The following is a 115,343-nucleotide window of genomic DNA, read 5'->3' as shown; positions in this document are numbered from 1 at the left end:
TCAACAACGACCCGACCGTGCGCGGTTTGCTCAAAGTGGTGTTCCTGCCCAACTACAACGTCAGCCTGGCGGAGAGCATCATTCCGGCGGCGGACTTGTCGGAGCAGATTTCCACTGCCGGCTTTGAAGCATCGGGTACCAGCAACATGAAGTTCGGCCTCAACGGCGCGCTGACCATCGGCACCATGGACGGCGCCAACGTGGAGATGCACGAGCGGGTCGGTGCCGAGCACATGTTTATCTTCGGCCTCAGTGCCCAGCAGGTGGAAGCCCGCAAGCACGCCGGTGAGTTCAACGCCGGGCCGGACATCGCCGCGTCCCATCGCTTGAACGACGTGTTGCAAGCGATCCGTGGCGGGGTGTTCTCGCCGGATGATCCGGGGCGCTATGTGGGCCTGATCGATGGGCTGATCGACTACGACCGTTTCCTGGTGTGTGCCGACTTTGATTCCTACTGGGACGCCCAGGCGCGGGTCGAAGCCCACTGGCACGATTCCAAGGAATGGTGGCGTTCGGCGGTGCTCAATACCGCGCGCATGGGCTGGTTCAGCTCGGACCGGACCATCCGCGAGTACGCCACCGAGATCTGGAAAGCCCTCGACTGACCACTGCGGTTAAAAAATGTGGGAGGGGGCAAGCCCCTTCCCACATGGGTTCTGCGATGTTGGAGAGGGTCGTGGCGCCAGGTCGTGAACTCTATTGGCGTTAAATCCTCTGATTAGAGGAAATAACCCTCGACTCGCGTTAAACTGCGCGGGTTTTCAGCCCCCCATTCTCCGGAGCCTTCCATGTCCCGCGTTACCCTGAGTCGCTATTTGATCGAGCAGACCCGCAGCAACAATACGCCTGCCGATCTGCGCTTCCTTATCGAAGTGGTGGCGCGTGCTTGCAAGGAAATCAGCCACGCCGTTTCCAAAGGCGCACTGGGCGGCGTCCTGGGCAGCATGGGCACTGAAAACGTCCAAGGTGAAGTGCAGAAGAAGCTCGACGTACTCTCCAACGAAATCCTGCTCGAAGCCAACGAATGGGGCGGTCACCTGGCCGGCATGGCGTCCGAAGAAATGGACAATGCCTACCAGATCCCTGGCAAGTACCCGAAAGGCGCTTACCTGCTGGTATTCGACCCACTGGACGGTTCGTCCAACATCGACATCAATGCACCGGTCGGCACCATCTTCTCGGTACTGCGTTGCCCGAATGAATACCTGAGCCAGAACGAAGCCCTGAACGAAAAGGCCTTCCTGCAGCCGGGCACCGAGCAGGTCGCTGCCGGTTATGCCATCTACGGTCCACAGACCATGCTGGTGCTGACCCTGGGTGATGGCGTCAAAGGCTTCACGCTGGACCGCGAAATGGGCAGCTTCGTGCTGACCCACGAAGACATTTCGATTCCTGCTTCTACCCAGGAATTCGCCATCAACATGTCTAACCAGCGTCACTGGGAAGAACCGGTGAAACGCTACGTCAACGAGTTGATGGAAGGCGAAGAAGGCCCGTTGAAGAAGAACTTCAATATGCGCTGGGTCGCTGCGATGGTTGCCGATGTGCACCGCATCCTGACCCGTGGTGGCCTGTTCATGTACCCACGCGACAGCCGCGAGCCGTCCAAGCCGGGCAAACTGCGCCTGATGTACGAAGCCAACCCGATGTCGTTCCTGGTTGAGCAGGCAGGCGGTGCGTCCACCGATGGCCACCAGCGCATCCTCGACATCCAGCCTGAAGGTTTGCACCAGCGTGTGGCGGTGTTCCTGGGTTCCAAGGAAGAAGTTGAGCGTGTGACCAGCTACCACAAGAAGTAATACACGGCGATAAGTTATCCACTGTGTTGTGAGGCCGTTCACCCTTGAAGAAGCCCCGAAACGTTTCAGCGTTTTCGGGGCTTTTTTGTTTTCGCTCGTCGGGAACCAGACACCCCTTTTCCCTTCTAAGCTTCTGGCAGATACCCCAGCTGCTTTGTCTCTCCAGGAGCTTTTCCATGTCTTTACGCCGTCTCGCCCTGCTGACTTTTTGCGTGCTGTTAGCCGCTTGCAGCAAGGTCACTCAAGAAAACTACCAGAAACTGTCGGCTGGCATGGCCAAGGCCGAGGTGGAGTCGTTGCTGGGTAAGCCGACCGATTGTTCCGGTGCGCTGGGCATGTCCAGCTGCACCTGGGGCGATAAAAACAGCTTTATCAGCGTGCAGTACGCCGGTGACAAAGTTCTGATGTTTTCCGGGCAAGGCCTGAAGTAAACCGGGGCGCGAGCCTGCGGGAGAAGAAGAATGATGCGTTTTGTTTTGTTCCTTTGCGCCAGCCTGTTTTTGGCGGGCTGCGCCAGCCATTCTGGCGATGATCTGCAACCCAAGACGGCAACCAACGTCAACCTCAAGCGTTACCAGGGCACCTGGTATGAGTTGGCCCGATTGCCGATGTACTTCCAGCGCAACTGCGCGCAGTCCGAGGCGCGTTACACCTTGCTGCCGGATGGCGACATGTCGGTGTTCAACCGCTGCCTGACGCCTGAATGGAAGTGGCAAGAAGCCAAAGGCACGGCCACGCCGCAGGTGCCTGGCAAAACCGACAAGCTCTGGGTGGAATTCAATAACTGGTTTACGTCACTGTTGCCGGGCGTTGCCAAGGGCGATTACTGGGTGCTGTATGTCAGCGATGACTACAAGACCGCCATCGTCGGCAGCCCGAGCCGGCGCTATATGTGGATCCTGTCGCGCACGCCGACGGTGAGTGCCGAGACGCGTGAAGACCTGTTGAGCAGGGCGCGACAGCAGGGGTATGACACTACGCGGTTGATCTGGCGTACTTCAGATAAACAAATGGCCAAGAGTTCGCAGTAATCAAATGTGGGAGGGGGCTTGCTCCCGATGCAGTGTGTCAGCCAGTACATCTGATACTGACACACCGCTATCGGGAGCAAGCCCCCTCCCACATTTGTTAGGTGTTGGCCGTTAGCCCAACAAAGCCTTCAAGACCTGGGTGAATGCCCGGTTGCTTTCCTCTTCGCCGGCATGATGCCCATCCCGCACCACCCACTTGCCATTGACCAGCACGTCGCGCACTTGGCGATCGCCACCTGCAAACAGCCAGCGATTGAGAATCCCATCCTCACTGGCGGTCGCCAGGTACGGGTCGCTACCGTCCAGCACAATCCAATCCGCCCGCTTGCCGACTTCCAGCCGCCCGATCGGCTGGCCAAGCGCCTGTGCGCCACCATCCAGCGCAGCATCGAACAGCGTGCGGCCAACCATTGGCTGATCACTGCGATACAGGCGATTACGCCGTTGATCGCGAAGACGCTGGCCGTATTCCAGCCAACGTAATTCCTCCACCACGCTCAGTGAAACATGGCTGTCGGAGCCGATACCCATGCGTCCGCCCTGGGCAAGGAAATCCACCGCCGGGAAAATCCCATCGCCCAGGTTGGCTTCGGTGGTCAGGCACAAACCGGCAATCGCTCGGCTGTTGGCCATGCGCGTCACTTCGTCAGCATCGGCATGAGTGGCGTGCACCAGGCACCAGCGCTCGTCCACTTCAACGTTGTCATACAGCCATTGCAGCGGGCGCTTGCCGCTCCAGGCCAGGCAATCGTCGACTTCTTTTTGCTGCTCGGCGATATGGATATGCACCGGGCAGGTCTTGTCACTGGCCGCCAGCACTTGCTGGATCTGTTCGGGGGTGACCGCACGCAGGGAGTGGAAACACAGGCCCAGTTGCTGCGCAGGTTGTGCCGCCAGGATCGGCTGCAAACGCGCTTGCAGGTCCAGGTAGTGCTCGGTGCTATTGATAAACCGGCGCTGCCCCTCATTCGGCGCCTGGCCACCGAAACCTGCGTGGGTATAGAGCACCGGCAGCAAGGTCAGGCCGATCCCGCTGCTGGCGGCTGCCAGGCTGATCTGGCGTGACAGTTCCGTACGGTCGGCATATGGCTGGCCGTTGGTATCGTGATGCACATAATGAAACTCGGCCACCGAGGTGTACCCAGCCTTGAGCATTTCGATATACAGCTGGCGGGCGATGACCTGTAACTGCTCGGGGTTGATCTTGCCGACCATGCGGTACATCAGGTCGCGCCAAGTCCAGAAACTGTCATTGGGGTTGCCGGCCACTTCGGCCAGACCTGCCATTGCGCGCTGGAAGGCATGGGAATGCAGGTTTGGCATGCCCGCCAATACTGGGCCCCTGAGCCGTTCGGCAGCGTCTGCACTGGCATTGGGCTCAACATGGGTCAGCAGGCCATCGGCGCTGACTTCAAGACGTACATCGTTGGCCCATCCATTAGGCAGCAGCGCGCGTTCGGCAAAGAAAGCGGACATGATCAAGGCACCCCGGTCGTGTGTTTATTTGTATATACATATACAGACGTTTGCCTGCTCGGTAAACTCCGGCAATCTATGCATCTTTTTCCCCTGCAAGGATTCCTCGTGCCGACTCCGCCTGCCAAGTCTTCGCTGGCTGCCCACATGGACGAAAGTCCGGCGCCCTTGTATGCCCGCGTCAAACAGATGATCAGCCAGCAGATCCTCAACGGCAACTGGCCGCCCCATTACCGCGTGCCGTCGGAAAGCGAACTGGTCAGCCAGCTGGGTTTCAGCCGCATGACCATTAACCGCGCCCTGCGTGAGCTTACCGCCGAAGGTCTGCTGGTGCGCATGCAAGGCGTGGGTACGTTCGTGGCCGAGCCGAAGAGCCAGTCGGCGCTGTTTGAAGTGCACAACATTGCCGATGAAATCGCTTCCCGCGGGCATCGGCACACGTGCCAGGTCATCACCCTGGGCGAAGAGGCCGCGGGTTCCGAACGCGCCGTCGCCCTGGAAATGCGTGAAGGTGGGCGAGTGTTCCACTCGTTGATTGTGCATTACGAGAACGATATTCCCGTGCAAATCGAAGATCGTTTCGTCAACGCCCTGGTTGCGCCGCAATATTTGCAGCAGGACTTCACCCAGCAAACCCCCTATGCCTATCTGAACCAGGTCGCGCCGTTGACCGAGGGTGAGCATGTGGTCGAAGCGATCCTTGCCGACGCAGCCGAGTGCAAGCTGTTGCAGATCGAGCCGAGCGAGCCGTGCCTGTTGATTCGCCGTCGCACCTGGTCGGGTCGCCAGCCGGTAACCGCTGCGCGATTGATCCACCCCGGTTCCCGTCACAGCCTGGAAGGACGTTTCAGCAAATGAGTACAGTGAAGGTCTGGCGCGCCGCCGACTACGTGCGCATGCCGTGGAAAAACGGTGGCGGCAGCACCGAAGAAATCAGCCGCGACGCCGGCATCGGCCTGGATGGATTTGGCTGGCGTGTGTCGATTGCCGATATCGCCGAGTCGGGTGGTTTTTCCACCTTCGCCGGTTACCAGCGCGTGATCACGGTGATCAAGGGCGCGGGCATGGTGTTGACCGTGGACGGCGAGGAGCAGCGCGGCTTGTTACCGTTGCAGCCGTTCGCGTTCCAGGGTGAAAGCCAGGTTTCCTGCCGCTTGATCACTGGGCCGATCCGCGACTTCAACCTGATCTACTCGCCCGAGCGTTACCATGCACGGTTGCAGTGGGTGGACGGTGTGCAGCAGTTTTTCAGCACGGCGCAGACGGTGTTGGTGTTCAGCGTGGCGGATGAGGTGAAGGTGTTGGGCGAGAAGCTCGGCCATCACGATTGCCTGCAAGTGGACGATAACACTGGCTTGCTGGATATCTCGGTCAGCGGCCGCAGCTGCGTAATCGAATTGACCGCACTCGGTTAAAAACTGTGGGAGCTGGCTTGCCTGCGATAGCGGTGTATCAGCCTAGGATGTGCTGACTGACACACTGCTATCGCAGGCAAGCCAGCTCCCACATTTGTTTTTGCATTGTTCACAAAATCTGTTTCCAGCCCGCGCACCAATTTGTTACCGAATGCCCCAGCGTGATGCAAAGCTTCGCTGCCGTGACAAATTTCCCTTGCTGCAAAAAACCTCCGTAAGAAATTTCATCAAGCGTTGAAGCCTTGATTTACAAGGCTCGCACGCCCCGTGCAAAAAAATCCCAACCACTCCCGGCTAAAGTTGGCCGCTCGATTGCATATGCTTGTACATACAAGTAAAGATGTGTGCGTAAGAGCTTCCTTCGCACCATCCATGTTCGCGCATCGATCGCCGAGGAGTCCTAGCAGTGACCAAGTCTACAAAATACCGTGACGTCGAAATCCGCGCCGCCCGCGGTAACAAGCTCACCGCCAAAAGCTGGCTGACCGAAGCGCCGCTGCGCATGTTGATGAACAACCTCGACCCACAAGTGGCCGAGAACCCCAAGGAACTCGTGGTTTACGGCGGTATTGGCCGTGCGGCGCGCAACTGGGAATGTTACGACCAGATTGTCGAGAGCCTCACCCATTTGAACGATGACGAAACCCTGCTGGTGCAGTCCGGCAAGCCGGTCGGCGTGTTCAAGACCCATAGCAACGCCCCGCGCGTACTGATCGCCAACTCCAACCTGGTACCACACTGGGCCAGTTGGGAGCACTTCAACGAACTGGATGCCAAGGGCCTGGCCATGTACGGCCAGATGACCGCCGGCAGCTGGATCTACATCGGTAGCCAAGGCATCGTCCAGGGCACCTATGAAACCTTCGTCGAAGCTGGCCGTCAGCACTACGATTCAAATCTTCAGGGCCGTTGGGTCCTCACCGCTGGCCTCGGCGGCATGGGCGGCGCGCAACCGTTGGCCGCGACCCTGGCCGGCGCCTGCTCGCTGAATATCGAGTGCCAACAGGTCAGCATCGACTTCCGCCTGGCCAGCCGCTATGTCGACGAACAAGCCACCGACCTCGATGACGCCCTGGCGCGCATCGCCAAGTACACCAAGGAAGGCAAGGCCATTTCCATCGCCCTGCTGGGCAACGCCGCCGAAATTCTGCCAGAGCTGGTCAAGCGTGGCGTGCGCCCGGACATGGTCACCGACCAGACCAGCGCCCACGACCCGCTCAACGGCTACCTGCCGGCCGGCTGGACCTGGGACGAATACCGCGCCCGCGCCAAAACCGAGCCGGCTGCCGTGATCAAGGCCGCCAAGCAGTCCATGGCCGTGCACGTCAAGGCCATGCTGGAATTCCAGAAGCAAGGCATCCCAACCTTCGACTACGGCAATAACATCCGCCAGATGGCCCAGGAAGAGGGCGTGGAAAATGCCTTCGACTTCCCGGGTTTCGTACCGGCCTACATTCGCCCGCTGTTCTGCCGTGGCATTGGCCCGTTCCGCTGGGCGGCGCTGTCTGGCGACCCGCAAGACATCTACAAGACCGACGCCAAAGTCAAAGAGTTGATCCCGGACGACGCCCACCTGCACAACTGGCTGGACATGGCCCGCGAGCGCATCAGCTTCCAGGGCCTGCCGGCACGTATCTGCTGGGTCGGCCTGGGCCAGCGCGCCAAGCTCGGCCTGGCCTTCAACGAAATGGTACGCAGCGGCGAGCTGTCCGCCCCTGTGGTGATCGGTCGTGACCACCTGGACTCCGGTTCCGTATCCAGCCCGAACCGCGAAACCGAGGCCATGCAGGACGGTTCCGATGCCGTGTCCGACTGGCCGCTCCTCAACGCCTTGCTCAACACCGCCAGCGGCGCGACCTGGGTCTCGCTGCACCACGGTGGTGGCGTGGGCATGGGCTTCTCTCAGCACTCAGGCATGGTGATCGTCTGCGACGGTACCGATGAAGCGGCCGAGCGGATTGCGCGGGTGCTGCATAACGACCCGGCGACCGGGGTGATGCGTCATGCCGATGCCGGTTATCAGATTGCTATCGATTGCGCCAAAGAGCAGGGCCTCAACCTGCCGATGATCAAGTGACCCATGTGGGAGGGGGCTTGCCCCCGATAGCGGCGGGTCAGTCACCTGATCTGTTGGCTGATACACCGCAATCGGGGGCAAGCCCCCTCCCACATTGGATCGGCGGCAACCCCAAGACAATCCATCAGAGGTTGAACAACATGGCTGCAAACGACACCACCCCGTTGATCGAAAGGCGTTCGATCGACTACATCCCGGAAGCGGAAAGACACGGTCGTCTATTGAGCCAGTTCACCCTATGGATGGGTGCCAACCTGCAGATCACCGCGATTGTCACCGGGGCCCTGGCCGTGGTGCTGGGTGGTGATGTGTTCTGGTCGTTGATCGGCCTGCTCATCGGTCAACTGATCGGCGGCGGCGTCATGGCGCTGCACGCGGCGCAAGGCCCCAAGCTCGGCTTGCCGCAGATGATCTCCAGCCGGGTGCAGTTCGGCGTGTATGGCGCGGCTATCCCGATCGTGCTGGTGTGCTTGATGTACGTGGGTTTCACCGCGACCGGCACCGTGCTGTCGGGTCAGGCGCTGGGCCAATTGTTCGGAGTCAGCGACAGCGTAGGTATTCTGATTTTCGCCAGTGTCATCGTGCTGGTCACCGTACTGGGTTACCGGGTGATCCACTTCATCGGCCGTGTCGCCAGCATCATCGGTGTGATTGCCTTTGTATATCTGTTCAGTCGCCTGATGAGCCAGACCGACGTTGGCGCGCTCCTGCAAATCCGCCACTTCAGCTGGAGCAGCTTTCTGTTGGCCGTGTCGCTTGCGGCCTCCTGGCAGATCGCTTTCGGCCCCTACGTGGCGGACTATTCGCGTTATCTGCCGAGCAACACGTCGTCAGTGAAAACCTTTCTCGCCGCCGGCGCGGGTTCGGTCATCGGCGCGCAGGTGGCAATGGTGCTCGGCGTGTTCGCCGCGGCCATGTCCAACGGCCAATTTGCCGGGCATGAAGTGGCCTACATCGTTGGCTTGAGCGGCACGGGGGCCACCGCTGCACTGCTGTACTTCAGCATCGCGTTCGGCAAGGTCACCATCTCCACGCTCAACTCCTACGGCAGCTTCATGTGCATCGCGACCATTATCAGCGGTTTCCGTGGCCGCCTGGAGGTTACGCGTCTGCAACGCCTGGTGTTCGTGCTCGCCATCGTCGGTACGGCAACCCTGATCGCCTTGCTCGGCCAGCACTCGTTTCTCGGTGCATTCAAGTCGTTCATCCTGTTCCTGCTGGCGTTTTTCACGCCCTGGAGCGCGATCAACCTGGTGGATTACTACTGCATCACCCGCGAGCGCTATGACGTGCCGGCACTGGCCGACCCGAACGGTCGCTATGGCCGCTGGAACCTCTTGGGTATCAGTGTCTATGTCTTCGGCGTGCTGGTGCAGTTGCCGTTCATCTCGACCAAGTTCTACACCGGCCCTTTGGTGGCCGCGCTGGGTGACGTGGATATTTCCTGGATCATCGGCCTGGTGCTGCCCGCGGCCCTCTATTACGTGTGTGCGAAAAAATGGCACGGCACGGTACCCGATCACCTGATCCTGCCAAAAGAGCAGGGCGCTTTACCCACAACAGACGGGCTGGCTGCACAAGCCTGATGGGACGTGGACAAGGCAGGACGCCTTTTGACTGCCGTAATCCATTTCATGATTGGGAGCGTCACAACAATGAAAATGCATAAGACCCTGCTGACTACGTTGCTCTCTGCGGGCTTGCTGGCGAGTGCCGGCGCCCAGGCGGCCGGCTGGTGCGAATCCGGCAAACCGGTGAAATTCGCCGGCCTGAATTGGGAAAGCGGCATGTTGCTCACCGACATCCTGCAAACCGTGCTGGAAAAAGGCTACGACTGCAAAACCGACAGCCTGCCAGGCAATTCCATCACCATGGAAAACGCCTTGAGCAGCAACGATATTCAGGTGTTCGCCGAAGAGTGGGTGGGCCGCAGCGAGGTCTGGAACAAGGCCGAAAAGGCCGGCAAAGTCGTCGGCGTAGGTGCCCCGGTGGTCGGCGCGGTGGAAGGCTGGTACGTGCCGCGTTATGTGATCGAGGGCGACGCCAAGCGCAAGCTGGAAGCCAAGGCCCCGGACCTGAAAAACATCGCCGACCTGGCCAAATACGCCTCGGTGTTCAAGGACCAGGAAGAGCCCTCCAAGGGCCGTTTCTACAACTGCCCGGCCGGCTGGACCTGTGAGCTGGACAACAGCGAAATGCTCAAGAGCTACGGCCTGGAAAGCACCTACACCAACTTCCGCCCAGGCACCGGCCCGGCGCTGGATGCGGCGGTGCTGTCGAGCTACAAGCGCGGCGAACCGATCCTGTTCTACTACTGGTCACCGACACCGCTGATGGGCCAGGTCGACCTGGTCAAGCTGGAAGAAAAGCCCGGCGTGGATAAGAGCGTAAGCATCAAGGTCGGCCTGTCCAAGACCTTCCACGAACAAGCGCCAGAACTGGTGGCCGTGCTGGAAAAGGTCAACCTGCCCATCGACCTGCTCAACCAGAACCTCGGCCGCATGGCCAAGGAGCGAATCGAGTCGCCGAAACTGGCGAAAATTTTCCTCAAGGAACATCCTGAAGTCTGGCACGCCTGGGTGAGCGACGACGCAGCCAAGAAAATCGAAGCGGCCTTGTAGGTCAAGTGTGCACGGCTACCCTCAGGGGTGGCCGGGCGGCTGGCCACAACCCACTGGATCGAGAGCACGATATGTTTCCTGAGAGTTTTACGTTTTCCATCGCCGACTGGGTCAACGGTTGGGTGGACTCGCTGGTCACCAACTACGGCGATGTGTTCCGGCACATCTCCGACACCCTGCTATGGGCCATCGTCAACCTGGAAGGCCTGCTGCGCATGGCGCCCTGGTGGCTGATGCTGGCCATTGTCGGGGGCATCGCCTGGCACGCCACGCGCAAGCTGGTGACCACGGCGGTGATCGTCGGTTTGCTGTTCCTGGTGGGTGCCGTTGGCCTGTGGGACAAGCTGATGCAAACCCTGGCACTGATGATGGTCGCCACGGTGATCTCGGTGCTGATCGGCATTCCCCTGGGCATCCTGTCGGCGCGCAGCAATCGCCTGCGTTCGGTGCTGATGCCGCTGCTGGACATCATGCAGACCATGCCCAGCTTCGTGTACCTGATCCCGGTGCTGATGTTGTTCGGCTTGGGCAAGGTGCCGGCGATTTTCGCCACGGTGATCTACGCCGCGCCGCCGCTGATTCGCCTGACGGACCTGGGCATTCGCCAGGTCGATGGCGAGGTCATGGAAGCCATCAACGCCTTTGGCGCCAACCGCTGGCAGCAACTGTTCGGCGTGCAACTGCCGCTGGCGCTGCCGAGCATCATGGCCGGGATCAACCAGACCACCATGATGGCGCTGTCGATGGTGGTAATTGCCTCGATGATCGGCGCCCGCGGCTTGGGTGAAGACGTGCTCGTCGGCATCCAGACCCTCAACGTCGGCCGTGGCCTGGAAGCCGGGCTGGCGATCGTGATTCTCGCAGTGGTCATCGACCGCATTACCCAGGCTTATGGCCGCCCACGGCATGAGGCGAGCAAATGACGACTGTCAGCAAAATCGAAGTAAAGAACGTCTTCAAGATCTTTGGCGCCCGTTCCAAGGATGCCCTGGCGATGGTCGGCCAGGGCAAGACCAAGGATCAGGTACTGGCCGAGACCGGCTGCGTGGTCGGCGTGAACGATCTGTCCCTGAGCATCGGCACGGGTGAGATCTTCGTGATCATGGGCCTGTCAGGTTCCGGCAAGTCCACCCTGGTGCGCCACTTCAACCGCCTGATCGATCCCACCAGCGGCGCGATCCTGGTGGACGGCGAAGACATCCTGCAACTGGACATGGAAGCCCTGCGCCAATTCCGTCGCCACAAGATCAGCATGGTGTTCCAGAGCTTCGGCCTGTTGCCCCACAAGAGCGTGCTCGACAACGTCGCCTACGGCCTCAAAGTGCGCGGTGAAACCAAGCAGGTATGCGCTGAGCGCGCCCTGCACTGGATCGAAACCGTGGGGCTCAAGGGCTACGAAAGCAAATACCCACACCAGCTTTCCGGCGGTATGCGCCAGCGTGTGGGCCTGGCCCGCGCCTTGGCCGCAGACACCGACATCATCCTGATGGACGAAGCCTTCAGCGCCCTCGACCCGCTGATCCGCGCCGAAATGCAGGACCAGTTGCTCGAGCTGCAAAAGACCCTGCACAAGACCATCGTGTTTATCACCCATGACCTCGACGAAGCCGTGCGCATTGGTAATCGCATTGCGATCCTCAAGGACGGCAAGTTGATCCAGGTCGGCACGCCGCGGGAGATTTTGCATTCGCCGGCGGACGAGTATGTGGACCGGTTTGTTCAGCGGCGGGCGGCGGTGGTCTGACGGACGCCATCGCAGGCAAGCCAGCTCCCACATTTGATTGGGTTCACACAGTTCAAATGTGGGAGCCGGGCTTGCCCGCGATGAGGCCGCCAAAGGTTTAGAGAATATGAAGAGGTCAACGATGTCCCAGGCAACCAAAATCATCATCGCCGACGCCCCGATGCGCTGGCAGGACGTCGCCGCCGTTGCTCGCCACGGCGCAGTGCTCGAACTCTCGGGCCACGCCTGGGCGCGCATCGACAATGCCCAGGCCATCGTGCAGCGCATCGTCGCCAGCGGCGAGCGCGCCTATGGCGTGAACACCGGCCTGGGCGCGTTGTGCAATGTGTCGCTTGAGGGCGGGCAACTGAGCCAACTGTCGCGCAATACGCTGCTCAGCCATGCCTGCGGCGTCGGCCCGGTGCTCAGCGACGAGCAGACCCGCGCGATCATGTGCGCGGCAATCATCAACTACAGCCACGGTAAATCCGGCCTGCACCCGCAGGTGGTGCACGCGTTGCTGGCGCTGCTCAATCACGGCATCACGCCGCAAGTGCCATCCCAGGGTTCGGTGGGGTATTTGACCCACATGGCCCATGTCGGTGTGGCCTTGCTCGGCATCGGCAATGTGAGTTACCGCGGCCGGATCGTCACGGCGCAATACGCGTTGCAGGCTGAAGGCTTGCAGCCGGTGGTACTCGGTGCCAAGGATGGCCTGTGCCTGGTCAACGGCACGCCGTGCATGACCGGCCTGAGTTGCCTGGCCCTGGCCGACGCGCACCACCTGTTGCAATGGGCCGACGTGATCGGCGCCATGAGTTTCGAAGCCCAGCGCGGCCAGATCGATGCCTTCGACGAAGAAATCATCGCCCTCAAGCCGCACCCGGGTATGCAGCAAGTGGGCAGCAACCTGCGTGCGTTGCTCGACGGCAGTGAGGTGATCGCCAGCAGCAAAGGTATCCGCACCCAGGACGCCTTGAGCATTCGCTCGATCCCGCAGATCCACGGCGCGGCCCGCGATCAGGTGGAGCACGCCACGCGCCAGATCGAGACCGAACTCAACAGCGCCACCGACAACCCTTTGGTGCTCGGCACGCCGGTCAGCTACCGCGTGGTGTCCCAGGCCAACCCCCACGGCCAGTCCGTGGCGCTGGCGGCCGACATGCTCGCCATCGCCATGGCCGAAATCGGCTCGGTGGCCGAGCGCCGCCTGGATCGCCTGATCAATCCGCACGTCAGCGGCTTGCCGGCCTTTCTGGTCAGCAACCCCGGGGTCAACTCCGGGATGATGATCGTGCAGTACGTCGCCGCGTCCTTGTGCGGGCAAAACCGCCAGTTGGCGCAACCGGCGGTGCTCGACAACTTCGTCACCTCGGGCCTGCAGGAAGACCACCTGAGCATGGGCACCAACGCCGCGCTCAAGCTGCACCAGGTATTGGCCAACGTCACCCAGATTCTTGCCATCGAATACTTGCTGGCGGCCCAGGCGTTCGAGTTCCTCAAGGACCAGCGCTTGGGCGCCGGTACCGACCACGCCTGGCGCTTGCTGCGCGAAGTGGTCCCCGCTTACGAGCAGGACCGCTGGCTGGCGCCGGATATTGCCGCCGCTGCCCAGTTGCTTAAAGACACTGCGTTACCGAATTTGCACTGAACACTTAAGAATAATTCACAAGGAGAACGAATGTGACTGCGCTAAACCTGATTCCAGGCCAACTGAGCCTCGCCCAACTGCGTGCCATCTACCAGCAGCCGGTAACCCTCAGCCTGGATGACAGCGCCTCGGCCCAGATCGAAGCCAGCGTTGCCTGCGTGGAGCAGATCCTCGCCGAGAACCGCACCGCCTATGGCATCAACACCGGTTTTGGCCTGCTGGCCTCGACCCGTATCGCCAGCGAAGACCTGGAAAACCTCCAGCGTTCACTGGTGCTGTCCCATGCTGCCGGCGTCGGTGAGCCGATCAGCGATGCGCTGGTGCGGCTGGTCATGGTGCTCAAGGTCAACAGCCTGAGCCGTGGTTTCTCCGGGATCCGTCGCCAGGTGATCGACGCGCTGATTGCGCTGATCAACGCCCAGGTGTACCCGCACATTCCGCTCAAGGGTTCGGTCGGTGCATCCGGTGACCTGGCGCCATTGGCGCATATGTCCCTGGTGCTGCTCGGCGAAGGCAAGGCGCGCTACAAAGGCGAATGGCTGGACGCGACCGCAGCGCTGAAAGTGGCTGGCCTCACACCGCTGACCCTGGCCGCCAAAGAGGGCCTGGCCCTGCTCAACGGTACCCAGGTGTCCACCGCTTATGCATTGCGCGGCCTGTTCGAAGGTGAAGACCTGTTCGCCGGCGCCCTTGCCTGCGGCGGCCTCACCGTAGAAGCCGTACTGGGTTCGCGCTCGCCGTTCGATGCGCGTATTCATGCGGCGCGTGGCCAGCGTGGGCAGGTCGATGCGGCTGCGGCCTATCGTGACCTGCTGGGCGAAAGCAGCCAGGTCTCGCAGTCGCACCAGAACTGCGACAAAGTGCAAGACCCTTACTCCCTGCGTTGCCAGCCACAGGTCATGGGCGCCTGCCTGACCCAGTTCCGCCAGGCTGCCGAAGTGCTGGTGGTGGAAGCCAACGCGGTGTCGGATAACCCACTGGTATTTGCCGCCGAAGGCGATGTGATTTCCGGTGGCAACTTCCACGCCGAACCGGTGGCCATGGCCGCCGATAACATGGCCCTGGCGATTGCCGAAATCGGCTCCCTGAGCGAGCGACGCATCTCGTTGATGATGGACAAGCACATGTCGCAACTGCCACCGTTTTTGGTGGGCAATGGCGGGGTGAACTCCGGCTTCATGATTGCCCAGGTGACGGCTGCTGCGCTCGCCAGCGAGAACAAGGCGCTGGCCCATCCCCATAGCGTCGACAGCCTGCCGACCTCGGCGAACCAGGAAGACCACGTGTCCATGGCCCCGGCTGCGGGCAAGCGTCTGTGGGAAATGGCCGAGAACACCCGTGGCATCCTCGCGGTGGAATGGCTGGCAGCGTGCCAGGGCCTGGATTTGCGCGACGGCCTGAAGACCTCGCCGAAACTTGAAAAAGCCCGCGGCATCCTGCGCGATAAGGTGGCGTTCTATGACAAGGATCGCTTCTTCGCCCCAGACATCAACGCCGCCAGCGAACTGCTCGCCACCCGCTGCCTGAATGAGCTGGTACCGGCCAAGTTGCTGCCGAGCCTTTAAGCTCACCGGTACCCAATGTGGGAGCTGGCTTGCCTGCGATAGCGGTGTGTCTGCGCCAGATGGGCTGGCTGGAAGTCCGCCATCGCAGGCAAGCCAGCTCCCACATTGATTTTCGCCAGATTCAGATTTTCTCGGGATAAGAATAATAGGGAAGAGAAATGCACCAGCCAGAAAAAGGTTTGAAACGCGGGCTCAACGCCCGACATATTCGCTTCATGGCACTCGGTTCCGCGATCGGCACCGGGCTGTTCTATGGTTCTGCCTCCGCTATCCAGATGGCCGGCCCCGCCGTACTGCTGGCTTACCTCATCGGCGGCGCCGCCGTGTTCATGGTGATGCGCGCCCTCGGTGAAATGGCCGTGCACAACCCGGTGTCCGGCTCGTTCGGCCACTACGCCAGCACTTACCTGGGGCCCATGGCGGGGTTTATCCTCGGCTGGACCTACGCCTTTGAAATGATCATCGTCTGCCTGGCCGACGTCACCGCGTTCGGCATCTACATGGGCTTCTGGTTTCCCGAGGTAGCCCGTTGGGTCTGGGTGCTGGGCATCGTGTTTTTGATCGGCGGCCTGAACCTGTGCAACGTCAAGGTCTTTGGCGAAATGGAGTTCTGGCTGTCGTTGCTCAAGGTCGGCGCCATCGTGGCGATGATCCTCGGCGGTTTCGGCATCATGCTGTTCGGCATTCACTCGGCGGGTGAAACCCAGGCTAGCGGCCTGAGCAACCTGTGGGCGCACGGCGGCTTCATGCCCAACGGCATTGGTGGCTTGATCGCCTCGTTTGCGGTGGTGATGTTTGCGTTCGGCGGTATCGAAATCATCGGCATCACTGCCGGTGAAGCCAAGGACCCGCAGCGAGTGATCCCCAAGGCGATCAACGCGGTACCGCTGCGTATCCTGTTGTTCTACGTGCTGACCCTGTTCGTGCTGATGGCGATCTACCCGTGGCCGCAAATTGGCAGCCAGGGCAGCCCGTTCGTGCAGATCTTCAGTAACCTGGGGATAGGCTCGGCGGCGACCATTCTCAATATCGTGGTGATCTCGGCGGCGGTCTCGGCCATCAACAGCGACATCTTCGGCGCCGGTCGCATGATGTACGGCCTGGCCCAGCAAGGTCAGGCGCCCAAGGGCTTTGCGCAGTTGTCCAAACAAGGCGTGCCGTGGATGACCGTGGTGGTGATGGGCGCCGCGTTGCTCGGCGGCGTGGTGCTCAACTACCTGATCCCGGAAAACGTCTTCCTGCTGATCGCTTCGATCGCCACCTTTGCCACCGTGTGGGTCTGGCTGATGATCCTGTTTACCCAGGTCGCCATGCGTCGCTCGATGACCAGGGAGCAGGTCGCCGAACTGAAATTCCCGGTGCCGTTCTGGCCCTATGCGCCGGCAGCGGCCATTGTGTTCATGCTGTTTGTGTTTGGTGTGCTCGGTTACTTCCCGGACACCCAGGCGGCCTTGATGGTCGGCGCTGTGTGGATCGTGCTGCTGATCGTCGCGTACCTGCTGTGGGTCAAGCCCGCTGCCGGGCAAGCGGTCAAGGTCCATTACGAACAGGCTTTGTCTCATCGATAACTTAGGGAGGCGTTGATGAAAACCCTTTGGCAACACTGCCACGTCGCAACCATGGCCCAAGGCAAATACTCGATTATCGAGGATGCCGCCATGGTGACAGCGGGCTCGCTGATCGAGTGGATCGGCCCGCGCAGCCAGGCACCTACGGCCGATTACGCCCAGGTGCATGACCTGCAAGGCGCGTGGGTCACCCCCGGGCTGATCGACTGCCACACCCATACCGTGTTTGGTGGCAATCGCAGCGGCGAATTCGAGCAGCGCCTCGAAGGCGTCAGCTACGCCGAGATCGCGGCCAAGGGCGGCGGGATTGCCAGTACCGTGCGTGCCACGCGTGCAGCCACGGAAGATCAATTGTTCCTGAGCGCTGAAAAACGTCTGCGCAGCCTTTTGCGTGACGGCGTGACTACCGTGGAGATCAAGTCCGGCTACGGCCTGGATCTACCCAACGAGCGCAAGATGCTGCGCGTGGCCCGGCGCCTGGGTGAAGCGCTGCCGGTCAGCGTGCGCGCCACGTGCCTGGCCGCTCACGCGCTGCCGCCGGAGTACAAGGACCGCGCCGATGACTACATTGAGCACATCTGCAATGAGATGCTGCCGGCGCTGGCCGCAGAGGGCCTGGTGGATGCGGTGGATGCCTTCTGTGAATACCTGGCGTTTTCCCCCGAACAGGTCGAGCGCGTGTTCAAGGTTGCCCACCAGCTTGGCTTGCCGGTAAAGCTGCACGCCGAGCAACTCTCATCGCTGCACGGTTCCAGCCTGGCGGCGCGCTATCACGCGTTGTCGGCCGACCATCTTGAGTTCATGACTGAAGAAGATGCCATCGCCATGGCCGCTGCCGGCACGGTCGGCGTGTTGCTGCCGGGCGCTTTTTACTTCCTGCGCGAAACCCAGTTGCCGCCCATGGAGGCCCTGCGCAAGCACGGCGTGAAGATCGCCATCGCCAGCGACCTCAACCCCGGCACTTCCCCTGCGTTGTCGGTGCGTCTGATGCTGAACATGGCCTGCACCCTGTTCCGCATGACTCCCGAAGAAGCCTTGGCCGGTGCCACGCAACACGCCGCCACCGCGTTGGGCATGGGCGACACCCATGGCTCCCTGGAAGCGGGCAAGGTCGCTGACTTTGTCGCCTGGCAGATTGATCGCCCCGCTGACCTGGCCTACTGGCTGGGCGGCGAGCTGGATAAACGCGTTGTGCGCCACGGCGCCGACGTCACTGTGTAAGGAGTGGTGTTGTGGATAAGGTTCTGACATTCAAACAAGGCCGCGTACCGCTGCTGATCAGCATGCCCCACGCCGGCGTGCGCCTGACGCCTGCGGTCGAGGCCGGGTTGATTCCCCAAGCGCAAAGCCTGCCGGACACCGACTGGCATATTCCGCTGCTGTATGACTTTGCCGAAGAACTGGGCGCCAGCACCCTGGCGGCGGAGTACTCGCGGTTTGTCATCGACTTGAACCGGCCTTCCGACAACAAGCCGCTCTATGCCGGCGCTACCACTGGCCTGTACCCGGAGACGCTGTTCGATGGTGTGCCCTTGTTCCGCGAGGGGCTGGAGCCGAACGAGACCGAGCGCGCCAGTTACTTGCAGAAAATTTGGGGCCCATATCACCGCACGCTGCAGGAGGAACTGGCACGGCTCAAGGCCGAATTCGGCTACGCGTTGCTGTTCGATGCGCACTCGATCCGCTCGGTGATCCCGCACCTGTTCGACGGCAAGCTGCCGGACTTCAACCTCGGCACCTTCAACGGCGCTGCCTGTGATCCCGAGTTGGCCAGCCAACTGGAAGCCATCTGCGCCGGGCATCCGCAGTACAGCCATGTGTTGAACGGGCGCTTCAAGGGCGGGCATATCACCCGTCACTACGGCAATCCCGCGCAGGATGTTCATGCGGTGCAGTTGGAGTTGGGGCAATGCACGTATATGGAAGAGGTTGAGCCGTTTCGGTATCGGGCGGATTTGGCTGAGCCGACGCGGGAGGTATTGAAGCAGTTGTTGCAAGGTTGTTTGGCCTGGGGGAAAAAGCAGTACGGCTGAAATCGCCACCGCAAGCCAGTCGCGCCTGCTGATCGTTGCCGGCCTGTGGATGACCGCTGTGATCGGTGGCTCGGCCAGGAATCGACAGCAGCGCTGAGGAGGCGGGCGGTGTTGCTAAGAGTTGCACGCGCGTTTGACCGTCACTGGACAATATCGCTTTGTTTCAGGTCGCCGTGCACCTTCACCTCCAGTGGCTGACCTTGGCCATCGAAGACCCGCAGTGTGCTGATGTTCTTGTGTGGGTCGTAGGATATGGAGGCGTCGCCTTTTTGCATCTGCGCCGATTTGCCATCGACAAATCGCAATGGGGCGTCTCCGATTTTACTGCGTATGCCCGACACATCGACCTTGTCCTTGCCGCTTTCAAAATCCATGATTTCGTCGGTTCCATCCACGCTGTTCGATTCAGTCCAACTACCATAAACATAGGTGTCGGCACCTTTTCCGCCCCACAGTTTATCCGCGCCTCTGCCACCATCAATAATGTCGTCGCCATCACCACCCTTGAGTATGTTGTCGGCGTCGTTACCGATTATCAGGTCATTGCCTTTGCCACCAATCGCGTTTTCGATGATGACGCCCCGGGCAATAGAGAGGTTTCGATCGCGGCCATTGGCATTGGTGAAGGTGCCAGGCGTCAGGTTGATCTTTTGGTTTTTCTGATAGCCGGATAAATCCAGTGTGTCGTTGCCGCCGCTATCCCAAAGGGTACCTCTGAGCTCATCCTTGTCGGACTTGAGCTTGAGGAAGTTTCGGTTGGCGTTGGAGTTGAAGCCGTAGACGGTGTCCTCTTTGCGAGTATTGTGGTTCACACCGTACCGGGTCTGTATGGCGGTGATGTCATCCTGTAGGGGGGACTTCGCAACCGAGCCATGCTGGTATTTGCTCATAATGGTGTGGGAACGGGAATCTTCCACATAACCGAGTTTTTGCTGTTCATATTTTGTTCCGTAGTTGCCTCCTGGATGCTTCAAGCCAAGCGTGTGGCCGACTTCATGGATCAGAGTCGTCATGCCGCTCGGGCCTGCACTTTCTTTTTCTGTGGTCCATACATGCGCCGTTAGCCTGTCTTTCGTCGGCGGCAAGGCGTGGGGGTTGAAAGGGGTGTACTGACCTTTGTCATTCAGTCTGGTTTTGAAGTTGCCGAAGTTGATATGACCTTCGCTTTGTTCATTTCTCGGCCCTTCTACAAATTTCACGTTTGTCACATCTTCCCAGAGCTTGAGTGCCTCGCGGGTTTTGGCTTTGTTTGCTTCGGACACATCAGTCACGCCTTGGTAACTGTCATGTTGCCCTTCAGGTTTATCGGAGCCGGGGGTAAATGAATAGGTGATGGTGATGACGCCATCGCCGTTCTTATCCTTCCAGATCGGATTCGGGCTTATCAGTCGCGCAGTGGCTTCCTCTGCGGTCTTGGACTTCAGGCCGTTGATTTCGATGTGCCCGCCACGATCATCACGACGCCTGAACTGTTCAACTTGTTGATATGTGGCACTTCCTTGCGGGGGAAGTCTGCTGATCGACATGGGATTCTCTATTCAAAGTTGGCGAGCTCTGAGCTTGGCGATGTCGAATCCAGTCGCAATTAAGAGTTTTCCGCAGTAGTGAGATGTCTTGCTCGCTGATTTGTAGGAAAGGGCAGTGACGCAATTGCAGCAACTCGACGATAACGTGCTGCATTACCTGAGCAGCGAAGGGCTGACACAGGTCTAAGCGCTCAATGACATGCTCATTGCACAATTCGGGTTTATGATGCGAGACGGCAAAATAATAGACGTCCCCCCAGGGATGAACCCGACACCCTACGGAGCGCGCAATGCAGACTTGGTACCCGCAGATCAAACCCTACGCCCGGCATGATCTGGCAGTCGATGACACCCACACGCTGTATGTCGATGAAAGTGGCTCTCCCGAGGGCTTGCCCGTCGTGTTCATCCACGGGGGGCCAGGTGCCGGTTGCGACGCCCAGAGCCGCTGCTATTTCGATCCGAACCTCTACCACATCGTCACCTTCGACCAGCGTGGCTGCGGGCGCTCCACCCCCCGCGCCAACCTTGAGAACAACACCACCTGGGATCTGGTCGCCGACCTTGAGCGCATCCGCGAGCACCTGGGCATCGACAAATGGGTGCTGTTCGGCGGCTCCTGGGGTTCAACCCTGGCCCTGGCCTACGCACAAACCCATCCAGAGCGTGTGCTTGGCCTGATTGTGCGCGGCATCTTCCTGGCCCGCCCGCAGGATATTCACTGGTTCTACCAAGAGGGCGCGAGCCGTCTTTTCCCGGACTACTGGCAGGACTACCTGGCGCCAATCCCGGTGGAAGAACGCCACGACATGATTGCCGCCTACCACAAGCGCCTCACCGGCAACGACCAGATCGCCCAGATGCATGCGGCCAAAGCCTGGTCGGGTTGGGAAGGGCGCATGCTCGGCCTGTGCCCGAGCCCGCAGCATGTGGAGCGTTTTTCCGAACCGCAACGCGCGCTGTCCATTGCGCGTATCGAGTGCCATTACTTCACCAACAACTCCTTCCTGGAGCCCAACCAGCTGATTCGCGATATGCACAAGATCGCCCATCTGCCGGGCATCATCATCCATGGTCGCTACGACATGATCTGCCCGCTGGATAACGCCTGGGAGCTGCATCAGGCCTGGCCCAACAGTGAATTGCAGGTGATTCGCGAGGCTGGCCATGCCGCGTCTGAGCCGGGCATCACCGACGCGCTGGTGCGCGCCACCGGCGAGATGGCACGGCGCCTGCTTGATCTGCCGCCTGAAGAAGCATGAAGGGCCTGTTGCAGCGGGTGCGTGGCGCCCGCGTCGAAGTAGCCGGTGAGGTCGTGGGGGCGATTGACCAAGGTTTGCTGGTGCTGGTCGCCGTCGAACCTACAGATACGCCCGAGAGCGCCGACAAACTGCTGCACAAGCTGCTTAACTACCGGGTGTTCAGTGACGCCGAGGGCAAGATGAACCTCTCGCTCAAGGATATCGGCGGCGGGTTGCTGCTGGTGTCGCAGTTCACCCTGGCGGCGGACACGAAGAGCGGGCTGCGGCCAAGCTTCTCCACCGCTGCCCCTCCGGCCTTGGGAGCGGCGCTTTTTGAGCACTTGTTGTTACAAGCGCAACAATTGCATGGCAAGGTGGCGTCAGGGCGTTTTGGCGCTGATATGCAGGTGCATTTGGTCAATGATGGCCCTGTGACCTTTCTCTTACAGACATGAATGTATGAAAAACGACTTTAATGCCTAAAAACGCAGGTTTTCGCTACAAATACTTCGCTGTCCCTGATGCGTTGTCTCGCGGGCTACTAGATAATCGCGCGCTACGGGGATCAGCGTTGTTTGGTCCATTTTTGACTTAGGTAGAGCCTTGTCCGATAGCCTTTGGGGAATCATTTTGCCTTGGGGGAGTCGGAACATTGCTCGCCAACCTGGCATATAGATAGCTGGCCGTTGGTTTTTTGATCTGTTTTCGGCGAGGGTTGCTCGTGATTGTTAGTCCCTGTAATGCACCAAAATTGTCTGCCAAACGGTTACGAAACGCACTGGTAACGGGCTCTGCCCTGTTTTGCCTGTTCGGCGCGGGTCAACTGTGGGCATTCAGTCTGGATGATGTGTCGGCCAAGGCAAAAGAGCTGGCCGGGCAGAAATACGAAGCTCCGCGCAGCAATCTGCCGAACGAATTCCGCGAAATGAAATTCGCTGACTACCAGAAGATTCGTTTCCGCAACGAAAAAGCCGAGTGGGCCGATCAGAACACCCCGTTCAAGCTGTCCTTCTATCACCAGGGTATGCATTTCGATACGCCGGTGAAAATCAATGAAGTCACCGCCGACAGCGTGCATGAAATCAAGTACGACCCGACTCGCTTCGATTTCGGTGACGTGAAATTTGATCCCAAAGCCACCGAACAGCTGGGCTATGCCGGTTTCCGTGTGCTTTTCCCGATCAACAAGGCCGACAAGCAAGACGAAATCATGACCATGCTCGGCGCGAGCTATTTCCGCGTCGTCGGCAAGGACCAGGTGTATGGCCTGTCCGCCCGTGGCATGGCTATCGATACCGCGCTGCCGTCCGGTGAAGAGTTCCCACGGTTCACCGAGTTCTGGATCGAGCGACCAAAGCCGGGCGACAAGCACCTGGTGATCTTCGCCCTGCTGGACTCGCCGCGCGCTACCGGTGCCTATCGCCTGATCCTGCGCCCCGGCACCGACACCGTGGTCGATGTGAAATCCCAGATGTTCCTGCGCGACAAGGTCAGCAAGCTGGGGGTTGCCCCGTTGACCTCGATGTTCCTGTTCGGCGCCAACCAGCCTTCCAAGGTGCTTAACTACCGTCGCGAGCTCCACGATTCCAGCGGCCTGTCGATCCACGCCGGCAATGGCGAGTGGATCTGGCGCCCGTTGAACAACCCTAAACACCTGTCGGTCAGCAACTTCAGCGTCGAGAACCCGCGTGGCTTCGGCCTGCTGCAACGTGGCCGCAACTTCAGCCACTACGAAGACCTGGACGACAACTACGACAAGCGCCCAAGCGCCTGGATCGAACCTGAAGGCGATTGGGGCAAGGGCTCCGTTGACCTGGTAGAGATCCCGACAGCCGATGAAACCAACGACAACATCGTGGCGTTCTGGAGCCCGGCCGAACTGCCGGAAGTCGGCAAGCCGCTGGACATCGCCTACCGTCTGCACTGGACCCTGGACGATGCTGCATTCCATTCGCCGGACAGCGCCTGGGTCAAGCAGACCCTGCGTTCTACCGGTGACGTGAAGCAATCCAACCTGATCCGTCAGCCCGATGGCAGCGTGGCCTACCTGGTGGACTTCGAAGGCCCGGCCTTGAAGAAACTGTTGCCGGACGCCCCGGTGCGCAGCCAGGTGAGCGTGGGCGACAACGCCGAACTGGTTGAAAACAGTGTGCGCTACAACGAACACACCAAAGGCTGGCGCCTGACCCTGCGTATGAAGATCAAGGACGCAGGCAAACCAACCGAAATGCGTGCGGCACTGGTGCAGGATGTGGTGCAACCAGCGCCTGAGCCGGTTTCCAATCACGTGTTGAAGGCTGACAAAGTCCTGGCCAAGCAGCACGAGAAACAGGCCAGGAAAGACGCAAAAGACAAGCAAGACCCGCAGCCAGAAGCTGCCCCAGCCACACCGGAGCCGGCCAAGACCGAACAAGTCCTGACCGAAACCTGGAGCTATCAGTTGCCTGCCGATGAGTAATTCAAATGTCCGGCCAGAGACTCTGAGCGAGTATCTGGCGCACCTCCCGTTGACCGCTGAGCAGCGCGCCGAGCTGGCGGGCTGCAACTCGTTCAGCGAATTGCACGAACGCTTGTCGTCGTCGACTTTCGACGCACCGACTGAGGCCGCCCAGGCTTCGGTCGGCCGTCGCTTGACCCTCAACAGCGCCGAAGAGCTGCAAGACGCCGAGATGCTGGCGCTCGACGCCAGCGGTCGCGTGTGCCTTAAAGCCACGCCGCCGATCCGCCGGACCAAAGTGGTGCCCGAGCCCTGGCGCACCAACATTCTGGTGCGCGGCTGGCGCAGGATGACGGGTCGCACCAACCCGCCCAAGCCACCCAAGGATGAGCGCGTACTGCCCGCTGCCCGCTGGCGTACCGTGGGTTCGATCCGTCGCTATATCCTGTTGGTGTTGATGCTGGGCCAGACCATTGTCGCCGGCTGGTACATGAAAGGCATCATGCCGTACCAGGGCTGGTCGCTGGTCGACTTCGATGAAATCCGCAACCAGACCCTGCTGCAAACCGCCACTCAGGTAATGCCTTACGCGCTGCAAACCAGCATCCTGATCATGTTCGGGATTCTGTTCTGCTGGGTCTCGGCCGGTTTCTGGACCGCACTCATGGGCTTCCTGGAGCTGCTGACCGGTCACGATAAATACCGCATCTCCGGTAAAAGTGCCGGTAACGAGCCAATTCCGAAGGATGCGCGCACCGCACTGGTAATGCCGATCTGCAACGAAGACGTGCCGCGGGTATTCGCAGGTTTGCGTGCCACGTTCGAATCGGTAGCCGCCACCGGTGACCTGGATCGCTTCGATTTCTTTGTGCTCAGCGACAGTAACGACGCCGACATCTGCATCGCCGAACAGCAAGCCTGGCTCGACGTGTGCCGCGAAGCTGGCGGCTTTGGCAAGATCTTCTATCGCCGCCGCCGCCGTCGTGTAAAGCGCAAGAGCGGCAACCTCGACGACTTCTGCCGTCGCTGGGGTGGCGACTACAAATACATGGTCGTTCTCGACGCGGACTCAGTGATGAGCGGCGAATGCCTGACCAGCCTGGTACGCCTGATGGAAGCCACGCCGGATGCGGGGATTATCCAGACCGCGCCGCGGGCGTCGGGCATGGACACCCTGTATGCGCGTATGCAGCAGTTCGCTACCCGCGTATACGGCCCATTGTTTACCGCCGGCCTGCACTTCTGGCAGTTGGGTGAATCCCACTATTGGGGTCACAACGCCATTATCCGCATGAAACCGTTTATCGAACACTGCGCCCTGGCGCCGTTGCCAGGTAAGGGCGCATTCGCCGGTGCAATCCTTTCCCACGACTTCGTTGAAGCCGCGCTGATGCGCCGTGCCGGCTGGGGCGTGTGGATTGCCTACGACTTGCCGGGCAGTTACGAAGAACTGCCGCCGAACCTGCTGGACGAACTCAAGCGTGACCGTCGCTGGTGCCACGGTAACCTGATGAACTTCCGCCTGTTCCTGGTTAAAGGCATGCACCCGGTGCACCGTGCGGTGTTCCTGACCGGCGTGATGTCCTACCTGTCGGCGCCGTTGTGGTTCTTCTTCCTGGTGTTGTCCACGGCGTTGCTGGCGGTGAACACCCTGATGGAGCCGCAGTACTTCATGGCGCCGCGCCAGTTGTACCCACTATGGCCACAATGGCACCCGGACAAGGCGGTGGCGCTGTTCTCCACCACCATCGTGCTGTTGTTCCTGCCCAAGCTGCTCAGCATCATCCTGATCTGGGCCAAGGGTGCCAAGGAGTTCGGCGGCAAGTTCAAGGTGACCTTGTCGATGCTGCTGGAGATGCTGTTCTCCATGCTGCTGGCGCCGGTGCGGATGATTTTCCACACCCGTTTCGTCCTCGCCGCTTTCCTCGGTTGGGCTGCCACCTGGAACTCGCCGCAGCGTGACGACGACTCCACGCCTTGGAGTGAAGCGGTCAAGCGTCACGGCCCGCAAACTATCCTCGGCTTCCTGTGGGCGCTGTTGGTGGTGTGGTTGAACCCAAGTTTCCTGTGGTGGCTGGTGCCGATTGTCGGCTCGCTGATGCTGTCGATTCCGGTGTCGGTGATTTCCAGCCGGGTCAAGCTGGGCCTCAAGTCCCGTGACGAGAGCCTGTTCCTGATCCCCGAGGAGTACAATCCGCCGCAAGCGCTGCTGTCGACCGAGAAGTACACCCACGAAAACCGTTGGCACGCCCTCAATGACGGTTTCGTGCGTTCGGTGGTCGACCCGCAGCAGAACGCCCTGGCCTGTGCCTTGGCGACCTCGCGTCACCGTGAGGCCGAGCCGATCGAGTATCTGCGCATGGAGCGCGTTCGCCATGCGTTGAAAGTCGGCCCTGCCGGCCTCAACAACAGCGAACGCCTGGCCCTGCTCAGCGACCCGGTAGCCCTGGCTCGCCTGCATGAGCAGGTCTGGAACGAAGGTCATGCCGAGTGGCTCGGTGCCTGGCGTGCTTCGATCAAGGCAGATCCGCACGCGCCATTGCTGCCTCTGCAACCGCAGTCGCCGCAGGCCCAACCGGCCTGATTCAGACGCCCCCGAGGGCTCGCCTCGGGGGCGCTGCAGACGCTGGTCCTACAGCGTTTACAGTCGCTTCCTTTTATCCCTAACTCCTTGTTATTTCGAAACAAAAGAACTTTGATCGAGGCGTATTGTCGTGCCTGTCGCTGGGTTAGCATCGCCCCCCAAAATTTGACTCGCCACGGGGGCATTCATGATCAAAAGGTATTGTTCGGTATTGCTGGTTAGCGTTTTCCTATGGGCTTACGCGGGTCTGCTGAGTGCGGGCGCCCTGGACGATGCTGTTCGTCGCGGCGTGTTGAAGGTGGGGACCACGCCCAATTACGTGCCCTTCGAGATGCTCGATAAGCAGGGGCGCATCGTCGGTTTTGAAATTGACTTGCTCCGCGCCATGAGCCGTGCACTGGGCGTGGAACTTGAGCTGATTGCGGTGCCGTATACGGATTTGGTACCGGGGTTGATGGCGAAGAAATTCGACCTGATTGGCAGTGGCATGACCGTCACCCAAGAGCGCAACCTGAAGCTCAACTTCAGCGACTCTTTCATTGTGGTGGGTCAGACCGTGCTGCTGCACCCCCGCTTGGCCGGCATCGTTTCCAGCATCGAAGAGCTGGACGACGCCAGCTACCGGGTGGTGACTATCCAGGGCACGACCGGAGAGGCAGCAGCCCAGCGTTTTCTGGGGGCTGCTCAACTGAGCACGGTGACGACCCCGGAAGACGGTGTGCGGCAGGTCGTGGAAGGCAAGTTCGATGCGTTTATCCATGATGCGCCCTACAACCTGATCGCGATGAGCCGGCCGCAGAACAGCGCCTTGTTGACACTGGAACAACCCTTCACCTTTGAGCCCCTGGCGTTTGGTTTGAAAAAGGGTGATTACGACAGCCTCAACTGGATCAATCACTTTCTCAACCAGATCGCTCAGGATGGCTCCTACGATCACCTGCATGACAAGTGGTTCAGGGACACGGCCTGGATGGCAGAGATTGAGTGATGGTCATAACTACTTACACATCAATCAATTGTCGAGGGGCTGCGTAGACGCGTCTACCCCTGCGCTTGACTGCGCCGCCGTAGGACTTTTACGACATACGCCGATAACATTTACCGCTGAAACCTTTGTGACGGACAACGAGTGGGTTAGGATCGCATCCCGAAATGGCGCAGCCCTTTTGTGCGCCGACCTTATAAGAATCGTTCAGGGGTCTTGAAGATGAAAAAGTATCTTTCGATGCTGATGCTCGGCGTCACCGCGATGGTCGCTGCCACTGCGGCCCAGGCCGGTGCCATCGACGATGCGGTCAAGCGCGGCACGTTGAAAGTCGGCATGGACCCGACCTACATGCCGTTCGAAATGACTGACAAGCGCGGTGAAATCATCGGCTTCGAAGTCGACATCCTCAAGGCCATGGCCAAGTCCATGGGGGTCAAGCTGGAGCTGGTGTCCACCGGTTATGACGGCATCATCCCGGCCTTCCTGACCGGCAAGTTCGACATGATCGGCAGCGGCATGACCCTGACCCAGGAGCGCAACCTGCGCCTGAACTTCAGCGAACCCTTCATCGTGGTCGGCCAGACCCTGCTGATCCGCAAGGACCTGGAAGGCACCATCAAGTCCTACAAAGACCTGAACGATGAGAAATACCGTCTGACCTCCAAGCTCGGCACCACCGGTGAGATGGTCGCCAAAAAGCTGATTTCCAAGGCCAAGTACCACGGCTACGACAACGAGCAGGAAGGCGTGCTGGATGTGGTCAACGGCAAGGCTGACGCCTTCGTCTATGACGCACCGTATAACGTAGTAGCCGAGAAGAAAGTCGGCAACGGCAAGCTGGTGTTCCTGGAAGAACCCTTCACCTTTGAACCCCTGGCGTTCGGTTTGAAGAAAGGCGATTACGACAGCATCAACTTCATCAATAACTTCCTGCACCAGATCCGTAACGACGGCACCTACGATCGTATCCATGACAAGTGGTTCAAGAGCTCCGAGTGGCTCAAGGACATGGAATAAGGCCTGACACCGAGTTGCCTGCATCGCAGGCAAGCCAGCTCCCACATTTGACTGTATTTACACATCAAATGTGGGAGGGGGCTTGCCCTCGATGGCGGCCTATCAGGCAACACATATCCGGAAAGTGAAATGAAACAGAAAAAAGCCCAATGGCCCTGGCACCTGCTGACGGTGGTCGTGCTGGTCGGCCTGGCTGGCGCCTTGTACTACGCCACCTCGTTGATGTCCTACGAGTGGCGCTGGAACCGCGTGCCGCAATACTTCGCCTATCAAGCCGAAACCTCCCAGCGCGCCGCGGATATTTCCACCGTGGTCGAGTTGGTGCGCAAAGGCGATGTGGCCGAAGTCACCCTGCGCAACGACGCGGGGGCCGAGCAAAAGCTCACGGTTGCCGACAACAGCCTGCAAGTGGCGCGCGGTGATGATGTGGCTGAGGGCGATGTGGTCGGCGTGACCCGCCAGTGGGCGTTGGGGCCGCTGATGTGGGGCTTGTGGACCACGCTGTGGCTGTCGGTGGTGTCCGGCATCCTGGGCTTGGCGATAGGTTTGGCGACCGGTTTGTGCCGGCTCTCCAAAAACCCGACCCTGCGGGATTTGTCGACGATCTACGTCGAACTGGTGCGCGGTACGCCGCTGCTGGTGCAGATTTTCATTTTCTATTTCTTCATCGGCACGGTGCTCAACCTCTCCCGGGAGTTTGCCGGGATCGCCGCGCTGTCGTTGTTCACCGGCGCCTACGTGGCCGAAATCGTCCGCGCCGGCGTGCAGTCTATCACCCGTGGCCAGGATGAAGCGGCGCGTTCCTTGGGCTTGAGCGCCAGCCAGTCGATGCGCCATGTGGTGTTGCCGCAAGCCTTCAAGCGCGTGCTGCCACCCCTGGCCGGGCAATTTATCAGCCTGGTCAAGGACACGTCCCTGGTGTCGGTGATCGCGATTACCGAATTGCTCAAGAGTGGCCGCGAAGTGATCACCACCTCGTTTTCGCCATTCGAGATCCTGTTCTGTGTGGCAGGCCTGTACCTGCTGATCAACCTGCCGCTGTCGAAAATGGCCAGCCGGCTTGAGCGGAGGCTCGCCCAAAGTGATTGAAGTGCGCGATCTGGTAAAAGTCTTCGACACCCGTGGGCATGTGGTACGCGCGGTTGATCACGTCACCACCCAGGTGGCCAAGGGCGAAGTGCTGGTTGTCATTGGCCCGTCCGGTTCCGGCAAGTCCACCTTCCTGCGCTGCCTCAATGGGTTGGAGGAGTTCGACTCGGGCTCGGTGAGCATTGATGGCCTGCAATTGGCCGATCCTAAAACCGATGTGAACGCCTATCGCCGTGAAGTCGGCATGGTGTTTCAGCATTTCAACCTGTTCCCCCACATGACCGTGCTGGAAAACCTGTGCCTGGCGCAAAAGGTCGTGCGCAAGCGCGGCAAGCAAGAGCGCGAGGCCAAGGCCCTGGCTCTGTTGGAAAAGGTGGGTATCGCGCAGAAGGCCCATGAGTTTCCATCGCGCCTGTCTGGCGGCCAACAGCAGCGGGTCGCGATTGCCCGAGCGCTGGCCATGGAGCCCAAGGTGATGCTGTTTGACGAGCCCACCTCGGCGCTCGACCCGGAAATGGTTGGCGAAGTCCTCGACGTCATGAAGACCCTGGCCCTGGAAGGCATGACCATGGTCTGCGTGACCCACGAGATGGGCTTTGCTCGCGAAGTGGCGGACCGGGTGCTGTTCTTCGACCATGGCAAACTGCTCGAAGATGCCGCGCCCGCAGCCTTCTTTGCAGCCCCCCAGGACCCGCGGGCTCAAGCCTTCCTGCGCCAGGTGTTGTAACTGCTCAGACCTTGAACCGGCCTACCGAGCGCGCCAGGTCTGTGCCCAGGCGCGCCAGCTCGATGCTGGCCGCCGCCGTCTGCTCACTGGCGGTCGAGGTTTGTTCCGACGCATCCTTGACCTTCAGTACGCTGCGGTTGATCTCTTCGGCCACCGCGCTTTGCTCCTCGGCTGCTGCGGCAATCTGTGGGTTCATCTCCTGAATCACCGATACCGTACGGGTGATGTTGGCAAGGGCTGCGCCTGCGCGGCGCGTCAGCTCCACGCTGTTGTCGGTCAGGCTGAGACTGTTGTCCAGGATATCGGCGGTGTGTTGCGTGCCACGCTGCAAACCCTCGATCAACATCTCGATTTCCTCGGCTGATTGCTGGGTGCGCTGGGCCAGGGTGCGTACTTCGTCGGCCACTACAGCGAAACCGCGACCGGCTTCACCCGCGCGTGCCGCTTCGATAGCGGCGTTAAGGGCCAGCAGGTTGGTTTGCTCGGACACCGATTTGATCACCTCCAGCACGCTGCCGATCTTCTGGCTTTCCTGTTGCAAACCTTGCATCGCCAGGCTCGAGCGGTTCATCTGCTCGGCCAGATGTTCGATATGGGTAATCGCTTCGGCCACCACCTGGTCGCCCACACCTGCTTGTTGATCAGCCTCAGTGGCGGCAATCGAGGCTTGCTCTGCATGACGAGCGACCTCTTGGGAGGTCGCGAGCATTTCGTTCATGGCGGTGGCGACTTGCTCGGTTTCCAGTTTCTGGCCATTGACCCCGGCGCGGGTTTGCTCGGTGACGGCGGACAGTTGCTCGGCGGCGCTTGCGATCTGGCGGGCGCTGTCGTTGATACCGCCGATCAGGGCGCGCAGGTTGAGCGTCATCTGGCCGATGCTGCGTTGCAATTGGCCCAGTTCGTCGCGCCGCGAGGTAGTGATATCGTGGCTCAGGTCGCCCTCGGCGATGCGGTTGGCTGTCAGCAGCGCCTGGCGCAACGGCCGCACGATCTGGCCGGCGATCAGCCAGGCAGCGAGGGCCCCGAGCAGCAGCGCTGCGCCTGTCACGTAGAGCAACATCAGGCGAGCCAAGTCTGCTTCTTTATCGCGTTGCAGGGTCTGTTCCTCGCTCAGGCGGTCGCTTTGCGAGAGTAACTGGTCCAGCCACTGCTCCAGTTGATTCTGGGTGTTTTCAACAGTGACCTGCGCGTCCTTGACGCGGTTGAGTTGGGCGCGATAGTCGAGCAGGGCGCTATTCAGAGCGGTGCTGTCGACCGGTAAAGCCGTCACGGCAGACTGAGCACCGTCGAGGGCCTTGAGCGCGTCGTCCACGCCTTGGGTGTAAATCTGCAGTGTGTCTGCGGCCCATGCCGGTGCCTTGGCGCGGTCTTCGGCTTTTTCCAACGCCAGGCGCAGGTTTTCCACGCTATCCAAGGCTTTCTCATCGTTCTGGTCGGGCAAGTCACTGGAAAATTGTCCAAGGGTGTCGCTGGCCGCCACAGAACTGCTGGTGAGCCCCTTCTGCGCTTGCTCACGTTGTTGCATCAAGGTGGGTAGCCCGCCCAGTGCGGTCTTGAAGCGCGCGCTGAGGCGACTGGAGTCTTGGACTTGCTGCAGATGTGCCTGGATTTTCAGGCGATCCGCCAACTCGACCAGGTAACCGTCGATTTTTTCCATGTGCCGGCCGATCTTGTCGAAGTTCGTCGGTTCATTGAGGGTGCGGTACACAATCCGTTCGGCGCGTAGCTCTTCACCGGCCACGGCCAATCGAGAAAGGGTGGTCAAGGTTTGTGCACGAAAGAGCGAGTCGTTCAGTGCCTGCCATCCCGTCAGGGCGACAGCCATGCACAGTGCCAGCACCAGGCCGAAGCCAAGGATAAGCTTGAGGGTGACGCTGGTATTGCCCAATACGCGGGTCAGTGGTCGAAACATGATGCACCTCCATCAGCAAAGAGAAAGCGTCTCGCAGTCCGACTGACGCAGGTCAGGAGGAGTGGGAACGCTAAATCTTTTCGGCAAGGGGCGCGTAAGAATTGACCTGAAAGACGTGTAGGAAATTTCACAAGTTGCAGAGAGGGCCCCGCACGGGCCACTCCCTGGTGTGAGCGTGTCAGACCCTGAAGCGGCCGACCAATGCTTGCAGATGAATGCCCAGGCGCGCCAGTTCTGCACTCGACGCAGCGGTTTCTTCGCTGGCCGAGGACGTCTGTTCGGATACGTCACGCACATTCAACACGCTGCGGTTGATCTCTTCGGCTACGGCGCTCTGTTGCTCGGCGGCGGTGGCGATTTGTGAGTTCATCGCCTGGATGGTTGAAACCGTGCGGGTGATATTCGCCAATGCGCTGCCGGCGCGACGCGTCAGTTCAACGCTGCTGTCGGTCAGCCCACGGCTGTTGTCCATGATGGAGGCCACCTGCTGGGTACCGTTTTGCAGGCCGACGATCAGCTCTTCAATCTCTTCGGTGGACTTCTGTGTGCGCTGGGCCAGGCTGCGCACTTCATCGGCCACCACCGCGAAGCCACGCCCGGCCTCCCCGGCACGCGCCGCTTCAATGGCCGCATTCAGCGCCAGCAGGTTGGTTTGCTGGGCGACGGATTTGATCACGTCAAGCACGCTGCCGATCTTGTCGCTTTCGCGCTTCAGGTCGCCCATGGCGAGGGTGGAGTTGCCGACTTCGGTCGCCAGGCGTTCGATCTGGGCGATGGCTTCGCCGACCACCTTGTCACCTTCACGGGCCTGTTGGTCTGCGGCTACAGCAGCTTCCGAGGCTTGCTCGGCATTGCGTGCAACTTCCTGCACGGTGGCGGCCATTTCGTTCATGGCGGTGGCGACCTGATCGGTCTCGACCTTTTGGCTGTTGACCCCCGCGCTGGTCTGTTCAGTCACGGCCGACAACTGCTCGGCCGCGCTGGCGATCTGGGTGACGCCGTCGCTGATACCACCGATCAACGCGCGCAGGCCCACGGTCATGCTCTGCATGGCGCGTTGCAACTGGCCCAGTTCGTCCTGGCGGCCAGAGTCCAGGTTGTGGCTCAGGTCGCCGGAGGCCACGCGCTCGGCGACCTTGAGGGTCTGGTTTAGCGGGATGACGATCTGGCGGGTGATGGCCCAGGCTGCGAACAGGCCGAAGACCATCGCCAGTACGGTGGCGAGCAGCAACAGATACTTGGCCTGGGCCACATCGTGGTCGCGCACTGCGGTTTGCGACGTGGTGAGTTTCTCGCTATGGCCCAGCAGAATATCGCCCTGGGCGCTCATGATTTTAAGGGCGGCGGCACTGGCCACTTGGGAGTCGCGATATTGGCTGACGGCGGCGCGATAGGCTTGCAGTGAGACACCAGCCTCTTGCAGGTTGGCCTGGTAGGGCGCTGGCAGTTGGCTTTGCAGTTCGGTGATTTTTTTCAGGGCATTGTCGATGGCATCAAGGGCCGGTTGCTCGGCCTCGACTTTGCCGCTGTAGGTGTAGCCGCGTACCTGGAAGCGCGCTTGCTGGATCAGCTTGCTCAGGTCAACCACGCTGTTGAACTGGGTGACGCTGTCGCCTTGCAGGAGGCTTTTTTCAATCTCGTTGGTTTTGGCCACGGCATTGTCGGCGGTGTCGCCGAGCTTGCTGCGCGCGCCCTCACGCTTGAGGCCCGCCTGGACCATGGCCGCGAAGGCTTTTTTGTATTGGCTCAACGCTTCCTGTTGTTGTTCGACGAGGGCCTTGTCATTGGGCTGTTCGATTAACTGCGCGGCGGTTTCAAGGCCATTGTCCAACTGAGTAATCAGGCCGGTGACCGCGTCGGTGCCTTGTTCGCCGCGGCGCATATCAAAGTCCAGGCGCGCCAGGCGCAGGTCTTTGGTCAGGCCATTGAGGCTGGAGATAAAACCCAGCTTATCGCCGCGATTGATTACGTCGCCCAGGCCGGTCCAGCCGGTAAAGGTGATCAACAGCGTCAGGATCAACACCAGGCCAAAGCCGACGCTCAGCTTGCGGTTGACGCTTACATTCCCCAGTTTCTCGGCTAACCAACGATACATGCTGCGAACTCCCCTGGAACAAGGCTTGGACTTATTCAGAGGCTATCGGCATGGGCATAGGATTCTGTAGCGCCACAGATCCAATGTGAGAGGGGGCTTGCCCCCGATGGCAGAGTGTCAGCCACCACATTCAGTGATTGATACACCGCTATCGCGGGCAAGCCCCCTCCCACATCTGGGCTGTAGTGTTTTTGGATTTGATATCAGAACAGTCGGGCGAGCAGGGCCGTCACGGCGGTTTCAACCCGCAGGATGCGCGCACCTAGCTGCACCGGCTGTAGACCGGCCTTGGTCAGCAGGTCCACCTCATAGGGAATCCAACCACCTTCTGGGCCAATCGCCAGCGTCACCGGCTCATCCAGCCCATGGGGGCAGGCCGGGTAATCGCCGGGATGGCCGATCAGGCCCAGGGTGCCTTCAACCATGGCCGGCAGGCGATCTTCGACAAACGGTTTGAAGCGCTTTTCGATAATGATCTCGGGCAGCACCGTGTCCCGCGCCTGTTCCAGACCGAGGATCAGTTGCTCGCGAACCGCTGCAGGTTCCAGGAATGGGGTCTGCCAGAAGCTTTTTTCCACGCGGTAGCTGTTGACCAGCACGACCTTGGGCACGCCCATGGCCGCCACGGTTTGCAGCACCCGGCGCAGCATCTTCGGGCGGGGCAGGGCCAGCAGCAGTGTCAGGGGCAGCTTTGGCGGCGGCGGTTGGTCGAAGCTGACTTGCAGCTCGGCTTCGCCTGCGTCCAGGCGCAGCAGTTGGGCATTGCCCATCAGCCCACCAATGCGGCCCACACGCAGGTTGTCGCCTACGGCGGCGCGGTGGACTTCCTGCATATGCACCAGGCGCCGATCACGCAGCACCACGCGGTCGGCCGCGATGAAGTCGGCGTCTTCCAGCAGCAGCAGGTTCACGGCTGGGTCGCTGGCGGCTGGTCGTCGTCGGCAGGCTGGTCGTCCGGGTGTTCGCCGCGCTTGCTGATCAAGCCGCTGAACAGGATGCCCACTTCGAACAGCATCCACATCGGCACGGCCAGCAAGGTCTGGGAGAAGATGTCCGGCGGCGTGAGGATCATGCCGACCACAAAGCAGCCGATGATCACGTACGGGCGGATCTTCTTCAGATATTTGACGTCGACCACTCCGATCCACACCAGCAACACCACCGCCACCGGGATTTCGAAGGCCACGCCAAAGGCGAAGAACAGCGTCATCACGAAGTCGAGGTAGCTGGTGATATCGGTCATCATCTCCACGCCGGCCGGGGTGGCGGCGGCGAAGAACTTGAAGATCAGCGGGAACACCAGGAAGTAGGCGAAGGCCATGCCGGTATAGAACAGCAGGATGCTCGACACCAGCAACGGCACTGCGATGCGCTTCTCGTGCTTGTACAGGCCCGGCGCAATAAAGCCCCAGATCTGATGCAGGATCACCGGGATCGCCAGAAACAGCGAAACCATCATGGTCAGCTTCAATGGCGTCAGGAACGGCGACGACACGTCGGTGGCAATCATCGTCGCACCGACAGGCAGGTACTGGCGCAACGGTGTGGAAACGAAAGTGTAGATCTGCTGGGTGAAGGCAAACAGCCCGGCAAAGATGATGAAGATGGCCGCTACGCAACGCAGCAGGCGGGTACGCAACTCGGTGAGGTGCGAGACCAGCGGCATGTGCTGGTCGTTTTCCGGTTTATCAGCGCTCATGGGGCTCGCGGCGGCAGTGTAGGGTCATGGGGCGCGGGCGACGCGACGGGCGTCGGCGCAGGCGTTATCGGGGCGGGAACGGCTTCGGCAGGGGACACCGGCGCGATGCTCTGCTCGGCCACCGGAGTGACCGGCTTGGCCGGCTCCTGCACCGGGGAAAGAATCTTGCGCGCCTCCTGCTCCAACGACAGGATATGTTCGTTGTGCAATTGCCGGCGGATCTCGTCGGCACCGATTTCACGTTCAACTTCCTGTTTGATCGCGTTGAAACTGCGTTTCAGGCGCCCGATCCACAGGCCGGCGGTGCGTGCGGCACCGGGCAGGCGTTCCGGCCCCAGTACCAGCAGGGCTACCAGGCCGACGAGCAGCAGTTCAGAGAAGCTGATACCAAACATTAGTCAGTGCTCACGAGTCTTTGCGGGTCGGCTCTTGGACTTTTTCAGCCTGCACGTCGAAGGTACGACGCTCGGTGATCGGCTGAGCGGCCTGCGGGTGCACAGGCTGTGCCGGTGGCACCGGGTTTGCGCTTGGCTCGGCGGGTTTCTCGTCGTCGTTCATGGCTTTACGAAAGCCCTTGATCGACTCGCCGACGTCGGTGCCGAGGTTTTTCAGTTTTTTGGTGCCGAACACCAGAACAACCACCACCAGAATGACGATCCAGTGTTTCCAGTCAAAAATGCCCATGCTGCAAATCCTCAAGTCTTGGTTAATCAGGCGGACGGGCGCGAGGCCTTTTCGGCGTGCCCGGACAAGCCGAAGCGACGGTCCAGTTCATCCAGCACGGCCTGTGGATGCTGCCCCAGTTGGGCAAGCATGACCAGGCTATGGAACCACAAGTCGGCGGTCTCATAGATTACATCGCTGTAATCACCGCTGATTTGCGCGTCCTTGGCCGCAATGATGGTCTCGACGGATTCTTCGCCGAGTTTTTCCAGAATCTTGTTCAGACCCTTGTGGTAAAGGCTAGCGACATAGGAGCTGTCGGCATCCGCGCCTTTGCGGTCTTCCAGCACCTGGGCCACACGGTTCAGGGTATCGCTCATGTTCAGTGTCCTGCCGAATAAATGGCGTGCGGGTCTTTAAGCACTGGGTCCACTGTCTTCCATTCGCCGTCTTCGAAGACGCGATAGAAACAGCTGTGGCGCCCGGTATGGCAGGCGATGTCGCCGATCTGATCGACCATCAGGATCACCACGTCAGCGTCGCAGTCCAGGCGCATTTCATGCAGAACCTGCACGTGCCCGGATTCTTCGCCCTTGCGCCACAGTCTGCCACGCGAACGTGACCAGTAGATGGCGCGCTGCTCAGTGGCGGTGAGGCTCAGCGCCTCACGGTTCATCCAGGCCATCATCAATACGCGCCCGGTCTTGTAGTCCTGGGCAATGGCCGGCACCAGGCCGTCACTGTCCCACTTGATCTCGTCCAGCCAGTTTTTCATGTTCGGCTCCGGCAATTTGCGACAGTGTATAACCGGATTGGCTATCGACGCACGATCAGATAAACACCCACCGCCACCATGATTCCGGCTGGCCAGTGACCCAGTTGATTCAGCGGCCCGCCGATCACCAGCATCACACCGCCCACCAGGTGCGCGGCGCCGAGCAGGCGCAGGAACCAGTCGTCCTTGCGCTTGCGCCAAGGCGGCTCGGGGTCTTTGGCGTGGGGCTGGGACATGCGCTCCAGTAGATCGCGGGTCATGTTGGCCAGGTGCGGCAGTTGTTCGAACTGGCTGTGCAGGTTGCCCAACATGGTCTTCGGGCTCATCCGCTCACGCATCCAGCGCTCCAGGAACGGTTGCGCGGTGTTCCACAGATCGAGGTCCGGATACAACTGGCGGCCCAGGCCTTCGATGTTGAGCAGGGTTTTTTGCAGCAGCACCAACTGCGGTTGTACTTCCATATTGAAGCGCCGCGCAGTCTGGAACAGGCGCATCAGCACCTGACCGAAGGAAATATCTTTTAACGGTTTTTCAAAGATCGGTTCGCATACGGTACGGATCGCCGCTTCGAATTCGTTGAGCTTGGTTTCCGCCGGCACCCAACCTGAATCAATGTGCAACTGCGCCACGCGGCGGTAGTCGCGCTTGAAGAAAGCAAACAGGTTGCGCGCCAGGTAGTCCTGGTCTTCCGGGGTCAGGCTGCCGACGATGCCACAGTCGATCGCGATGTACTGCGGGCTCCACGGATTGACGGTGCTGACGAAGATGTTGCCGGGGTGCATGTCGGCGTGGAAGAAACTGTCGCGAAATACTTGGGTAAAGAAGATCTCCACCCCGCGTTCGGCGAGCATCTTCATGTCGGTGCGCTGGTCGGCGAGGGTGGCCAGGTCGGTGACCTGCACGCCGTAGATGCGCTCCATCACCAGCACTTTCGGCCGGCACCAGTCCCAATACACTTGTGGCACGTACAGCAGTTGCGAGCCTTCGAAGTTGCGTCGCAATTGGCTGGCGTTGGCCGCTTCGCGCAGCAGGTCGAGCTCGTCGTAGATGGTTTTTTCGTAGTCGGCGACCACATCCACCGGGTGCAGCAGACGCGCGTCGGCAGAAAAACGTTCGGCCGCCCGAGCCAGGATAAACAGCCACGCCAGGTCCTGGCCGATGATCGGCTTGAGGCCCGGGCGAATGACTTTTACCACCACCTCTTCGCCGGTCTTGAGCTGTGCGGCGTGGACCTGCGCGACCGAGGCCGAGGCCAGGGGCTCGACATCGAAGCGGCTGAACACCTCGCTGATCTTCTGGCCCAGTTGTTCTTCGATCAACGCCATCGACTGCTGTGAATCGAAAGGCGGCACACGGTCCTGCAACAGCATCAGTTCGTCGGCGATGTCTTCAGGCAGCAAGTCGCGGCGGGTGGAGAGGATCTGCCCGAACTTGATAAAGATCGGCCCCAGATCCTGCAACGCCAGGCGCAGGCACGCGCCTCGGCTGAGCTCCAGCTGTTTGCGCGGGAACCAGCGCCACGGCAGCACATAACGCACCGCCAGCAGGAACCAGGGCAGGGGCAGGGCAAACAGCAGGTCATCGAGGCGGTAACGGATTACGACGCGCTGGATACGAAACAAACGGCGGACGGCGAGCAGCTTCATGCGTTATCGCTTGGATCAAGGGAGCGGCTCAGGCGTTCGAAGCGGGCCTCGAGGCGTTCCAGGTCGATTTTGGCCTTGTCGAGATCACGAAAGCGCGCTTGCGCTTCCCGTTGCCCGACCAGGGTGCGCGATTCTTCGCTCAGGTATTCGGCGAGGTTCTGGTTCAGGCTGGCGAACCCTTGCTGGTACCAGCGCGAGCGGCTGCGCAGGTGCCCGCTGAGCAACTGGGTGGCGACCGGGCCGATCCAGCGCGAGAGTTCGTATTCCCAATCCAGCTCCAGGTCCTGCAGCACGGCGGCCAGATCCATCAGCACCGCACTGTCGCCTTCCAGCTCCACCTCGGGGCTGTGGAGGATGGCGGTCTTGTTGCGGCTCAGGGCCAGGTGCAACAGGCTGGAGGCCGGCGCACGCAAGGTGCAGTCGGCGTCGGCGGCCCATTGAGTGGCGAGCAGCAAGCCTTCATCGCTGGGCAGGATAAACAGCTGCACAGCGGGGCTGCGGCAGTCGACGGCAATGACTTTGCCGTTCAAGTGCGCGAGCCGTGCCAGGGCGGTGCTGTCCAGGCGCAGAACACGGTTGAGGCCATGTTCGACGCTTGCGAGAAGGCCTGCGAGCAGCATCAGGGTTTGATACCTCGGTGCAAGGCAACGATGCCGGAGGTCATGTTGTGATAGGTCACGCGGTCGAAACCGGCCTCCACCATCATTGACTTCAGGGTTTCCTGGTCGGGGTGCATGCGGATGGATTCGGCCAGGTAGCGGTAGCTCTCGGCGTCATTGGTGATCAACTTGCCCATCAGCGGCATGAAGGCGAACGAGTAAGTGTCGTAGACCTTGGACATCAGCGCGTTGGTCGGCTTGGAGAACTCCAGCACCAGCAGGCGGCCACCCGGCTTGAGGACACGCAGCATCGAGCGGATCGCGTCCTCCTTGTGAGTGACGTTGCGCAGGCCGAAGGCGATGGTCACGCAGTCGAAATGGTTGTCGGGGAACGGCAGCTTCTCAGCGTCGGCCTGGACGAACTCGATATTGCCGGCCACACCTTTGTCGAGCAGGCGATCGCGGCCGACCTTGAGCATCGAACCGTTGATATCGGCCAAAACCACCTGACCGGTGGGGCCGACCAGTTTGGAGAACTTGGCGGCCAGGTCGCCCGTGCCGCCGGCGATATCCAGTACCCGGTTGCCGGTGCGTACGCCCGACAACTCGATGGTGAAGCGCTTCCACAGACGGTGCATGCCGCCGGAAAGCACGTCATTCATCAGGTCGTACTTGGCCGCCACGGAGTGAAACACCTCAGCGACTTTTTCCGCTTTCTGGCTTTCCGGGACGTTCTTGAAACCGAAGTGAGTGGTGGGTTCGGCATCGCTGCCTTTGCGCTGATCAGTCATATCGCTGTCACCAAAAGAGAATGCGGGACATGATAATCCCCAAGGCCTACTTTGTCTTGGCAAGGCTGCAGGTAAGATAGATGCTCACCGAGGCCATTTGCCGCATGGCGGGTGTTCCGAGTCGTTATAAAGAGGAGTCATTGCAATGGCCCGTATTACCGTTGAGCGTGAACATACCCTGGGGAAAGAACAGGCGCGGGCCAAGGCTGAGCAATTGGCGCGCAAACTCGAGGATAAATATGGTGTGGAGTCTTCATGGGCCGGCGATACCCTGAAGCTGAAACGTTCCGGGGTTAAGGGCACCGTCGCGGTGGCCGATGACACGCTGCGCATCGAGGTAGAACTCGGCCTGTTGATGTCGGCCATGAGTGGCACGATCAAGTCCGAAATCGAAAAAGCCTTGGATAAGGCGTTGGCCTGACTTAGGGTGCCGATTCTAATTTTAACCCCTACTTTGTGCCCAAGCCCTCAACTCCTGCGGGCCGTCCTCCACCCTTTTTGCGTGAGGTGCACCATGGCCAAAGTTATTTTGAAGAAAAAAATCGACGTTCAAACCACCCCCCTGAGTGAGGTTAAAAGCTATGCCCGCAAGATCTGGCTGGCGGGCCTTGGTGCCTATGCAAAGGTCGGCAGCGAGGGCGGCGAATACTTCAAAGAGCTGGTCAAGAGCGGCCAACGCGTTGAAAGTAAAGGTAAAAAAGTTGTAGTTGAACAACTTGATGCCGCCAACAGTCAGATTGATCAAGTAAAGAGTAACGTCTCCGGCGTCAGGGGCTTGGTTGAAGTTCAGCTGGATAAAGTTGAAAAAGCTTTTGACACGCGTGTTGCAAGTGCCTTGAATCGAATCGGCATTGCGTCTAAACATGACGTGGAGACACTCTCTGCTAAGCTCGAAGAGCTGACGGCATTGCTCGAACGTGTCGCGCGTAAACACTAAGGAGACATCGGGATGGCTGTTAAAAAGACTACTCAGAAAGAAGGCAGCTCGTGGGTCGGGGAAGTTGAAAAATATTCCCGCAAAATCTGGCTTGCTGGTTTAGGCGTGTACTCGAAGGTTAGCAGTGACGGCGGTAAATACTTCGAGACTCTGGTCAAGGACGGCGAGAAGGCCGAGAAGTTGACCAAGAGCACAGTCGGTAAAAAAGTGGACGCGGCCAAGGCAACTGCCGGTTCGGCCAAGTCGAGCATTTCTGACACTTGGGGCAAGTTGGAAGAAACCTTCGACAAGCGCCTCAATAGTGCAATTTCGCGACTGGGCGTACCCAGCAAGGCTGAATTGAAGACGCTGCACAGCAAGGTCGATACCTTGACCAAGCAAATTGAAAAACTGACCGGCGCCAAAGCGGCTCCTGCCAAGACCGCCGCGGCCAAGCCTGCAGCAAAACCGGCTGCCAGACCTGCGGCTAAAACAGCCGCTGCAAAACCCGCCGCGAAAACTGCCGCCAAGCCTCTGGTTAAAGCCGCCGCCAAGCCGGCTGCAAAACCCGCTGCCAAAGCACCAGCCAAAGCCGCTACGAAACCTGCGGCCAAGCCCGCGGCTAAAACCGCTGCCGCCAAACCGGCCACCAAGCCTGCCGCTAAGCCAGTGGCCGCTAAAGCCGCCGCGAAACCTGCGGCTAAACCGGCTGCCAAACCTGCGGCTAAAACCGCTGCTGCCAAACCTGCTGCCAAGCCCGCTGCTGCGAAACCAGCAGCCAAGCCTGCGGCCAAACCTGCAGCGGCCAAAAAGCCTGCGGTAGCGAAAAAACCGGCAGCAGCAAAGCCTGCCGCAGCGGCCAAGCCGGCAGCGGCGCCAGCACCGGCCGCTTCTACCGCCAACTCGGTGTCCGCACCGACGCATACGGCTGCTACCCCGACTGCAACGCCGGTCACCCCGACGCCATCCAGTCAGTCCTGATTTTTCCGGGACACAAAAAAACGCCCGGTCTGCGAAGACCGGGCGTTTTTTTATGCAAGCCTAAAAAACGCTGCATTTCCAATGTGGGAGCGGGCTTGCCCGCGATGGCGGAGTGTCAGTCATACAGGCATTGGCTGATCCAACGCTATCGCGGGCAAGCCCGCTCCCACATGTTTAATCAGTGTCATCCAGATATTTCAAGGCGAACTTCTCAGTCGCCTTCCGCGCCGTCGGTAACAGATGGGGGGCCACCAGCATCATGATCTGGTACACCACCACTCGCACCTCACCCTCACGGTCCAGAATCCGTTGGTAATCCAGGGAAAACAGCAGGGTTAGGGTGATCTGTTCCACCAGCTGTCCCAGCGCCTGGGTGTCACTGACCAGTTGCCCCGCGGCTTTCAACCGCGCTAACAATGAGGCCAGGGTGCGCTTGAGCGCCGTGAGCAGGTTGCGAATGCCCTTGGCCAGCTTCGGCAGGCGCCCGGCCAGGTTCGACAGGTCCTGGAACAGGAAGCGATAGTGGGCCATGCGTTCGACAATCAGGTGCAGGAACAGCCAGTAATCCTCGGCCTCCAGTTGCGCATCGGCGGGAGGATCGAGCAATGGCGCCAACTCGCATTGAAAGCGCTCGAACAGCCCCAGCACCAACGGCTCTTTGCCGTGGAAGTGGTAGTAGAGGTTGCCGGGGCTGATCCCCATTTCATTGGCCACCTCCATGGTCGATACGTTCGGTTCGCCCTTGTGGTTGAACAACTGCAAGGCACATTCAAGGATACGGTCGCGGGTCTTCATCCAGTCTTCTTAATGTGATCGTTGAGCTCAACGCACCCGCACATAAGTGCCTGGCGCTGCTTCCATCGGTGGGTAGTTCTGGTTGCCCAGGGCGGTAAGCGTTTCGCGTTGTACCCCGGAGCGTTGTTGTACCCATTCCAGCCACTGCGGCCACCAGCTGCCTTCGACATGCCGGGCGTCGTAGTACCAGGCACGCGGGTCACTGCTCAGCTTGAGGTTCTCGACGTAGTTGGCCTTGGGGTTGCCCGGCGGGTTGAGGATGCTCTGGATATGCCCGCTGTTGGACAGCACAAAGCGCCGCTCGCCGCCCAGCAGTTGGGTGGAGCGATACACCGCGTCCCACGGTGTGATGTGGTCGTTGATCCCGGCCACGCTGAAGCTGTCCACCGTGACCTTGCGCAAGTCGATGGGCGTGCCGCACACCTCCAGGCCACCGGGATGGCTCAGGGGGTTGTGCTTGAAGAAGTCCAGCAGGTCGCCGTGCAAGGCGGCGGGCAGGCGCGTGTTGTCGTTGTTCCAGTACAGGATGTCGAAGGCCGGCGGCTCCTTGCCCAGCAGGTAATTGTTGATCCAGTAGTTCCAGATCAGGTCGTTGGGGCGCATCCAGGCAAACACCTTGGCCATGTCACGGCCGTCCAGTACGCCCTCCTGGTAGGAGCGGCGCTTGGCGGCTTCCAGGGTTTGTTCGTCAGCGAACAAGGTTGCGGGGCTGTCGATCTGGCTGTCGAGCAGGCTCACCAGGTAACTGGCGCTGGAGATGCGCCGCAGCTGGCGCTTGGCTTGCAGGTGGCCTTGCAGGGCGGCGATGGTCAGGCCACCGGCGCAGGCGCCCATCAGGTTGACCTCGCGGGCGCCGGTGATGGCCCGGCAGACATTCAGTGCCTCCTCCAACGCCGCCACGTAGGTGGACAGGCCCCATTCGCGATGCCGCACGTCCGGGTTGCGCCAACTGATCATGAAGGTTTGCAGGCCATTTTTAAGGGCATATTGCACAAAGCTGTTGGCCGGGCTGAGGTCGAAGATGTAGTACTTGTTGATTTGCGGCGGCACCACCAGCAGCGGCTTGGCGTACTGTTTTTCGCTCATGGGCTTGTACTGGATCAGCTCCAGCAGTTCGTTGCGAAACACTACCGAACCGGGCGTGGTCGCCACCGTCTTGCCGACTTCGAAGGCGTGTTTGCTGACCTGGCGGGGCAAACCGTTGTTGTGCAGCAGGTCTTCGAACAGGTTACTCACGCCGCGCACCACGCTGTTGCCGCCGGAGTTGAGCAACTCCTTGATCGCCAGCGGGTTGAGCAGGGTGTTGGAAGGGGAGACGGCGTCGTTGAGCAGGGCGAAGGCGAACTGCGCACGCGCGCGATCATCGTCACTGAGGGTGCTGTCATCGATCCACTGCCGCGTCTGTTTCTGCCAGCTCAGATAGGCTTGCAAGCTGCGCCGGTACAGCGGGTTGAGCTTCCAGGTGGGGTCGCTGAAGCGATTGTCCCTGGGGTTGGGCTCGTGCACGGTCTCACCCAGCAGCACACGGCCCAGTTGGCCGCCCAGGGCCAGGGCGTGGCGGGCGGTGTACACCGGGTTGCGCAGCCCGTGCGCGGCGACGGTGCGCAGGGTTGACAGCAGGTCGCGGCCGCGCAGGCCGGTGATCGCATTTTGTGCGTTGATGAACGCAGCGGGGGTGGGCGCCGGGTTCGTCACGGGTCTTTCTCGCATGAGCCAACACTCCTTCGTCAAGACATCAAGCAGGCACGCCAATCCAGAACCATAGTCGGTTCCTGGCAACTTGCGCGGTGGTGTGGTCCTTCACACCGCCGGTCGCGGATGTATCACTGCGCGCAAGCGCTCCTCTTCGAGAAACTTCATGATGATCGGCGCCACGGCTTCAGCCCGGGTGATCAGGAACAGGTGCCCGTCATCGATGATGTGCAACTGCGCATTGGGGATGCGCCAGGCGAGCATGCGCATGTTGACCAGCGGGATCAGCGGGTCATCGTCCCCGGCCAATACCAGGGTGGGCTGGCGGATTTTGTGCAGCCAATGAATGCTGGTCCAGCCCAGCCCGGCGAACAATTGCCAGTAGTAACCCAGCTTGCCAGCCGAGCGCACTTTGCTCGCATGTTCGGCGGCCAGGTTCGAATCGCGGCGGAACGAGCCGCCATAAATCATCGGCGCGATGCGCACCACATGGGAGGGTTGGATATAACGCCGGGGGCTGGCCATCAGCCACAGCACTTTGGGTTTGCCCGGCACCATAAAGGCCCCGGCAGCTGTGGCCGCCAGGATCAGCTTCTTGCAGCGTTCCGGGTAGTCATAGGCGAACTGCTGCGCCAGTGCCCCGCCCCAGGACACACCCACGGCGTTCACCTGGCCGTAGTCGAGGTAATCGAGCATACGCGCGGTGAGCCTGGCCAGGCCGGGGAAGCGATAGGGCCGCTTCGGCGTCGAGGAACCGCCAACGCCGGGCACATCGAACGCAATCACTTCCAGGTCCGGGTCCAGGGCCTGGACGAACGGGAACACCAGCTCAAGGTTGGCGCCGATGCCGTTGAAGATCAGCAGCGGGGTCAAGTGCGGCTTGCCCGGGCGTACCGCCGTGCGGATGGTCTGGCCATCCAGGTCGATGGTACGGAAGATGAACGGTTGCGCCATGCTCAAGCCCTGTGAAGTGTTACAGGAGGAATACAGTCAAAATGTGGGAGGGGCGGTGCGACGATTCGACTTGCTCCCGATGGCGGTGTGTCATTGAGCACACCTGACACTGATCCATCCCTATCGGGAGCAAGTCGAATCGTCGCACCGCCCCTCCCACATTTGGATCTCATTCCAATCTACCGCTCATGTACATAGGTACCCGGCGCCGCTTCGGCGGCGGCATAGGTTTTATTGCCTAATATTGTCGGGGCTTTTTTCAACTTCCCCGCCCGCTCCGCCTGCCACGCCTGCCAGTGCAGCCACCACGAATCGGTGTGCTTGGTGGCGTTCTCCTGCCACTGCAACGCACTGCCCGACAAGCCCTCGCTGGTCTGGTAGCGCGCCTTGGGGTTGCCTGGCGGGTTGAGGATGCTCTGGATGTGCCCACTGCTGGACAGCACGAACTCGACCTTGCCGCCAAACAACTGCGCCGACTTGTAGCACGACTGCCACGGCGTGATGTGGTCGTTGGTGCCGGCCAGGGAGTAGATGTCGGCAGTGACCTGCTTGAGGTCGATGGGCGTGCCGCACACTTCCAGGGCGTTGGCGCGTACCAGTGGGTTGTTCTTGAACAGTTCGATCAGGTCGCCATGGAAAGCGGCCGGCAAGCGGGTGGTGTCGTTGTTCCAGAACAGGATGTCGAACACCGGCGGTTCGTTGCCCAGCAGGTAGTTATTGACCCAGTAGTTCCAGATCAGGTCGTTGGGGCGCATCCATGCAAACACCTTGGCCATGTCGCGGCCTTCCAGCACGCCGGCCTGATAGGAATGGCGCTTGGCTGCTTCCAGGGTCTGCTCGTCGACAAACAGTGCCACCTGGGTGTCCAGGGTGGTGTCCAGCACGCTCACCAACAGGGTCAGGGCGTTGACCTTCTTCTCGCCCAGCGCCGCGTAGTGGCCCAGCAGTGCGGTGCAGGTGATGCCACCGGAGCAGGCGCCGAGCATATTCACGTCCTTGCTGCCGGTAATTGCCGTGACCACATCGACTGCTTCCTTGAGCGCCTCGATATAAGTAGAGAGCCCCCACTCGCGCTGGGCCTTGGTGGGGTTGCGCCAACTGACGATAAAGGTCTGTTGCCCATTGCGCAGGCAGAAACGCGCCAGGCTCTTTTCCGGGCACAGGTCGAATACGTAGAATTTGTTGATCTGCGGCGGCACCACCAGCAGTGGGCGCTCGTGTACCTGCTCGGTGATGGGCTTGTACTGGATCAGCTCCAGCACATCGTTGCGAAACACCACCGCACCTTCGCTGGTGCCCAGGGTCTTGCCGACCTCAAAGGCGCCCATGTTGACCTGGCTCGGCATACCGCCGTTGTGCACCATGTCCTTGGCCAGGTGGGACAAACCGTCGAGCAGGCTTTTGCCGCCGGTTTCAAAGAAGCGCTTGACCGCCGCCGGGTTGGCCGCACTGTTGGTGGGGGCCATGGCTTCGGTCATCAGGTTGATCACGAAGTGGCCACGGCTGATGTCTTGTGCCGGCAGGTTGCTGTCGTCGATCCAGTCGTGGAGTTCCTTGCGCCACGCCAGGTAAGTCTGCAAATAACGTTTGTACAGCGGGTTCTGGCTCCAGGCCGGGTCGTTGAAGCGACGGTCATCGCCTTCAGGTACCAGTTGGGATTTGCCGAACATCACATTCTTCAACTCGACGCCAAAGTGGGCGACGTGCTTGACGCTGTGCAACGGCTGCTTGATGGCTTGGGTCAGCACCATCTTGGCCGAGGCCAATAAATCCTTTTTGCGTAACGCGATGATCGGGTTCAGCCCCAGGGTGTTTTCCGAGGCCTGGCGTTTCAAGTCATCGTTATTCTTGTTACTCATCTACGACGCTCCATTGTCCGAAAGACGAGTACCGGCGATTGCTGCGCACCCAATTTCGATACACGACACCAGCCTGGTACTGCGACCCGGGTGACCGTTGATACCGCATCGTCAAATGCAGGGAACTTGCCAGCTCCATTGGTTACCCGAGTTTATTTTTTTTCGCAAGCGGGCCGATCATTGGCCACGCGACAGGGCATTCAAGCAGATGAAATTAGAAAATGCGCTCTAAAGACCAAGATGCCTGTGCTAGAGCATCAGCCGCACGACCGACTCACTCGGGTCGCGGGTTTTTCCGGCCGCTTTGAGCTCGGCCAGGTAGTCGGCCCATAGCGCGTCCTGACGTACGGCCAACTGATAGAGGTAGTCCCAAGTGAACAGTCCGCTGTCATGGCCGTCATCGAAGGTCAATTTCAGTGCGTACTGGCCGGCCGGTTCGACCTGGGTCAACCTGACATTGAGCTTGCCGAATTGCAGGATGGGCTTGCCGTGGCCCTGAACCTCGGCCGAAGGCGAGTGAACCCGCAGGAATTCGGCGGGCAGTTGGTAGGTTTCATCCGGCCCGTAAGTCAGGCCAAGGGTATTGGAGGTTTTGTGCAGGTTTACTGCAGTAGGAAACTTGACCATATGGGATGCTCCTGAATAAACCGGCTTGAAAATGTGGGAGGGGGCTTGCTCCCGATGGTGGTGTGTCAGTCAGCTCATCTGATACTGATACACCGCCATCGGGAGCAAGCCCCCTCCCACATTTGAAGCAAAGCAGTTCTGTGTGAGGCTTACAGGATATAACGAGACAAGTCTTCGTTCTGCGCCAATTCGCCCAAGTGGCTGTTGACGTAGTCAGCATCGATCTTGATCGCTTCACCATTCTGCGCACCCGCCATGTCGCCGGCACTGAACGACACTTCCTCAAGCAAGCGCTCAAGCAAGGTATGCAGGCGTCGGGCACCGATGTTCTCGGTCTTCTCGTTGACCTGCCAGGCGATTTCCGCCAAACGCTTGATACCGTCCGCCTGGAACTCGATACCCAGGCCCTCGGTTTTCAGCAACTCACGGTACTGCTCGGTGAGCGAGGCGTGGGGTTCGCTGAGGATGCGCTCGAAGTCGCCAGGGGTCAGCGCCTTGAGTTCCACGCGAATCGGCAGGCGGCCTTGCAGCTCGGGCACCAGGTCGCTTGGCTTGCTCAGGTGGAACGCACCGGAAGCGATAAACAGAATGTGGTCAGTCTTGACCATGCCCAGCTTGGTGTTGACTGTGCAGCCTTCGATCAGCGGCAACAGGTCACGCTGCACACCTTCGCGGGATACATCGACGCCACCGGAGTTGCCACGCTTGGCCACTTTGTCGATCTCATCGATAAACACGATGCCGTGCTGCTCGACCGCTTCCAGGGCCTTGGCCTTGAGTTCTTCCTCATTGACCAGGCGCCCGGCTTCTTCGTCGCGCACCAGCTTCAGCGCTTCTTTCACCTTGAGCTTGCGGCTTTTCTTCTTGCCCTTGCCCATGTTGGCGAACAGGTTCTGCAACTGGCTGGTCATTTCTTCCATGCCAGGCGGGGCAGAAATATCCACGCCGGACACTTCAGCCACTTCGATCTCGATTTCCTTGTCATCCAGCTGGCCTTCACGCAGGCGCTTGCGGAACAGCTGGCGAGTATTGGAATCCGACGACGGTGCGGCGTCTTCGTTGAAACCCATGCGGGCCGGTGGCAGCAGGGCGTCGAGGATGCGCTCTTCCGCTGCGTCTTCAGCACGGTGGCTGACCTTGGTCACTTCCTGTTCGCGCAGCATCTTCAGGGCGGCATCGGCCAGGTCACGGATGATCGACTCGACATCACGGCCCACATAGCCGACTTCGGTGAATTTGGTCGCTTCGACCTTGATGAACGGTGCATTGGCCAGTTTGGCCAGGCGCCGGGCGATCTCGGTTTTACCGACGCCGGTGGGGCCGATCATCAGGATGTTCTTGGGCGTTACTTCAACGCGCAGCTCTTCCGGCAGTTGCATCCGGCGCCAGCGGTTACGCAGCGCAATGGCAACGGCGCGCTTGGCATCGTCCTGGCCGATGATATGGCGATTGAGTTCATGGACGATTTCGCGGGGGGTCATGGACATAGTGTCTGGCGGCCTCAAGCGGGAATAAGCCTACGGCTTACTCGGCGAGGTCCTGCTCCTCAATGGTCTGGTTGTGGTTGGTGAACACGCAGATATCGCCGGCGATACCCAGAGCGGTCTCGACGATCTCACGGGCCGACAGGTCGGTTTTCTTCAGCAGCGCGCTGGCTGCCGCTTGGGCATAGCCACCGCCGGAACCCATGGCGATCAGGCCATGTTCGGGTTCAACCACGTCGCCGTTACCGGTGATGATCAGCGAAGCATCTTTGTTCGCGACAGCGAGCATGGCCTCCAGGCGGCTGAGGGAGCGGTCGGTGCGCCATTCTTTGGCAAGTTCGACAGCGGCGCGCACCAGGTGGCCCTGATGTTTCTCAAGCTGGCCTTCGAAGCGTTCGAAGAGGGTAAAGGCGTCGGCGGTAGCGCCTGCGAAACCGGCAAGTACCTGGCCGTGGTACAGGCGACGCACTTTTTTCGCGTTGCCTTTCATCACGGTGTTGCCCAGGGAAACCTGGCCGTCGCCGCCCATGACGACTTTGCCGTGGCGACGTACTGAAACGATGGTGGTCAAGGGGAGAGTCTCCACGCAGCGGGGCGAAAATGCCCTGATGAGAACTCATATGGGGGTGGCGAGGGGGATTTCAACCGTAGGACGGGTGCGCGGACGAGTGGTGTTTATTGATCCGACACCTATTCAAGAACACCGCAAAACCAAATGTGGGAGGGGGCTTGCTCCCGATCGCGGTGTGTCAGTCGCTGAATATATTGACTGATATACCGCCATCGGGGGCAAGCCCCCTCCCACATTAGCCCTGCTATGTCTTCGAAATCAGCGGCTCTGGCGCTGTTGTAACAACAGATTGCTAAACCCGGCCCCGGCCAATTGTTTCTGCGCCACGGTCAGTTGCTCACGGTTGCTGAACGGCCCCACCAATACGCGATACCAGGTCGCGTCCTTCACCGTGCCGGACTCAACCGAGACCGATTGGCCCAACAGAATGATCTGTGCACGCACACGATCGGCATCCGCCTGTTTCGGGAACGAGCCGGCTTGCAGGAAGAACTTGGTCACAGGCGCGGCCTTGGTCGCTGCCACTGGCGGTGCTGGCGGCGGAGTGATGCCGGCCAGTGCAGCCTGGGCGCGAGCCGTATCGATTTTCGCCGCTTCCGCTGGGGTTACGGGCGTGGTCGGCACTTGCGGGGTCGGCAGGGTTTTCTCCGGCACGGCGTCGGGCGGCACGATCACTTCCGATTCCGGCAGCAGCGTGTAGAAGTCGTATTTCGGCTTCACCGGTGCGGTCGGGCTTGGCGCAGTCTTGTTGGCCTCGGCAATTTTCGTGGCCTTCTGCTGCTCCTGTTTGACGCGCTTGACGTCATCGCCCTGGCCAGGCTCCAGCTTCATCAGAAACACAACGAAGGCACCGACCGTCAGGCCGATGGCCATCCACAGCCAGCCCGGGATCGGCTGCTTCGCCGGGGCCTGATAACGGCTGGCGCCGCGTTTGGGTGCAGGTTTTTTCTTGGCAGCCAACTTACATACGCTCCAGAGTTTCCAGGCCCAAGAGTTCCAGGCCTTGCTTGAGGGTGCGTCCAGCCAATGCGGCAAGGCGCAGGCGACTTTGTTTCTGGGCTTCGTCGTCGGCGGTCAGGATCGGGCAGTTCTCGTAGAAACTGGAGAACAGGCCGGCCACTTCGTACAAATAGGTGCACAGGATGTGCGGCGTGCCTTTTTCGCCAACGCTGTTGAGCACTTCGCCAAATTGCGCGAGCTTGGCCGCCAGTTCCTGTTCGTGGGCGGCGTCCAGCGCGATCTGGCCTTCGACTTCGCTGAAGTCCTTGCCCAGCTTGCGGAATACGCCGGCCACGCGGGTGTAGGCGTACAGCAGGTACGGCGCGGTGTTGCCTTCGAAGTTGAGCATCAGGTCGAAGTTGAAGCTGTAGTCGCTGGTGCGGTGCTTGGACAGGTCGGCGTATTTCACTGCGCCAATGCCCACCACGCGGGCGATATTGCGCAGGTCGGCCTCGGCCAGCTCCGGGTTCTTTTCCTTCACCAGGCTGTAGGCGCGTTCCTGGGCTTCGGTCAGCAGGTCGATCAGCTTTACGGTACCGCCGTCGCGGGTCTTGAACGGGCGGCCATCGGCGCCGTTCATGGTGCCGAAACCCATGTGTTCCATGTGCATCGGGTGGGTGACGAAGCCGGCACGACGGGCCACTTCAAACACTTGCTGGAAGTGCAGGGCCTGGCGTTGGTCGACGAAGTACAGCGCCCGGTCGGCCTTGAGCACGCCGCTGCGATAGCGCACGGCAGCCAGGTCGGTGGTGGCGTAGAGATAGCCGCCATCGGCCTTGACGATGATCACCGGCAGCGGCTCGCCGTCGGCGGTCTTGAATTCTTCGAGGAACACGCACTGCGCGCCGTTGCTCTCGACCAGCAGGCCCTTGGCCTTGAGGTCGTTGACCACGTTGATCAGGTCGTCGTTGTAGGCGCTTTCGCCCATCACGTCGGCCATGGTCAGTTTCACGTTGAGCAGTTCGTAGATTTCCTGGCAGTGGGACAGGGAAATTTCCCGGAAGCGGTTCCACAGCGCCAGGCATTCCTGGTCGCCAGCTTGCAGTTTGACCACCAGGCCACGGGCGCGGTCGGCAAACTCTTCGGATTCGTCGAAGCGCTTCTTGGCGGCGCGGTAGAAGTTCTCCAGGTCGGCCAGCTCGTTGCTGGTGATCGGGTTTTCCTGCAGGTAGGCCATCAACATACCGAACTGGGTACCCCAGTCGCCGACGTGGTTCTGGCGGATCACGGTGTCGCCGAGGAACTCCAGCACCCGCGCCACACCGTCGCCGATGATGGTGGAGCGCAGGTGACCGACATGCATCTCTTTGGCCAGGTTCGGCGCCGACAGGTCGATGACCACGCGTTGGGTGTCGCCAGCCTTGTGTGCGCCGATTTTGGCATCGGCCAGGGCTGCGTCCAGGCGCGAAGCCAAGGCCTGGGTGTTCTGGAAGAAGTTGATAAAGCCCGGGCCGGCGATTTCGGCTTTGGTCACACTGGCGTCAGCCGGCAGCGCGGCAATGATTTTTTCCGCCAGGTCGCGGGGTTTCATACCGGCCGGCTTGGACAGCATCATCGCGATGTTGCTGGCGAAGTCGCCGTGGGTCTTGTCGCGGGTGTTCTCCACCTGGATCGCCGGCGACAGGCCTTCAGGCAACACACCTTCGTTGACGAGTTGGGTGAGGGCTTGTTGGATCAGCTGGCGAATGGTGTCTTTCATGGTGTTCTCTTTCGACCGCAAGCGGCGGCGCGCGATGCGCAGGTGGAAAAACTGGGCATTATCCGTGGCGAGGGCGGGCTTGCCAACCTTCGTCGGGTCTCTATAGACGATTAACCTGTGGCGAGGGAGCAAGCTCCCTCGCCACAGGGAAATTCAATACAGGTCTACCGGATCTACATCCAGAGACCATCGCACTTGCCGGCCGCTAGGCATTTGCTCCAGCTCAAGCATCCAGCTACTTAGCAGGCGATGCAGCGGTGCGCGAGAGGTTGCCTGCAAGAGTAGCTGAGCCCGGTAACGTCCGGCACGCCGCTCCATGGGCGCAGGCACGGGGCCGAGCAACTCGATACCGCTCAGGCCCAGCTCGCCGAGCAAACGTTCGGCCACGCTGCAGGCTTGATCGAGGAAACCTTCGGCCTGGCCGGGTTTGTGGGCTTCGGCACGCAGCAACGCCAAGTGCGCAAAGGGTGGCAAGCCGGCAGCGCGGCGTTCACTCAAGGCCTGCTCGGCGAAGGCAAAATAGCCTTGTTCCGTCAGTTGAATCAGCAGCGGGTGGTCGGCCAGGTGCGTCTGGATAATCACCTTGCCCGGCTCTTCGGCGCGTCCGGCGCGCCCTGCCACCTGCACGATCAACTGCGCCATGCGTTCGCTGGCGCGGAAATCCCCGGAGAACAACCCGCCGTCGGCATCCAGGATCGACACCAGGGTCACCCGTGGGAAGTGGTGCCCTTTGGCGAGCATCTGCGTGCCGATCAGAATGCACGGTTGGCCTTTCTGAATGGTGGCAAACAACTGGTTCATTGCATCTTTGCGCGACGTGCTGTCGCGGTCGACCCGTAGCACCGGGTAATCCGGGAACAGAATGCCCAGGCGCTCTTCGGCGCGCTCGGTGCCGGCCCCTACCGGGCGCAGGTCGACCTTGCCGCACTGCGGGCAATGGCGTGGCACCCGCTCTACATGACCGCAGTGATGGCAACGCAATTCGCCGTGGCGCTGGTGCACGGTCATGCGCGCATCGCAGCGCTCGCACTCGGACATCCAGCCGCAGTCATGGCACAGCAGTGTCGGGGCAAAGCCGCGACGGTTGAGAAACACCAATACTTGCTGGCCCGCGGCGAGGGTCTGGCCGATGGCCTGTTGCATCGGACCGGAAATACCGCTGTCCAGCGGGCGGCTTTTCACGTCCAGGCGCAGGAAGCGCGGTTGTTTGGCGCCGCCGGCGCGCTCGTTCATGCGTAGCAGGCCATAGCGGCCGGTGTAGGCGTTATGCAGGCTTTCCAGGGACGGCGTGGCCGAACCCAGCACAATCGGGATGTCTTCCTGACGTGCGCGTACCAGCGCCAGGTCGCGGGCGTGGTAACGCAGGCCTTCCTGCTGTTTATAGGAGCCGTCGTGCTCCTCGTCGATGATGATCAGCCCGGGGTTTTTCATTGGGGTGAACAGCGCCGAACGGGTGCCGATAATGATGTCTGCCTCGCCGTCCCGCGCTGCCAGCCACGACTCCAGGCGCTCACGGTCATTGACCGCTGAGTGCACCAGGGCGATGCGCGCGTTGAAGCGCTGCTCGAAACGCGCCAGGGTCTGTGGGCCCAGGTTGATCTCCGGGATCAGCACCAGTGCCTGCTTGCCGGCCTGCAGGGTTTCGCGGATCAGTTGCAAATACACTTCGGTCTTGCCGCTGCCGGTGACGCCAGCCAGAAGGAAGGCGTGGAAGCTGTCGAAACCGGCGCGAATCGCCTCATAGGCAGCGCGTTGCTCGGGGTTCAGCGGCAGCTCCGGCTGGGCCAGCCAATGTTCGTGGCGTGGGTCTGGGGCGTGCTTGCGGATTTCCACCTGCACCAGTCCCTTGGCCAGCAGCAGGTCGAGGCTGTCCTTGCTCAGCATCAGCTTGCTCAACAACTGGTGGGCCACGCCATGGGGGTGCTGGGCCAATGTGGCCAGGGCTTCGCGCTGGCGCGGGGCGCGGGCGATGCGCGGGTCGTCGAGGCGCGCGCCGGGCACCATCGACCAGAAACGCTCCTGGCGCGCTTCGGCCAGTTCGCCCTGGCGCAGCAGCACCGGCAGCGCCCAGCTCAAGGTATCGCCCAAGCTGTGCTGGTAATACTGCGCAGTCCACAGGCACAGCTTGAACAGTGCCGGCGGCAGTGGCGGTGTGGCGTCGAGGATGGCCAGGGCCGGCTTGAGCTTTTCCGCCGGGACCTCGCTGTGGTCCGTGACCTCCACCAGAATGCCGATCATTTCCCTGCGCCCAAACGGCACACGCACGCGCATCCCCGGCTGCAACTGCGTCCGCAGCACTCCAGCCGGGGCCCGGTAATCGAACAGGCGGCGCAGGGGGGAGGGCAGGGCTAGGCGCAAAATGGCGTCGGGCACGCGGGGCATCTCATATAAAGGCAGGCAGTGGTGCAGGGGCGCGAGCCTAGCAGAGCGGGGAGGGCTTGGGTATGCCATGGTTTTCTGATGAAAGGAGGTTTTTGGTCAGTAGCGCCGCTTGCGCGTTTAAAAAGGTCTGGTAGAATCCGCGGCCTAATTACGTGCGGTATTCGACAATAGTGTCGAGTGGCGGCACGCTAGCCCGAGGAAGTGCCATGAAAGCCGATATCCATCCAGCGTACGAAACCATCGAAGTTACCTGCAGCTGCGGCAACAAGTTCGAAACTCGTTCGAACCTGTGCAAGCCACTGGGTACTGACGTATGCAACGAGTGCCACCCGTTCTACACCGGTAAGCAGAAAACTCTGGACACCGGCGGCCGTGTACAGCGCTTCGCAGATCGCTTTGGTGCTTTCGGCAAGAAGCCTGCTGCTACTCCAGCAGAGTAAGGCTCAAAAGCCTTATGGGCTTTTGCCAGCTGTTGAAAAAGGCGTCCCTTGCGGGCGCCTTTTTTGTGCCCGGGATTTGGCTGGCAACCGCCCAGGCCGCGGTATTCTGCCCGGCACCCGCTTCCGTGGCGCGGGTAGAAGTGCAGCGCGTGGTGGACGGCGACACCGTACGCCTCAAGGATGGCCGCAGCGTGCGGATGATCGGCCTCAATGCGCCGGAAACCGGCAAGAAGGGTCGTACTGACGAGCCGTTTGCCGTCGCCGCCCGCCAGCGTCTACAAGCGTTGGTGCAGGCCAGTGATGGGCGTGTCGGTTTGGTGCCTGGCCGCGAGGGCAAGGATCATTACGGCCGCACCCTGGCCCACCTCTACGGCGCCAATGGCGAGAACCTGGAAGCGCAATTGCTCGCCGAGGGCTTGGGCTTCCAGGTGGGGGTGGCGCCGAATGTAGACCTCGCCACCTGCCAGCAGGCGGCGGAAAACAGCGCCCGCCAGGCGCGCCTGGGGCTGTGGCGCCAATCGCCGGTGCAAACGGTGGCACAACTCAAGCGCTCCGGGTTTGCGCTGGTAACTGGCCGGGTCAGCAAGATCGAGCGCAATCGCGGTGGCATCTGGATTGAAATCCAGGGTTCACTGGTATTACGTATTGCCCCCGAACTGATCAGTCAGTTCGATCCGGCCATGCTCAACGGTCTGCAAGGTCGCACTATTGAAGCGCGCGGCTGGGTGCAGGATCGCTCCCGCCGTGGGGGTTTGAAAAGAGGTCAATCACGCTGGCTCCTGCCAATAACCGATCCCGGCATGCTGAAATCGACGCTTTGAATAAAAAATTGTAGACATTTTTTATTTGGATTGTGAACAGTTGAGCCCTTGTATCCCGTGGCTCTTGGCCAAAAGTCGTAGCCCAGGGCCCTTGACACCTGTGACTGCCCAGTCTTGTAGGGACTTTGCGACACGCGTATCCTCGGCGGTCCGTCGACCAACAGTAAAAGCGGAATGCCGATATGTCTGATTTGAAAACTGCCGCTCTCGAATACCATGCCCATCCTCGTCCAGGAAAGCTGAGTGTAGAGCTCACCAAAGCCACTGCCACTGCTCGCGACCTGTCGCTGGCCTACAGCCCTGGTGTTGCCGAGCCCGTACGTGAAATCGCCCGTGACCCAGAACTGGCGTACAAGTACACCGGCAAGGGCAACCTGGTTGCAGTGATTTCCGATGGCACCGCGATCCTTGGCCTGGGTAACCTCGGCCCATTGGCTTCCAAGCCAGTCATGGAAGGTAAAGGCGTGCTGTTCAAGCGCTTCGCCGGCATCGACGTTTTCGACATCGAAGTCGATTCCGAGAGCCCGCAGGCTTTCATCGACACGGTCAAGCGCATTTCCATCACCTTCGGTGGCATCAACCTGGAAGACATCAAGGCACCTGAGTGCTTCGAGATCGAAAAGGCCCTGATCGAACAGTGCGACATCCCGGTATTCCACGATGACCAGCACGGCACCGCGATCGTTACCGCGGCCGGCATGATCAACGCCCTGGAAATCGCCGGCAAAACCCTGGGTGAGGCGAAGATCGTCTGCCTGGGCGCCGGTGCTGCGGCCATTTCCTGCATGAAGCTGATCATCAGCATGGGCGCCAAGCTGGAAAACATCTACATGGTCGACAGCAAGGGCGTGATCCAGTCCGAGCGTACCGACCTGAACCAGTACAAGGCGATGTTCGCCCACCCGTCCTCCAAGCGCACCCTGGCTGATGCCCTCGACGGTGCCGACGTGTTTGTCGGCCTGTCCGGCCCGAACCTGCTGAGCGCCGAAGGCCTGAAATCCATGGCGCCGAACCCGATCGTGTTCGCCTGCTCCAACCCGGATCCGGAAATCTCGCCTGAGCTGGCTCACGCCACCCGTAGCGACGTGATCATGGCTACCGGCCGTTCGGACTACCCGAACCAGGTCAACAACGTACTGGGCTTCCCGTTCATCTTCCGTGGTGCCCTGGACGTTCGCGCCAAGCGCATCAACGAAGAAATGAAAGTAGCGGCTGCCAACGCCCTGCGTGAACTGGCCAAGCTGCCGGTGCCTCAGGATGTGTGCGACGCCTACGGTGGTGCCAAGCTGGAATTCGGTCGTGAGTACATCATTCCAAAACCAATGGATAAGCGCCTGATCACCCTGATCTCCGATGCCGTGGCCAAGGCCGCGATCGAGACCGGTGTAGCAACCCTGCCGTATCCAAAGAACTACCCGCTGCAAAGCGTGGATGATGTGTTCAACGGCTAAGCCGTTATAGCGCACCAACAAAAAGCCCCGGCTCGAATGAGTCGGGGCTTTTTTTATGGCAATTCTCTTGAAGCCTATAGAGGTCAAATGTGGGAGGGAGCAAGCCCCCTCCCACATTTGGATCTATGTTGCGTCTTGGATCGGGTCAGAACAAATCGATCGGCGCGCCTTCATCCGCCGGTAGCGGGCTGCCCGGCACCACGCCATTGCCCAACTCGTTAACTGACGGCGGCGTGTCTTCGCTCTTGAACAGCTCGAAGTAAGCATTCGGCGTACTCGGCGACGCCGCACGTCCACTCACCGGGTCGATGCGCAGGCTCAGGATGCCTTCCGGTTCAGGCTGGGTGTGCAGCGGCTTGTCCTTGAGCGCGGCGCCCATGTAGCTCATCCAGATCGGCAGGGCGACGGTGCCGCCAAACTCACGGCGGCCCAGGCTTTCCGGCTGGTCGTAGCCAGTCCATACCGTGGTCACGTAGTCGCCGTTGTAGCCGGAGAACCAGGCATCCTTGGACTCGTTGGTGGTACCGGTTTTACCCGCGATATCCGCACGGCCCAGGGCCAGTGCGCGGCGGCCGGTGCCCTTCTTGATCACGTCCTGCAGGATGCTGTTGAGGATATAGGTGGTGCGGCCATCCACGATGCGCTCGGCAACCGCTGGCGCTTGCGGCTCGGTCGTTGCGGGAGCGTTTGCGGCCGGCGCTGTGCCTGGCGTGGGCTCGATGGTAATGCCGCCGTTACCCGGTGCTGCGAGACCATCGGTTGCCGCCACACCATTGACCACATCACCGGGCACCCGTGGTGGGTTGGCGGTGAACAGGGTGTCGCCATTGCGGCTTTCGATCTTGTCGATCAGGTACGGCGCGATCTTGTAGCCGCCGTTGGCAAAGGTGCTCCAGCCGGTGGCGATTTCCATCGGCGTAAGGGTTGCGGTACCCAGCGCCAGGGACAGGTTGGGCGGCAAGTCCGACTTGGCGAAGCCGAAGCGCGTCATGTAGTCGATGGTCTTGCCTACGCCCATGGCCTGCAGCAGGCGGATCGATACCAGGTTGCGAGACTTGTACAACGCCTCGCGAATGCGGATCGGGCCGAGGAAGGTGTTGGTGTCGTTCTTCGGCCGCCAGACCTTGTCCAGGTATTCATCGACAAACACGATCGGTGCGTCGTTGACCAGGCTGGCGGCGGTGTAGCCGTTGTCCAGTGCGGCGCTGTAGACGAATGGCTTGAAACTTGAACCCGGCTGGCGCTTGGCCTGTATCGCACGGTTGTAGTTGCTCTGCTCAAAGGCGAAACCGCCGACCAGTGCGCGGATTGCGCCGTTCTGCGGATCGAGGGATACCAGGGCGCCTTGGGCGACCGGCACCTGGCTGAACTTGAGGCTGTCATCCTTCTGGCGTTGCACGCGGATCAAATCACCCACCTTGGCCACGTCGGACGGCTGCTTGGGCATCGGCCCCATGCTGTTGGTGTTCAGGAACGGGCGCGCCCATTTCATGCTGTCCCACGCCACGTGGGCTTCACCGGCGCGGGTCAGCACTTGAATGCCGTCTTTGGTCACCTCGGTGACGATGGCCGGCTCCAGGCCGCTGATCGAGCGCTGTTTGCCCAGTTCGGTGGTCCAGGCACTCAGGGTCTTGCCCGGCAGGCGCGACTCGGGGCCGCGGTAGCCGTGACGTTGATCATAGGTGATCAAGCCTTCGTGTACGGAGTGGTTGGCGATTTCCTGCAAGTTGCTCGGAACCGTCGTGGTCACGCGAAAGCCTTCGGTGTAGGCATCGCTGCCATAACGGCCAACCATTTCGGCGCGGGCCATTTCGGCGATGTACGGTGCATTCACTTCCGGCGTCGGCACGTGATAGCTGGCGTTCAGCGGCTCGGCCACGGCGCTTTCATAAGCGGCCTGATCGATCTTGCCCAGCTTGTACATGCGCCCCAGGATCCAGTCGCGACGTTCTTTACTGCGCGCCGGGTTGGCCAGCGGGTTGAAGCGCGACGGCGCCTTGGGCAGGCCGGCGATCATGGCCATCTGCGCCAGGCTGGCGTCACGAATCGATTTGCCATAGTAGACCTGGGAGGCGGCCTCAATGCCGTAGGCGCGGTTGCCCAGGTAGATCTTGTTGACGTACAGCTCGAGGATTTCGTCCTTGGTCAGTTGGCGTTCAATCTGTAGCGCCAGCAGGATCTCGGTGGCTTTACGCGAAAAACTGCGCTCGCTGGTGAGGAAGAAGTTCTTCGCCACCTGCATGGTGATGGTGCTGCCGCCGGATTGAATGTGTCCGCTCTTTACCAACTGCGTGGCCGCACGCACCAGGCTGCTGGGGTCGACGCCGTAGTGGTTGGCAAAATTGTCGTCTTCTGCCGACAGCAATGCACTGATGAAATTGGGTGGAATGTCGGCGAAACGGATCGGTGTGCGGCGCATTTCGCCGAACTCCGCGATCAGTTTTTCGTCGCTGCTGTAGACCCGCAAAGGAATCTGCAACTGGATACTTCTGAGGGCCTCTACGGAGGGCAAACCCGGACTAAGGTAGAGGTAGGCCCCGCTGAGTACGAGCAGCAGCCCGCAGACGATCGCGACAATGGAGTACCCGAAAAACTTCAGCAGACGAATCAAGGCTTTTGGATTTCCAGAGAAAAGAATGAGTTACGCGTCGGGGATGCATGGCAAACGATGGATCGACCCGGGCAGCAGATAAAAAAGCGGGAAAAAACGCTGGGCATTAAAGCATTTTTCAGCTTGGGGCGTCATTCGCGTGCCTCGAACAAGCCGACCGAATGCAGGGTGCCTGGCAGCAATCAAGCGAGATGACAGCCGGTATGACAGGGAAAGTTTTGGGGAGTTTTATGGGAAAGGGATTTTTCAGGCGAAAAGCCGACATCGTCTTGGGTGTCGACATCAATGACAGCGGTATCAAGTTGATCGAGCTGAGCCGTTCATCGGGTGGTTTCAGTGTCCAGGGCTATGCCACCCAGGCGCTGCCCGCCCATGCGGTCGTCGATGGCGCCTTGCTGGACGTCGAGGGCGTGGGGCGAGCTTTGCAACAAGCGTTATCCTGCCTGCGAACTTCGGCTCGACACGCCGCTGTGGCAGTGGCGGGCCCTTCGGTGATCACGCGGTTGATCGAGATGGATGCGGGCCTGCGCGACGAAGAAATGGCCTGGAAGATCCAGATGGAAGCCGACCAGTTCATTCCTTATCCATTGGATGAGGTGGCGATCGACTTTCAGGTCCAGGGCCCATCGGCCCAAGGGCCGCAGTGGGTTGAAGTCATGTTGGCGGCCTGTCTGCGCGAGCAGGTCCAGGCGCGAGTGGCGGTTTTAGCCCGGGCGGGGCTGGTGCCGCGGGTGGTCGATGTCGAAGGGTTTGCATTGGAGCGCGCTTGCCGTCAGGATTTTGCCAGCTTCACGCCGGGTCATCGAGTCGATGGTGCACAATGGGCCGTGGATGCCCAAGGGATGGGAGTGGCTTGCGGGTTGGCCCTGAGGAGTTTCGCTGGATGACACGAATCAATCTTTTGCCTTGGCGTCAGGCGCTGGCAGAGCGCAAGCGCAGGTATTTCATGGTGCTATTGCTGGCATTTGCCTGCCTGGCGCTGGCGGCTGTGTGGCTGGCTGACCAGGTGATTGACCAGGCGATAGATCGGCAAGTGAGCCGCAATAGCCGCTTGGGTGAGGAGGTGGCTACCCAGGATTCGCGGATCAGGACCATCGACGACCTGCAGGAACGAAGCCAGCAACTGGCCGAACGCATGAAGGTGGTGCAGGACCTGCACGACGCCCGCTCTTCCGGCGCCCGACTGTTCGAGCAATTGGCTCGTGCAATGCCTGAAGGTGTCCATCTGCATGAGGTGGTCGCAAACGGTGACACCATCAGCATTCGCGGCACGGCTGAAAGCAACCAGGACATTGCCCGGTTGATGCAGCAGCTCAAGCAGTCATCCCAGGGCTCCAGTTCGACTCGTCTGCAGCGCGTGCAGGCTGATGGAGCGCGCGGCGAAAGTGAGTTTCAACTGATGGTGCGCCAGGGGGAATCCAGCGAGGCGCAACCATGAGCCTGCCCAGGCTCGATTTTCCCACGCTCTTCTACAACGCTGCTAAATGGCCCTTGCCTGGCAAGGTCCTGCTTGGCTGTGGGCTGGCCGGCCTGGTGCTGCTGATAGGAGAGGCTGCGTACCTGAGCTCGTCACGTGAGCGATTGCATGGGTTTGAGGCGCGGGAGCAAACGCTACAGCAGCAGTTGGCGGAAAAAGCTGAACTGGCCTCCAGCCTTGAGGCGCGCACCGATCAGTTCAGGGCAATGGAGGACAAGGTCACAGGCCTTCTACGTCAATTGCCCGGCCAGTCAGAGGTGCCGGCCTTGCTTGAAGATATCGCCCGATTGGCGATTGCCAATGGAGTATGGGTCGAGGGCATCACGGTGTTGGATGAAGAGCCTCGTCAGCTCTATATCGAGCAACCCATGCAAATCGGCGTCACCGGGGGCTACCACGACTTGGCAGCATTCGTCGGCGCCCTGGGTGGGTTACCGCGCGTCGTCACCGTGCAGGATGTTGCACTGGGGCATGACGGCGCCTTGCTGCGTCTGAACATGCTGGCAAAGACCTATCGGCGTACCACGCAAAGCGCCAAGGCCCGCGAAGCGTTCGACCCGGCCCAGCCATTGGTCTACACCCCATCGTTTGTGCGCGACCCGTTTCAGCCGCCCGGTTTGCAAGTAACTCGCGTGCCGGGGCGACCGGCCCTTGCGCCGGATCTCGCTCGGCCACGGGGGCTGCTGGAAGGCATGAACATCGATCAGTTCAAAATGGTCGGCACGCTGTCGTTGGGGGCGCAGGCTTTTGCCCTGCTGCGTGCCGGATCCAGGGTGCACCGGCTGACGATTGGTGATTACCTGGGGCCGGATCATGGCCAGGTCACGGCCATTCAAGAGGGGTCTATCCACTTGGTCGAACGGTTTCCCGATGAACAGGGCGGCTGGCTCGAACGCCCGCGAACCCTTGTGTTGAACGTCAACTCATAACGGAATCAAACAATGAAAAGGACTTTCTCGTCCTTCGGTGTGGCGCTATGGATAGCGTTCACGGCACCGATGGCTGCTGCTGTGCCCAATCGCCTGGACCTGATCCACCTGCCGCCGCCCGACAGTGCAGCGTCGGTCAGCTATACAGGCACCCGGCTGAACCTGAATTTCCAGGACATCGACCTGCGGGCGGTCTTGCAGCAAATCGCCGATGTCGCCGGGCTCAACCTGGTGACCAGTGATGAAGTGCAGGGCTCAATTACCCTGCGGCTCAAGGATGTGCCTTGGGATCAGGCGCTGGATCTGGTGCTGCAAACCAAAGGTCTGGATAAGCGCGTGAAAGCCGGTGTGTTGCTGGTGGCACCTGCGGATGAGTTGGCCGCTCGCGAACTGCTGGCGCTGGAGTCGCGCAAGCAGATGGCGGAACTGGCACCGCTGCGTCGGGAGCTGCTGCAGGTCAACTATGCCAAGGCGGCGGACCTGGCCAAGCTGTTTCAGTCGGTCACAGGTTTTGAAGGCGCCACGGATGAGCGCGGCTCGGTGGCGGTGGATGATCGCACCAACAACATCATCGCCTACCAGACCGGCGAACGGCTCGAAGAGCTGCGGCGTATCGTGGCGCAACTGGATATTCCCGTCCGCCAAGTGATGATCGAGGCGCGAATTGTCGAGGCCAATGTCGACTACGACAAAAGCCTGGGCGTGCGCTGGGGTGGGCGGCTCAGTCATGGCAGGGGAAGTGTCGGAGGTATTTCCAAGCCCGTGGCAGACGGCGCCGAACCGCCGCAAAACCCGCCCAGCTCCCCGTTTGTCGACTTGGGTTCGCTGACCGGCACCTCGGGTCTGGGCGTGGCCTACATCACCGACAATCTACTGCTGGACCTTGAGCTGACAGCCATGGAGAAAACCGGCAACGGCGAAATCGTCTCGCAGCCCAAGGTGGTCACGTCCGACAAGGAGACGGCACGAATCCTCAAGGGCACCGAAATTCCCTATCAAGAGTCCACCTCCCAGGGCGCTACCTCGGTGTCGTTCAAGGAGGCTTCGCTTTCGCTGGAGGTCACGCCGCAAATCACCCCCGACGACCACGTGATCATGGCGGTCAAGGTCACCAAGGATGAGCCCGATTACTTGAACAGGCTCAATGATGTACCGCCGATCAAGAAAAACGAGGTCAACGCCAAGGTGCTGGTCAGGGATGGCGAGACCATCGTCATCGGTGGGGTTTTCTCCAATACCCAAAGCAAAGTGGTAGATAAAGTGCCATTTTTGGGCGATGTGCCGTATCTTGGCCGCCTTTTCCGGCGCGATGTGCTGGCGGAGAAAAAATCCGAGCTGCTGGTATTCCTGACTCCGCGTATCATGAATAACCAGGCGATTGCTGTGAGTCGTTGATTCTGTGCGAAATTTGATTCTTGTAGGGCCGATGGGGGCTGGAAAGAGCACCATCGGCCGTTTGCTGGCCAAAGAGCTGCGCCTGCCGTTCAAAGATTCCGACAAGGAAATTGAATTGCGCACGGGTGCCAATATCCCATGGATCTTCGATAAAGAAGGCGAGCTGGGCTTTCGTGACCGCGAGCAGGCGATGATTGCCGAGCTGTGTGGCTGCGATGGCGTGGTATTGGCGACCGGCGGTGGCGCCGTCATGCGCGACGAAAACCGTCGAGCGCTGTATGCCGGTGGTCGGGTAGTGTATTTGCATGCCTCGGTCGAGCAGCAGGTGGGCCGCACCGCCCGCGATCGCAATCGCCCGTTGCTGCGCACCGCCAACCCGGAAAAAACCCTGCGGGACCTGCTGGCGCTGCGCGATCCGCTGTATCGGGAAATCGCCGATCTGGTGGTGGAAACCGATGAGCGACCCCCTCGGATGGTGGTGCTCGATATTCTGGAGCGCCTGCAGCGGTTGCCACCCCGTTAAAGCCTGGCCCGAAATGCGCTATTCTCGGCGGCGCGCCATAACCTTGTGAGGTGTGGCGTAGAGCCATCAGGTGATGTCGGATTGCGACATTGCCGGTCGTCAATACATCTTCAACGCGGGGAAACATGCAGACACTTAAGGTCGATCTAGGCGAGCGCAGCTACCCGATCCACATTGGCGAAGGTCTGTTGGACCAGCCCGAACTGCTCGCGCCGCATATTGCCGGTCGGCAGGTGGCGATCATCTCCAACGAAACGGTTGCGCCCCTGTATCTTGAGCGTTTGAGCCGCAGCCTTGCGGCGTATTCGGTGATTTCCGTGGTGTTGCCCGACGGCGAAGCCCACAAGAACTGGGAAACCCTGCAACTGATCTTTGATGGCCTGCTGACTGCGCGCCATGACCGTCGAACCACCGTGGTTGCCCTGGGCGGCGGTGTGATCGGCGACATGGCCGGTTTTGCTGCAGCCTGCTACCAGCGTGGCGTGGACTTTATCCAGGTGCCGACCACCCTGTTGTCCCAGGTCGATTCTTCGGTGGGCGGCAAAACCGGTATCAATCACCCGCTGGGCAAGAACATGGTCGGTGCGTTCTACCAGCCACAGGCCGTGCTGATCGACACCGCTACCCTCAACACACTGCCACCGCGTGAGTTGTCGGCGGGCCTGGCGGAAGTCATCAAGTACGGGCTGATCTGTGACGAGCCCTTCCTGAGCTGGCTTGAAGAACATGTAGATGCCTTGCGCGCACTCGACCAGGTGGCCTTGACCGAAGCGATTTCCCGCTCCTGCGCCGCCAAGGCGCTGGTGGTCAATGCCGACGAACGGGAGTCCGGCGTGCGCGCTACCCTGAACCTGGGCCACACCTTCGGCCATGCGATCGAAACGCACATGGGCTATGGTGTGTGGCTGCATGGGGAAGCCGTAGCGGCTGGCACGGTGATGGCGTTGGAGATGTCGCAACGCCTGGGCTGGATCACCGCCCAGGAGCGTGATCGCGGTATCCGCCTGTTCCAGCGCGCCGGCTTACCGGTCATCCCTCCCACAGAGATGACCGAGGCAGATTTTCTCGAACATATGGCAATAGACAAGAAAGTGATCGACGGTCGACTGCGACTGGTACTGCTGCGCCACATGGGCGAGGCGGTGGTGACCGACGATTATCCGAAAGAGATTTTACAGGCCACGCTGGGAGCGGATTACCGCGCCCTGGCCCAGCTTAAAGGTTAATAAGATCCCGATGACTAGTTTGCATGCCGACGAGGCGTTCCTCGGCCATTATCACTTGAGCCATGACCCTTTTGCTCCACGGGTGCCTGGTTTCAAATTCTTCCCTGCGCAGCGCAAGCCGGTATTGGGGCAACTGCATCATCTGGCGCGCTACAGCCAGTTGCTGCTGGTGGTCACGGGACCGTTGGGCAGTGGCAAGACCTTGCTGCGCCAGGCGCTGGTCGCCAGCACCAACAAGCAATCGGTGCAGAGCGTGGTGGTATCGGCCCGTGGCGCCGGTGACGCAGCGGGCGTACTGCGCCAGGTTGCACAGGCCCTGGACGTATCCAACGCCGAGCCGAACGCGATTCTCAAACAGGTGGTGCAACTGGGCCTGACCGGCCAGGAAGTCTACCTGCTGGTCGACGACGCCGAGCAGCTTGACGAATCCGCGCTGGAAGCGCTGTTGGCGCTGGCCGCGGGCACGCCGGAAGGCCGCCCGCATGTGTTCCTGTTTGGCGAGTCGTCGTTGATCGCCGATCTGGAGCAGATCAGCGGTGAGCAAGAGTTGTTCCACGTCATCGAATTGCAGCCGTACGAAGAGGAAGAAACCCGCGAATACCTGGCTCAGCGCCTCGAGGGTGCAGGGGCCGGTATCGAACTTTTCTCCGCTGCGCAGATCTCTGATATTCACGAAAGCTCCGATGGCTGGCCTGGAAACATCAACCAGGTTGCCCGCGATGCAATGATCGAAGCCATGATTGCCAGCCGCTCTGCGGTCAAGCGTCCAAAGATGGGGTTCACTATGCCTAAGAAGCACGTATTGGCTATTTCCGCCGTTGTCGTGGTCGCTGTAGCCGCCGCCTGGTTGATCCCGGGTCGCAACAAGGCACCGACAACAACCGGCGCGCCAACTGAGCAGGCGCAGTTGCCACTGGGCAAGCCCACGCCAAATGTCGAATTCGCCAACTCCGGCCAACCAACCAATCTGCCTATGGTCGGCCAGCCTGTAATGCGCGGCCCGCTGGCTGAAGAAGCCGGTGGCATCTCCGAAGGCGACGACGGCGTGCCGGTGGAAGGCTCCAGCGCCACGCCGCCGACCGTGACCACCACCGCGCCACCAGCGGGCGTACCGGCCGGCACGCCAGCAACCCCAGTAGCGCCTGCCGCACCGGTTGCGCCAGTTGCCAAGCCGACCCCGGCGCCGACAGTAGCGACTGCCAAGCCCGCAGCACCAGTTGCCAAGCCGGCACCCGCGGCCAAGCCTGCTGAAAAACCTGCCGCTACCGTGGCCAAGGCCGGCGCCGCTGGCAGCAGCTGGTACAGCAGCCAGCCTACCGGCAATTTCGTGGTGCAGATCCTCGGCACCAGCTCTGAGGCCAACGCCCAGGCGTTCGTCAAGGAGCAGGGCGGCCAGTACCGTTATTTCAAGAAAGTGCTCAACGGCAAGCCTCTCTACGTGATCACCTACGGCAGCTTCCCAAGCCGCGCCGCAGCCGATTCTGCCATCAAGGCCTTGCCAGCGAAGGTTCAGGCTGGTAAACCTTGGCCTCGCACTGTTGCCAGCGTTCAACAAGAACTGGCAGCAACTCGCTGAAGATCCGGCGGCCTTACCCAGGCCGCCCTCCCGGCACCTCAAAAAACAATCGCAAGGCGTGCAGTCCCCCGCAAGGACCGTGCGCTTTGTGGTGTCTGCGCCACAGTAGCTTTTGAGTCGTAGCGGTCAGAATTAAAAAAGTTTTGACTAGCACAGCATATCGCTTTAAACCTTTCATAAATGCGACATAGATTTGCGACATTTCGTCGCTAAATTTGTGAGCGTCTGTGTCGGTGTGTACAATGACCTCCCTTTTGCCCCCGCTAAGCCGGCGTACGTTCGGCGTGGAAGGTAACCGGTTGAATTGAAAAGAAATTTGCCTCGATGTAAGAGGCAGCCTGGTGAGAAAGTGTCTATGAAAGCAGGTCTGTACCAACCCGATGAATTCAAGGATAACTGCGGTTTCGGCCTGATAGCCCACATGCAGGGCGAGCCCAGTCATACCCTTTTGCAAACGGCCATCGAGGCCCTGACCTGCATGACCCACCGCGGTGGGATCAACGCCGACGGCAAGACCGGTGACGGTTGCGGCTTGCTGATTCAAAAGCCCGACCAGTTCCTGCGCGCTGTCGCCAAAGAGCATTTTGCGGCCGACCTGCCCAAGCAGTACGCCGTGGGCATGGTGTTTTTCAACCAGGACCCGGTAAAAGCCGAAGCCGCTCGCGAAAACATGAACCGCGAGATCGTTGCTGCCGGCCTGCAACTGGTCGGCTGGCGCAAAGTGCCAATCGACACCAGCGTACTCGGCCGCCTGGCCCTGGAGCGCCTGCCGCAGATCGAACAAGTGTTCATCGCGGGTGACGGCCTGAGCGACCAGGACATGGCGATCAAGCTGTTCACGTCCCGTCGTCGTTCGTCGGTGCTCAACGCCGCCGACACTGACCATTACATCTGCAGCTTTTCCCACAAGACCATCATTTATAAAGGCCTGATGATGCCGGCGGATCTCACCGCCTTTTATCCAGACCTGAGCGACGAGCGCCTGCAAACCGCGATCTGCGTGTTCCACCAGCGCTTCTCCACCAACACCCTGCCGAAATGGCCGCTGGCCCAGCCATTCCGCTTCCTCGCCCACAACGGCGAGATCAATACCATCACCGGCAACCGCAACTGGGCCGTGGCCCGTCGCACCAAGTTCGCCAACGATTTGATGGACCTCGAAGAGCTCGGCCCGCTGGTCAACCGCGTGGGTTCCGACTCCTCCAGCATGGACAACATGCTTGAGCTGATGGTCACCGGTGGCATCGACCTGTTCCGTGGCGTGCGCATGATCATTCCGCCTGCGTGGCAGAACGTCGAGACCATGGACCCGGACCTGCGGGCGTTCTACGAATACAACTCGATGCACATGGAACCGTGGGACGGCCCGGCCGGCGTGGTCATGACCGACGGCCGCTACGCGGTGTGCCTGCTCGACCGTAACGGCTTGCGCCCGGCGCGCTGGGTCACCACCACCAACGGCTTTATCACCCTGGCGTCGGAAATCGGCGTGTGGGACTACAAGCCTGAAGACGTGATCGCCAAAGGCCGTGTCGGTCCTGGCCAGATCCTGGCCGTGGACACCGAAACCGGACAGATCCTCGACACCGACGCCATCGACAACCGTCTGAAGTCGCGTCACCCGTACAAGCAATGGCTGCGCAAAAACGCCCTGCGCATCCAGGCGACCATGGAAGACAATGACCACGGTTCGGCTTTCTACGACATCGACCAGCTCAAGCAATACATGAAGATGTATCAGGTCACGTTCGAAGAACGTGATCAGGTGCTGCGCCCGCTCGGCGAGCAAGGCTACGAAGCCGTAGGCTCCATGGGCGACGATACGCCGATGGCTGTGCTGTCACAGCGCGTGCGCACGCCGTACGACTACTTCCGCCAGCAGTTCGCCCAGGTGACCAACCCACCGATCGACCCGCTGCGCGAAGCCATCGTGATGTCCCTGGAAGTGTGCCTCGGTGCCGAGCGCAATATCTTCCAGGAATCGCCTGAGCACGCCTCCCGTGTGATCCTCAGCTCGCCGGTCGTTTCCCCGGCCAAGTGGCGCTCGCTGATGACCCTGGAGCGTCCAGGCTTCGACCGCCAGATCATCGACCTGAACTACGACGAGAGCCTCGGCCTTGAAGCCGCTGTGCGCAACGTCGCCGACCAGGCTGAAGAAGCTGTGCGCGCCGGCCGCACTCAGATCGTACTGACCGACCGCCATATCGCGCCGGGCAAGTTGCCGATCCACGCGTCCCTGGCGACCGGCGCGGTGCACCACCGGCTGACCGAAAAAGGCCTGCGCTGCGACTCCAACATTCTGGTGGAAACCGCCACTGCCCGTGACCCGCACCACTTCGCGGTGCTGATCGGCTTCGGCGCCTCGGCGGTGTACCCGTTCCTGGCGTATGAAGTACTCGGCGACCTGATCCGTACCGGTGAAGTGTTGGGCGACCTCTACGAGGTGTTCAAGAACTACCGCAAGGGCATCACCAAGGGCCTGCTGAAGATCCTGTCGAAGATGGGCATCTCCACCGTCACCTCCTACCGCGGTGCGCAATTGTTCGAAGCCATCGGCCTGTCCGAAGAAGTCTGCGAGCTGAGCTTCCGTGGCGTGCCGAGCCGTATCAAGGGCGCACGTTTCGTCGATATCGAAGCCGAGCAGAAAGCCCTGGCTGCCGAAGCCTGGAGCGCGCGCAAGCCGATCCAGCAAGGCGGCCTGCTCAAGTTCGTGCACGGTGGCGAATACCACGCCTACAACCCGGACGTGGTCAGTACCCTGCAAGCCGCCGTGCAGCAGGGCGACTACGCCAAGTTCAAGGAATACACGAGCCTGGTGGATAACCGCCCGGTGTCGATGATCCGCGATCTGTTCAAGGTGAAGACCCTGGACACGCCGATGGATATCGCCGAAGTCGAGCCGCTGGAATCGATCCTCAAGCGCTTCGACTCCGCCGGTATTTCCTTGGGCGCCTTGTCACCTGAGGCTCACGAAGCCCTGGCCGAAGCCATGAACCGCCTGGGTGCGCGTTCCAACTCCGGCGAAGGCGGCGAAGACCCGGCGCGTTATGGCACGCTCAAAAGCTCGAAAATCAAGCAGGTGGCAACCGGCCGTTTCGGTGTGACCCCGGAGTACCTGGTCAACGCCGAAGTGCTGCAGATCAAGGTTGCCCAAGGCGCCAAACCGGGTGAGGGCGGGCAATTGCCAGGCGGCAAGGTCAACGGCCTGATCGCCAAGCTGCGTTATGCAGTGCCGGGCGTGACCCTGATCTCGCCGCCGCCGCACCACGACATCTACTCGATTGAAGATTTGTCGCAGCTGATTTTCGACCTCAAACAAGTCAACCCGCAGGCCCTGGTCTCGGTAAAACTGGTCGCAGAAGCGGGCGTCGGCACCATCGCCGCTGGCGTCGCCAAGGCCTATGCCGACCTGATCACCATCTCCGGCTACGACGGCGGCACCGGCGCTTCGCCGCTGACCTCGATCAAGTACGCAGGTGCGCCGTGGGAGCTCGGCCTGGCCGAAACCCACCAGACCCTGCGCGGCAACGACCTGCGCGGCAAGGTGCGGGTACAGACCGACGGTGGCCTGAAAACCGGCCTCGACGTGATCAAGGCCGCGATCCTCGGCGCCGAGAGTTTCGGCTTCGGCACTGCGCCCATGATCGCGCTGGGCTGCAAATACCTGCGTATCTGCCACCTGAACAACTGCGCTACTGGCGTGGCGACTCAGAACGAAAAACTGCGCAAGGACCACTACATCGGCACCGTCGACATGGTGGTGAATTTCTTCACCTACGTCGCCGAAGAAACCCGTGAGTGGCTGGCCAAGCTGGGCGTGCGTTCGCTGGAAGAGCTGATCGGTCGCACCGACCTGTTGGACATCCTCGAAGGCCAGACCGCCAAGCAACAGCATTTGGACCTGACACCGCTGTTGGGCAGCGATCACATCCCCGCAGACAAGCCACAATTCTGCCAAGTGGACCGCAACCCGCCGTTCGACAAAGGCCTGCTGGCCGAGAAAATGGTCGAAATGGCCGGCTCCTCGATCAGCGATGCCAGCGGTGGCGAATTCGCCCTGGATATCTGCAACTGCGACCGTTCCATCGGTGCTCGCATCTCCGGTGAAATCGCGCGCAAGCACGGCAACCAGGGCATGGCGAAAGCGCCGATCACCTTCCGCTTCAAGGGCACTGCGGGCCAGAGTTTCGGTGTGTGGAACGCCGGTGGCCTGCACATGTATCTGGAAGGCGATGCCAACGACTACGTGGGCAAAGGCATGACCGGCGGCAAGCTGGTTATCGTCCCGCCAGCCGGTAGCGTGTACAAGACCCAGGACAGTGCCATCATCGGCAACACCTGCTTGTACGGCGCCACGGGTGGCAAGCTGTTTGCCGCGGGTACTGCCGGTGAGCGCTTCGCCGTGCGTAACTCCGGTGCCCACACCGTGGTGGAAGGCACTGGCGATCACTGCTGCGAGTACATGACCGGGGGCTTTGTCGCGGTACTGGGCAAGACCGGTTACAACTTCGGTTCGGGCATGACCGGCGGTTTCGCCTACGTGCTCGACCAGGACAACACCTTCGTCGACAAGGTCAACCACGAGTTGGTCGAGATCCAGCGGATCAGCGGTGAAGCCATGGAATCCTACCGGAACCACTTGCAGCACGTGCTGGACGAGTATGTCGAGGAGACCGGCAGTGAATGGGGTCGCAACCTCGCCGAAAACCTCGATGATTACCTGCGTCGTTTCTGGCTGGTCAAGCCCAAGGCTGCCAACCTGAAATCGTTGCTTTCCAGCATCCGTGCCAACCCGCAGTGATATGCGCCTGAACAGTTTGATGAGGTTTTAACATGGCTGAACGTCTGAATAACGACTTCCAGTTCATCGATGTCGGGCGCAAAGATCCGAAGAAGAAACTGTTGCGTCAACGCAAGAAAGAGTTCGTGGAAATCTACGAACCCTTCAAGCCCCAGCACTCGGCCGATCAGGCCCACCGCTGCCTGGGGTGCGGTAACCCGTATTGCGAATGGAAGTGCCCGGTGCACAACTTCATTCCCAACTGGCTCAAACTGGTGGCCGAGGGCAACATTCTCGCCGCCGCCGAGCTGTCGCACCAGACCAACACCCTGCCGGAAGTCTGCGGCCGGGTGTGCCCGCAAGACCGTCTATGTGAAGGTGCCTGCACCCTCAACGACGGCTTCGGCGCAGTGACCATCGGTTCGGTGGAGAAGTACATCACCGACACCGCGTTCGCCATGGGCTGGCGCCCGGATATGTCCAAGGTCAAACCGACCGGCAAGCGCGTCGCGATCATCGGCGCGGGCCCGGCGGGCCTGGGGTGTGCCGACGTGTTGGTGCGTGGTGGCGTGACCCCGGTGGTGTTCGACAAGAACCCGGAGATCGGTGGTCTGCTGACTTTCGGTATTCCCGAGTTCAAGCTGGAAAAAACCGTACTGAGTCACCGTCGTGAAGTGTTCACCGGCATGGGTATCGAGTTCCGCCTCAATACCGAGATCGGCAAAGACATCACCATGGAGCAACTGCTCGCCGAATACGATGCGGTGTTCATGGGCATGGGCACCTACACCTATATGAAGGGCGGCTTTGCCGGTGAGGACTTGCCGGGCGTGTATGACGCGCTCGACTTCCTGATCGCCAACGTCAACCGCAACCTGGGCTTTGAAAAGTCGCCGGAAGATTTCGTCGACATGAAAGGCAAGAAGGTCGTGGTGCTGGGCGGTGGCGACACCGCGATGGACTGCAACCGTACCTCGATCCGCCAGGGCGCCAAGTCGGTCACCTGTGCGTATCGTCGCGACGAAGCCAACATGCCCGGCTCGCGCAAAGAGGTGAAGAACGCCAAGGAAGAAGGCGTGAAATTCCTCTACAACCGCCAGCCGATTGCGATCGTCGGTGAAGACCGCGTCGAAGGCGTGAAGGTGGTCGAGACCCGTCTCGGCGAACCGGATGCCCGAGGCCGTCGCAGCCCCGAGCCGATCCCGGGTTCCGAAGAAATCATCCCGGCTGACGCCGTGGTCATCGCTTTCGGTTTCCGTCCAAGCCCGGCGCCCTGGTTCGAGCAGTTCGAAATCCAGACCGACAGCCAGGGCCGCGTGGTAGCCCCGGAACAAGGCCAGTACAAGCACCAGACCAGCAACCCGAAAATCTTCGCCGGTGGCGATATGGTGCGCGGCTCTGACCTGGTAGTGACGGCGATCTTCGAAGGCCGCAATGCCGCCGAAGGGATCCTGGACTACCTGCAGGTCTGATCAAATTTCAGTCTGAAATGCGATCAAATGTGGGAGCTGGCTTGCCTGCGATGCAGGCAACTCGGTCTGTCAGCCAGACCCAGTTGATGCTATCGCAGGCAAGCCAGCTCCCACACAAACCTCATTTCACATTGAGGTTTGTGTTGCCAGTCATTGCGACAAATTGACCCGATAGACAAAAGGCTCCGCTCTTGCCGTGCCTTTTGCGTCGCGCTCTGAGAAAATGCCCGCACTTTTTTTGCGGATGCCGACATGACTGCCCTCAAGAACGACCGTTTCCTTCGTGCCCTGCTCAAGCAACCTGTAGACGTCACGCCCGTGTGGATGATGCGTCAAGCCGGTCGCTACCTGCCGGAATACCGCGCCAGTCGCGCCCACGCCGGTGACTTCATGAGCCTGTGCATGAATCCTGCGTTCGCCTGCGAAGTCACGATGCAGCCGCTGGACCGCTACCCACAACTGGATGCGGCCATTCTCTTCTCCGATATCCTCACCATCCCCGACGCCATGGGCCAGGGCCTGTACTTCGAGACCGGCGAAGGCCCGCGCTTCAGGAAAGTCGTCAGTACCCTGGCCGATATCGAAGCCTTGCCGATCCCTGATCCGCACAAAGACCTCGGTTATGTGATGGATGCGGTCAGCACCATCCGCCGCGAGCTCAACGGTCGCGTGCCGCTGATTGGCTTCTCTGGCAGCCCGTGGACGCTGGCCACCTATATGGTCGAAGGCGGTTCGTCGAAAGACTTCCGCAAGACCAAGGCCATGCTCTACGACAACCCGCAAGCCATGCACCTGTTGCTGGACAAGCTGGCACAGTCGGTGACCTCCTACCTCAACGGCCAGATCATGGCCGGTGCGCAAGCGGTGCAGATCTTCGATACCTGGGGCGGCAACCTGTCGGCGGCGGCGTACCAGGAATTCTCCCTGGCCTACATGCGCAAGATCGTCAGCGGCCTGATCCGCGAACACGAAGGTCGCAAGGTTCCGGTCATCCTGTTCACCAAGGGCGGCGGCCTGTGGCTGGAAAGCATCGCCGATGCTGGCGCCGATGCATTGGGCCTGGACTGGACCTGCGATATCGGCGAAGCCCGCCGTCGCGTTGGAAACCAGGTTGCGCTGCAAGGCAACATGGACCCCACTGTGCTGTACGCCAAGCCGGAAGCGATCCGTGCCGAAGTCGGACGCATCCTCGCCAGCTATGGCAAGGGCACCGGCCATGTGTTCAACCTCGGCCATGGCATCACGCCGGAAGTGAATCCGGAACATGCGGGTGCGTTCCTACGCGCAGTCCACGAACTCTCGGCGCAATACCACGAATAAAGCACAGAGCAAAAATGTGGGAGGGGGCTTGCTCCCGATAGCAGAGTGTCAGTCAACAGATTTATTGACTGAACCAGCGCTATCGGGAGCAAGCCCCCTCCCACATTAAAAGCCGGAAACCTTCAGACCTGCCCCAACGGCGGCAACTTCGCCAGCCTCAATGCCACCAGCAACGCGCCGATCAGTAGCGCGATAATGAATCCGCCAATCCCGTTCCACCCGGCAAAATGCCAGAAGAACCCGCCTGCCGTCCCGGCAATACTCGATCCCACGTAATAGCAGAACAGGTAAAGCGACGACGCCTGCCCCTTGGCTTTCACCGCACGGCGGCCGATCCAGCTGCTGGCCACCGAGTGGGCGCCGAAGAAGCCGAAAGTGAAGATCAACATGCCCGGCACCACCAGCCACAGCGGGGTGAACAGCGTCAGGGCCATGCCGGCGAGCATCAGCACGATGGTGGCCCACAGCACGCGGCGGCGGCCAAGGCGGTCGGCCAGAGAGCCGATCTTGGCCGAACTGTAGATGCCCGAGAGGTACACCAGCGACAGCAGGCCGACCACGGCCTGGCTCAGCTCATAGGGTGAGGCCAGCAGGCGATAACCGATGTAGTTGAACATCGTTACGAACGCGCCCATCAGCAGGAAGGCTTCCAGGAACAGCCACGGCAAGCCCGCATCCTTGAAATGCATGACGAAGCCATCCACCAGGCTGCGCGGCTTGAGGCTGCTGGCGCGGAAGTTGCGCGATGGTGGGAGGATCTTCCAGAACACAGTGGCCGCGATCAGGGCCAGGGCGCCGATGATCAACATTGCGGTGTGCCAGCTGACGAAGTCGATCAACACGCCGATGATCAGGCGCCCGCTCATGCCGCCAATCGCATTGCCGCCGATGTACAGGCCCATGGCCAGGCCTATGTGCTGCGGGTGGATCTCTTCGCTGAGGTAGGTCATCGCCACGGCAGCCAGGCCGCTCAGGGACAGGCCCACCAGCGCCCGCATCAGCAGAATCCCCTCCCAGGTCGGCATCAGACCGCTGGCGATGGTGGCCAGCGCCGCACAGAACAACGCGGCGACCATCACCGGCTTGCGCCCCAGCCGGTCGGAAATCGGCCCGGTGATTAGCAGGCCGCAGGCAAGCATCGCGGTCGCGACCGAAAGAATCAGGCTGCTTTGCGCCGCATTGATGGAAAATTCATGGGACAGCGCCGGCATCATCGGCTGTACGCAATACAACAGGGCAAAGGTGGCAAACCCGCCGGAAAATAGCGCCAACACCGTGCGCATGAACATCGGCGTGCCTTTTTCGATGTACTCGTCATTGAGCTGCACCACCACGTCATCAAGGGCTGAGGGCGGGGTGTGTTGGGCAAGTGGAGCAACAGCAGGATTCACGGGGGACCTCGGGGAGGAAAGTCTGCCAGGACTGACAATACGAAAAAGAATATAGCTGGCTAATGATTCTTTCCAATATATTGTTCGACCTGTTTGATAGGTTCTACGACCTAATGAGGTGTGCATGGAATTACGTCACCTGCGGTACTTCATCGCCGTCGCTGAAGAACTGCACTTTGGCCGCGCCGCGCAGGTGCTGGGCATATCGCAACCGCCCTTGAGCCAGCAGATCCAGGCACTGGAGCAAGAGGTGGGGGCGCGGTTATTTGAGCGTACCAATCGTCGGGTCGAGCTGAGCGAGGCCGGGCGCCTGTTCCTGCAAGAGGCGCGGCTGGTGCTGGCCCAGGTCGACAAGGCGGCAGACGTGGCGCGCAGAGCGCAATTAGGAGAGCTCGGGGAGTTGAAGATCGGCTTCACATCTTCCGCGCCGTTCAATTCCAGTATTCCCCAGGCGATCTTTGCGTTTCGCCAGGCTTTCCCGGCAGTGCACCTCAATCTGCAGGAGATGAGCAGCACGGAGGTGGCCGAGTCATTGGTGGATGAGTCGATCCAGGTCGGGCTGATGCGGCCTTTGCCGTTGCCTGATTCGCTGAGCGTGGTCGAGTTGATGCGCGAGCCGCTGGTTGCCGTATTGAGCGCCGGCCATCCGTTGGTGGAAGGCAGCGAGCGCGGCCTGCACCTGGCGCAGTTGGCGCAGGAACCCTTTGTATTTTTCCCACGCACCTACGGCAGCGGCCTGTATGCCCAACTGCTCAACCTGGCCCGCGACGCCGGGTTCAGCCCGCATTTTGCCCAGGAAGCGGGGGAGGCGATGACCATCATCGGCCTGGTGGCGGCGGGGTTGGGCGTGTCGGTGTTGCCGGCGTCTTACCAGCGTATCCGCATTGATGGCGTGGTCTACCGCACACTGCTCGACCCGGAGGCGATGACGGCGGTGTGGCTGGTGCAGCGCAAGGGCGTGCAAACACCGATGGCTAAGGGGTTTGTGGAGTTGTTGACGCACAGGGCATCTGAATAACGCCCTTGAGAACATGGCATATCTCATGTGGGAGGGGGCTTGCTCCCGATAGCGGTGGTTCAGTTAGAGAGACTGAGACTGACACACTGCTATCGGGAGCAAGCCCCCTCCCACATTTGGCCTTACTGCATCCCGGCCGAGCGTATCCCCGCCAGAATATCCCGGTCCAGCATGCTCACCCAGCGGTTGTAGTTGCGATGGATCTTGCCGTCCTTGTAGCCCAGGTCGCGGCTGTCGCGGTAGGTGATGGCGTAGCTGTTGCGGGTGTAGCGGATATCGATTGCTGCATAGAACTGGCCGCGCACGGTGATCTCGGCCTGCACCAGTTGCGGGCTCAGGCGTTGTACTGTCCACTCACGTTTTTGCAGGGCGGCGACGATCACCTGTTTCATTTTTTCTTCGCTGACCTGGGTCGTGGCCGGCAGTTCGTGCTGGGTGTTGAGCACTGGTTTGCTGGTGCAGCCGGCAGTGGTCAACAGGGCCAGGGTGATCAGGGTAGCGCGTAGCAGGGAAGACATTCCGTTTTCTCCAATCGATTAAAAAGTCAGGCCCAGCGGCGGAAGATCAGCGAGGTGTTGACGCCGCCGAAGGCAAAATTGTTGTTCATCACGTAGTCGTTGTGCATCTGGCGAAAGCCCCCTTGCAGGTAATCGAGCTCGCCGCATTGCGGGTCGACCGAATCCAGGTTGAAGGTGTGCACGTAGTGGTCGCGGTTCATCATCTCGATGCTGAACCACGACTCCAGCGCGCCGCAGGCACCCAGGGTGTGGCCGAGGAAACTCTTCTGCGAGCTGATCGGCATACGGCTGCCGAACAGGCTGCTGGTGGCCAGGGTTTCGGCGATGTCACCTTGGTCGGTGGCGGTGCCGTGACCGTTCACATAGCCGATGGCAGAAGGTGCAAGCCCAGCGTCTTCCAGTGCCAGTTCCATGGCACGGCGCATGGTTTTCTGTTCCGGGCGGGTGGTGTGCTGGCCGTCGGCATTGCTGCCAAAGCCAACCAGCTCAGCGTGAATATGCGCGCCCCGCGCCAACGCGTGTTCCAACTCTTCCAGTACCAGGATGCCGGCGCCTTCACCAATCACCAGGCCATCACGGCCGCTGTCGTAGGGGCGCGGACTGGTTTGCGGCGCATCGTTTTTCAGGCTGGTGGCGTAGAGTGCATCGAACACCATGGCTTCGGTGGGGCACAGTTCTTCGGCGCCACCGGCGAGCATCAAGGGCAGGCGCCCGAACTTGATCGCTTCATAGGCATAGCCGATGCCCTGGCTACCGCTGGTGCAGGCGCTGGACGTGGGGATCAAGCGCCCGGTGAGGCCAAAGAAAATGCTGATATTCGCCGCGGTGGTGTGCGGCATCATCCGCACATAGGAGTTGGCGTTTAGCCCCTCGGCCACGGAATTGAGCAGCATATTGCCGAACGCCTTGATCTCATCGGTGCTGCCGGTGGACGAGCCACAGGCCACGCCCATGCGCCCGTCCTTGATCGACGGGTCACCGAGCAAGCCGGCATCCTGCAGTGCCTGCTCCGCTGCCCACACCGCCAGGCGCGAGACGCGCCCCATGCTGCGCAATTGCTTGCGGGTCCAGTGCGCAGGCACCACAAAATCATCAATCGGCCCGGCCAGGCGCGTGTTCAATTCGGTAAAGCGGTCCCATTCATCCATGCGCCGGATACCGCTGCGGTTGGCGCGAAAGTTGGCGGCGATGGTGTCCCAATCGCTGCCCAGGGAGGTCATGCCGGCCATGCCGGTGACGACGACGCGCTTCATCAGCACAAGCCTCCGTTCACGGCCAGCACCTGGCGTGTGATATAGCCCGCTTCGGCCGACATCAGGAAATTCACCGCGCCGGCGACTTCTTCCGGGGTGCCCATGCGTTGCGCGGGGATCATTTTCATCAGCTCTTCGACGGGGACGTTTTCATCCAGCATCGCCGTGTCGATCAACCCCGGCGCCACGCAGTTGACGGTGATCTTGCGTTTGCCCAGTTCGATCGCCAGCGCCTTGGCTGCGCCGATCAGGCCGGCTTTTGAAGCACTGTAGTTGACCTGGCCGCGGTTGCCGATCAACCCGGACACCGAGGTGATGCACACGACACGCCCGGCGGCGCGACGTCGAATCATCGGCATCATCACTGGGTGCAGCACGTTGTAGAAACCATCGAGATTGGTGCGCATCACCACGTCCCAGTCGTCTTCCGACAGGGCAGGGAAGGCGCCGTCGCGGGTCAGGCCGGCATTGAGCACCACGCCGTAGTAGGCGCCATGTTGCTCCACGTCGGCTTCAAGGATGGCCTTGCAACTGGCGCGGTCGGACACGTCGAATTGCAGCACCCGCGCCTTGCGACCCAGGGCCTCGATCTCGACCTGCACGGTGTCGGCTTCGGCGCGGCCACTGCGGCAATGCAGCACGATGTCATGGCCGGCCTGGGCCAGGCGCAGGGCAATGGCGCGGCCGATGCCACGGCTTGAGCCGGTGACCAGTACGGATTCAGTCATGACGTTGGGTCCTTCGATTCATCTAAATAGTTGGCCGCCTGGGGCGGTCGAAATACGTTCAGGCGCGCACTGGCCTGGATACCCTTACCGGTGAGGTGGCATTCGAACACACCCATGCCGTTGTCGTCTTCCAGGGAGCGCAGGCCGTGGATATTCAGCTCGGCGCCTGCCGGGAAGTACTCGACATTGCACTCGAACTTGCGTGTACCCAACAGGAAGCCCAGTTCCACCGCGCGGCCTTGCTGGCGTGCATGGCAGCCGGCATAAGCGGCGACGCTTTGCGCCATCAATTCCAGGCCGACCCAGGCCGGCAGGCTACCGTCAGGGCGGTTGAACAGGCCGTCGGGCTTGACGGTGACGCGGGTGCGGATCTGCTCATCATCGAACGACAGCACCTGGTCGATCAGGATCATGTCGCCCGCGTGGGGTAGCAGCTCGGCAAGTGGCCAATCGATCATGGGGCCTCTGCGATTATCAGGCTGACGTTATTACCGCCGAAGGCAAACGAGTTGCTCATCAGGCAGGTTTTTTTCAAGGTGTCGCCGCTGTGCGTCCATTGCAAGGGCGGCAGCGCCGGGTCGGCGTGGCCATCCCACACGTGAGGCGGCAGCTGGCCCTGAGCCAGGCTCAGCCAGCAGAACGCCGCTTCCAGCGCTCCGGCGGCGCCAAGGGTGTGGCCGGTCATGGGCTTGGTCGACGAACAGGCCACACCGCCGGGGAACAGGCTGGCGACCGCATGGCTTTCCATGGCGTCGTTGTGTTGGGTGGCGGTGCCGTGCAGGTTCAGGTAGCCGATCTGCTCGGGAGCCAGCTTTGCGTTGGCCAGGGCCTTGCGCATCGCTTGCAACGCGCCCTTGCCGCTGGGTTCCGGCGCGGAGATATGGTGAGCGTCGCAACTGGCACCGCTGCCCAGCAAGGCGATCGGTGCCGGCTCGCGGCTCATCAGGAACAGTACCGCCGCCTCACCGATATTGATGCCGTTGCGGTTCACCGAGAACGGGTTGCAGCGCTCGCTGGATACCGCTTCCAGCGAGGTAAATCCGTTCAGGGTCAGCTTGCACAGGCTGTCCACGCCACCACAGATTACCGCATCGCATACCCCCAGGTTCAGCAGGCGCTGGGCGCTCATCAAGGCACGGGCGCTGGAGGTGCACGCGGTGGAAATCACATAGGCCGGGCCGCTCACTTGCAGCCAGTCGGCGAGGAAGTTTGCCGGGGCGCTGAGTTCCTGTTGCTGGTAGTCGTAGTCGGCAGGGAACTGCTTGTCGCGCAGGTAATGGGCAATGCCACGGCTGGCTTCGTCGATGCCCGAGGTGCTGGTGCCAAGCACCACGCCGACTCGCCCTCGGCCATAGGTTTGAATGGCCTGACGGATCTCATCTTCAATCTGCAACGCCGCTTCCAGCAACAACTGGTTATTGCGGCTGCTTTGTTGAGCCAGTTCCACCGGCAAAGGCACCAGTTCGCCCTGGACGGCAGCCACCGGCACCACGCGCTCCGGCACCCAGCCGCTTTCGGCGCGCATGCCTGAGCAGTCACCGGCAAACAGGTTGCGGCTGACTTCGGCCTGGCCTCGGCCAAGGGCGCAGATCACACCGAGGGCATTGAGGTAAGCGGTCATCGGCTGATACCCAGCGGGGTGATGCGATAACTCAACGGCTGGCCGGCCATGTTCACGCTGAACACCTCGGAAGACTGATAGATGATTTGCCAATGGCCCGGCAGCGTGCGCGTCAGGTCCATGGCCTGGGCGTGCGGATACAGCGCCGGCACATCACCGGCCTGGGTCAGGGCAAACAGCAGCGCGGCAAACAGCTCCCGCGCCTGGGGATTGGGTGGCAGCAAGCCGTCGGCCTGCCACTGCCCATCGAGCAGTTTTTGCCGGGCCAGGGGAATGCCCAAGGGGTCCATCATCGACCAGCGAATCGCGTGGCCTTCGCGCTGGATCACCAGCAGCCAGTCCTGGCGCTGCCCGTCCGCCAGGCGCTGCACATGCAGTTGCATCGGCAAGGCCAGCGCCGGGATTTTTTCCGGCAGCGGTGCCTGGCTGGCGCAGGCACTGAGCAGCAACAGGCAACCCATTAACAGCAGGCGCATCATGAGGCGGCGTTCTCCAAAGGTTTGCGCGCTACGCAGTTGACCAGGGTTTCCTCGCGCTGGCCCACCGGCGGCGCCTTGCGCAGGCCCCAGCGCTCCAGCAGGCCGAAGTCGCTGGAGCGGCTCCACCAAAGGTAGGGGTACGAGACATTCTGCGAGTCGAATTCAAAGCCTTGCTCGCGCAGCATCTCCAAGTACTCTTCGGCGCTTTTTTGCACATGCATCGGGTGGCGGAACAACCAGCGAATCACCCAGGTGTCGATATAGGCTTCGGTGGATTCGGCAAACAGCAGATAGCCGCCCGGTTTGAGTACCCGATAGAACTCCTTGAGTGCGCGATGTTGCTCGACCAAGTGGTGAAAGGTCTGGTGGCAAAACACGATATCGACGCTGGCGTCCGGTACATCGAGGGTGGCGCAGTCACTGCCGATCAGCTCGACAGCCAGGCCCTGGCGCGCAGCCTCTTCACGGCTCAGCTCCAGACTGTGGGGGTCGGCATCCAGGCCGATCAGGCGTGAAGGCGCAAACACCTGCTGCAGCAACCGGAAGGACTTACCCTGACCACAACCGGCGTCCAGCAACACCGGGGCCACCGGCAGCGGCTCGCTGAACAGGCTGCGCAGGTCGTTGATCGCCACACGCAATACGTGATGCTGCCAGGTGTGGCTGCGCAGGAACCAGAAGCCGAACCTGGTTTCCTCGACATAATTTTTGCTCAGGTAGTTTTTTTCAACGGCAGGACTGCTCATACCGCTTCACTCGCACAAATATCCGACAACATCCGCAATCGCCGTTTAGGCTCGCTGACAAACGGGTTGCGCTCATCCCAGGCGTAACCGGCCAGGATCGAACTGATCATGCGGCGAATCTCCGGCGAGCTGCCAGGATGGAAAATCACATCCTGGAACGTACCGGCATACCAGCCTTCGACGTAGCAGCGGAAGGTATCGACACCGCGCTTCAAGGGTTCGGCGAATTCGCTTTGCCAGTCCACGGTCTCGCCGTTGAGCTGACGGTGCAGCACAGCGGCGGCCATGCTGGCCGACCGCATGGCGATGGTCACGCCGGACGAGAACACCGGGTCGAGAAATTCCGCCGCATTGCCCAGTAGCGCAAAGCCTGGGCCGTGCAGGCTTTTGACGTTGGCCGAATAGCCGCCGATGCTGCGTGCCGGGGTGTCCCAGACGGCGTTTTGCAGCACGGCGGCCAGGCTTGGCGTTTCATCGACAAAGCTGCGCAGGCAGGCATCAAGGTCGCTGTCGCGGCCATCGAAATGCTCTTTGGCCGCGACCACGCCCACCGAGCAACGGCCGTTGCTGAACGGGATGGTCCAGAACCAGATGTCGCGCTGGGTCGGGTGGGTGGTGACCAGAATTTTGCTGCGATCAAAGCCTGGGTGTTCGATGCGGTCTTCGATGTGAGTGAACACGGCCTGGCGCAGCGGGAAGTTCGAGGGCGCCTCAAGGTCCAGCAGGCGCGGCAGCACGCGGCCATAGCCGCTGGCGTCGAGCACGAACTTGGCCTTGATGTGGTACGCGCTGCCGTTCTGTCGGCGCACATGCAGGTAGCGGCACTCGCCGGAGAAATCCACACCGACAATGCTTTGGCCATAGCGGATTTCCACACCTTGCAGCGCCGCCTGATCGGCCAGCAACTTGTCGAACTCGCCGCGCTGCACCTGGAAGGTGGTGGGCTTGCCGTTGCTGAAGGTGTCGCCAAAGTCAAACGCACTGTAGCGCTCGCCCCAGGCGAACGCGGCGCCGGTTTTTACCTGGAAGCCCGCCGCTTGCACAGCGTCGAGCATCCCGGCTTCTTCGATGAAGTCGATGCAGTGCGACAGCAGGCTTTCGCCAATCGAAAAGCGCGGGAAATGCTCGCGTTCGATGATCAATACATCATGCCCTTTGCGCTTTAGCAGCGCAGCCGCAATGGCACCGGATGGCCCGGCACCGATCACCACCACCTGGCGACGTTCCATTTCAACTGTGGGCACGAGGGCTCCTTGCCGCATGGGCGATAATCGCATTCATAAGGTGTGTTTCTGCTGGGCTGCCCAGGGCGCCAGCATAAAGCTGAATGCCAGGCCCAGGCTGACCGATAAACCGAAATTACTCACGGCCGGTGTACTCGACACCGCCAGCAGGCCGAACGACAACCAGGTTGTCAACGCCGCCAGCAGTGTTCCCAAGAGGCTGACGGCCGGGCCGCCGATCTGCTCGCGCATCAAGATCGCGTAGTCAACGCTGATGGCCGTGACCAGCAACAGGCCAAACAGGCTGAACAAGGTCAGCGGCTGGCCCAGCCAGCCGAGGCTGGCCAGGCTGCACAGCGCGGCCAGCAGGGGCAGGGCGACGATACGCAAGGCGCCGCCAAAACCGAAGGGCGCAATCAGCAACAGCACGATCAGTACGCACGACAGCAACTTCAATTCGGCTGCGCTGATTTGCGTGTCGGCAAACACGCGGTTCAAGTCGCCCAGGCGATCGACTAGTTGCACGCCGGGCAAATCCAGCGCCTGCACCCGCAGCAACGCCGGGTTGTTCAAGCCTTGCAAGCTGACCATGGCCGCCACGCCGCCGTCGACCGGGCCGAGCCAGAGCGTGCGCCAGGGTTCGGCCAGCGGGCCTTGCAGCGCTGCGTCAATGTCTTGAGTGGGCAGCGCCTGCAACTGCGCGACTTCAGCCTGCAGGGCACTGACGGGCACGCCGAGGCCCAGCAGCGGTTGCCAGTGTTGCGCCAGAGTGTTCAGCGCATCGCGCAGTTGTTGCTGCTCCTCGGGCAGGTTCACCAGTTGACTGAGCGCCAGGTAGCCCTGGAGCTTGTCCATGTTCACCAACTGATCCAGGCGTTTGCCCAGGGCGGCCTGGCGTTCCAGCAACTGTTGCTGATTATCTGCGCGCACCAGGAAAAACTGGCTGGTGGGCTGGAACCCGGTGATGCGCGCTACGGCCTGGGCCTCCTGGAGCAATTGCGGCGGCGCGCCGATCCACTGGCGAATATCGTTCTTGCTGTTGAGCTGCCACAGGCCGGCGGCGCAGAACACCAGCACCGCCACCAGCAGCACAGAACCGGGCACGCGTTTGATCAAGGCGGTACGCAGTTGCCATAGGGCCTGGGCGACACGCAGCGGCCATTGCGCCGGGCGCAGCTCCACGCCCTTGAGCAGCGCAGGCAGCAGGCACACCGCACACAAATAAGCCCCCACCAGCCCGGCGGCGGAGAACACCGCGATTTGCGTCAGCGCCGGGAAGGGTGTCCAGGCCAGCGCCAGGTAGCCGATGCAACTGGTGGCCAGGCTCAGGCTCAGCCCCGGCAGGGTCAGGCGCAACGCCGGCCAACTGCGCCAGGGTTGCAGGCTCCAGCTTTTGGACAGGTAGTGCAGTGGGTAATCCACCGCCACGCCGATCAGGCTGGAGCCCAGCACCAGGGTCATCACATGCATATGCCCAAACAGTGCCACACAAGCGACTGCGCCAAACAGCATGCCCACCAGCACCGGCACAAATGCCAGCAACACCCTCCAGCGTCGGAAAGCCAGCAACAGCAACAACAGGATGCCGATGGTTGCGCCACCGCCGACCCAGGTGATTTCCCGCGTGGCTTGCTGCTGCCCATTGGCCGCGTAGAGCAAGCCGCTGGCGGCGAGCAATTGCGCGCCGTGCTCACCAGCCTGCTCGCGGCTGGCCTGGAGTAAATCCGCCACTTGCAACGGCAATTTCATATCGAAGGCATTGCCGTGGGTGCGTGCCCGCACCAGCACCCAGCTTTGGCCGTCGGCTTCGGCGATCAAGGCGCCGCTGCCGATGTCCAGCTGAACCGCGCCGTGTTGTGGCTGGCTGTTCTGGATACGCCCGGTCAGGCCGAGCCAGTCGTCCTGGCTCGGCACCAGGCTGAAGCCGGTGAACGGGTCGAACAGCGCTTGCACCCGTTGCTGGATAAAGGCGTCGGGGCGTTCGATCAGTTGCTCACGGTCGTTGGCCGAGAGCATCGACAAACGCCCGCGCAGCAGTTGCTCGCGCAACGCCGGCAAGTCGGCTTGCAGGTTCCATTGCACCTGTTCAAACAGACCGCTGGCCTGCCAACGCTCGCCCATTTGCTGCGCCGCGGCCAGTGCTTGCTGGCGGTCGGCATGGCCCACCAGTACCAGCATCTCGCGGTTCAGCGGTTCTTGCATACGCTGTTCGGCCTGCTGTTCCAGGGCGTCCGGCGTACTGCCCGGCACCAGTTCCATCAGGTTGGCCGACAACGGCGCGCCATCGCGCCACTGCCAGCCGGCCAGGGCCAGCACGGCCACCAGCAGGATCAGGAACAGGCGCGGCAGCAGGCGCTCACTGGGCAAAGTCGTGTTGCTCCGCATCGCTCAAGGGTTGGTCGGCCGTGCTGTCCTGCATACGCAATACAGTGCTGTCGCCCTGGGTTTCCAGCAGCTCGATGGTTTGCACCAGTTCGCCGCCGTCGATATTGATCCGGGTGAACACTTGCTTGAGCAGCAATGAGCGCGGGGTCAGCGTGAGCTTCCAGTTGTGGGGCTGGCCTTGCAGTTGCAGTTCGAAGTCACGCTGCAAGCCGCTGCTGTCGCCCTGGAGTACGGCGAGAAACAGGCGATTCTGTTCGGCCCCGGCGCTCTTGTTCGGCAGCGGTTGCCAGCCGTTGGCGTCACGCCGGGCGATGCCTTGGCCTGTGATGCGGTAGTCCTGTTGCAGCGGGGTCTTGAGCAGCCATAACAGGCCGTGGTCCTTGGCGAGCACGAAGGTGCCTTTGCTGACCAGCGGCTGGGGCAGGGCGCGCAGGTGTTTTTCCTGAGTGAAGCTGCCGTGGATGACAGAGGGTTTTGCAAGCTGATCGCTCAACTGCTGCAAGTCGAACGCCTGGGCCAAGCCTGGAACGCCCAACAGCAGGATAAGCACAATCCCTGTGGGAGCGGGCTTGCCCGCGAAGAACCTGAGGACGCTGCGTAGTGTCAGGCGTCGTGCGTTATCGTTAACGACCATCGCGGGCAAGCCCGCTCCCACAGGGGTCAGCATTTCAGGGCCCTTTCTACGGCATCGGTGAATATCTTGGGCGAGGCAAGTTGCATCTCGCGGTTGGCGATTTGCACCGCCACTTGCACGGTGCTGGCGCGGGTCAAGCGCTCGCCGCTCGCCAGGTCAGTGATCAGGTAGTTGACCTTCAAACGGTTCTCCCACTCCACCAGGCTGGCACGCACATTGAGCGTCTGGCCGAAGGTCGCGCCACGTACATAGCGTAGCTGCATGTCGATCACCGGCCAGGCGTAGCCGGACTCGAGCATCGCCGTGTAGTTATGGCCGATCTTGTCCAGCAGCGCACAGCGCGCCACTTCCAGGTACTTCACGTAGTGCCCGTGCCACACCACGTTCATGGTGTCGATATCGAAAAACGGCACGAGGATTTGCGTGTCGCAGTGCAATACGCCGGGGCTACGCATGCAGCCTCCAGTGTTGCGCGGCGATGCGTTGCAGGCACAGGCGCAGTTCGCCTTCCAGGGCACGGTCTTCGATGACTGGCGGGAAGTCCATGGCCAATTCTGCGTGCATTGCGGCCAGTGCCGGTGGCAGCGCTCGGGCATCTTCTGCTTGGGCTCGCAGCCACACGCCCTGGTTGGCGGCGAGCAGGGCGGCGGCGGCTACTTGTTCGGTCAGCTCCAGTACGCGGATTGCATCGCGGGCAGCGATGGTGCCCATGCTCACCTTGTCCTGGTTGTGGCACTCGGTGGAGCGTGAGAACACACTGGCCGGCATGGTGTTCTTCAATGCTTCGGCGGTCCAGGCGCTGGTGCCGATCTGCACGGCCTTGAAACCGTGATTGATCATCGCGCGGTCGGCGGGGGCGCCCGAGAGGTTGCTTGGCAGGCCATGGTTGTAACGCACGTCCACCAGCAGCGCGAGCTGGCGGTCGAGCAGGTCGGCGACGTTGGCCACCAGGGTCTTGAGGCTGTCCATGGCGAAGGCGATATGCCCGCCGTAGAAGTGCCCGCCGTGCAGCACGCGTTCTGCTTCGGCGTCGATGATTGGGTTGTCGTTGGCGCTGTTGAGCTCGATCTCGATAAATGAGCGCAGCCAGTTCAGGCTGTCGGCCAGCACGCCGAGGACATGAGGGGCGCAGCGCAAGGAGTAGCGATCCTGCAAGCGATGCAGCGGCGCCGTTGGCGCATCAATCGCCAGGTCGTTGCGCAGCCACGCGGCCACTTGCATCTGCCCAGGGTGCGGCTTGGCGGCGAACAGGCGCTCGTCGAAGTGTTCCGGGTTGCCTTGCAGCGCCACCACATTGAGCGCGGTGATGCGCGTCGCCAGGTGCAGCAGGTAGTCGGCGCGGGCGAAAGCCAGGCAGGCCAGGCCAGTCATCACGGCGGTGCCGTTCATCAAGGCCAGGGCTTCCTTGGGGCGCAGCACCAAAGGCTCCCAGCCCAGTTCGCGGTGCACGTCGACCGCCGGGCGGCGTTCGCCACGAAACAGCACTTCACGTTCGCCGGACAAGGTCGCTGCCACGTAGGACAGCGGCGTCAGATCACCGCTGGCGCCCACCGAGCCTTCTTCCGGGATCAGTGGCAGCACATCGTGTTCGAGGAAGGCGTGCAGGCGTTCCAGCAGTTCCACGCGTACGCCCGACACGCCATGGCACAGCGACTGCAAACGCGCCGCCAACACGCCGCGGGTGGCTTGGGCGTCGAGCAGCTTGCCCAGGCCGCAACCGTGAAAGGTGTACAGGTGACGCGGCAAGGCTTCGACGTGTTCCAGCGGCACCGCCACCACGCAGGAGTCGCCGTAGCCGGTGGTCACGCCGTAGATCACGCCTTCCTTGTCCAGCAGCGAGTCGAGAAACTGCGCGCCCTTGGCGATGCGCTGACGATAGGCAGCATCACCCTGCAATTGCGTGGGCGCCTGACGGTTGGCCAGGGCCAGCACGTCTTCGATGCGCAAGGGGCGTTCGCCAAAGGTTACCGGCTCAAGATGCGTCGTCATCGGTCTTCCAGAAAGGGTAAAAGTTGAACCATTGTTGGGGCGCTTGCAGGCAGAACTGGCCCAGGCGTGCGGCGTAGCGGGCGGTCCACTCGGCAATCACCTGCTCGCGGGTGCTGCGCTTCCATTCGATCAACGGTGCGAAAGGCTCGATGGTCAGGCGATAGCGGCCTTGGTGTTTGAGGCACATCAGCAGGTTCACCGGGCATTTGAGCAGCCCGGCCAGCAGCCACGGGCCTTGGGGGAACGCAGCCGGGTGGCCGAGGAAATCCACGCGCACCGTGCGCCCACCGTGCAACGGTATGCGGTCACCGGCAATCGCCAGCCATTCGCCGTCGTCCAGGCGCTGGCTGAGCAGCAGCATGGTGGCCGGGTCCAGCTCGCTGACCTGGATCAGGCGCAAATGGCTGGCCCCGGCTTCACCCAACAGGCGGTTGAAACGCTCGGCGTGCTTGGTGTGCACCAACACGTTCATGGTGACCTGTTCACCGATCTCCGCCAGTGCACGGCACACTTCCAGGTTGCCCAGGTGCGCGCCCACCAGCATCTGCCCGCGCTCGCCACGCAGTTGCCCGCGCAATTGCGCCGGGTCGTTGATTTCGATCTGTTCCAGGCCCAGCCTGCCGTTCCATACGTCGAGCTTGTCGAGCAGGGAATCGGCGAAGGCCATGAACTGGCCGAAGACTTTCCGGTGGCTGGGCAGCAGTTCATCGCGCCCACTCCATTGGGCCAGGCGCTGTTGATATTGCCAGGCGCTGTGGCGCGCCGTGCGGCCAAACAGAAAGAAGTAGAAAACGATGCTGTAGAGCAAAGGGCTCAACAGGCGACGACCCAGGATTTTTGCGGCGAGCGCCGTGAGCTTCATCAGCCAGAAGCTGCCGCGTTCCTCGCGGTCGGCCCAGTGCTTGGTGCTGTCGCTCATGCCTGCCACCGTCGCCACAGGATCATCGGCGCACGCACCAACATGCCGAAAAACAGCCGCGTGTGCATGGCGCTGATGCGAACGTTGTCGCGGAACAAGCGAAAGTGCGACAGGCCGTCGGCCGGGTAGTGCACCTGGGTCGGCAGCCAGCGCATCGGTTGGTTGCGCCAGGCCAGGCGCACCAGGATGTCCGAGTCGAAATCCATGTGCGTGCCGATGTAGGCCGAGTCCATCAAGGCCAGGGTTGGTGCCAGCGGGTACACGCGAAAACCGCACATCGAGTCGCGAATCTGCAACGACAGGGTGTTGATCCACACCCATACGTGGGTCAGGTAACGCGCATACAAACGGCCTTTGGGCACGCTGTCGTCGTATTCGGGGTAGCCGCAGATGACGGCGTCAGGGTGCCGGCGCGAGGTGTCGATAAAGGTCTCGACTTCACGCAGGTCGTGCTGGCCGTCGGCGTCCACTTGCAGGGCGTGGGTGTAGCCCCGGCGCGCCGCTTCGCGAAAGCCGGCCATCACTGCGCCGCCCTTGCCCTGGTTGCTGGGCAGGGTCAACAGGGTGACGTTGTCGAGGGTGGCCAATTGCGCCAACACCGCTGCGCAGGCCGGGCTGCTGCCGTCGTCGACCAGCAGGCACGGCAAGCCGCTGCCCAGCAGGCTGCGGACCACGGCGGGTACGGCAGTTTCGTGGTTGTACACCGGAATCAGGGCGCAGGGGTTATGCATTCGCAGTCACCAACTGTATGCGACCGCTGGAACAGGCGGCAACGCCGTTGCGGTAGGTGAAATAAAGCTTGCTGCGTTCCCGGTCAAAGCGCAGGTGCAGTTCAATCTGATCGCCCGGGCGCACCAGTTGCTGGAACTTGAGTACTTCCATACCGGCGAAGGTGCTCGGCAAGTCGAGCAGTTGCTGGCCCAGGTTGAATGCCCATTCCACTTGCACCACGCCCGGCAGCACGGGCGTTACCGGGAAGTGCCCGCTGAAATAGGCCAGGTCCGGCGGAACGCTCAGTTGCACGGTCCATTCGCCATCGGCTTCGACCTGCTCCAGCACTTCGGGGGCTTTTGGCCGGGGAGCCAGCAGAAGTGCTTCGATATCGGCCTGGGGCAGCTTGCCCTGGCTGTTGAGCGGCAATTGGCGCAGCAACCGCCAGCGACGGGGCAGGGCCAGGGCTTCGCAATGTTGGCCCAGGTGCTGGCGCAGGGTTTGGGTGAGCGTGCGCCGGCCCTGGTTGCGCAGGGCATGCAGGCCATCGCTGCTGAGCACCACCAGCGCGCCAAGGGAGGCGCGGTTTTCCTGCACTACACCCAAGCGGGTTTCGGCGACCCAGGGATGGGTCATCAATGCCTGTTCGAGCATCGGCAGGGAGATGCGTTTTTCTTCCAGCTTGACGATACGGTCCAGGCGGCCCAGCAATTCGAAGCGGCCATCGGCATGGATGCGTGCAGCGTCGGCGGTCTGTTCGATGTGCCCTTCGGGGAGGTATTTTGATGCGATGCGCAGCGCGCCGTCGGCATCCTGGCTCAGTTGCACGTCGGCAAACGGCTGCCAGGGTTGCGCGCCCTGGCGCCAGGCGATGCCGCCGGTTTCCGAGCTGCCGAGAATTTCCGTCGGCCATTGCTGCAAGCGGTCATACAGACTGCCGGCGGCTTCAACGGGCAGCGCGCCACCGGAGGAAAACACCCGCGCAACCTGGCTCAGTGCCGACCAGTCGAGGTTGTCGCCCATGCGTTTGAGCAGCGCCGGGCTGGCGACCCAGGCAAATTGTGGGTGCTCGCGGCTGGCGCGCTGCATGTCTTCGGGGAACGCCAGTTGCTTGCGCACAAAGGTGCGACCTGCGCACAGCGGCCACAGCACGCGAAACAGCAAGCCGTAGATGTGCTGGGTGGCGACGCTGCCGATGATGCAGGCGTCTTTGAGGTCCGCCCCCCACAGGGCTTCCAGCGCCTCGACTTCATTGGCCAGTTGGCGCAGGGACTTGTCGATGCGCTTGGGCTCGCCGCTGGAACCGGAGGTGCACAGGCTCAGTTGGCAGGTGTCCAGGTCGAGAACCGCAGGGCTCAGTGGCGCCTGGTACAGCGCCTCGAGATCAGCGGCTTCGATCAACCAGGCGTCGACGGCAGGGTCCCAGCGATGGCGGGTCTGGGGCTGCAGGTCGGCCGGCAGCAGTACGCTGGCACCGGCGCGCCAGGCGCCCAGCAAGGCAATCGCCAGGACGCCCGCGTCTTCCAGGTACACGGCCAGGCGCTGGATGCCTCGCGCCTGCAAGCCGGCCGCCAGGCGCAGGGATGCTTCCCACAGCTGGGCGTGATTCATGTCAGGCTCGGTGGTGACCCAGCGCTGTTGCAGCGGCTCAAGCAACAAGTGCTCAAGTTTCAACCCATTCATACGCGGCCTCGAACCCTTTGTCGTACCAGCCATTCCACGGCAAACAACAGCGCCATCAGCCCGTAGGCGATCAAGCCGTTGTACAACGTCCACCAGCTCAGCGGCGCCCACAGCGTGAGCGCGGCGGCGAGCAAGCCGTTACACAGAAAAAATGCACTCCACACCACGGTGACCTGGCGGGTATACACGATTGCCTTCGGCGGCAGTTGCGGGTCAGTCATGCGTGCCAGGCGCTCGACCATCGGCGGGCCGTATTTCAGGCTCAGGCCGAACAGCGCCAACATGAACGCGCTGACCAGGCTGGGGTACCAACGCAGCCACTGCGGGTTATCGAACCAGGCCAGCAGCACGCAGAACACGATCACCGTCACCGCCATCCAGCGGCTGCCCGGGCGCCGCCCAGCGGTCAGGGCGCGCAACAGCCACAGGCTGCCCAGCAACAGGCCGAATTGCCACGGTGCAAAATGCTCGGTGCCGTAATACACCGCAAAGGGGTACAGCAGCCCCGCCAACAACAGGCCAAGGCCGATCAGCCGGCTCATGCGGCGGGCTGGACCAGACGGTATACCGCCTCAACCACGTCGTTCACGGTGCGCACCGCCTTGAATTCTTCGGCGGCGATCTTCTTACCGGTCTGGCGCTTGATGTGGTCGATCAGGTCCACGGCGTCGATGCTGTCGATTTCCAGGTCTTGATACAGGTTGGCGTCGAGGGTGACGCGCTCCGGGGGCAGTTCAAACAGTTCCACCAAGGCATCGCGCAGGGTGTTGAAAATATCGTCACGAGTTTGCATGGTACGGTCTCAAGCTGCCTGTCGGGCCGTGACGAACGCCGCAAGGCTGGCCACGTTGGTGAAATGATTGCGGGTGTCCTTGGCGTCGGCATCGATCTTGATGCCGTAGGTTTTCTGGATCGCCAGGCCCAATTCCAGGGCATCGACCGAGTCCAGGCCCAGGCCTTCGCCAAACAGAGTCTGTTCGCTGCCAATGTCGTCGGCGCTGATGTCTTCCAGGCCCAGGGCCTCGATGATCAGCTCTTTTATCTCGTGCTCAAGGCTTTTTTGGTCGCTCATCTTCGGCGAGCTCCTTAATGAAATAGTGATGCAGGTAATCGTTGAGCTTGCGTGAAGCCTGGGGCGCGGCGCCGAGCGCGGCAAACGCTTGTGGCTCTATATCGGCCCCCACGCGCAAACTGAAGTGAAATCGACGTTTGGGGATGCGATACCAGGGTTCGGCCTTGGTCAGGGTGGCGGGGCTGACCTTGATCACCACCGGGGTGATGATTGTCGCACCCCGCAGGGCAATGGCCGCGCCGCCGCGATGAAAGGCGGGGGCCGCGCCGGGTGTGGTGCGTGTGCCTTCGGGAAAGATGATCAGGGTCTGGCCGGCGCGCAGGGCATCGGCAGCCGCATCGAGCATATCGGCGCTGCCGTCGTTGCTGATGTAGCCGGCATCACGCACCGGCCCGCGGGTGAAGGGGTTCTGGAACAGGCTCTGCTTGACCACGCAGTTGGTCTGGCGCATCAGGCCGATCAGGAACACCACATCGATCAGCGACGGGTGGTTGGCAACGATCATCTGCCCTGGGCGCCCGAGCTTCTCGGCGCCTTCCACGCTGTAGGTCAGCACGCCGACACGCTGCATCAACCGCACAAAGAACCAGAACAGCCGGCTGATGGTGTGACGTGCACGGCGCTGGTGCTGTTCGGCACTGCCCGGCAAGCAACTGAGCAATGGAAACACCAGCAAACGCAGGCACAACCCGCCCACGCCGAACAGGAAAAAGCTCGCGGCGGTAGCGAACAGGCGCCAGTAATAGGCGTCCCGAGGCTTGTCGGTCAGGGCTTGCGTTGCCAGTTCCATACTCGGTTCTTCCAGGCATGTTGGCAGGCGCCCTGTTCGGTCAGCAGGGTGCGCAGCAGGTTCAGGGCGTGGGGCCACTGGGCGATGGTGGAGGGTTGGACAGTGCCGGTGGTAAGTTCCAGCTGCCACTCGTCGCCCGGTGTGAGCAACAGGCCGAGGGCATAGGGGAACGGTACGTCATGGATCCAGCCGGCGTAGGCTTCGGGCGGCTGTTCTTCAGTGATCACCAGCAGCACCGCCGGGGCGCCTTCGTTGAGCAGTGCGGCGGCTTCGAGGAGGCCGTGCTCCAGGCCATCGCCAACGGCGGCGAGGGCAGTCATCTCGGCGGTTTCATTGCGCAGGATCGACCACAGGCCGATCACCGCGTTGTGCACCGACAGGCTGAACTGGGTGGGCGACAGCGGCTGCTCGTTGGCCAGATCGCTGAGGATATCCAGGGTGCGCGGGGTTTCGCCGTGGCGGGAAATGAACACCAGCGGCAGCTCTGCAAGGCCCTCGGCCAGCGGCCAGCCGACGCTGAATGCCATGCGCGCCAGCCGGCTCAAGCGGCGGCGCTGCATAGCTGGCAGAAATGACACATCCGGGCAGGCTTCGCTGACGGGCAGCAACACCGGGTCCCGGCACCAGGCGTGCCAGTCGTGCGCACTCTCAAGGCCAGGAGCCCAGGCGCGCCATTGGGCGATGTTGAAGTTGATCACTGAGAAGTTATCCCGCCCCTGCGGGCTTCCATGTGCGGCCAATGGCCCCGGATTCCGGGACAGAGAGCAATAGCCGAATGGCGCGCATTATCCCGGTGCCGCGGGGTTCTAGCAAATAGTGGTGAAAATTTGTTCACTATCGATCACAAATAAGTTGGAAGAATTTACAGATTGTTGGTCATCGCTGACCGACCGTGGAATAGGCACACTCCTATTTGTTTGTTAGCCAGATGCGGCGCCCGGATGAACGAGGTAGCTAACTGGCGCTTTTGCGCTCTACACTCGGTCATTCATTGATACACGGAGGTTTTTCCATGCGGCGCGTGGTGTTCAATCAAAAAGGCGGCGTGGGCAAGTCCAGCATCGCCTGCAACCTGGCGGCGGTCAGCGCCAGCGAAGGTTATCGAACCCTGTTGGTGGACCTCGATGCGCAAGCCAACTCGACCCAGTACCTCACCGGGCTGACGGGCGACGACATCCCCATGGGGATCGCGGATTTTTTCAAGCAAACGTTATCTTCCGGGCCGTTTTCGAAGAAGAACAAGGTGGATATCTACGAAACGCCGTTCGACAACCTGCACGTCATCACCGCCACCGCCGAGCTGGCAGACCTGCAGCCCAAGCTCGAAGCCAAGCACAAGATCAACAAGCTGCGAAAGCTGCTGGATGAGTTGAGCGAGGATTACGACCGGATTTACCTCGACACCCCACCCGCGTTGAACTTCTATGCGGTTTCGGCGCTGATTGCCGCTGATCGTGTGCTGATCCCCTTCGATTGCGACAGCTTTTCGCGCCAGGCTTTGTATGGCTTGCTGGCTGAGATCGAAGAATTGAAGGACGACCATAACGAAGGCCTGGAAGTGGAAGGCATCGTGGTCAACCAATTCCAGGCCCGGGCGAGCCTGCCGCAGCAGATTCTCGATGAGCTGATTGCCGAAGGGCTGCCGGTACTGCCGGTGTACCTGGCCAGCTCCGTGCGTATGCGCGAGTCGCACCAGGAGAGCAAGCCGCTGATCCACCTGGACCCACGGCATAAACTGACGCAGCAGTTTGTGGAGCTGCATAACCTGCTGGAAAATGCCTGACCCCACAGGCAGCGCAGAACACTGTGGGAGCTGGCTTGCCTGCGATGGCATCACCTTGGTGTACCAGGCAGACCGAGTCGCCTGCATCGCAGGCAAGCCAGCTCCCACAGTTTGGATTGCATTTCGGCGGGGGGGTTGGATTTGTCCCACGGGGTCTGTAGGAAGGGTCTGGCAATTGGGCTTGTGCCTTGTAACCTTGCCTACAGCTACGCCAGAATCGGCCGGCTTGTGCGTCTGGATGGGCGTCTCTAAGGTTTGCCGGTCGCTGAATGTTCAGTGATCGGGTTTAGTAGCCTGACCGACCAAAGCATGTGCACCTGCTCCAAAAGCATGGCGTTATCGCCTATCTGATGGTGGCTGTGCGCAGGGCACCTTCGGGTGCGCCGGTCTTTGCTTTGTTCCCCGGTCTACTAACCTGCGTACAGCTGCCACCCTTCGTTTAGTAGCGAAACGGTAGTGGCCCTATCAGGGAACAAATGCATGTCTATCCGTCTTTTCAATGTTTCACCCAACCTCCCCACCGAAGCCCTCGTGCTCAACAGCTACGAAATCTTCTCCTCCGTGCGCACGCTATTACTCAACTTGTCCAACGACCTCACAGGCGAACATCGCGATGTGGCTCTGGCGATTCACCAATTAAGCGAACTGGGCGTCATGCTGGTCGGCCAGATGATGGACCGCGAAGCCCCACTCCCTCAAGGCTGAAATGCGGTCAAAATGTGGGAGGGGGCTTGCTCCCGATGGCGGTGTGTTAGTCCCCTGATAAGTTGACTGGCTTACTGCTATCGGGAGCAAGCCCCCTCCCACACTGTCCAGCGGTGTTCTGAAGGGGTGGTTACACCCCCTGGCTACGCAACCAGCTCATCAGCTGCGGCAACGGAAACGCTCCGCTCTGGCGCGCCACTTCGCGACCGTTCTTGAACAGAATCAAACTGGGAATAGAACGAATCCCCAACTGCGCCGACAGCTGCTGATTAGCCTCACTGTCCAGCTTCGCCAGCCGGCACTTGCCTTCAAGCTGCCCGGCGGCCTGCTCGAATACCGGCGCAAACGACTTGCACGGCCCGCACCATTCGGCCCACACATCGACCAGGAGCGGCAGGTCGCCCTTGATCTGGCTGGCATAGTCGCCCTGTTTCAAATCAAAGGGTTTGCTCAGCAACACCGACTGCTTGCAACGCCCGCACTTGGGCGCATCACCCAGGCGTTCGCCGGGGATGCGGTTGAGGCCGTTGCAATGTGGGCAGGGGATGACAAGAGATTCGGACATCGGGGGCTCCTTGGGGGTGGCTATGGGTTTCAGGACTTACGACGAACAACTAATCTCCAAATGCTTACCCCAATCCGGCGGCCGTTGCGCGTACTGCTCCATCCCCGCTTGCTCTTCAAACGGCCTGGTTAGCACTTCATGCAGCCGTCGCACTTCGCTGTAGTCGCCTGATTCGGCGGCGGCGATGGCGTTTTGGGCCAGGTAGTTACGCAGGATGTAGAGCGGGTTCACCGCATGCATCCGCTCACGGCGCTGTTCCAGGGTGTAATCCCCATCCCGCGCAACGCGGGCCTTGTAGCGCTCGGCCCAGGCATCAAACCCGGCCAGGTCGACAAAGTCGTCACGTAGCCGCGTCACGGCCAGCGCCGCGGATTCATCGCCCAGGCGTCGGAAGAACAGTGTGTAGTCCACGCCGCTGTTCTGCATCAGCTTGAGCAAGTCTTCCACCAGTTTCTGGTCATCCTCTTCAGCGCTCGTGAGCCCCAGCCGGCGGCGCATCAGGTCCAGGTAGTGGGCCTGGTAGAACGGCAGGTACAGGCCAAGTGCCTCCTTCAAGGCATCAACGCTGATGAACGGCGTAAGCGCCTGGGCCAAGGCGCTGAGGTTCCACTGCCCGATAGGCACCTGGTTGCTGAAGGAGTAGCGCCCTTCATGGTCGGAATGGTTGCAGATGAAGTGCGCGTCAAAATCATCGAGAAACGCAAACGGCCCGAAGTCGAAGGTGATGCCCAGGATCGACATGTTGTCGGTGTTCATCACACCGTGGCAGAAGCCGTACGCCTGCCATTTAGCGATCATCTCGGCATTGCGCTCGACGATTTCGCGGAACATCGCCAGGTACGGCTCAGGCTGCTCGCGGCACTCGGGGTAATGCAGATTCAACACGTGTTCGGCCAGCTCGGCCTGCTGTTCGGGCTTCTTGGTGTAGTAGAAGTATTCGAAATGCCCGAAGCGGATATGGCTATGGGCCAGGCGCAACACCATGGCGCCACGTTCCTGTTTCTCACGCCAGACCGGGGTGCTGGAGCCGATCACGCATAGCGCGCGGCTGCTGGGGATGCCCAGCGCGTGTAACGCTTCGGAGGCGAGGAATTCGCGAATCGAAGAGCGCAATACCGCACGCCCGTCGCCCATGCGCGAGTAAGGTGTCATCCCCGCGCCCTTGAGGTGCAAATCCCAATGCTCGCCGGCCTCGTTGTAGACCTCGCCCAGCAACAACCCGCGGCCATCGCCCAATTGCGGGGTGTAGCCGCCAAACTGATGCCCCGAATAAACCATCGCTCGTGGTTCGGCTTCGGCCCACAGCTTGTGGCCGCCAAACAGTTCGGCAAACACGGGCGTTTCAGCCACGGCCGGGTCAAGGTCGAGCAGCACCATGGCGTCATTGCTTGCCACGACCAGGCGCGGTTCGTCCAGGGGCTCTGGCAATACGTGGGTTGAGAACGCGTCGCCCAGGCGTGCGAAGCGGTTGTCGAAGGTCAGTTCGTCGAGGGCTTTCACCGGCCATCTCCAGCAGAATGTCCGAGCATTCTGCTGGGGATAGGGCGTTTAGTCGAGTTTGCTCGGTGGCGGCTCGGGCGCATCCACCACTTTGCCGGCGGGTGGCTCTGGTGCGTCGGACTTGTCGACGGGCTCGACGATGGTCTTGCGCTCATCCTCGGCCGGCACCAGCTTGTATTCCTGGCCGTGGAGGTTTTTCAGGTAGATCTCCATCTGCCGGAACGAGATGTTGATGTGCTGTTTCTTGAACTCACGGTTGATAAAGCGGTTGACCTCGTCGAGCACCGGGTTGCGGTCGCCGAGGTCGCGCACATGCATGCGCAGCTCGTGGTCCAGGGTGCTTTCGCCGAAGTTGAGGAAGTACACATGGGGTTCGGGTTCTTTCAGTACCCGCGGGTTTTCCCGTGCGGCTTTGAGTAACAATTCCTTCACCAGATCCAGATCGGAGCCGTAGTCCACGCCGAGTTTCAAGGTGACGCGAGTGATGGTGTCGGTCAGCGACCAGTTGATCAGTTGCCCGGTAATGAAAGTCTTGTTCGGGACAATGATGTCCTTGTTGTCGAAGTCGGTGATGGTGGTGGCGCGAATGCGGATTTTGCTCACTGTGCCCGATAGGTTGCCGATGGTGATGGTGTCGCCAATGCGCACCGGGCGTTCGAACAGGATCATGATGCCGGAGATGAAGTTGGCGAAGATCTCCTGCATACCGAAGCCCAGGCCCACCGACAGCGCCGCAACCAGCCATTGCAGCTTGTCCCAGCTCACGCCGAGGGTGGACAGGGTGGTGACAAACCCTACGCCGGCAATGATGTAGGACAGCAAGGTGGTGGTGGCATAGGCGCTGCCCTGGGCCAGGTCCAGCTTGGACAGCACCAGCACTTCCAGCAGGCCGGGCAGGTTGCGCGCCAGGGCGAAGGTGATGCCGATGATGATCGACGCGCCGAGCAGGTCGCCGATACTGATGGGCACCATGCTGATATTGGCACCCGTACCGCTGGTGTATTCGTACAGGGTGACGTTATCCAGGTACGAAAACACCGAGATCAGGTCCGACCACACCCAGTACAGCGCCGCGATAAAGCCGCCTAGTAAAGCCAGGCGGATCAGGCGCATGGACTGTTCGTTGACCTGTTCGATGTCCAGGGTCGGCTCCTCGATCACCGTTTCGCCATCACCGGCTTCCTTGGCGGCCTGGCGTTTGGCCAGGGCGCGGGCATAGGCCAGGCGCCGGGCGGCCACGCCGAGGCCGCGCACGAAGGTGGCTTCGATCACCAGCCAGAACATCAGCAGGTACAGGGTGTTGATCAGCCGGTCGCTGAGTTTCAGGGCGGTGTAGTAGTAGCCAAAGCACACGGCGATGAACAGCGCGATCGGCAGGGCGGTGAACACCAGCCCGATGGCCTTGCGAAACAGCGAGGCCTTTTCATGGGTGGGGCTGTTGAGCAGCAGGCGACTCAGCAGCCACGCCATCAAGCCATAGCAGGTGAGCACCACGGCAATGCCCAGCACGTCTTCGGCCAGTGCCGCCGGTTGGTGTTCGGCAATCGCCACCACCGCCACCAGGGCCAGTACCACCAGCCCGAGCTTGCGTATCCAGCCCTGGAGGAACTGGACCTGAGGTTTCTCCCAGCGAAAGTGCAGTTCGGCCACGCCGCCCGGCGCAAGGATGCGGTAGGCGGTGTAGAACACCAGCCACGCCTGGGCGATCTGCAGCAGGGCCGAGCCCAGGTTGGCGTTTTGCCCGCGGGCGTCGATCTGCAATGCATAGCCGCACAGCGCCAGGCCCAGTGACACCGGCATTGCCAGCAGGATATTGATCAGGATCGCCTGCGGCGTATGCCACTGGCTGTCGCGCTTGAAGTGACCGATGTCCAGGTGGACCTTGTTCAGGCGCTGGTACAACGCCTTGCGCCGCCACAACAGCGCGCCGAGCAACAGCAGCAGCGGCAGGAACAGCAACGGGCGCTGGGTCAGGCCGTCATACAGTTCGCTGACACTGGACGCCCAGGGCAGGGTGGCGACTTGCTTGCTCAGGTGCGCCGGCACGGTTTCCAGCCATTCGGTGTCCAGCGGCTTGTTGCTCGGGATCCAGAACATCTGCTCATCAAGCGTCGCGCGCAGTGTAGTGGCGGTGCTCAGCAGTTGCTTCTGGTTCAGTTGCAGGGTGATCGATTCGTTCAGTAGCGCACTCAGCTCGCGGCTCAGGCGCTCCAGCAGGTCGCTGCGGGTGATCGCCAGTTCCAGCAAGGTGCGACGCAGTTGCGGCGTGACTTCGTCCGGTGGCTGGTTGGCCAGCAGGTTATCCACATAGGCGCTGGGGGAACTGATCAGCTCACGCTGCTGGTTGACCTCGAACTGGTACAGGCGAATGTTGGCGATATCGTCGGCCAGGTCGCGGTCGACGGTAAGGCGCGGCAGGGCCTGTTTTTGCTTATACAGAATCTTGGAAAGCAGCAGGCTGCCCTTGAGCACGTTGATCTGCTCGTCCAGGGCCGAATCGCTCTGGTTGACCGTGTCCAGTTGCTGCTTGGTCTGCAGGTTCTTCTGGGTCAGGTCATTGAGACGGTCAGTGCTCTTGAGCAGGTAGTCGGAGAGCTTCAGGTTGTCGGCGCTTTCCTTGGCAAGGATGCTGCTGCCCCCGGCTTTCTGGGCTTCGATGGACTGTTGCGTCACCGTCTGCTGGGACTGGGCCAGGCGTTTCTGGTTGATCAGGGTTTGCAGGTCCTGGATTTCCTGCTCCAGGCGCGCGGTTTTTTCCTGGATCAGGTCGTGCTGGCTGTTGCCCAGGTCTTGCAACTGGCTGTTGCCGGCCAACTCCTGGCGGCGCAGGGGGATGAGCGCATTCAGGGCCGCCAGTTCAGCGTTCAGCTGGTTGCGCTGGTCGCCGCTGAGGGCTTTGCCGTTGTCTTTGCCCAGCTTGAGCGTGGCATTGATCTGCTGGATGCGCGTCTGGCTGCTGCTGATTTCGGTTTGGGCGCGCTCGGGGCGGGTCTGGGCGGCGATGGTCAAGCTGTTGGCGTCGGCCAGCTCTTTTTGCAGGTCGCCTTGCTGGGTGCTGCGTTGCACCAGCAATTGCTCAAGCTGCGGCACGGGCAGCGAGGCGTAGCGTTGGGCTACCGGGATGATTTTGGTGGCCTTGAGCCGGGCCAGCTCGCGCTGGTTGTCGGCGGTCTGGCGTGGGGCCTCTTCCAGCTGACGCTTGAGATCGGCCAGGCGCTGCTCGTAATCCTGCTGGTTCGCCAGGTACGTCAGGGTCTGCTGCAGGATGCCCTGCAACGCCTTCATGTCAGCGTCGGGCAGCTTGCGGTCGGGCAGTTTATCCAGGGTTTGCTGGATGGCGTCGGCGCTGGGCGGGTCGGCAGCGTGAACGGCGCCGACGCAAAGGGTCAGGCCCAGCAGGGCAGTGGCGATAAAAGTGCGCAGGGTTGGCATAGAGACCGGTCTTGCAAGGTGAAGAATCGGGGCGTTGTTGCCCCGCAGTTTAGAGGAAGAGTCCGGGGCCCGGGCGACTTCCTTCGGGGAATCTGACGCCGACTTTGCCAATCTTGTTCCCGTCCATGACCGCGACAGTCCAGATGGTGTTGTTCCATTCCACCTGGTCGCCCACCACCGGTGCACCGCCGACCTTCTGGGTGATGAAGCGACTCAGCGGCATGTCCGGGTCGATACCCTCGAGCTTGAGCCCGTACAAGGCCGAAACCGCGCCCAGCTGGGCGTCGCCTTCGAGCACGAAGTCGCCGAAGAAGCGCAAATCGAGGCCCCGTTGCGGTGCCTGGCTGAACAGTTTGCCCAGGGCCGGCAGGTTGTGTTCGTGGCCGATTACACAGAGCAAATCGTCGACTTCCAACACCGTACTACCCGACGGATGGAGCAGTTGCTGGCCCCGGAACAGTGCAGCGATGCGCGTGCCTTCGGGCATTTTCAGCTCGCGCAGGGCCGCGCCGATGCACCATTTTTCCGCGCCCAGGCGGTAGACGAACAGCTCCCACTCGCTGGTGACGTGTACTTCCAGGGCTGCGCGGGAAATCGGTGCCGGGTCCGGTGGTACGGTGACCTTGAGCAACTTGGCCACCCACGGCAGACTTGTGCCCTGCACCAGCAGCGACACCAGCACGATAAAGAACGCCAGGTTGAAGTACAGCTGCGCATGGGGCAGGCCAGCCATCAGCGGGAACACCGCGAGGATGATCGGCACCGCGCCGCGCAGGCCGACCCAGGCGATAAAGGCCTTTTCGCGACCGTGGAATGCCTTGAACGGCAGCAGGCCAACCATCACCGAAAGAGGCCGCGCAAACAGGATCATCCACAGCGCCAGGCCCAGCGCGGGCAAGGCGATGGGCAGCAGGTCATGGGGCGTGACCAAAAGGCCCAGCACCAGGAACATGCCGATCTGCGCCAGCCAGGCCATGCCATCGAGCATATGCAAAATGCCATGGCGGCTGCGCACCGGGCGGTTGCCGATGACCAGGCCGCACAGGTACACGGCCAGGAAGCCGCTGCCGTGCAGGGCGTTGGTCAGGGCGAAAACGAACAGGCCGCCGGCGATTACCAGAATCGGGTACAGGCCGTTGGCCAGGTTGATGCGGTTGACCAGCTGCAGCATCAGCCAGCCGCCGCCCAGGCCCACCAGGCCACCGATGCCGAATTCGCGAATCAGATGAGTCAACAGGCTCCAGTGCAGGCCGGTCTGGCCGCTGGCGAGCATGTCGATCAGGGTGACAGTGAGGAACACCGCCATCGGGTCGTTGCTGCCGGATTCGATTTCCAGGCTGGCGCTGACCCGTTCGTTGAGGCCCTTGCCGCCCAGCAGCGAGAACACCGCTGCAGCGTCCGTGGAGCCGACGATGGCGCCAATCAGCAAGCCCTGGATGATATTGAGGTCGAACAGCCAGGCCGCCGCCATGCCGGTGAGGCCGGTGGTAATCAACACCCCCACCGTGGCCAGGGACAAGGCCGGCCACAGCGCCACGCGGAAACTCGCCACCCGTGTGCGCAAGCCGCCGTCGAGCAGGATCACGGCCAGGGCGAGGTTGCCCACCAGGTAGGCAGTCGGGTAGTTATCGAAAATGATGCCGCCGCCATCGACACCGGCGGTCATGCCCACGGCCAGGATGATCACCAGGATCGGGATGCCCAGGCGGGACGAAAGGGAACTCACCAGAATGCTCGCACTTACCAGCAACGCGCCGATCAAGAACAGGCTGTTGATGGTCGTCGCATTCAAAGGCAGTACTCCAGAGCAGGGAAGACGGGGCGCAAACTGACCATGCAGTCTGCGTGCCAGCGATTCTAACCTGTTGAATTGCTGCACTGTCAAAAAGCTTTTTCTGAATTTTTGCAGAAGCAAATGTGGGAGGGGGCTTGCCCCCGATAGCGGTGGGTCAGCCACAGATAAGTTGACTGATATACCGCAATCGGGAGCAAGCCCCCTCCCACATTTTCAAGTGCCGTCAGTTAGAGACGGAAGCGGCCTACCATCCCGTTCAGGTCCACCGCCAGGCGCGACAGTTCGTTGCTCGCGGCGCTGGTCTGGCTGGCACCCGTAGCGGATTGCACCGACAGGTCGCGAATATTCACCAGGTTACGGTCCACTTCCCGCGCCACCTGGGCCTGTTCTTCCGCCGCGCTGGCGATCACCAGGTTGCGCTCGTTGATCTCGACAATTGCGGTGTTGATGGTGTCCAGCGACATGCCCGCGCCCTTGGCGATGTTCAGCGTCGATTCGGCCCGCTCGGTGCTGTTTCGCATCGAATCCACTGCGTGCTCAGTACCCGTCTGGATACTGCCGATCATGCGCTCGATCTCGCTGGTGGACTGTTGCGTGCGATGGGCCAGCGCTCGCACCTCGTCGGCCACTACGGCGAAACCACGTCCGGCTTCCCCGGCGCGTGCGGCTTCAATCGCCGCGTTCAGGGCCAGCAGGTTGGTCTGGTCGGCCAGGCCGCGAATCACGTCCAGCACTTTGCCGATATCCCGCGATTCATTGGCCAGGTCGCCAATCAGGGAGGCGGTGGCCTGCACGTCAGCGCTCATGCGTTCGATGGCGCTGACGGTTTCCTGCACCAGGTCCCGACCATCACCGGCAGAGGTGGTGGCGTTGCGCGAAGCTTCGGAAGTGCTCACGGCGTTGCGTGCGACTTCTTCAACGGCGCTGGTCATCTCGTTGACGGCGGTGGCGGCTTGTTCGATTTCGTTGTTTTGCTGGGTCAGGCCACGGGCGCTTTCGTCGGTGACGGCGTTCAGCTCTTCGGCGGCAGACGCCAACTGAGTGGCGGAGCCGGCGATGCGTTGCAGGGTATCGCGCAGTTTGTTTTGCATCTTGGCCATGGCGGCGAGCAGGCGGCCGGCTTCGTCGTTGCCGTCTACGGTGATCGGGCGCGTCAGGTTACCTTCGGCCACTTCTTCGGCGGCTTCAAGGGCACGGGCGATGGGCAGGGTGATGCTGCGGGTCAGCAACCAGGCGAACAACACGGTCAGCGCCGTGGCAACCACCAGCAGGCCCACCACCAGGTCGAAGGCCATGTCGTATTGGTCTTTGGCTTGCTGGTTGGTGGCGTTGGCGTCGTCGTTATTGATATCCAGCAAGCGGGTCAATACGGCGTTGACTTGCTCGGAGTTGCTCAGCAACTCGGTGTTCAGCAAGTTGCGCAGCTCGTCGACCTGATTGGCGCGTGACAGGCTCTTCATGCGCTCTTCAATCTGGTGGTACTGGCCCAGCAGGCGCACGTATTCGTCGTAGGCGTTGCGCTCTTGAGTGCTGGTGATCAATTTTTCGTAGATGCCCTGGGCCGTGCGAATCTGCTGATTGCGCAACTCGAAGGCTTCCAAAGTCTTTTGCTGTACATCCGGCTCGCGGTTGGTCAGCAAGCGATACGACAGCACGCGCAGGCGCAGGGTCAGTTGGGTGAATTCGTCGAGGGCACGAATGCTTGGCACGCTGGCTGAGGTGATGTCTTCGGTGGCTGCGCGAATCTTGCTCATCTGGTTCAGGGCGAACACACCCAGCAACAACATCAGGGCGCCAATAAACGCGAAGCCGAGGAAGGCCCTCGGGGCGATATTCATATTACGAAGAGACATGCTGGAATCCTGGGGGGAAGCGCGATCCGTGCGGCCATGAGACGAGGTGTGCCTGCGTTATCGGCCCTGCGACTAAAGTCTTAAGGGGCTGCGCGCTTTTGTCGCATCTGACGAAGGGTTGGGGGCATTGGAGGAACCAGATCGGGTAATTGCAGTCACTAAGGCTCGAAAGTGCGGCCCGGCCCCGATAAATCGGGCTGCACGCCGGGGATATCCCTGGCATCCGAGGTGAATTTTCTTTATCGTCACCGCCCTTTTAAAAGCCCGGGAAATCAAAATGTTAGAAGCATCTCTCAGCCAATTGGAACAACTGGTCAGCGACCTGGTACAGCAGAATCAAGAGCTGCTGGGCAGCAACGAATCCCTCAAGGCCGAACTGGCTCGCGCCAAGGATGAAAACGACAGCCTGCAACTGAACCTGATGGAGCAGGAAGAAAAGCACGGCGCCACCGCCGCACGCATCCAGGCCCTGGTTGAGCGTGTGAGTGCAGGGCCTGTCAGCGCATGAATGAGGGGATAAAGGTCGTTTCGATTCTCGGAGAGGATTACTCGATCAAGGCACCGGCCGGCGAAGATCAGACCCTGATGCATGCCGTGACCATGCTGAAGGCTTCCCTGGCGGTTACCAAGAAAAAGTACCCGACGCTGATCGGTGATAAATTATTGGTACTGGCCGCGCTGAACCTGTGCGCCGAGCAGATCGAAATGCAACAGGCTCACCAGCAGGAACTCGACCGTTACCAAGAGCAAGTCAGCGCCACGGTCGAGGTGATCTCCAAGGCGATCCAGCCTTAGAACCACTCATCCTGCATCCCCAGGCACGTATCGTCGCGTGCCCCCAGAATTGCCAGTTCGTGATGGCAGCTCGGTACTTCCCAAGTCAGGAAGTACCGGGCGGCCTGGAGCTTGCCCTTGTAGAAGGCCGCATCGGCCGCTTCACCCTTGGCCAGCCCTTCTTCAGCGCGGATCGCCTGTTCCAGCCAGCGCCAGCCAATCACCGTGTGCCCGAACACTTTCAAGTACAGCGCCGAGTTCGCCAGGCTGCTGTTGACCTTGCCCTGGGCGAGATCCGTCAGCAGGCCAATGGTGACGCCTTGCAGTCGATTGACCAGTTGCTCCAGCGGCTCTCGCAGTGCCGTAAGTGACGGGTACTTCTGCGCACGGGCTCCGGTTTCGGCAATCAGGCGAATCAATTGCTTCAAGCCGGCGCCGCCGTTCTGCGCCAATTTGCGCCCAAGCAAGTCCAGAGACTGGATGCCGTGGGTGCCTTCATGGATCGGGTTCAAGCGGTTGTCGCGGTAGTACTGCTCCACCGGGTATTCGCGGGTGTAGCCGTGGCCGCCGAGAATCTGGATCGCCAGTTCATTGGCCTTGAGGCAAAACTCCGACGGCCAGGATTTGACGATGGGGGTGAGCAGGTCCAGCAGTTCGTGGGCGTGCTTGCGCTCGGTGTCGGTTGCCAGGGTGGTGGTGTCGTCAAACAGTCGGGCTGCGTAAAGGCCCAGGTCAAAGGCGCCTTCCACATAGGCTTTCTGGGTCAGCAACATGCGCTTGATGTCGGCGTGCTGAATGATCGCCACTGGTGCGGTGCCTGGGTCTTTGCTGTCGGGCAGTCGGCCCTGGGGCCGTTCGCGGGCGTAGTCCAGCGAGTAGAGGTAACCGGCGTAACCAAGCATCACCGCGCCCATGCCCACGCCAATGCGTGCTTCATTCATCATCTGGAACATGCAGCTCAGGCCCTGGTGCGGTTTGCCCACCAAGTAGCCGACGCAGTTGCCGTTATCGCCGAAGTTGAGCGCCGTGGACGTGGTGCCGCGCCAGCCCATCTTGTGAAACAGCCCGGCCAGCAGCACATCGTTGCGTTCGCCCAGGCTGCCGTCATCGTTGACCAGCAACTTGGGCACGATAAACAGCGAAATGCCCTTCACGCCCGCGGGTGCGTCCGGCAATTTGGCCAGCACCATATGCACGATGTTTTCCGACAGCGAGTGGTCGCCACCGGAGATGAAGATCTTGTTGCCTTTGAGGCGATAACTGCCGTCAGCCGCCGGTTCTGCGCGGGTACGAATATCTGACAGCGAGGAGCCGGCGTGGGGCTCGGTCAGGGCCATTGTGCCGAAGAAGCGCCCGTCGATCATCGGTTGCAGGAAGCGCTGTTTCTGCTCCTCGGTGCCGAAGCTTTCGATCAGATTGGCGGCGCCCATGGTCAGGAACGGGTAGGAGGTCGATGCGGCGTTGGCCGCTTGAAAGTGGGCGAAGCAGGCTTGGGACAGCAAGGTCGGCAGTTGCATGCCGCCTGCTTCGAAACTGCGGGCTGCGTTGAGGAAACCGGCCTCCAGGAAGGCGTCTACGGCGGGTTTGACTTCCGGGATCAGGATCGCTTGGCCGTTCTCATAACGCGGTTCGTTTTCGTCGTTCTTGCGGTTGTGGGGGGCGAAGTACTTTTCGGCGATGCTGCGCGCCGTGCTGATCGCAGCGTCGAAGGTTTCGCGGTTGTGTTCGGCAAACCGCTCACGCTGGGTCAGGCCCTCGGCATCGAGGACTTCGTACAGCTCGAAAGCCAGATTGCGGGAACTGAGCAGCGTCTCGGACATGGCGGATTACCTTTGAAGGAATTGGCCTGAGTCTAAGCGCGTGAATAAAGGCTGGATAGCAAGATTGATCTGGGTGATGGAAGGGCAAAACGCAGGCAGGGAATTGAAATGCAGTCAATGTGGGAGGGGGCTTGCTCCCGATAGCAGTGTGTCAGTGTCCAATGTGCTGACTGACACTCCGCTATCGGGAGCAAGCCCCCTCCCACAGGTTTTAACCGATAGTCATCAGGCTGGCGTTACCGCCTGCCGCTGCGGTGTTGACGCTCAACGCCCGCTCGATCACCAATCGCTCCAAGGCAATGGCCGTCTCACCCTGAGACATACCATGCACCCCAACAATCGCCCCACCGCGCTGCGCCACTTGCTGGCACACCGCACGCAATTGGTCGGAATCACCGTGATGCAGCACGGCGTCAAACACTACGTCGTCCTTGGTCCAGTCGGCCACGCGCTTGATCTTCGCCTGAATGTCTCGCGGCAGGCGTGGGAACAGAGCCTTGGTCAGCTCGGTTTCCGGCCATACCGCCGAACCGCCGACGGCCAGCACTGCCGCCAGTTGGGTCAGCAGATCGCCTTCCACTTCAGCCAGGCACAGCACGTGTTCACGCGGCAGGATTGCGTAGCTGTTGCGCTCACCGGTCGGGCCGGCCAGTTGCCGGGTGATACCGCTTTGCGACTGCGCCGCGAATTGCGTGCACAGTGCGCTCAGCTCACTGAACTTATGGCTGTCGGCCCAGGTTTTCAGGGCGGTCAGCGGTTGGCTCATGGCGTCGCGCAGACGTACGTCCGGTGCAGTCAATGCGTCGCCACGTACGAAGGATTGCTCGATCGCATCGGTAGGGCGAGTCGACAGCAGGCGGTACAGGTACAACGGGCCGCCGGCTTTCGGGCCAGTGCCCGACAGACCTTCGCCGCCGAACGGCTGCACGCCGACCACGGCACCCACGATGTTGCGGTTGACGTAGACGTTACCGGCGTTGACGTTGTCGATCACCTTGGCGATGGTCTCGTCGATGCGGGTATGCACGCCCAGGGTCAGACCGTAGCCCGACGCATTGATCTGGCCGATCAACTGGTCGATCTCTTTACGCTTGTAGCGCACCACGTGCAGCACCGGGCCGAAGATCTCGCGTTGCAGCTCGTCGAAGCTTTCCAGCTCGATCAGGGTTGGCATCACAAAGGTGCCGCGCTTTATCTCTTCGCCATCGGCAATTGCAACCTGATAAACGTTGCGGCCTTTGTCGCGCATGGCCTGGATGTGTTTCTCGATGCCGGCCTTGGCTTCGGCGTCGATCACTGGGCCGATATCCACCGACAGGCGCTCCGGGTTGCCCAGACGGCATTCAGCCATGGCGCCCTTGAGCATTTCGATGACGCGGTCTGCCGAATCTTCCTGCAGGCACAGTACACGCAAGGCCGAGCAACGTTGGCCGGCGCTGTCGAAAGCCGACGACACCACGTCGATCACCACCTGTTCGGTGAGCGCCGACGAATCAACGATCATCGCGTTCTGGCCACCGGTTTCGGCGATCAGCGGGATCGGGCGACCCTGGGCATCCAGGCGCCCTGCGACATTGCGTTGCAACAAGCGAGCAACTTCGGTGGAACCGGTGAACATCACGCCTTTGACGCGATCATCACCCACCAGGCGGGCGCCGACGCTTTCGCCTTGGCCCGGTAGCAGCTGCAGCACACCCTCGGGGATGCCGGCTTCGAGCAGGATGCGCACGGCTTGGGCGGCGACCAGCGGGGTTTGTTCGGCAGGCTTGGCCAGTACCGGGTTACCGGCGGCCAGGGCAGCCGCGACTTGGCCGCTGAAGATCGCCAGCGGGAAGTTCCACGGGCTGATGCATACCACCGGGCCCAGTGGGCGATGGGCATCGTTGGTGAAATCGTTGCGCGCCTGCACCGCGTAGTAACGCAGGAAGTCCACGGCTTCACGCACTTCGGCGATGGCGTTGGCGAAGGTCTTGCCGGCTTCACGGGCCAGCAGGCCCATCAGCGGCTGGATCTCGCCTTCCATCAGGTCGGCGGCACGCTCCAGAATCGCGGCGCGTTCGGCGGGCGGGGTGGCCTGCCAGATCGGTGCGGCGCTGATCGCGCACTGGATCGCGTTGTCGACGTCTTCGACGGTAGCTTCCTGTACGTGGCCGACTACATCACGCAGGTCGGACGGGTTCAGCACCGGCTGTGCCGCTTCCTGGCTGGAGGCGCAACCGAGCATCGGCGCGGCTTTCCAATTGTTGTGCGCGGTAGCCAGCAAGGCGCAGGACAACGACGCCAGACGGTGTTCGTTGGCCAGGTCGATACCGGCCGAGTTGGCGCGGTCGCTGCCATACAGGTCACGCGGCAGTGGAATACGCGGGTGCGGCAAGCCGAAGCCGCCTTCCAGCGTGGCCATCTGCTCGATGCTGGCCACTGGATCGGCCACCAGCTCCTGGATCGAGATCGATTGGTCGGCGATACGGTTGACGAACGAGGTGTTGGCGCCGTTTTCCAGCAGGCGGCGTACCAGGTAGGCCAGCAGCGTTTCGTGTGTGCCGACTGGCGCGTATACGCGGCACGGACGGTTCAGCTTGCCTTCGGAGACCTTGCCTACCACCTGCTCGTACAACGGTTCACCCATGCCATGCAGGCATTGGAACTCGTACTGGCCGGGGTAATAGTTCTGACCGGCGATATGGTAGATGGCCGACAAGGTGTGGGCGTTGTGCGTGGCGAACTGCGGGTAGATGGCTTCCGGCACCGACAGCAGTTTGCGTGCGCAGGCAATGTAGGAAACGTCGGTGTACACCTTGCGGGTGTACACCGGGTAGCCTTCCAGGCCCTCGACCTGGGCGCGTTTGATTTCGCTGTCCCAGTACGCGCCTTTTACCAGGCGGATCATCAGGCGATGGCGGCTGCGGCGGGCCAGGTCGATGACGTAGTCGATTACATACGGGCAACGCTTCTGGTAGGCCTGGATCACAAAACCGATACCGTTCCAGCCGGTCAGTTGCGGCTCGAAACACAGACGCTCCAGCAGGTCCAGGGACAGTTCCAGGCGGTCGGCTTCTTCGGCGTCGATGTTCAGGCCGATGTCGTATTGCTTGGCCAGCAAGGTCAGCGACAGCAGGCGCGGGTACAGTTCGTCCATCACGCGCTCGTACTGCGCACGGCTGTAGCGCGGGTGCAGGGCGGAGAGCTTGATGGAGATGCCCGGGCCTTCATAGATCCCACGGCCATGGGAGGCTTTGCCGATGGAGTGAATGGCTTGTTCATACGAGGCCAGGTACTTCTGGGCATCGTGTTCGGTGAGGGCGGCTTCACCGAGCATGTCGTAGGAGTAGCGGAAGCCCTTGGCTTCGAACTTGCTCGCATTGGCCAGGGCTTCGGCGATGGTTTCGCCGGTGACGAACTGTTCGCCCATCAGGCGCATGGCCATGTCGACGCCTTTGCGGATCATCGGCTCGCCGCTTTTGCCGATGATGCGGCTCAGGGAGGAGGTCAGGCCCGCTTCGTTGTGGGTGGCGACCAGTTTGCCGGTCAGCAACAGGCCCCAGGTGGCGGCGTTAACGAACAGCGACGGGCTGTTGCCCAGGTGCGGCTGCCAGTTGCCGGTGCTGATCTTGTCGCGGATCAGCGCGTCACGGGTGCCTTTGTCCGGGATGCGCAGCAGCGCTTCGGCCAGGCACATCAGCGCCACGCCTTCCTGGGACGACAGGGAGAATTCTTGCAGCAGGCCCTGGACGATACCGGCACGGCCGCCGGCGCTCTTCTGGTTACGCAGTTTTTCGGCAATGGTGGCAGCCAGCTTGTTGGTGGCTTCGGCCATGTCTGCCGGCAGGCGTGCCTGCTCGATCAGCATCGGTACCACTTCCGGTTCCGGGCGACGGTAAGCGGCGGTGATCGATGCGCGCAGTACCGATTGCGGCAGGATGCTTTCAGCGAACTCAAGGAAGCACTGGTGGGCGTGGTCAGCCTGAATCTCGCCCGCGTCTTCGGCGTCCTTGCTGCTCAAGCCATTGAGCTCGGACAGGGTTGCACCACCCTCGAGTTTCTCCAGGTAATTGAAAATTGCCTGCTTGATCAGCCAGTGCGGCGTGCGATCAATGGAGGTCGCGGCGGCTTTCAGGCGCTCGCGGGTCGGGTCGTCGAGTTTGACCCCAAGGGTGGTCGTTGCCATTTTCTTATCCTCATGGGTGCCACTACCGAGTGGCATCTGCTGGCGGCAAGATTAGCTTTGCCCATGCAGAGGTGCAACCGGGTGCAACCCTTTTGTTCAGGAAATTTTCGACGGTTGATCGGAAAAAAATTGGCCTTCGACAAAATTCGCCTGGCATTGGTGCATTTGCTTCTGAGATCGGCTGTTCTTGCTCCGAAAAGGAGCAAAAACAGTGCGTTTGTCCTAAATCGCGCCTGGGTGCAACTTATTCGCAAGAAACTGGTTGCACCTTATTTGCTTTGTTGAATAGCATTCGCGCACCAAGGTGCAACCACCTCTAAGGTTTGGTTCATCGGCTGGCGGCTTTCCTGGGGAAACGCCAGTCATAAATGCGCGGCTAGCAGGCTCGTCTACTCGGTTATCCACCAGTGGCGATCTGACAGACCGTCGCTACATAAAAACAAAGCCAGGGCGTCACTCATATGAGCGTTAGCAATCCAACCCTGATCACGTTCGTGATCTACATCGCAGCAATGGTGCTGATCGGCTTGATGGCCTATCGCTCCACCAACAACCTTTCCGATTACATCCTCGGCGGTCGCAGCCTTGGTAGCGTGGTGACAGCTTTGTCGGCCGGTGCTTCCGACATGAGCGGCTGGTTGTTGATGGGCCTGCCGGGCGCCATCTACATGTCCGGCCTGTCGGAAAGCTGGATTGCCATCGGCCTGATCGCCGGTGCTTACCTCAACTGGTTGTTCGTGGCTGGCCGCCTGCGGGTGCAGACCGAACACAACGGCGACGCCCTGACCCTGCCGGATTACTTCTCCAGCCGCTTCGAAGATAAAAGCGGCCTGCTGCGGATCATCTCGGCAGTGGTGATCCTGGTGTTCTTCACCATCTATTGCGCCTCCGGCATTGTCGCCGGTGCCCGCCTGTTCGAAAGCACCTTCGGCATGTCCTACGAGACCGCGCTGTGGGCCGGTGCTGCGGCAACGATTGCCTACACCTTTATCGGTGGTTTCCTGGCGGTCAGCTGGACCGACACCGTACAAGCCACGCTGATGATCTTCGCGCTGATCCTGACGCCGATCATCGTGCTGCTGGCCACCGGCGGTGTGGACACCACGTTCCTGGCCATCGAAGCCAAAGACCCGACCAACTTCGACATGCTGAAAAACACCACCTTCATCGGCATCATCTCGCTGATGGGCTGGGGCCTGGGCTACTTCGGCCAGCCGCACATCCTGGCGCGTTTCATGGCGGCCGACTCGGTGAAGTCGATTGCCAACGCACGTCGCATCTCCATGACCTGGATGATCCTGTGCCTGGGCGGCACCGTGGCGGTGGGCTTCTTCGGTATCGCTTACTTCTCGGCGCATCCGGAAGTGGCTGGCCCGGTAACTGAAAACCCTGAGCGAGTGTTTATCGAACTGGCCAAAATCCTGTTCAACCCATGGGTTGCCGGTGTATTGCTGTCGGCGATCCTCGCGGCGGTGATGAGTACCTTGAGCTGCCAGTTGCTGGTGTGCTCCAGCGCCCTGACCGAAGACTTCTACAAGGCGTTCCTGCGTAAAGGCGCTTCCCAGCTTGAGCTGGTTTGGGTCGGTCGGATCATGGTGCTGGTAGTGGCCTTGATCGCCATCGCCATGGCCGCCAACCCGGAAAACCGCGTCCTGGGCCTGGTCAGCTACGCCTGGGCCGGTTTCGGCGCTGCGTTCGGCCCTGTGGTGCTGATCTCGGTGATCTGGAAAAACATGACCCGCAACGGCGCACTGGCCGGCATCCTGGTCGGCGCGATCACCGTGATCGTGTGGAAGCACTTTGAACTGCTGGGTCTGTACGAAATCATCCCAGGCTTCATCTTCGCCAGCCTGGCGATCTACTTCGTGAGCAAGATGGGCGCACCGACGGTTGGTATGGTCGAGCGTTTTGATGCTGCGGAAAAAGACTACAACCTGAACAAGTAATTCGCTGGGCGCTGAGCGCTTGGAGGATGAACAAAAGGCCCGCGCACTATGGTCGCGGGCCTTTTTTACTTCAGTGGGTCAACCAAAGGAGACGGCGGCCATCCCTGACAAGCCGAG

General features: G+C 61.1%; 98 protein-coding genes (1 of these 98 only partly in view). 46 read left to right on the top strand and 52 right to left on the bottom strand.

The window, feature by feature from the left end:
* The 4 genes from E4P00_RS28775 to E4P00_RS28760 form a co-directional block, all read left to right on the top strand.
* A protein-coding gene (locus tag E4P00_RS28775; RefSeq protein WP_078820070.1) for a glycogen/starch/alpha-glucan phosphorylase crosses the window boundary here: on the top strand, positions 1–605 show its 3' portion. It extends 1,846 nt beyond the left edge of the window; 605 of the gene's 2,451 nt are visible here — the last part of the coding sequence; the start codon falls outside the window, past its left edge; the stop codon is at positions 603–605.
* 183 nt (positions 606–788) lie between these two features.
* Positions 789–1,799, top strand: coding sequence for a class 1 fructose-bisphosphatase (locus E4P00_RS28770; RefSeq protein WP_032878350.1), 1,011 nt, complete (start codon positions 789–791; stop codon positions 1,797–1,799).
* A 176-nt stretch (positions 1,800–1,975) separates the two neighbouring features.
* Positions 1,976–2,230 (top strand): hypothetical protein, encoded by a 255-nt coding sequence (locus E4P00_RS28765; RefSeq protein WP_005783949.1) that lies wholly within the window; start codon positions 1,976–1,978, stop codon positions 2,228–2,230.
* A gap of 30 nt (positions 2,231–2,260) precedes the next feature.
* Positions 2,261–2,830 (top strand): lipocalin family protein, encoded by a 570-nt coding sequence (locus tag E4P00_RS28760; protein WP_032878349.1) that lies wholly within the window; start codon positions 2,261–2,263, stop codon positions 2,828–2,830.
* A gap of 111 nt (positions 2,831–2,941) precedes the next feature.
* Here E4P00_RS28760 and E4P00_RS28755 read toward each other — a convergent pair whose 3' ends face one another.
* Positions 2,942–4,306, bottom strand: coding sequence for a formimidoylglutamate deiminase (locus E4P00_RS28755; protein ID WP_032878347.1), 1,365 nt, complete (start codon positions 4,304–4,306; stop codon positions 2,942–2,944).
* Between the two features lie 147 nt (positions 4,307–4,453).
* Here E4P00_RS28755 and hutC point away from each other — a divergent pair, with 147 nt between their 5' ends.
* The 12 genes from hutC to hutG all read left to right on the top strand — a co-directional run bounded on the left by hutC (position 4,454) and on the right by hutG (position 18,959).
* A complete protein-coding gene (gene hutC / locus E4P00_RS28750; RefSeq protein ID WP_171905445.1) occupies positions 4,454–5,164 on the top strand; it encodes a histidine utilization repressor in 711 nt (236 codons plus the stop codon).
* Positions 5,161–5,721, top strand: coding sequence for a HutD family protein (locus tag E4P00_RS28745; RefSeq protein WP_248133514.1), 561 nt, complete (start codon positions 5,161–5,163; stop codon positions 5,719–5,721). Before hutC ends, E4P00_RS28745 begins: the two co-directional genes overlap by 4 nt.
* 406 nt (positions 5,722–6,127) lie before the next feature.
* Positions 6,128–7,798 (top strand): urocanate hydratase, encoded by a 1,671-nt coding sequence (gene hutU, locus E4P00_RS28740; protein WP_032878345.1) that lies wholly within the window; start codon positions 6,128–6,130, stop codon positions 7,796–7,798.
* Positions 7,799–7,938: 140 nt separating this feature from the next.
* Positions 7,939–9,384, top strand: coding sequence for a cytosine permease (locus tag E4P00_RS28735; RefSeq protein ID WP_078820073.1), 1,446 nt, complete (start codon positions 7,939–7,941; stop codon positions 9,382–9,384).
* A 69-nt stretch (positions 9,385–9,453) separates the two neighbouring features.
* Positions 9,454–10,419 (top strand): ABC transporter substrate-binding protein, encoded by a 966-nt coding sequence (locus E4P00_RS28730; protein WP_078820074.1) that lies wholly within the window; start codon positions 9,454–9,456, stop codon positions 10,417–10,419.
* Positions 10,420–10,490: 71 nt separating this feature from the next.
* Complete coding sequence (locus E4P00_RS28725) at positions 10,491–11,342, top strand: proline/glycine betaine ABC transporter permease (protein ID WP_032878340.1); 852 nt, start codon at positions 10,491–10,493, stop codon at positions 11,340–11,342.
* On the top strand, positions 11,339–12,163 hold the full coding sequence (locus E4P00_RS28720; RefSeq protein WP_050549364.1) for a glycine betaine/L-proline ABC transporter ATP-binding protein: 825 nt from the start codon (positions 11,339–11,341) through the stop codon (positions 12,161–12,163). The genes E4P00_RS28725 and E4P00_RS28720 overlap by 4 nt, the downstream gene beginning before the upstream one ends.
* A gap of 121 nt (positions 12,164–12,284) precedes the next feature.
* On the top strand, positions 12,285–13,793 hold the full coding sequence (gene hutH / locus E4P00_RS28715; protein ID WP_032878339.1) for a histidine ammonia-lyase: 1,509 nt from the start codon (positions 12,285–12,287) through the stop codon (positions 13,791–13,793).
* A 32-nt stretch (positions 13,794–13,825) separates the two neighbouring features.
* A complete protein-coding gene (gene hutH / locus E4P00_RS28710; RefSeq protein ID WP_032878337.1) occupies positions 13,826–15,358 on the top strand; it encodes a histidine ammonia-lyase in 1,533 nt (510 codons plus the stop codon).
* A 158-nt stretch (positions 15,359–15,516) separates the two neighbouring features.
* Positions 15,517–16,926: an amino acid permease gene (locus tag E4P00_RS28705; RefSeq protein WP_248133513.1), complete on the top strand. Its 1,410-nt coding sequence runs from the start codon at positions 15,517–15,519 to the stop codon at positions 16,924–16,926.
* A 15-nt stretch (positions 16,927–16,941) separates the two neighbouring features.
* The gene (hutI, locus tag E4P00_RS28700) at positions 16,942–18,147 is read left to right on the top strand and encodes an imidazolonepropionase (RefSeq protein ID WP_248133512.1); all 1,206 of its coding nucleotides are present in this window, start codon (positions 16,942–16,944) and stop codon (positions 18,145–18,147) included.
* Positions 18,148–18,158: 11 nt separating this feature from the next.
* Complete coding sequence (hutG, locus tag E4P00_RS28695; protein ID WP_078820075.1) at positions 18,159–18,959, top strand: N-formylglutamate deformylase; 801 nt, start codon at positions 18,159–18,161, stop codon at positions 18,957–18,959.
* Between the two features lie 140 nt (positions 18,960–19,099).
* Here hutG and E4P00_RS28690 read toward each other — a convergent pair whose 3' ends face one another.
* Positions 19,100–20,485, bottom strand: coding sequence for a M10 family metallopeptidase C-terminal domain-containing protein (locus tag E4P00_RS28690; RefSeq protein ID WP_158254342.1), 1,386 nt, complete (start codon positions 20,483–20,485; stop codon positions 19,100–19,102).
* A gap of 290 nt (positions 20,486–20,775) precedes the next feature.
* On the opposite strand from E4P00_RS28690, the gene pip reads away from it, so the two are divergent.
* The 8 genes from pip (at position 20,776) to E4P00_RS28650 (ending at position 30,568) form a co-directional block, all read left to right on the top strand.
* Complete coding sequence (gene pip / locus E4P00_RS28685; RefSeq protein ID WP_005783969.1) at positions 20,776–21,747, top strand: prolyl aminopeptidase; 972 nt, start codon at positions 20,776–20,778, stop codon at positions 21,745–21,747.
* Positions 21,744–22,181, top strand: a complete 438-nt coding sequence (dtd, locus tag E4P00_RS28680) for a D-aminoacyl-tRNA deacylase (RefSeq protein ID WP_005783971.1) — start codon at positions 21,744–21,746, stop codon at positions 22,179–22,181. The genes pip and dtd overlap by 4 nt, the downstream gene beginning before the upstream one ends.
* Before the next feature lie 266 nt (positions 22,182–22,447).
* Positions 22,448–24,184 carry a glucan biosynthesis protein G gene (locus tag E4P00_RS28675; RefSeq protein ID WP_005783973.1) on the top strand — a complete coding sequence of 579 codons (1,737 nt, stop codon included), beginning with the start codon at positions 22,448–22,450 and terminating at the stop codon, positions 24,182–24,184.
* The gene (gene mdoH / locus E4P00_RS28670) at positions 24,177–26,747 is read left to right on the top strand and encodes a glucans biosynthesis glucosyltransferase MdoH (RefSeq protein WP_005783974.1); all 2,571 of its coding nucleotides are present in this window, start codon (positions 24,177–24,179) and stop codon (positions 26,745–26,747) included. The genes E4P00_RS28675 and mdoH overlap by 8 nt, the downstream gene beginning before the upstream one ends.
* 187 nt (positions 26,748–26,934) lie before the next feature.
* Positions 26,935–27,735, top strand: coding sequence for a transporter substrate-binding domain-containing protein (locus E4P00_RS28665; RefSeq protein WP_032878330.1), 801 nt, complete (start codon positions 26,935–26,937; stop codon positions 27,733–27,735).
* Positions 27,736–27,954: 219 nt separating this feature from the next.
* Complete coding sequence (locus tag E4P00_RS28660; protein ID WP_005783978.1) at positions 27,955–28,752, top strand: transporter substrate-binding domain-containing protein; 798 nt, start codon at positions 27,955–27,957, stop codon at positions 28,750–28,752.
* Positions 28,753–28,881: 129 nt separating this feature from the next.
* Entirely contained in the window at positions 28,882–29,841 is a 960-nt protein-coding gene (locus E4P00_RS28655) for an amino acid ABC transporter permease (RefSeq protein ID WP_005783980.1), read from the top strand.
* The gene (locus E4P00_RS28650) at positions 29,834–30,568 is read left to right on the top strand and encodes an amino acid ABC transporter ATP-binding protein (protein ID WP_032878328.1); all 735 of its coding nucleotides are present in this window, start codon (positions 29,834–29,836) and stop codon (positions 30,566–30,568) included. Before E4P00_RS28655 ends, E4P00_RS28650 begins: the two co-directional genes overlap by 8 nt.
* A gap of 4 nt (positions 30,569–30,572) precedes the next feature.
* Here E4P00_RS28650 and E4P00_RS28645 read toward each other — a convergent pair whose 3' ends face one another.
* The 11 genes from E4P00_RS28645 to ubiE all read right to left on the bottom strand — a co-directional run bounded on the left by E4P00_RS28645 (position 30,573) and on the right by ubiE (position 40,748).
* The gene (locus tag E4P00_RS28645) at positions 30,573–32,480 is read right to left on the bottom strand and encodes a methyl-accepting chemotaxis protein (RefSeq protein WP_248133510.1); all 1,908 of its coding nucleotides are present in this window, start codon (positions 32,478–32,480) and stop codon (positions 30,573–30,575) included.
* A gap of 178 nt (positions 32,481–32,658) precedes the next feature.
* Entirely contained in the window at positions 32,659–34,575 is a 1,917-nt protein-coding gene (locus E4P00_RS28640) for a methyl-accepting chemotaxis protein (RefSeq protein WP_005783986.1), read from the bottom strand.
* 203 nt (positions 34,576–34,778) lie between these two features.
* Positions 34,779–35,486 carry a 16S rRNA (uracil(1498)-N(3))-methyltransferase gene (locus tag E4P00_RS28635; RefSeq protein WP_248133508.1) on the bottom strand — a complete coding sequence of 236 codons (708 nt, stop codon included), beginning with the start codon at positions 35,484–35,486 and terminating at the stop codon, positions 34,779–34,781.
* Positions 35,483–36,274: a twin-arginine translocase subunit TatC gene (tatC, locus tag E4P00_RS28630; protein ID WP_005783990.1), complete on the bottom strand. Its 792-nt coding sequence runs from the start codon at positions 36,272–36,274 to the stop codon at positions 35,483–35,485. Before tatC ends, E4P00_RS28635 begins: the two co-directional genes overlap by 4 nt.
* Positions 36,271–36,669: a Sec-independent protein translocase protein TatB gene (tatB, locus tag E4P00_RS28625; protein ID WP_078820080.1), complete on the bottom strand. Its 399-nt coding sequence runs from the start codon at positions 36,667–36,669 to the stop codon at positions 36,271–36,273. Before tatB ends, tatC begins: the two co-directional genes overlap by 4 nt.
* Positions 36,670–36,679: 10 nt before the next feature.
* Complete coding sequence (locus E4P00_RS28620; RefSeq protein WP_005783993.1) at positions 36,680–36,958, bottom strand: twin-arginine translocase TatA/TatE family subunit; 279 nt, start codon at positions 36,956–36,958, stop codon at positions 36,680–36,682.
* 26 nt (positions 36,959–36,984) lie between these two features.
* Positions 36,985–37,317, bottom strand: coding sequence for a phosphoribosyl-ATP diphosphatase (locus E4P00_RS28615; protein ID WP_003187881.1), 333 nt, complete (start codon positions 37,315–37,317; stop codon positions 36,985–36,987).
* A gap of 2 nt (positions 37,318–37,319) precedes the next feature.
* The gene (gene hisI, locus E4P00_RS28610; protein ID WP_005783996.1) at positions 37,320–37,712 is read right to left on the bottom strand and encodes a phosphoribosyl-AMP cyclohydrolase; all 393 of its coding nucleotides are present in this window, start codon (positions 37,710–37,712) and stop codon (positions 37,320–37,322) included.
* Between the two features lie 41 nt (positions 37,713–37,753).
* Positions 37,754–39,358, bottom strand: coding sequence for a ubiquinone biosynthesis regulatory protein kinase UbiB (ubiB, locus tag E4P00_RS28605; RefSeq protein WP_005783998.1), 1,605 nt, complete (start codon positions 39,356–39,358; stop codon positions 37,754–37,756).
* Positions 39,355–39,978, bottom strand: coding sequence for an SCP2 domain-containing protein (locus E4P00_RS28600; RefSeq protein ID WP_078820081.1), 624 nt, complete (start codon positions 39,976–39,978; stop codon positions 39,355–39,357). Before E4P00_RS28600 ends, ubiB begins: the two co-directional genes overlap by 4 nt.
* Entirely contained in the window at positions 39,978–40,748 is a 771-nt protein-coding gene (ubiE, locus tag E4P00_RS28595; RefSeq protein ID WP_003171186.1) for a bifunctional demethylmenaquinone methyltransferase/2-methoxy-6-polyprenyl-1,4-benzoquinol methylase UbiE, read from the bottom strand. Before ubiE ends, E4P00_RS28600 begins: the two co-directional genes overlap by 1 nt.
* A gap of 145 nt (positions 40,749–40,893) precedes the next feature.
* Here ubiE and E4P00_RS28590 point away from each other — a divergent pair, with 145 nt between their 5' ends.
* The 3 genes from E4P00_RS28590 (at position 40,894) to E4P00_RS28580 (ending at position 42,645) form a co-directional block, all read left to right on the top strand.
* The gene (locus tag E4P00_RS28590) at positions 40,894–41,169 is read left to right on the top strand and encodes a polyhydroxyalkanoic acid system family protein (RefSeq protein WP_032878325.1); all 276 of its coding nucleotides are present in this window, start codon (positions 40,894–40,896) and stop codon (positions 41,167–41,169) included.
* A gap of 93 nt (positions 41,170–41,262) precedes the next feature.
* Complete coding sequence (locus E4P00_RS28585) at positions 41,263–41,685, top strand: phasin family protein (RefSeq protein WP_032878324.1); 423 nt, start codon at positions 41,263–41,265, stop codon at positions 41,683–41,685.
* Positions 41,686–41,697: 12 nt separating this feature from the next.
* On the top strand, positions 41,698–42,645 hold the full coding sequence (locus tag E4P00_RS28580) for a phasin family protein (protein WP_248133506.1): 948 nt from the start codon (positions 41,698–41,700) through the stop codon (positions 42,643–42,645).
* Positions 42,646–42,819: 174 nt separating this feature from the next.
* Here the strand turns inward: E4P00_RS28580 and E4P00_RS28575 are convergent, their stop codons facing one another.
* The 10 genes from E4P00_RS28575 to E4P00_RS28530 form a co-directional block, all read right to left on the bottom strand.
* Positions 42,820–43,440 (bottom strand): TetR/AcrR family transcriptional regulator, encoded by a 621-nt coding sequence (locus E4P00_RS28575; RefSeq protein ID WP_248133504.1) that lies wholly within the window; start codon positions 43,438–43,440, stop codon positions 42,820–42,822.
* A gap of 27 nt (positions 43,441–43,467) precedes the next feature.
* A complete protein-coding gene (gene phaC, locus E4P00_RS28570; protein WP_248133502.1) occupies positions 43,468–45,150 on the bottom strand; it encodes a class II poly(R)-hydroxyalkanoic acid synthase in 1,683 nt (560 codons plus the stop codon).
* Between the two features lie 90 nt (positions 45,151–45,240).
* Positions 45,241–46,086, bottom strand: coding sequence for a poly(3-hydroxyalkanoate) depolymerase (gene phaZ, locus E4P00_RS28565; protein ID WP_005784015.1), 846 nt, complete (start codon positions 46,084–46,086; stop codon positions 45,241–45,243).
* A gap of 179 nt (positions 46,087–46,265) precedes the next feature.
* Positions 46,266–47,945 (bottom strand): class II poly(R)-hydroxyalkanoic acid synthase, encoded by a 1,680-nt coding sequence (phaC, locus tag E4P00_RS28560; protein ID WP_078820085.1) that lies wholly within the window; start codon positions 47,943–47,945, stop codon positions 46,266–46,268.
* Between the two features lie 249 nt (positions 47,946–48,194).
* A complete protein-coding gene (locus E4P00_RS28555; RefSeq protein ID WP_078820086.1) occupies positions 48,195–48,572 on the bottom strand; it encodes a DUF971 domain-containing protein in 378 nt (125 codons plus the stop codon).
* A 149-nt stretch (positions 48,573–48,721) separates the two neighbouring features.
* Positions 48,722–50,059 carry an ATP-dependent protease ATPase subunit HslU gene (hslU, locus tag E4P00_RS28550; RefSeq protein WP_003171208.1) on the bottom strand — a complete coding sequence of 446 codons (1,338 nt, stop codon included), beginning with the start codon at positions 50,057–50,059 and terminating at the stop codon, positions 48,722–48,724.
* 37 nt (positions 50,060–50,096) lie between these two features.
* Positions 50,097–50,627 (bottom strand): ATP-dependent protease subunit HslV, encoded by a 531-nt coding sequence (gene hslV, locus E4P00_RS28545; RefSeq protein ID WP_003171209.1) that lies wholly within the window; start codon positions 50,625–50,627, stop codon positions 50,097–50,099.
* A 258-nt stretch (positions 50,628–50,885) separates the two neighbouring features.
* On the bottom strand, positions 50,886–51,587 hold the full coding sequence (locus E4P00_RS28540; protein ID WP_005784023.1) for an SPOR domain-containing protein: 702 nt from the start codon (positions 51,585–51,587) through the stop codon (positions 50,886–50,888).
* 1 nt (position 51,588) lies between these two features.
* Positions 51,589–53,325, bottom strand: a complete 1,737-nt coding sequence (argS, locus tag E4P00_RS28535; protein WP_078820087.1) for an arginine--tRNA ligase — start codon at positions 53,323–53,325, stop codon at positions 51,589–51,591.
* Positions 53,326–53,478: 153 nt separating this feature from the next.
* Complete coding sequence (locus E4P00_RS28530) at positions 53,479–55,698, bottom strand: primosomal protein N' (RefSeq protein ID WP_148853009.1); 2,220 nt, start codon at positions 55,696–55,698, stop codon at positions 53,479–53,481.
* A 215-nt stretch (positions 55,699–55,913) separates the two neighbouring features.
* Between E4P00_RS28530 and rpmE the strand changes: the two genes are divergently transcribed.
* The 3 genes from rpmE (at position 55,914) to E4P00_RS28515 (ending at position 58,419) form a co-directional block, all read left to right on the top strand.
* Positions 55,914–56,147 carry a 50S ribosomal protein L31 gene (gene rpmE / locus E4P00_RS28525; RefSeq protein ID WP_005784030.1) on the top strand — a complete coding sequence of 78 codons (234 nt, stop codon included), beginning with the start codon at positions 55,914–55,916 and terminating at the stop codon, positions 56,145–56,147.
* A 14-nt stretch (positions 56,148–56,161) separates the two neighbouring features.
* Positions 56,162–56,968 (top strand): thermonuclease family protein, encoded by an 807-nt coding sequence (locus E4P00_RS28520; protein ID WP_248133500.1) that lies wholly within the window; start codon positions 56,162–56,164, stop codon positions 56,966–56,968.
* A 182-nt stretch (positions 56,969–57,150) separates the two neighbouring features.
* A complete protein-coding gene (locus E4P00_RS28515) occupies positions 57,151–58,419 on the top strand; it encodes a malic enzyme-like NAD(P)-binding protein (RefSeq protein WP_005784034.1) in 1,269 nt (422 codons plus the stop codon).
* 145 nt (positions 58,420–58,564) lie between these two features.
* Here the strand turns inward: E4P00_RS28515 and E4P00_RS28510 are convergent, their stop codons facing one another.
* Positions 58,565–61,030, bottom strand: a complete 2,466-nt coding sequence (locus E4P00_RS28510; protein WP_248133498.1) for a penicillin-binding protein 1A — start codon at positions 61,028–61,030, stop codon at positions 58,565–58,567.
* A gap of 230 nt (positions 61,031–61,260) precedes the next feature.
* Between E4P00_RS28510 and pilM the strand changes: the two genes are divergently transcribed.
* The 10 genes from pilM (at position 61,261) to hemE (ending at position 75,728) form a co-directional block, all read left to right on the top strand.
* Positions 61,261–61,917: a type IV pilus assembly protein PilM gene (gene pilM / locus E4P00_RS28505; RefSeq protein WP_032881135.1), complete on the top strand. Its 657-nt coding sequence runs from the start codon at positions 61,261–61,263 to the stop codon at positions 61,915–61,917.
* Positions 61,914–62,468 (top strand): PilN domain-containing protein, encoded by a 555-nt coding sequence (locus E4P00_RS28500; RefSeq protein WP_005784037.1) that lies wholly within the window; start codon positions 61,914–61,916, stop codon positions 62,466–62,468. Before pilM ends, E4P00_RS28500 begins: the two co-directional genes overlap by 4 nt.
* Positions 62,465–63,436, top strand: a complete 972-nt coding sequence (locus E4P00_RS28495) for a pilus assembly protein PilP (protein WP_248133495.1) — start codon at positions 62,465–62,467, stop codon at positions 63,434–63,436. The genes E4P00_RS28500 and E4P00_RS28495 overlap by 4 nt, the downstream gene beginning before the upstream one ends.
* Positions 63,437–63,505: 69 nt before the next feature.
* Positions 63,506–64,831: a type IV pilus secretin PilQ family protein gene (locus tag E4P00_RS28490; RefSeq protein ID WP_078820091.1), complete on the top strand. Its 1,326-nt coding sequence runs from the start codon at positions 63,506–63,508 to the stop codon at positions 64,829–64,831.
* Between the two features lie 4 nt (positions 64,832–64,835).
* The gene (aroK, locus tag E4P00_RS28485; RefSeq protein ID WP_005784043.1) at positions 64,836–65,354 is read left to right on the top strand and encodes a shikimate kinase AroK; all 519 of its coding nucleotides are present in this window, start codon (positions 64,836–64,838) and stop codon (positions 65,352–65,354) included.
* A gap of 125 nt (positions 65,355–65,479) precedes the next feature.
* The gene (aroB, locus tag E4P00_RS28480; RefSeq protein WP_032878306.1) at positions 65,480–66,580 is read left to right on the top strand and encodes a 3-dehydroquinate synthase; all 1,101 of its coding nucleotides are present in this window, start codon (positions 65,480–65,482) and stop codon (positions 66,578–66,580) included.
* Between the two features lie 10 nt (positions 66,581–66,590).
* Positions 66,591–68,156 (top strand): AAA family ATPase, encoded by a 1,566-nt coding sequence (locus E4P00_RS28475; protein ID WP_216090628.1) that lies wholly within the window; start codon positions 66,591–66,593, stop codon positions 68,154–68,156.
* A gap of 355 nt (positions 68,157–68,511) precedes the next feature.
* Positions 68,512–72,957, top strand: a complete 4,446-nt coding sequence (gltB, locus tag E4P00_RS28470) for a glutamate synthase large subunit (protein WP_032878304.1) — start codon at positions 68,512–68,514, stop codon at positions 72,955–72,957.
* Between the two features lie 32 nt (positions 72,958–72,989).
* Positions 72,990–74,408: an FAD-dependent oxidoreductase gene (locus E4P00_RS28465; RefSeq protein WP_003187920.1), complete on the top strand. Its 1,419-nt coding sequence runs from the start codon at positions 72,990–72,992 to the stop codon at positions 74,406–74,408.
* A gap of 252 nt (positions 74,409–74,660) precedes the next feature.
* On the top strand, positions 74,661–75,728 hold the full coding sequence (gene hemE / locus E4P00_RS28460; protein ID WP_005784052.1) for a uroporphyrinogen decarboxylase: 1,068 nt from the start codon (positions 74,661–74,663) through the stop codon (positions 75,726–75,728).
* A gap of 122 nt (positions 75,729–75,850) precedes the next feature.
* Here hemE and E4P00_RS28455 read toward each other — a convergent pair whose 3' ends face one another.
* Positions 75,851–77,119 carry an MFS transporter gene (locus E4P00_RS28455; protein WP_248133492.1) on the bottom strand — a complete coding sequence of 423 codons (1,269 nt, stop codon included), beginning with the start codon at positions 77,117–77,119 and terminating at the stop codon, positions 75,851–75,853.
* A gap of 124 nt (positions 77,120–77,243) precedes the next feature.
* Here E4P00_RS28455 and E4P00_RS28450 point away from each other — a divergent pair, with 124 nt between their 5' ends.
* Positions 77,244–78,137: a LysR family transcriptional regulator gene (locus E4P00_RS28450; RefSeq protein ID WP_216090630.1), complete on the top strand. Its 894-nt coding sequence runs from the start codon at positions 77,244–77,246 to the stop codon at positions 78,135–78,137.
* Between the two features lie 122 nt (positions 78,138–78,259).
* On the opposite strand, the gene E4P00_RS28445 is transcribed toward E4P00_RS28450, so the two are convergent.
* Genes E4P00_RS28445 through E4P00_RS28350 form a run of 20 tightly spaced genes read right to left on the bottom strand, consistent with a single transcriptional unit; the run spans position 78,260 to position 95,586 of the window.
* Positions 78,260–78,655 carry a hypothetical protein gene (locus tag E4P00_RS28445; protein WP_078820097.1) on the bottom strand — a complete coding sequence of 132 codons (396 nt, stop codon included), beginning with the start codon at positions 78,653–78,655 and terminating at the stop codon, positions 78,260–78,262.
* 26 nt (positions 78,656–78,681) lie between these two features.
* A complete protein-coding gene (locus E4P00_RS28440) occupies positions 78,682–79,908 on the bottom strand; it encodes a beta-ketoacyl-ACP synthase (protein WP_032878298.1) in 1,227 nt (408 codons plus the stop codon).
* Positions 79,908–80,636, bottom strand: coding sequence for a 3-oxoacyl-ACP reductase FabG (gene fabG / locus E4P00_RS28435; RefSeq protein ID WP_216090631.1), 729 nt, complete (start codon positions 80,634–80,636; stop codon positions 79,908–79,910). The genes E4P00_RS28440 and fabG overlap by 1 nt, the downstream gene beginning before the upstream one ends.
* Complete coding sequence (locus E4P00_RS28430; RefSeq protein ID WP_078820098.1) at positions 80,633–81,094, bottom strand: hotdog family protein; 462 nt, start codon at positions 81,092–81,094, stop codon at positions 80,633–80,635. The genes fabG and E4P00_RS28430 overlap by 4 nt, the downstream gene beginning before the upstream one ends.
* Positions 81,091–82,257, bottom strand: a complete 1,167-nt coding sequence (locus tag E4P00_RS28425) for a beta-ketoacyl-[acyl-carrier-protein] synthase family protein (RefSeq protein ID WP_248133488.1) — start codon at positions 82,255–82,257, stop codon at positions 81,091–81,093. The genes E4P00_RS28430 and E4P00_RS28425 overlap by 4 nt, the downstream gene beginning before the upstream one ends.
* On the bottom strand, positions 82,254–82,736 hold the full coding sequence (locus E4P00_RS28420) for a hypothetical protein (protein ID WP_148852982.1): 483 nt from the start codon (positions 82,734–82,736) through the stop codon (positions 82,254–82,256). Before E4P00_RS28420 ends, E4P00_RS28425 begins: the two co-directional genes overlap by 4 nt.
* Positions 82,733–83,482, bottom strand: a complete 750-nt coding sequence (locus E4P00_RS28415) for a class I SAM-dependent methyltransferase (protein ID WP_078820101.1) — start codon at positions 83,480–83,482, stop codon at positions 82,733–82,735. Before E4P00_RS28415 ends, E4P00_RS28420 begins: the two co-directional genes overlap by 4 nt.
* Positions 83,479–84,726 carry an NAD(P)/FAD-dependent oxidoreductase gene (locus E4P00_RS28410; protein WP_248133486.1) on the bottom strand — a complete coding sequence of 416 codons (1,248 nt, stop codon included), beginning with the start codon at positions 84,724–84,726 and terminating at the stop codon, positions 83,479–83,481. Before E4P00_RS28410 ends, E4P00_RS28415 begins: the two co-directional genes overlap by 4 nt.
* Positions 84,727–84,759: 33 nt before the next feature.
* Positions 84,760–87,090, bottom strand: a complete 2,331-nt coding sequence (locus E4P00_RS28405; RefSeq protein ID WP_248133484.1) for an MMPL family transporter — start codon at positions 87,088–87,090, stop codon at positions 84,760–84,762.
* Entirely contained in the window at positions 87,062–87,757 is a 696-nt protein-coding gene (locus tag E4P00_RS28400) for an outer membrane lipoprotein carrier protein LolA (RefSeq protein ID WP_032878290.1), read from the bottom strand. The genes E4P00_RS28405 and E4P00_RS28400 overlap by 29 nt, the downstream gene beginning before the upstream one ends.
* Positions 87,751–88,179: an acyl-CoA thioesterase gene (locus E4P00_RS28395; protein WP_032878289.1), complete on the bottom strand. Its 429-nt coding sequence runs from the start codon at positions 88,177–88,179 to the stop codon at positions 87,751–87,753. Before E4P00_RS28395 ends, E4P00_RS28400 begins: the two co-directional genes overlap by 7 nt.
* Entirely contained in the window at positions 88,172–89,713 is a 1,542-nt protein-coding gene (locus E4P00_RS28390; protein ID WP_248133482.1) for an aromatic amino acid ammonia-lyase, read from the bottom strand. The genes E4P00_RS28395 and E4P00_RS28390 overlap by 8 nt, the downstream gene beginning before the upstream one ends.
* On the bottom strand, positions 89,697–90,632 hold the full coding sequence (locus tag E4P00_RS28385; RefSeq protein WP_248128461.1) for a glycosyl transferase: 936 nt from the start codon (positions 90,630–90,632) through the stop codon (positions 89,697–89,699). The genes E4P00_RS28390 and E4P00_RS28385 overlap by 17 nt, the downstream gene beginning before the upstream one ends.
* Complete coding sequence (locus tag E4P00_RS28380) at positions 90,629–91,363, bottom strand: glycosyltransferase family 2 protein (protein ID WP_122732447.1); 735 nt, start codon at positions 91,361–91,363, stop codon at positions 90,629–90,631. The genes E4P00_RS28385 and E4P00_RS28380 overlap by 4 nt, the downstream gene beginning before the upstream one ends.
* Entirely contained in the window at positions 91,356–93,026 is a 1,671-nt protein-coding gene (locus E4P00_RS28375; protein ID WP_248133480.1) for an acyl-CoA synthetase family protein, read from the bottom strand. The genes E4P00_RS28380 and E4P00_RS28375 overlap by 8 nt, the downstream gene beginning before the upstream one ends.
* Entirely contained in the window at positions 93,023–93,568 is a 546-nt protein-coding gene (locus E4P00_RS28370; RefSeq protein WP_078820107.1) for a hypothetical protein, read from the bottom strand. Before E4P00_RS28370 ends, E4P00_RS28375 begins: the two co-directional genes overlap by 4 nt.
* A complete protein-coding gene (locus E4P00_RS28365) occupies positions 93,565–93,819 on the bottom strand; it encodes an acyl carrier protein (RefSeq protein ID WP_003187949.1) in 255 nt (84 codons plus the stop codon). The genes E4P00_RS28370 and E4P00_RS28365 overlap by 4 nt, the downstream gene beginning before the upstream one ends.
* A 9-nt stretch (positions 93,820–93,828) precedes the next feature.
* Entirely contained in the window at positions 93,829–94,098 is a 270-nt protein-coding gene (locus E4P00_RS28360; protein WP_005784090.1) for a phosphopantetheine-binding protein, read from the bottom strand.
* Positions 94,076–94,888 (bottom strand): lysophospholipid acyltransferase family protein, encoded by an 813-nt coding sequence (locus tag E4P00_RS28355; protein ID WP_248133479.1) that lies wholly within the window; start codon positions 94,886–94,888, stop codon positions 94,076–94,078. Before E4P00_RS28355 ends, E4P00_RS28360 begins: the two co-directional genes overlap by 23 nt.
* Positions 94,864–95,586: a beta-ketoacyl synthase chain length factor gene (locus tag E4P00_RS28350; protein WP_078820110.1), complete on the bottom strand. Its 723-nt coding sequence runs from the start codon at positions 95,584–95,586 to the stop codon at positions 94,864–94,866. The genes E4P00_RS28355 and E4P00_RS28350 overlap by 25 nt, the downstream gene beginning before the upstream one ends.
* Positions 95,587–95,900: 314 nt before the next feature.
* On the opposite strand from E4P00_RS28350, the gene E4P00_RS28345 reads away from it, so the two are divergent.
* The gene (locus E4P00_RS28345) at positions 95,901–96,671 is read left to right on the top strand and encodes a ParA family protein (protein WP_020301660.1); all 771 of its coding nucleotides are present in this window, start codon (positions 95,901–95,903) and stop codon (positions 96,669–96,671) included.
* 480 nt (positions 96,672–97,151) lie between these two features.
* The gene (locus tag E4P00_RS28340) at positions 97,152–97,376 is read left to right on the top strand and encodes a DUF6124 family protein (RefSeq protein ID WP_216090636.1); all 225 of its coding nucleotides are present in this window, start codon (positions 97,152–97,154) and stop codon (positions 97,374–97,376) included.
* A gap of 130 nt (positions 97,377–97,506) precedes the next feature.
* Here E4P00_RS28340 and trxC read toward each other — a convergent pair whose 3' ends face one another.
* The 5 genes from trxC to E4P00_RS28315 all read right to left on the bottom strand — a co-directional run bounded on the left by trxC (position 97,507) and on the right by E4P00_RS28315 (position 106,521).
* Entirely contained in the window at positions 97,507–97,941 is a 435-nt protein-coding gene (gene trxC, locus E4P00_RS28335) for a thioredoxin TrxC (RefSeq protein ID WP_032878279.1), read from the bottom strand.
* A gap of 36 nt (positions 97,942–97,977) precedes the next feature.
* The gene (selO, locus tag E4P00_RS28330; protein ID WP_248133478.1) at positions 97,978–99,441 is read right to left on the bottom strand and encodes a protein adenylyltransferase SelO; all 1,464 of its coding nucleotides are present in this window, start codon (positions 99,439–99,441) and stop codon (positions 97,978–97,980) included.
* A gap of 48 nt (positions 99,442–99,489) precedes the next feature.
* On the bottom strand, positions 99,490–102,873 hold the full coding sequence (gene mscK, locus E4P00_RS28325) for a mechanosensitive channel MscK (protein WP_248133475.1): 3,384 nt from the start codon (positions 102,871–102,873) through the stop codon (positions 99,490–99,492).
* A gap of 49 nt (positions 102,874–102,922) precedes the next feature.
* Positions 102,923–104,665: a potassium/proton antiporter gene (locus tag E4P00_RS28320; RefSeq protein ID WP_005784108.1), complete on the bottom strand. Its 1,743-nt coding sequence runs from the start codon at positions 104,663–104,665 to the stop codon at positions 102,923–102,925.
* A 230-nt stretch (positions 104,666–104,895) separates the two neighbouring features.
* The gene (locus E4P00_RS28315; protein ID WP_216090638.1) at positions 104,896–106,521 is read right to left on the bottom strand and encodes a methyl-accepting chemotaxis protein; all 1,626 of its coding nucleotides are present in this window, start codon (positions 106,519–106,521) and stop codon (positions 104,896–104,898) included.
* 277 nt (positions 106,522–106,798) lie between these two features.
* Here E4P00_RS28315 and E4P00_RS28310 point away from each other — a divergent pair, with 277 nt between their 5' ends.
* Entirely contained in the window at positions 106,799–107,029 is a 231-nt protein-coding gene (locus E4P00_RS28310; protein ID WP_003187970.1) for a hypothetical protein, read from the top strand.
* Complete coding sequence (locus tag E4P00_RS28305; RefSeq protein ID WP_005784113.1) at positions 107,026–107,316, top strand: cell division protein ZapA; 291 nt, start codon at positions 107,026–107,028, stop codon at positions 107,314–107,316. The genes E4P00_RS28310 and E4P00_RS28305 overlap by 4 nt, the downstream gene beginning before the upstream one ends.
* Here the strand turns inward: E4P00_RS28305 and E4P00_RS28300 are convergent.
* On the bottom strand, positions 107,313–109,115 hold the full coding sequence (locus E4P00_RS28300; RefSeq protein ID WP_248133473.1) for an acyl-CoA dehydrogenase: 1,803 nt from the start codon (positions 109,113–109,115) through the stop codon (positions 107,313–107,315). The two genes, E4P00_RS28305 and E4P00_RS28300, sit on opposite strands and share 4 nt — an antisense overlap.
* A 211-nt stretch (positions 109,116–109,326) precedes the next feature.
* Positions 109,327–113,280: a trifunctional transcriptional regulator/proline dehydrogenase/L-glutamate gamma-semialdehyde dehydrogenase gene (gene putA, locus E4P00_RS28295; protein WP_103733923.1), complete on the bottom strand. Its 3,954-nt coding sequence runs from the start codon at positions 113,278–113,280 to the stop codon at positions 109,327–109,329.
* Positions 113,281–113,741: 461 nt separating this feature from the next.
* On the opposite strand from putA, the gene putP reads away from it, so the two are divergent.
* Positions 113,742–115,226, top strand: coding sequence for a sodium/proline symporter PutP (putP, locus tag E4P00_RS28290; RefSeq protein WP_005784119.1), 1,485 nt, complete (start codon positions 113,742–113,744; stop codon positions 115,224–115,226).
* The last annotated feature ends 117 nt before the right edge of the window (positions 115,227–115,343 follow it).

Source organism: Pseudomonas sp. B329, from assembly GCF_023127835.1.
Taxonomy (GTDB): domain Bacteria; phylum Pseudomonadota; class Gammaproteobacteria; order Pseudomonadales; family Pseudomonadaceae; genus Aquipseudomonas; species Aquipseudomonas synxantha_A.
This window is presented reverse-complemented; position numbering and strand designations above follow the sequence as displayed.

Coding starts and splice junctions, on each gene's coding strand:
- E4P00_RS28770 (WP_032878350.1), top strand. CDS start 789: ATGTCCCGCGTTACCCTGAGTCGCTATTTGATCGAGCAGACCCGCAGC.
- E4P00_RS28765 (WP_005783949.1), top strand. CDS start 1,976: ATGTCTTTACGCCGTCTCGCCCTGCTGACTTTTTGCGTGCTGTTAGCC.
- E4P00_RS28760 (WP_032878349.1), top strand. CDS start 2,261: ATGATGCGTTTTGTTTTGTTCCTTTGCGCCAGCCTGTTTTTGGCGGGC.
- E4P00_RS28755 (WP_032878347.1), bottom strand. CDS start 4,306: ATGTCCGCTTTCTTTGCCGAACGCGCGCTGCTGCCTAATGGATGGGCC.
- hutC (WP_171905445.1), top strand. CDS start 4,454: ATGGACGAAAGTCCGGCGCCCTTGTATGCCCGCGTCAAACAGATGATC.
- E4P00_RS28745 (WP_248133514.1), top strand. CDS start 5,161: ATGAGTACAGTGAAGGTCTGGCGCGCCGCCGACTACGTGCGCATGCCG.
- E4P00_RS28735 (WP_078820073.1), top strand. CDS start 7,939: ATGGCTGCAAACGACACCACCCCGTTGATCGAAAGGCGTTCGATCGAC.
- E4P00_RS28730 (WP_078820074.1), top strand. CDS start 9,454: ATGAAAATGCATAAGACCCTGCTGACTACGTTGCTCTCTGCGGGCTTG.
- E4P00_RS28725 (WP_032878340.1), top strand. CDS start 10,491: ATGTTTCCTGAGAGTTTTACGTTTTCCATCGCCGACTGGGTCAACGGT.
- E4P00_RS28720 (WP_050549364.1), top strand. CDS start 11,339: ATGACGACTGTCAGCAAAATCGAAGTAAAGAACGTCTTCAAGATCTTT.
- hutH (WP_032878339.1), top strand. CDS start 12,285: ATGTCCCAGGCAACCAAAATCATCATCGCCGACGCCCCGATGCGCTGG.
- E4P00_RS28705 (WP_248133513.1), top strand. CDS start 15,517: ATGCACCAGCCAGAAAAAGGTTTGAAACGCGGGCTCAACGCCCGACAT.
- hutI (WP_248133512.1), top strand. CDS start 16,942: ATGAAAACCCTTTGGCAACACTGCCACGTCGCAACCATGGCCCAAGGC.
- E4P00_RS28690 (WP_158254342.1), bottom strand. CDS start 20,485: ATGTCGATCAGCAGACTTCCCCCGCAAGGAAGTGCCACATATCAACAA.
- pip (WP_005783969.1), top strand. CDS start 20,776: ATGCAGACTTGGTACCCGCAGATCAAACCCTACGCCCGGCATGATCTG.
- dtd (WP_005783971.1), top strand. CDS start 21,744: ATGAAGGGCCTGTTGCAGCGGGTGCGTGGCGCCCGCGTCGAAGTAGCC.
- mdoH (WP_005783974.1), top strand. CDS start 24,177: ATGAGTAATTCAAATGTCCGGCCAGAGACTCTGAGCGAGTATCTGGCG.
- E4P00_RS28665 (WP_032878330.1), top strand. CDS start 26,935: ATGATCAAAAGGTATTGTTCGGTATTGCTGGTTAGCGTTTTCCTATGG.
- E4P00_RS28660 (WP_005783978.1), top strand. CDS start 27,955: ATGAAAAAGTATCTTTCGATGCTGATGCTCGGCGTCACCGCGATGGTC.
- E4P00_RS28655 (WP_005783980.1), top strand. CDS start 28,882: ATGAAACAGAAAAAAGCCCAATGGCCCTGGCACCTGCTGACGGTGGTC.
- E4P00_RS28645 (WP_248133510.1), bottom strand. CDS start 32,480: ATGTTTCGACCACTGACCCGCGTATTGGGCAATACCAGCGTCACCCTC.
- E4P00_RS28640 (WP_005783986.1), bottom strand. CDS start 34,575: ATGTATCGTTGGTTAGCCGAGAAACTGGGGAATGTAAGCGTCAACCGC.
- tatC (WP_005783990.1), bottom strand. CDS start 36,274: ATGAGCGCTGATAAACCGGAAAACGACCAGCACATGCCGCTGGTCTCG.
- tatB (WP_078820080.1), bottom strand. CDS start 36,669: ATGTTTGGTATCAGCTTCTCTGAACTGCTGCTCGTCGGCCTGGTAGCC.
- E4P00_RS28620 (WP_005783993.1), bottom strand. CDS start 36,958: ATGGGCATTTTTGACTGGAAACACTGGATCGTCATTCTGGTGGTGGTT.
- E4P00_RS28615 (WP_003187881.1), bottom strand. CDS start 37,317: ATGAGCGATACCCTGAACCGTGTGGCCCAGGTGCTGGAAGACCGCAAA.
- hisI (WP_005783996.1), bottom strand. CDS start 37,712: ATGAAAAACTGGCTGGACGAGATCAAGTGGGACAGTGACGGCCTGGTG.
- ubiB (WP_005783998.1), bottom strand. CDS start 39,358: ATGAAGCTGCTCGCCGTCCGCCGTTTGTTTCGTATCCAGCGCGTCGTA.
- E4P00_RS28600 (WP_078820081.1), bottom strand. CDS start 39,978: ATGCTGCTCGCAGGCCTTCTCGCAAGCGTCGAACATGGCCTCAACCGT.
- ubiE (WP_003171186.1), bottom strand. CDS start 40,748: ATGACTGATCAGCGCAAAGGCAGCGATGCCGAACCCACCACTCACTTC.
- E4P00_RS28590 (WP_032878325.1), top strand. CDS start 40,894: ATGGCCCGTATTACCGTTGAGCGTGAACATACCCTGGGGAAAGAACAG.
- E4P00_RS28585 (WP_032878324.1), top strand. CDS start 41,263: ATGGCCAAAGTTATTTTGAAGAAAAAAATCGACGTTCAAACCACCCCC.
- E4P00_RS28580 (WP_248133506.1), top strand. CDS start 41,698: ATGGCTGTTAAAAAGACTACTCAGAAAGAAGGCAGCTCGTGGGTCGGG.
- E4P00_RS28575 (WP_248133504.1), bottom strand. CDS start 43,440: ATGAAGACCCGCGACCGTATCCTTGAATGTGCCTTGCAGTTGTTCAAC.
- phaC (WP_248133502.1), bottom strand. CDS start 45,150: ATGCGAGAAAGACCCGTGACGAACCCGGCGCCCACCCCCGCTGCGTTC.
- phaZ (WP_005784015.1), bottom strand. CDS start 46,086: ATGGCGCAACCGTTCATCTTCCGTACCATCGACCTGGATGGCCAGACC.
- phaC (WP_078820085.1), bottom strand. CDS start 47,945: ATGAGTAACAAGAATAACGATGACTTGAAACGCCAGGCCTCGGAAAAC.
- E4P00_RS28555 (WP_078820086.1), bottom strand. CDS start 48,572: ATGGTCAAGTTTCCTACTGCAGTAAACCTGCACAAAACCTCCAATACC.
- hslU (WP_003171208.1), bottom strand. CDS start 50,059: ATGTCCATGACCCCCCGCGAAATCGTCCATGAACTCAATCGCCATATC.
- argS (WP_078820087.1), bottom strand. CDS start 53,325: ATGAAAGACACCATTCGCCAGCTGATCCAACAAGCCCTCACCCAACTC.
- rpmE (WP_005784030.1), top strand. CDS start 55,914: ATGAAAGCCGATATCCATCCAGCGTACGAAACCATCGAAGTTACCTGC.
- E4P00_RS28520 (WP_248133500.1), top strand. CDS start 56,162: ATGGGCTTTTGCCAGCTGTTGAAAAAGGCGTCCCTTGCGGGCGCCTTT.
- E4P00_RS28515 (WP_005784034.1), top strand. CDS start 57,151: ATGTCTGATTTGAAAACTGCCGCTCTCGAATACCATGCCCATCCTCGT.
- pilM (WP_032881135.1), top strand. CDS start 61,261: ATGGGAAAGGGATTTTTCAGGCGAAAAGCCGACATCGTCTTGGGTGTC.
- E4P00_RS28500 (WP_005784037.1), top strand. CDS start 61,914: ATGACACGAATCAATCTTTTGCCTTGGCGTCAGGCGCTGGCAGAGCGC.
- E4P00_RS28495 (WP_248133495.1), top strand. CDS start 62,465: ATGAGCCTGCCCAGGCTCGATTTTCCCACGCTCTTCTACAACGCTGCT.
- E4P00_RS28490 (WP_078820091.1), top strand. CDS start 63,506: ATGGCTGCTGCTGTGCCCAATCGCCTGGACCTGATCCACCTGCCGCCG.
- aroB (WP_032878306.1), top strand. CDS start 65,480: ATGCAGACACTTAAGGTCGATCTAGGCGAGCGCAGCTACCCGATCCAC.
- E4P00_RS28475 (WP_216090628.1), top strand. CDS start 66,591: ATGACTAGTTTGCATGCCGACGAGGCGTTCCTCGGCCATTATCACTTG.
- gltB (WP_032878304.1), top strand. CDS start 68,512: ATGAAAGCAGGTCTGTACCAACCCGATGAATTCAAGGATAACTGCGGT.
- E4P00_RS28465 (WP_003187920.1), top strand. CDS start 72,990: ATGGCTGAACGTCTGAATAACGACTTCCAGTTCATCGATGTCGGGCGC.
- hemE (WP_005784052.1), top strand. CDS start 74,661: ATGACTGCCCTCAAGAACGACCGTTTCCTTCGTGCCCTGCTCAAGCAA.
- E4P00_RS28450 (WP_216090630.1), top strand. CDS start 77,244: ATGGAATTACGTCACCTGCGGTACTTCATCGCCGTCGCTGAAGAACTG.
- E4P00_RS28445 (WP_078820097.1), bottom strand. CDS start 78,655: ATGTCTTCCCTGCTACGCGCTACCCTGATCACCCTGGCCCTGTTGACC.
- E4P00_RS28440 (WP_032878298.1), bottom strand. CDS start 79,908: ATGAAGCGCGTCGTCGTCACCGGCATGGCCGGCATGACCTCCCTGGGC.
- fabG (WP_216090631.1), bottom strand. CDS start 80,636: ATGACTGAATCCGTACTGGTCACCGGCTCAAGCCGTGGCATCGGCCGC.
- E4P00_RS28430 (WP_078820098.1), bottom strand. CDS start 81,094: ATGATCGATTGGCCACTTGCCGAGCTGCTACCCCACGCGGGCGACATG.
- E4P00_RS28425 (WP_248133488.1), bottom strand. CDS start 82,257: ATGACCGCTTACCTCAATGCCCTCGGTGTGATCTGCGCCCTTGGCCGA.
- E4P00_RS28420 (WP_148852982.1), bottom strand. CDS start 82,736: ATGATGCGCCTGCTGTTAATGGGTTGCCTGTTGCTGCTCAGTGCCTGC.
- E4P00_RS28415 (WP_078820101.1), bottom strand. CDS start 83,482: ATGAGCAGTCCTGCCGTTGAAAAAAACTACCTGAGCAAAAATTATGTC.
- E4P00_RS28405 (WP_248133484.1), bottom strand. CDS start 87,090: ATGCGGAGCAACACGACTTTGCCCAGTGAGCGCCTGCTGCCGCGCCTG.
- E4P00_RS28400 (WP_032878290.1), bottom strand. CDS start 87,757: ATGCTGACCCCTGTGGGAGCGGGCTTGCCCGCGATGGTCGTTAACGAT.
- E4P00_RS28395 (WP_032878289.1), bottom strand. CDS start 88,179: ATGCGTAGCCCCGGCGTATTGCACTGCGACACGCAAATCCTCGTGCCG.
- E4P00_RS28390 (WP_248133482.1), bottom strand. CDS start 89,713: ATGACGACGCATCTTGAGCCGGTAACCTTTGGCGAACGCCCCTTGCGC.
- E4P00_RS28385 (WP_248128461.1), bottom strand. CDS start 90,632: ATGAGCGACAGCACCAAGCACTGGGCCGACCGCGAGGAACGCGGCAGC.
- E4P00_RS28380 (WP_122732447.1), bottom strand. CDS start 91,363: ATGCATAACCCCTGCGCCCTGATTCCGGTGTACAACCACGAAACTGCC.
- E4P00_RS28375 (WP_248133480.1), bottom strand. CDS start 93,026: ATGAATGGGTTGAAACTTGAGCACTTGTTGCTTGAGCCGCTGCAACAG.
- E4P00_RS28370 (WP_078820107.1), bottom strand. CDS start 93,568: ATGAGCCGGCTGATCGGCCTTGGCCTGTTGTTGGCGGGGCTGCTGTAC.
- E4P00_RS28365 (WP_003187949.1), bottom strand. CDS start 93,819: ATGCAAACTCGTGACGATATTTTCAACACCCTGCGCGATGCCTTGGTG.
- E4P00_RS28360 (WP_005784090.1), bottom strand. CDS start 94,098: ATGAGCGACCAAAAAAGCCTTGAGCACGAGATAAAAGAGCTGATCATC.
- E4P00_RS28355 (WP_248133479.1), bottom strand. CDS start 94,888: ATGGAACTGGCAACGCAAGCCCTGACCGACAAGCCTCGGGACGCCTAT.
- E4P00_RS28345 (WP_020301660.1), top strand. CDS start 95,901: ATGCGGCGCGTGGTGTTCAATCAAAAAGGCGGCGTGGGCAAGTCCAGC.
- E4P00_RS28340 (WP_216090636.1), top strand. CDS start 97,152: ATGTCTATCCGTCTTTTCAATGTTTCACCCAACCTCCCCACCGAAGCC.
- trxC (WP_032878279.1), bottom strand. CDS start 97,941: ATGTCCGAATCTCTTGTCATCCCCTGCCCACATTGCAACGGCCTCAAC.
- mscK (WP_248133475.1), bottom strand. CDS start 102,873: ATGCCAACCCTGCGCACTTTTATCGCCACTGCCCTGCTGGGCCTGACC.
- E4P00_RS28315 (WP_216090638.1), bottom strand. CDS start 106,521: ATGTCTCTTCGTAATATGAATATCGCCCCGAGGGCCTTCCTCGGCTTC.
- E4P00_RS28310 (WP_003187970.1), top strand. CDS start 106,799: ATGTTAGAAGCATCTCTCAGCCAATTGGAACAACTGGTCAGCGACCTG.
- E4P00_RS28305 (WP_005784113.1), top strand. CDS start 107,026: ATGAATGAGGGGATAAAGGTCGTTTCGATTCTCGGAGAGGATTACTCG.
- E4P00_RS28300 (WP_248133473.1), bottom strand. CDS start 109,115: ATGTCCGAGACGCTGCTCAGTTCCCGCAATCTGGCTTTCGAGCTGTAC.
- putA (WP_103733923.1), bottom strand. CDS start 113,280: ATGGCAACGACCACCCTTGGGGTCAAACTCGACGACCCGACCCGCGAG.
- putP (WP_005784119.1), top strand. CDS start 113,742: ATGAGCGTTAGCAATCCAACCCTGATCACGTTCGTGATCTACATCGCA.